This is a genomic window from Bradyrhizobium sp. 1200_D9_N1_1 (assembly GCF_052075915.1).
Taxonomy (GTDB): domain Bacteria; phylum Pseudomonadota; class Alphaproteobacteria; order Rhizobiales; family Xanthobacteraceae; genus Bradyrhizobium; species Bradyrhizobium diazoefficiens.
This window is the reverse complement of record NZ_CP197226.1, coordinates 2,771,808-2,885,438: the sequence shown is the minus strand read 5'-3', so window position 1 is coordinate 2,885,438 and position 113,631 is coordinate 2,771,808. Positions and strand designations below refer to the sequence as shown.

Annotated in this window: 104 protein-coding genes, 1 tRNA gene, 1 other RNA gene and 2 pseudogenes (2 of these 108 running past the window's edge); 38 read left to right on the top strand and 70 right to left on the bottom strand. The window is 64.4% G+C overall.

Annotation, left to right across the window (positions count from 1 at the left end; all coding sequences use genetic code 11):
• The 4 genes in view from AB5K84_RS13885 to lpdA are tightly spaced (at most 13 nt apart) and all read left to right on the top strand, a layout consistent with a single transcriptional unit that may run on beyond the window.
• Nucleotides 1-118, top strand: the end of a protein-coding gene (locus AB5K84_RS13885; protein ID WP_028176113.1) for a 3-methyl-2-oxobutanoate dehydrogenase (2-methylpropanoyl-transferring) subunit alpha. 1,115 nt of this gene lie to the left of the window's left edge; only the last 118 of its 1,233 coding nucleotides appear in the window; its start codon lies off the left edge, out of view; the stop codon is at nt 116-118.
• Between the two features lie 3 nt (nt 119-121).
• A complete protein-coding gene (locus AB5K84_RS13880) occupies nt 122-1,138 on the top strand; it encodes an alpha-ketoacid dehydrogenase subunit beta (protein WP_011089072.1) in 1,017 nt (338 codons plus the stop codon).
• Nucleotides 1,138-2,421, top strand: coding sequence for a dihydrolipoamide acetyltransferase family protein (locus AB5K84_RS13875; RefSeq protein ID WP_441232522.1), 1,284 nt, complete (start codon nt 1,138-1,140; stop codon nt 2,419-2,421). The genes AB5K84_RS13880 and AB5K84_RS13875 overlap by 1 nt, the downstream gene beginning before the upstream one ends.
• A 13-nt stretch (nt 2,422-2,434) precedes the next feature.
• Nucleotides 2,435-3,832, top strand: coding sequence for a dihydrolipoyl dehydrogenase (gene lpdA / locus AB5K84_RS13870; protein ID WP_441232521.1), 1,398 nt, complete (start codon nt 2,435-2,437; stop codon nt 3,830-3,832).
• A gap of 238 nt (nt 3,833-4,070) precedes the next feature.
• Here the strand turns inward: lpdA and AB5K84_RS13865 are convergent, their stop codons facing one another.
• Nucleotides 4,071-4,838, bottom strand: a complete 768-nt coding sequence (locus AB5K84_RS13865) for a hypothetical protein (RefSeq protein ID WP_441232520.1) — start codon at nt 4,836-4,838, stop codon at nt 4,071-4,073.
• Nucleotides 4,720-6,378 carry an ABC transporter transmembrane domain-containing protein gene (locus AB5K84_RS13860; protein ID WP_441232519.1) on the bottom strand — a complete coding sequence of 553 codons (1,659 nt, stop codon included), beginning with the start codon at nt 6,376-6,378 and terminating at the stop codon, nt 4,720-4,722. The genes AB5K84_RS13865 and AB5K84_RS13860 overlap by 119 nt, the downstream gene beginning before the upstream one ends.
• Before the next feature lie 219 nt (nt 6,379-6,597).
• On the opposite strand from AB5K84_RS13860, the gene AB5K84_RS13855 reads away from it, so the two are divergent.
• The 7 genes from AB5K84_RS13855 to AB5K84_RS13825 are packed head-to-tail and all read left to right on the top strand — an operon-like array spanning nt 6,598 to nt 14,073.
• Nucleotides 6,598-6,918 (top strand): helix-turn-helix domain-containing protein, encoded by a 321-nt coding sequence (locus AB5K84_RS13855; RefSeq protein WP_028176116.1) that lies wholly within the window; start codon nt 6,598-6,600, stop codon nt 6,916-6,918.
• Nucleotides 6,918-8,933, top strand: coding sequence for a hydrogenase 4 subunit B (gene hyfB / locus AB5K84_RS13850; RefSeq protein ID WP_027548290.1), 2,016 nt, complete (start codon nt 6,918-6,920; stop codon nt 8,931-8,933). Before AB5K84_RS13855 ends, hyfB begins: the two co-directional genes overlap by 1 nt.
• Entirely contained in the window at nt 8,924-9,880 is a 957-nt protein-coding gene (locus AB5K84_RS13845; RefSeq protein ID WP_028176117.1) for a respiratory chain complex I subunit 1 family protein, read from the top strand. Before hyfB ends, AB5K84_RS13845 begins: the two co-directional genes overlap by 10 nt.
• Before the next feature lie 5 nt (nt 9,881-9,885).
• Nucleotides 9,886-10,548, top strand: a complete 663-nt coding sequence (locus AB5K84_RS13840; RefSeq protein WP_027548289.1) for a hydrogenase-4 component E — start codon at nt 9,886-9,888, stop codon at nt 10,546-10,548.
• Nucleotides 10,545-11,996: a hydrogenase 4 subunit F gene (locus tag AB5K84_RS13835; RefSeq protein ID WP_011089082.1), complete on the top strand. Its 1,452-nt coding sequence runs from the start codon at nt 10,545-10,547 to the stop codon at nt 11,994-11,996. The genes AB5K84_RS13840 and AB5K84_RS13835 overlap by 4 nt, the downstream gene beginning before the upstream one ends.
• An 18-nt stretch (nt 11,997-12,014) precedes the next feature.
• Complete coding sequence (locus AB5K84_RS13830) at nt 12,015-13,526, top strand: hydrogenase large subunit (protein WP_182869334.1); 1,512 nt, start codon at nt 12,015-12,017, stop codon at nt 13,524-13,526.
• Nucleotides 13,527-13,539: 13 nt separating this feature from the next.
• A complete protein-coding gene (locus AB5K84_RS13825; protein ID WP_060908519.1) occupies nt 13,540-14,073 on the top strand; it encodes an NADH-quinone oxidoreductase subunit B family protein in 534 nt (177 codons plus the stop codon).
• 85 nt (nt 14,074-14,158) lie between these two features.
• On the opposite strand, the pseudogene AB5K84_RS13820 reads toward AB5K84_RS13825, so the two are convergent.
• Together AB5K84_RS13820 and AB5K84_RS13815 are read right to left on the bottom strand one after the other, a co-directional pair.
• Nucleotides 14,159-14,362, bottom strand: a pseudogene (locus AB5K84_RS13820) (IS630 family transposase); the annotation flags it as partial.
• A 438-nt stretch (nt 14,363-14,800) separates the two neighbouring features.
• Nucleotides 14,801-15,121 carry a helix-turn-helix domain-containing protein gene (locus AB5K84_RS13815; RefSeq protein WP_011089086.1) on the bottom strand — a complete coding sequence of 107 codons (321 nt, stop codon included), beginning with the start codon at nt 15,119-15,121 and terminating at the stop codon, nt 14,801-14,803.
• A 269-nt stretch (nt 15,122-15,390) separates the two neighbouring features.
• Between AB5K84_RS13815 and AB5K84_RS13810 the strand changes: the two genes are divergently transcribed.
• Nucleotides 15,391-16,125: a spermidine synthase gene (locus AB5K84_RS13810; RefSeq protein WP_309142083.1), complete on the top strand. Its 735-nt coding sequence runs from the start codon at nt 15,391-15,393 to the stop codon at nt 16,123-16,125.
• 411 nt (nt 16,126-16,536) lie between these two features.
• Here AB5K84_RS13810 and AB5K84_RS13805 read toward each other — a convergent pair.
• From AB5K84_RS13805 to AB5K84_RS13785, 5 genes are all read right to left on the bottom strand, one after another.
• Nucleotides 16,537-16,612: transfer RNA gene (locus AB5K84_RS13805), tRNA-Lys, on the bottom strand.
• A gap of 167 nt (nt 16,613-16,779) precedes the next feature.
• Complete coding sequence (locus tag AB5K84_RS13800) at nt 16,780-17,376, bottom strand: Spy/CpxP family protein refolding chaperone (RefSeq protein ID WP_060908522.1); 597 nt, start codon at nt 17,374-17,376, stop codon at nt 16,780-16,782.
• A gap of 197 nt (nt 17,377-17,573) precedes the next feature.
• Nucleotides 17,574-18,578 carry a TRAP transporter substrate-binding protein gene (locus tag AB5K84_RS13795; RefSeq protein WP_028176123.1) on the bottom strand — a complete coding sequence of 335 codons (1,005 nt, stop codon included), beginning with the start codon at nt 18,576-18,578 and terminating at the stop codon, nt 17,574-17,576.
• Between the two features lie 228 nt (nt 18,579-18,806).
• Nucleotides 18,807-20,369 carry a 2-isopropylmalate synthase gene (locus AB5K84_RS13790; protein WP_110117008.1) on the bottom strand — a complete coding sequence of 521 codons (1,563 nt, stop codon included), beginning with the start codon at nt 20,367-20,369 and terminating at the stop codon, nt 18,807-18,809.
• A gap of 451 nt (nt 20,370-20,820) precedes the next feature.
• Complete coding sequence (locus tag AB5K84_RS13785; RefSeq protein WP_028176124.1) at nt 20,821-21,084, bottom strand: hypothetical protein; 264 nt, start codon at nt 21,082-21,084, stop codon at nt 20,821-20,823.
• Between the two features lie 278 nt (nt 21,085-21,362).
• Between AB5K84_RS13785 and AB5K84_RS13780 the strand changes: the two genes are divergently transcribed.
• On the top strand, nt 21,363-22,595 hold the full coding sequence (locus AB5K84_RS13780) for an SMP-30/gluconolactonase/LRE family protein (protein WP_271551248.1): 1,233 nt from the start codon (nt 21,363-21,365) through the stop codon (nt 22,593-22,595).
• Between the two features lie 131 nt (nt 22,596-22,726).
• The gene (locus AB5K84_RS13775; protein WP_441232518.1) at nt 22,727-23,848 is read left to right on the top strand and encodes a D-alanine--D-alanine ligase family protein; all 1,122 of its coding nucleotides are present in this window, start codon (nt 22,727-22,729) and stop codon (nt 23,846-23,848) included.
• An 84-nt stretch (nt 23,849-23,932) separates the two neighbouring features.
• On the opposite strand, the gene AB5K84_RS13770 is transcribed toward AB5K84_RS13775, so the two are convergent.
• Nucleotides 23,933-25,099 (bottom strand): hypothetical protein, encoded by a 1,167-nt coding sequence (locus AB5K84_RS13770; protein WP_441232517.1) that lies wholly within the window; start codon nt 25,097-25,099, stop codon nt 23,933-23,935.
• A gap of 224 nt (nt 25,100-25,323) precedes the next feature.
• On the opposite strand from AB5K84_RS13770, the gene AB5K84_RS13765 reads away from it, so the two are divergent.
• The 7 genes from AB5K84_RS13765 (at nt 25,324) to AB5K84_RS13735 (ending at nt 32,966) form a co-directional block, all read left to right on the top strand.
• Complete coding sequence (locus tag AB5K84_RS13765; protein ID WP_441232516.1) at nt 25,324-26,427, top strand: NAD(P)/FAD-dependent oxidoreductase; 1,104 nt, start codon at nt 25,324-25,326, stop codon at nt 26,425-26,427.
• A gap of 254 nt (nt 26,428-26,681) precedes the next feature.
• Nucleotides 26,682-26,804, top strand: a complete 123-nt coding sequence (locus AB5K84_RS13760; protein ID WP_256380425.1) for a hypothetical protein — start codon at nt 26,682-26,684, stop codon at nt 26,802-26,804.
• Between the two features lie 98 nt (nt 26,805-26,902).
• The gene (locus tag AB5K84_RS13755; protein WP_110117013.1) at nt 26,903-27,778 is read left to right on the top strand and encodes a branched-chain amino acid ABC transporter permease; all 876 of its coding nucleotides are present in this window, start codon (nt 26,903-26,905) and stop codon (nt 27,776-27,778) included.
• A gap of 1 nt (nt 27,779) precedes the next feature.
• Nucleotides 27,780-28,706 (top strand): branched-chain amino acid ABC transporter permease, encoded by a 927-nt coding sequence (locus AB5K84_RS13750; RefSeq protein WP_441232515.1) that lies wholly within the window; start codon nt 27,780-27,782, stop codon nt 28,704-28,706.
• A complete protein-coding gene (locus AB5K84_RS13745; protein ID WP_304567499.1) occupies nt 28,706-30,187 on the top strand; it encodes an ATP-binding cassette domain-containing protein in 1,482 nt (493 codons plus the stop codon). The genes AB5K84_RS13750 and AB5K84_RS13745 overlap by 1 nt, the downstream gene beginning before the upstream one ends.
• Nucleotides 30,188-30,227: 40 nt before the next feature.
• Complete coding sequence (locus tag AB5K84_RS13740; protein ID WP_271551265.1) at nt 30,228-31,466, top strand: ABC transporter substrate-binding protein; 1,239 nt, start codon at nt 30,228-30,230, stop codon at nt 31,464-31,466.
• 189 nt (nt 31,467-31,655) lie between these two features.
• A complete protein-coding gene (locus tag AB5K84_RS13735) occupies nt 31,656-32,966 on the top strand; it encodes an ABC transporter substrate-binding protein (RefSeq protein WP_441232514.1) in 1,311 nt (436 codons plus the stop codon).
• Between the two features lie 209 nt (nt 32,967-33,175).
• Here AB5K84_RS13735 and AB5K84_RS13730 read toward each other — a convergent pair whose 3' ends face one another.
• The 9 genes from AB5K84_RS13730 to AB5K84_RS13690 form a co-directional block, all read right to left on the bottom strand.
• On the bottom strand, nt 33,176-34,345 hold the full coding sequence (locus AB5K84_RS13730) for a Gfo/Idh/MocA family protein (protein WP_028176131.1): 1,170 nt from the start codon (nt 34,343-34,345) through the stop codon (nt 33,176-33,178).
• 43 nt (nt 34,346-34,388) lie between these two features.
• Nucleotides 34,389-34,685 carry a septal ring lytic transglycosylase RlpA family protein gene (locus AB5K84_RS13725; protein WP_161533776.1) on the bottom strand — a complete coding sequence of 99 codons (297 nt, stop codon included), beginning with the start codon at nt 34,683-34,685 and terminating at the stop codon, nt 34,389-34,391.
• Between the two features lie 104 nt (nt 34,686-34,789).
• On the bottom strand, nt 34,790-35,635 hold the full coding sequence (locus AB5K84_RS13720) for a CmcJ/NvfI family oxidoreductase (RefSeq protein ID WP_441232513.1): 846 nt from the start codon (nt 35,633-35,635) through the stop codon (nt 34,790-34,792).
• A 360-nt stretch (nt 35,636-35,995) separates the two neighbouring features.
• Entirely contained in the window at nt 35,996-36,934 is a 939-nt protein-coding gene (locus tag AB5K84_RS13715) for an ABC transporter substrate-binding protein (protein WP_441232512.1), read from the bottom strand.
• Nucleotides 36,931-38,031, bottom strand: coding sequence for an LLM class flavin-dependent oxidoreductase (locus tag AB5K84_RS13710; RefSeq protein WP_441232511.1), 1,101 nt, complete (start codon nt 38,029-38,031; stop codon nt 36,931-36,933). The genes AB5K84_RS13715 and AB5K84_RS13710 overlap by 4 nt, the downstream gene beginning before the upstream one ends.
• Nucleotides 38,032-38,061: 30 nt before the next feature.
• Nucleotides 38,062-39,234, bottom strand: coding sequence for an acyl-CoA dehydrogenase family protein (locus AB5K84_RS13705; RefSeq protein WP_441232510.1), 1,173 nt, complete (start codon nt 39,232-39,234; stop codon nt 38,062-38,064).
• Nucleotides 39,228-40,028: an ABC transporter ATP-binding protein gene (locus AB5K84_RS13700; RefSeq protein WP_441232509.1), complete on the bottom strand. Its 801-nt coding sequence runs from the start codon at nt 40,026-40,028 to the stop codon at nt 39,228-39,230. Before AB5K84_RS13700 ends, AB5K84_RS13705 begins: the two co-directional genes overlap by 7 nt.
• Complete coding sequence (locus tag AB5K84_RS13695) at nt 40,022-41,044, bottom strand: ABC transporter permease (protein WP_441232508.1); 1,023 nt, start codon at nt 41,042-41,044, stop codon at nt 40,022-40,024. The genes AB5K84_RS13700 and AB5K84_RS13695 overlap by 7 nt, the downstream gene beginning before the upstream one ends.
• The gene (locus AB5K84_RS13690) at nt 41,022-42,122 is read right to left on the bottom strand and encodes an ABC transporter substrate-binding protein (protein WP_441232507.1); all 1,101 of its coding nucleotides are present in this window, start codon (nt 42,120-42,122) and stop codon (nt 41,022-41,024) included. The genes AB5K84_RS13695 and AB5K84_RS13690 overlap by 23 nt, the downstream gene beginning before the upstream one ends.
• A gap of 473 nt (nt 42,123-42,595) precedes the next feature.
• Between AB5K84_RS13690 and AB5K84_RS13685 the strand changes: the two genes are divergently transcribed.
• A complete protein-coding gene (locus AB5K84_RS13685) occupies nt 42,596-43,582 on the top strand; it encodes an ABC transporter substrate-binding protein (protein ID WP_441232506.1) in 987 nt (328 codons plus the stop codon).
• A gap of 119 nt (nt 43,583-43,701) precedes the next feature.
• Here AB5K84_RS13685 and AB5K84_RS13680 read toward each other — a convergent pair whose 3' ends face one another.
• The gene (locus AB5K84_RS13680) at nt 43,702-44,130 is read right to left on the bottom strand and encodes a hypothetical protein (RefSeq protein WP_038966491.1); all 429 of its coding nucleotides are present in this window, start codon (nt 44,128-44,130) and stop codon (nt 43,702-43,704) included.
• 334 nt (nt 44,131-44,464) lie between these two features.
• Between AB5K84_RS13680 and glgC the strand changes: the two genes are divergently transcribed.
• Genes glgC through AB5K84_RS13665 form a run of 3 tightly spaced genes read left to right on the top strand, consistent with a single transcriptional unit; the run spans nt 44,465 to nt 47,487 of the window.
• The gene (gene glgC / locus AB5K84_RS13675; RefSeq protein WP_161533769.1) at nt 44,465-45,727 is read left to right on the top strand and encodes a glucose-1-phosphate adenylyltransferase; all 1,263 of its coding nucleotides are present in this window, start codon (nt 44,465-44,467) and stop codon (nt 45,725-45,727) included.
• Nucleotides 45,724-47,181: a glycogen synthase GlgA gene (gene glgA, locus AB5K84_RS13670; protein WP_441232505.1), complete on the top strand. Its 1,458-nt coding sequence runs from the start codon at nt 45,724-45,726 to the stop codon at nt 47,179-47,181. Before glgC ends, glgA begins: the two co-directional genes overlap by 4 nt.
• Before the next feature lie 45 nt (nt 47,182-47,226).
• A complete protein-coding gene (locus AB5K84_RS13665) occupies nt 47,227-47,487 on the top strand; it encodes a SemiSWEET transporter (RefSeq protein WP_011089200.1) in 261 nt (86 codons plus the stop codon).
• 25 nt (nt 47,488-47,512) lie between these two features.
• On the opposite strand, the gene AB5K84_RS13660 is transcribed toward AB5K84_RS13665, so the two are convergent.
• Nucleotides 47,513-47,986: a Crp/Fnr family transcriptional regulator gene (locus AB5K84_RS13660; protein ID WP_441232504.1), complete on the bottom strand. Its 474-nt coding sequence runs from the start codon at nt 47,984-47,986 to the stop codon at nt 47,513-47,515.
• Nucleotides 47,987-48,243: 257 nt separating this feature from the next.
• A complete protein-coding gene (locus AB5K84_RS13655; protein WP_441232503.1) occupies nt 48,244-49,047 on the bottom strand; it encodes a DODA-type extradiol aromatic ring-opening family dioxygenase in 804 nt (267 codons plus the stop codon).
• A 158-nt stretch (nt 49,048-49,205) separates the two neighbouring features.
• Between AB5K84_RS13655 and AB5K84_RS13650 the strand changes: the two genes are divergently transcribed.
• The gene (locus AB5K84_RS13650) at nt 49,206-49,385 is read left to right on the top strand and encodes a hypothetical protein (RefSeq protein ID WP_028176145.1); all 180 of its coding nucleotides are present in this window, start codon (nt 49,206-49,208) and stop codon (nt 49,383-49,385) included.
• A 7-nt stretch (nt 49,386-49,392) separates the two neighbouring features.
• Here AB5K84_RS13650 and AB5K84_RS13645 read toward each other — a convergent pair whose 3' ends face one another.
• A complete protein-coding gene (locus tag AB5K84_RS13645; protein ID WP_441232502.1) occupies nt 49,393-50,874 on the bottom strand; it encodes a carboxylesterase/lipase family protein in 1,482 nt (493 codons plus the stop codon).
• A gap of 151 nt (nt 50,875-51,025) precedes the next feature.
• On the bottom strand, nt 51,026-51,274 hold the full coding sequence (locus tag AB5K84_RS13640) for a hypothetical protein (RefSeq protein WP_441232501.1): 249 nt from the start codon (nt 51,272-51,274) through the stop codon (nt 51,026-51,028).
• 190 nt (nt 51,275-51,464) lie between these two features.
• Here AB5K84_RS13640 and AB5K84_RS13635 point away from each other — a divergent pair, with 190 nt between their 5' ends.
• The 3 genes from AB5K84_RS13635 to AB5K84_RS13625 all read left to right on the top strand — a co-directional run bounded on the left by AB5K84_RS13635 (nt 51,465) and on the right by AB5K84_RS13625 (nt 54,965).
• The gene (locus tag AB5K84_RS13635; protein ID WP_441232500.1) at nt 51,465-54,128 is read left to right on the top strand and encodes a flavin-containing monooxygenase; all 2,664 of its coding nucleotides are present in this window, start codon (nt 51,465-51,467) and stop codon (nt 54,126-54,128) included.
• Between the two features lie 130 nt (nt 54,129-54,258).
• Nucleotides 54,259-54,531, top strand: coding sequence for a hypothetical protein (locus AB5K84_RS13630; RefSeq protein WP_182869366.1), 273 nt, complete (start codon nt 54,259-54,261; stop codon nt 54,529-54,531).
• A gap of 128 nt (nt 54,532-54,659) precedes the next feature.
• Complete coding sequence (locus tag AB5K84_RS13625; protein WP_028176148.1) at nt 54,660-54,965, top strand: hypothetical protein; 306 nt, start codon at nt 54,660-54,662, stop codon at nt 54,963-54,965.
• A 263-nt stretch (nt 54,966-55,228) separates the two neighbouring features.
• Here the strand turns inward: AB5K84_RS13625 and AB5K84_RS13620 are convergent, their stop codons facing one another.
• From AB5K84_RS13620 to AB5K84_RS13600, 5 genes are all read right to left on the bottom strand, one after another.
• Nucleotides 55,229-55,393, bottom strand: a complete 165-nt coding sequence (locus tag AB5K84_RS13620) for a hypothetical protein (protein ID WP_166466032.1) — start codon at nt 55,391-55,393, stop codon at nt 55,229-55,231.
• Between the two features lie 101 nt (nt 55,394-55,494).
• Complete coding sequence (locus AB5K84_RS13615; protein ID WP_441232499.1) at nt 55,495-56,013, bottom strand: septal ring lytic transglycosylase RlpA family protein; 519 nt, start codon at nt 56,011-56,013, stop codon at nt 55,495-55,497.
• Between the two features lie 332 nt (nt 56,014-56,345).
• On the bottom strand, nt 56,346-57,998 hold the full coding sequence (locus AB5K84_RS13610; RefSeq protein WP_441232498.1) for an NAD-dependent malic enzyme: 1,653 nt from the start codon (nt 57,996-57,998) through the stop codon (nt 56,346-56,348).
• 324 nt (nt 57,999-58,322) lie between these two features.
• Nucleotides 58,323-59,321 (bottom strand): tripartite tricarboxylate transporter substrate-binding protein, encoded by a 999-nt coding sequence (locus tag AB5K84_RS13605; RefSeq protein ID WP_271551281.1) that lies wholly within the window; start codon nt 59,319-59,321, stop codon nt 58,323-58,325.
• A 102-nt stretch (nt 59,322-59,423) separates the two neighbouring features.
• Nucleotides 59,424-61,763, bottom strand: a complete 2,340-nt coding sequence (locus AB5K84_RS13600; protein ID WP_060908539.1) for a mechanosensitive ion channel domain-containing protein — start codon at nt 61,761-61,763, stop codon at nt 59,424-59,426.
• 698 nt (nt 61,764-62,461) lie between these two features.
• Here AB5K84_RS13600 and AB5K84_RS13595 point away from each other — a divergent pair.
• A complete protein-coding gene (locus tag AB5K84_RS13595) occupies nt 62,462-63,346 on the top strand; it encodes an MBL fold metallo-hydrolase (protein WP_028176150.1) in 885 nt (294 codons plus the stop codon).
• A 361-nt stretch (nt 63,347-63,707) separates the two neighbouring features.
• On the opposite strand, the gene AB5K84_RS13590 is transcribed toward AB5K84_RS13595, so the two are convergent.
• The 9 genes from AB5K84_RS13590 to AB5K84_RS13550 form a co-directional block, all read right to left on the bottom strand.
• Nucleotides 63,708-64,745 (bottom strand): patatin-like phospholipase family protein, encoded by a 1,038-nt coding sequence (locus AB5K84_RS13590; protein ID WP_441232497.1) that lies wholly within the window; start codon nt 64,743-64,745, stop codon nt 63,708-63,710.
• Nucleotides 64,742-65,671 (bottom strand): polyphosphate kinase 2 family protein, encoded by a 930-nt coding sequence (locus AB5K84_RS13585; protein WP_011089214.1) that lies wholly within the window; start codon nt 65,669-65,671, stop codon nt 64,742-64,744. The genes AB5K84_RS13590 and AB5K84_RS13585 overlap by 4 nt, the downstream gene beginning before the upstream one ends.
• Nucleotides 65,631-66,650: a branched-chain amino acid ABC transporter permease gene (locus AB5K84_RS13580; RefSeq protein WP_110117029.1), complete on the bottom strand. Its 1,020-nt coding sequence runs from the start codon at nt 66,648-66,650 to the stop codon at nt 65,631-65,633. The genes AB5K84_RS13585 and AB5K84_RS13580 overlap by 41 nt, the downstream gene beginning before the upstream one ends.
• Nucleotides 66,647-67,528, bottom strand: a complete 882-nt coding sequence (locus AB5K84_RS13575) for a branched-chain amino acid ABC transporter permease (protein ID WP_011089216.1) — start codon at nt 67,526-67,528, stop codon at nt 66,647-66,649. The genes AB5K84_RS13580 and AB5K84_RS13575 overlap by 4 nt, the downstream gene beginning before the upstream one ends.
• A 15-nt stretch (nt 67,529-67,543) precedes the next feature.
• Nucleotides 67,544-68,248, bottom strand: coding sequence for an ABC transporter ATP-binding protein (locus AB5K84_RS13570; protein ID WP_028176154.1), 705 nt, complete (start codon nt 68,246-68,248; stop codon nt 67,544-67,546).
• A gap of 3 nt (nt 68,249-68,251) precedes the next feature.
• Nucleotides 68,252-69,019: an ABC transporter ATP-binding protein gene (locus tag AB5K84_RS13565; protein ID WP_063921642.1), complete on the bottom strand. Its 768-nt coding sequence runs from the start codon at nt 69,017-69,019 to the stop codon at nt 68,252-68,254.
• A 29-nt stretch (nt 69,020-69,048) separates the two neighbouring features.
• Nucleotides 69,049-70,359, bottom strand: coding sequence for an ABC transporter substrate-binding protein (locus tag AB5K84_RS13560; protein ID WP_161533756.1), 1,311 nt, complete (start codon nt 70,357-70,359; stop codon nt 69,049-69,051).
• A 95-nt stretch (nt 70,360-70,454) separates the two neighbouring features.
• A complete protein-coding gene (locus AB5K84_RS13555) occupies nt 70,455-71,159 on the bottom strand; it encodes a hypothetical protein (RefSeq protein ID WP_011089220.1) in 705 nt (234 codons plus the stop codon).
• 29 nt (nt 71,160-71,188) lie between these two features.
• Nucleotides 71,189-72,214, bottom strand: a complete 1,026-nt coding sequence (locus AB5K84_RS13550; protein WP_028176158.1) for an ABC transporter substrate-binding protein — start codon at nt 72,212-72,214, stop codon at nt 71,189-71,191.
• Nucleotides 72,215-72,353: 139 nt separating this feature from the next.
• Between AB5K84_RS13550 and AB5K84_RS13545 the strand changes: the two genes are divergently transcribed.
• Nucleotides 72,354-72,803 carry a cupin domain-containing protein gene (locus AB5K84_RS13545; RefSeq protein ID WP_441232496.1) on the top strand — a complete coding sequence of 150 codons (450 nt, stop codon included), beginning with the start codon at nt 72,354-72,356 and terminating at the stop codon, nt 72,801-72,803.
• 52 nt (nt 72,804-72,855) lie between these two features.
• Here the strand turns inward: AB5K84_RS13545 and AB5K84_RS13540 are convergent, their stop codons facing one another.
• The 6 genes from AB5K84_RS13540 to AB5K84_RS13515 form a co-directional block, all read right to left on the bottom strand.
• Nucleotides 72,856-73,629, bottom strand: coding sequence for an anti-sigma factor family protein (locus tag AB5K84_RS13540; protein WP_304567474.1), 774 nt, complete (start codon nt 73,627-73,629; stop codon nt 72,856-72,858).
• A complete protein-coding gene (locus tag AB5K84_RS13535) occupies nt 73,626-74,144 on the bottom strand; it encodes a sigma-70 family RNA polymerase sigma factor (protein WP_441232495.1) in 519 nt (172 codons plus the stop codon). The genes AB5K84_RS13540 and AB5K84_RS13535 overlap by 4 nt, the downstream gene beginning before the upstream one ends.
• A 40-nt stretch (nt 74,145-74,184) precedes the next feature.
• Nucleotides 74,185-75,654, bottom strand: coding sequence for a YncE family protein (locus tag AB5K84_RS13530; protein WP_441232494.1), 1,470 nt, complete (start codon nt 75,652-75,654; stop codon nt 74,185-74,187).
• A 9-nt stretch (nt 75,655-75,663) separates the two neighbouring features.
• The gene (locus tag AB5K84_RS13525; RefSeq protein WP_441232493.1) at nt 75,664-76,125 is read right to left on the bottom strand and encodes a DUF305 domain-containing protein; all 462 of its coding nucleotides are present in this window, start codon (nt 76,123-76,125) and stop codon (nt 75,664-75,666) included.
• A gap of 176 nt (nt 76,126-76,301) precedes the next feature.
• Nucleotides 76,302-77,090: an ABC transporter permease gene (locus AB5K84_RS13520; protein WP_011089227.1), complete on the bottom strand. Its 789-nt coding sequence runs from the start codon at nt 77,088-77,090 to the stop codon at nt 76,302-76,304.
• Nucleotides 77,090-77,908 carry an ABC transporter ATP-binding protein gene (locus tag AB5K84_RS13515; protein ID WP_011089228.1) on the bottom strand — a complete coding sequence of 273 codons (819 nt, stop codon included), beginning with the start codon at nt 77,906-77,908 and terminating at the stop codon, nt 77,090-77,092. Before AB5K84_RS13515 ends, AB5K84_RS13520 begins: the two co-directional genes overlap by 1 nt.
• A gap of 144 nt (nt 77,909-78,052) precedes the next feature.
• On the opposite strand from AB5K84_RS13515, the gene AB5K84_RS13510 reads away from it, so the two are divergent.
• Entirely contained in the window at nt 78,053-78,835 is a 783-nt protein-coding gene (locus AB5K84_RS13510; protein ID WP_441232492.1) for an ATP-binding cassette domain-containing protein, read from the top strand.
• Nucleotides 78,832-80,391 carry a glycine betaine ABC transporter substrate-binding protein gene (locus AB5K84_RS13505; protein ID WP_028176163.1) on the top strand — a complete coding sequence of 520 codons (1,560 nt, stop codon included), beginning with the start codon at nt 78,832-78,834 and terminating at the stop codon, nt 80,389-80,391. Before AB5K84_RS13510 ends, AB5K84_RS13505 begins: the two co-directional genes overlap by 4 nt.
• A 191-nt stretch (nt 80,392-80,582) precedes the next feature.
• On the opposite strand, the gene AB5K84_RS13500 is transcribed toward AB5K84_RS13505, so the two are convergent.
• Nucleotides 80,583-82,295 (bottom strand): sulfatase-like hydrolase/transferase, encoded by a 1,713-nt coding sequence (locus AB5K84_RS13500; RefSeq protein ID WP_441232491.1) that lies wholly within the window; start codon nt 82,293-82,295, stop codon nt 80,583-80,585.
• Between the two features lie 180 nt (nt 82,296-82,475).
• Nucleotides 82,476-83,198 carry a TetR/AcrR family transcriptional regulator gene (locus AB5K84_RS13495; RefSeq protein WP_441232490.1) on the bottom strand — a complete coding sequence of 241 codons (723 nt, stop codon included), beginning with the start codon at nt 83,196-83,198 and terminating at the stop codon, nt 82,476-82,478.
• Between the two features lie 37 nt (nt 83,199-83,235).
• Between AB5K84_RS13495 and AB5K84_RS13490 the strand changes: the two are divergent.
• Nucleotides 83,236-83,855 (top strand): annotated as a pseudogene (locus AB5K84_RS13490) (hypothetical protein).
• A gap of 9 nt (nt 83,856-83,864) precedes the next feature.
• Here the strand turns inward: AB5K84_RS13490 and AB5K84_RS13485 are convergent.
• The 11 genes from AB5K84_RS13485 to miaA form a co-directional block, all read right to left on the bottom strand.
• Nucleotides 83,865-84,716 carry an SDR family oxidoreductase gene (locus tag AB5K84_RS13485; RefSeq protein WP_441232791.1) on the bottom strand — a complete coding sequence of 284 codons (852 nt, stop codon included), beginning with the start codon at nt 84,714-84,716 and terminating at the stop codon, nt 83,865-83,867.
• Nucleotides 84,717-84,983: 267 nt separating this feature from the next.
• Nucleotides 84,984-86,084 carry a DUF2336 domain-containing protein gene (locus AB5K84_RS13480; protein ID WP_441232489.1) on the bottom strand — a complete coding sequence of 367 codons (1,101 nt, stop codon included), beginning with the start codon at nt 86,082-86,084 and terminating at the stop codon, nt 84,984-84,986.
• A 51-nt stretch (nt 86,085-86,135) separates the two neighbouring features.
• A complete protein-coding gene (locus AB5K84_RS13475; RefSeq protein WP_441232488.1) occupies nt 86,136-89,519 on the bottom strand; it encodes a bifunctional diguanylate cyclase/phosphodiesterase in 3,384 nt (1,127 codons plus the stop codon).
• A 356-nt stretch (nt 89,520-89,875) separates the two neighbouring features.
• Entirely contained in the window at nt 89,876-90,895 is a 1,020-nt protein-coding gene (gene ilvC / locus AB5K84_RS13470) for a ketol-acid reductoisomerase (protein WP_011089237.1), read from the bottom strand.
• A 133-nt stretch (nt 90,896-91,028) separates the two neighbouring features.
• On the bottom strand, nt 91,029-91,631 hold the full coding sequence (locus tag AB5K84_RS13465) for a LysE family translocator (RefSeq protein ID WP_028176170.1): 603 nt from the start codon (nt 91,629-91,631) through the stop codon (nt 91,029-91,031).
• A gap of 7 nt (nt 91,632-91,638) precedes the next feature.
• The gene (locus AB5K84_RS13460) at nt 91,639-92,514 is read right to left on the bottom strand and encodes an EamA family transporter (protein ID WP_028176171.1); all 876 of its coding nucleotides are present in this window, start codon (nt 92,512-92,514) and stop codon (nt 91,639-91,641) included.
• Nucleotides 92,515-92,583: 69 nt separating this feature from the next.
• A complete protein-coding gene (locus AB5K84_RS13455) occupies nt 92,584-93,273 on the bottom strand; it encodes a class I SAM-dependent methyltransferase (protein ID WP_011089240.1) in 690 nt (229 codons plus the stop codon).
• Between the two features lie 3 nt (nt 93,274-93,276).
• Nucleotides 93,277-93,819, bottom strand: a complete 543-nt coding sequence (ilvN, locus tag AB5K84_RS13450) for an acetolactate synthase small subunit (protein WP_011089241.1) — start codon at nt 93,817-93,819, stop codon at nt 93,277-93,279.
• Nucleotides 93,820-93,842: 23 nt separating this feature from the next.
• Complete coding sequence (locus AB5K84_RS13445; protein ID WP_182872360.1) at nt 93,843-94,814, bottom strand: threonine dehydratase; 972 nt, start codon at nt 94,812-94,814, stop codon at nt 93,843-93,845.
• A 206-nt stretch (nt 94,815-95,020) separates the two neighbouring features.
• A complete protein-coding gene (locus AB5K84_RS13440; RefSeq protein WP_182872361.1) occupies nt 95,021-96,796 on the bottom strand; it encodes an acetolactate synthase 3 large subunit in 1,776 nt (591 codons plus the stop codon).
• 433 nt (nt 96,797-97,229) lie between these two features.
• On the bottom strand, nt 97,230-98,186 hold the full coding sequence (miaA, locus tag AB5K84_RS13435; RefSeq protein ID WP_441232487.1) for a tRNA (adenosine(37)-N6)-dimethylallyltransferase MiaA: 957 nt from the start codon (nt 98,184-98,186) through the stop codon (nt 97,230-97,232).
• A gap of 11 nt (nt 98,187-98,197) precedes the next feature.
• Here miaA and serB point away from each other — a divergent pair, with 11 nt between their 5' ends.
• On the top strand, nt 98,198-99,103 hold the full coding sequence (gene serB / locus AB5K84_RS13430) for a phosphoserine phosphatase SerB (protein WP_011089245.1): 906 nt from the start codon (nt 98,198-98,200) through the stop codon (nt 99,101-99,103).
• A 50-nt stretch (nt 99,104-99,153) separates the two neighbouring features.
• On the opposite strand, the gene AB5K84_RS13425 is transcribed toward serB, so the two are convergent.
• The 13 genes from AB5K84_RS13425 to AB5K84_RS13365 form a co-directional block, all read right to left on the bottom strand.
• Nucleotides 99,154-100,311, bottom strand: a complete 1,158-nt coding sequence (locus tag AB5K84_RS13425; RefSeq protein ID WP_110116441.1) for an IS481 family transposase — start codon at nt 100,309-100,311, stop codon at nt 99,154-99,156.
• A 204-nt stretch (nt 100,312-100,515) separates the two neighbouring features.
• Complete coding sequence (locus AB5K84_RS13420; protein WP_011089246.1) at nt 100,516-102,039, bottom strand: Do family serine endopeptidase; 1,524 nt, start codon at nt 102,037-102,039, stop codon at nt 100,516-100,518.
• 143 nt (nt 102,040-102,182) lie between these two features.
• Nucleotides 102,183-102,389, bottom strand: a complete 207-nt coding sequence (locus AB5K84_RS13415) for a DUF2065 domain-containing protein (protein ID WP_011089247.1) — start codon at nt 102,387-102,389, stop codon at nt 102,183-102,185.
• Between the two features lie 74 nt (nt 102,390-102,463).
• Complete coding sequence (gene hflC, locus AB5K84_RS13410; RefSeq protein ID WP_011089248.1) at nt 102,464-103,360, bottom strand: protease modulator HflC; 897 nt, start codon at nt 103,358-103,360, stop codon at nt 102,464-102,466.
• A complete protein-coding gene (gene hflK / locus AB5K84_RS13405) occupies nt 103,357-104,499 on the bottom strand; it encodes an FtsH protease activity modulator HflK (RefSeq protein WP_011089249.1) in 1,143 nt (380 codons plus the stop codon). Before hflK ends, hflC begins: the two co-directional genes overlap by 4 nt.
• 153 nt (nt 104,500-104,652) lie before the next feature.
• Nucleotides 104,653-105,162 carry a dihydrofolate reductase gene (locus AB5K84_RS13400; RefSeq protein ID WP_304567463.1) on the bottom strand — a complete coding sequence of 170 codons (510 nt, stop codon included), beginning with the start codon at nt 105,160-105,162 and terminating at the stop codon, nt 104,653-104,655.
• The gene (locus tag AB5K84_RS13395; RefSeq protein ID WP_011089251.1) at nt 105,162-105,647 is read right to left on the bottom strand and encodes a GNAT family N-acetyltransferase; all 486 of its coding nucleotides are present in this window, start codon (nt 105,645-105,647) and stop codon (nt 105,162-105,164) included. The genes AB5K84_RS13400 and AB5K84_RS13395 overlap by 1 nt, the downstream gene beginning before the upstream one ends.
• A 5-nt stretch (nt 105,648-105,652) precedes the next feature.
• Nucleotides 105,653-106,447 carry a thymidylate synthase gene (locus AB5K84_RS13390; protein ID WP_011089252.1) on the bottom strand — a complete coding sequence of 265 codons (795 nt, stop codon included), beginning with the start codon at nt 106,445-106,447 and terminating at the stop codon, nt 105,653-105,655.
• 170 nt (nt 106,448-106,617) lie between these two features.
• On the bottom strand, nt 106,618-107,598 hold the full coding sequence (locus tag AB5K84_RS13385; protein WP_441232486.1) for a tripartite tricarboxylate transporter substrate binding protein BugD: 981 nt from the start codon (nt 107,596-107,598) through the stop codon (nt 106,618-106,620).
• Nucleotides 107,599-107,745: 147 nt separating this feature from the next.
• Nucleotides 107,746-109,260: a tripartite tricarboxylate transporter permease gene (locus tag AB5K84_RS13380; RefSeq protein WP_027544749.1), complete on the bottom strand. Its 1,515-nt coding sequence runs from the start codon at nt 109,258-109,260 to the stop codon at nt 107,746-107,748.
• 7 nt (nt 109,261-109,267) lie between these two features.
• Complete coding sequence (locus AB5K84_RS13375) at nt 109,268-110,029, bottom strand: tripartite tricarboxylate transporter TctB family protein (RefSeq protein WP_028176176.1); 762 nt, start codon at nt 110,027-110,029, stop codon at nt 109,268-109,270.
• A gap of 94 nt (nt 110,030-110,123) precedes the next feature.
• Complete coding sequence (locus AB5K84_RS13370) at nt 110,124-110,654, bottom strand: chromate transporter (protein ID WP_011089256.1); 531 nt, start codon at nt 110,652-110,654, stop codon at nt 110,124-110,126.
• Complete coding sequence (locus tag AB5K84_RS13365) at nt 110,651-111,256, bottom strand: chromate transporter (RefSeq protein WP_161533740.1); 606 nt, start codon at nt 111,254-111,256, stop codon at nt 110,651-110,653. The genes AB5K84_RS13370 and AB5K84_RS13365 overlap by 4 nt, the downstream gene beginning before the upstream one ends.
• Nucleotides 111,257-111,339: 83 nt before the next feature.
• On the opposite strand from AB5K84_RS13365, the gene ssrA reads away from it, so the two are divergent.
• The 3 genes from ssrA to fumC all read left to right on the top strand — a co-directional run.
• Nucleotides 111,340-111,707: a transfer-messenger RNA gene (ssrA, locus tag AB5K84_RS13360) on the top strand.
• A gap of 114 nt (nt 111,708-111,821) precedes the next feature.
• Nucleotides 111,822-112,340 carry an SspB family protein gene (locus AB5K84_RS13355; RefSeq protein WP_060908562.1) on the top strand — a complete coding sequence of 173 codons (519 nt, stop codon included), beginning with the start codon at nt 111,822-111,824 and terminating at the stop codon, nt 112,338-112,340.
• A 90-nt stretch (nt 112,341-112,430) separates the two neighbouring features.
• On the top strand, nt 112,431-113,631 hold the 5' portion of the coding sequence (gene fumC, locus AB5K84_RS13350; protein WP_182869901.1) for a class II fumarate hydratase. The gene runs 233 nt beyond the window's last position; only the first 1,201 of its 1,434 coding nucleotides appear in the window; the start codon lies at nt 112,431-112,433; the stop codon falls past the right edge of the window.

Genomic DNA, 113,631 nt, shown 5'->3' with positions numbered 1-113,631 from the left:
CGAGGCCTTCGGCACCCTGCATTCCGGCGGTAAGCCCTCGGCGCGCGATATCTTCGAGGATGTCTATGCCGAACTACCGCCGCATCTGCGTCGGCAGCGCCAGCAGATCGGAGTCTGAGCCATGCCGCGCATGACGATGATCGAGGCAATCCGCTCGGGGCTCGACGTCTCGATGGCTCGCAACGACGACGTCGTGGTCTATGGCGAGGACGTCGGCTTTTTCGGCGGCGTGTTCCGCTGCACGCAGGGCCTGCAGCAGAAGTACGGCGTCTCGCGCTGTTTCGATGCGCCGATCAGCGAATGCGGCATCGTCGGCACCGCGATCGGCATGGCCGCTTATGGACTGCGCCCCTGCGTCGAGCTTCAGTTCGCCGATTACATGTATCCGGCCTACGACCAGATCGTCTCGGAGGCAGCTCGCCTGCGCTATCGTTCGGCTGGCGACTTCACCTGCCCCCTCGTCATCCGCATGCCGACCGGCGGAGGCATTTTCGGTGGACAGACCCACAGCCAGAGCCCCGAGGCACTCTTCACCCATGTCGCGGGACTGAAGACCGTAGTGCCGTCCAATCCCCATGATGCGAAGGGCCTCCTGATCGCGGCCATCGAGGATCCGGATCCCGTCATCTTTCTGGAGCCAAAGCGGCTTTACAACGGCCCGTTCGACGGTCATCACGATCGCCCGGTCACCGCATGGGCCAAACATGAGCTCTCCGAAGTGCCGGAGGGACACTACACCACGCCGCTCGGCAAGGCGGTGACGCGGCGCGCCGGAGAGGCCGTCACCGTCCTGACGTACGGCACCATGGTTCACGTCGCGCTGGCGGCAGTCGAGGAGACGGGCGTCGATGCCGAGGTGATCGACCTGCGCACCCTGCTTCCGCTCGATCTCGAGACGATCATCGCTTCCGTCGCCAGGACCGGCCGCTGCATCGTGCTGCACGAAGCAACCCTGACCTCCGGCTTCGGCGCGGAGCTCACGGCGCTGGTGCAGGAGCACTGCTTCTATCATCTCGAAGCGCCGGTGATGCGCGTCACCGGCTGGGACACGCCCTACCCGCATGCCCAGGAATGGGACTATTTCCCAGGTCCTATCAGGCTCGGGCAAGCACTGCGCGACATCATGGAGACACGCTGATGGGTGAGCGCAGCGTCAAGCTTCCGGATATCGGGGAAGGCATCGCCGAAGCAGAACTCGTCGAGTGGCACGTCAAGGAGGGCGATCTTGTTCGCGAGGACGACCTGCTCGCCACCGTGATGACTGACAAGGCCTCGGTCGAGATTCCCTCGCCGCTCGCAGGCGAGGTCAGCTGGATCGGCGCCCGGATTGGCGATGCGGTGGCGATCGGCTCGACGCTCGTGAAGCTCAAGGTCGCAGGCGATGATGCCTCGGAGCCGGCAGACGAGGCACCGACGGAAGACGTCGCCACACCATCGGCCGTGACGAATGCCAAAACCCCGGATGCTGTGCCAACGCCCCCTGCCCGCATCCGCCCCGCGGCCATCGAGGCCCGGCCGGCGACCACGTCTGCGGTCCGCCGCACGCCGGGCGAGAAGCCGCTGGCCTCGCCCGCCATACGCCTCAAGGCGCGGGAAGCCGGCCTGGACCTGCGCCAGGTCCACGGCACAGGCCCCGCCGGACGCATCACCCACGAGGACATCGACGCCTTCCTGTCGCGCGGACCGGCACCGACCCATGGTCGCGGCATGGCTCCGAAGACCGCCGTCACCGACGTCAAGGTGGTGGGCTTGCGCCGCCGCATTGCCGAGAAGATGGCGCTGTCGAAGTCTCGCATCCCGCACATCACCATCATCGAGGAGGTCAACGTCTCGCCGCTGGAGGATCTGCGCGCGACGCTGAACAGGAAGCCTGCGCCGGAGCACCCGAAGCTCACGCTGCTGCCGTTCCTGATGCGGGCGATGGTCAAGGCGCTTACCGAGCAGCCCGCGCTCAACGCACTCTATGACGACGAGGCCGGCATCGTCCACGAGCATGCCGGCATCCATATCGGCATCGCAACCCAGACTCCGTCAGGCCTCGTCGTGCCCGTGGTGAAGCATGCGGAGGCGCGCGACCTCCGGGACTGCAGCATCGAGCTGAACCGTCTCGCGCAGCGCGCCCGCGAGGGCACCGCGACGCGCGAGGAGCTGACCGGCTCGACAATCACCATCACCTCGCTCGGCGCGCTCGGCGGCCTTGCGACCACGCCGGTGATCAATCATCCCGAGGTCGCCATCGTCGGCGTCAACAAGATCGCGATACGTCCAGTCTGGGACGGCACGCAGTTCGTGCCATGCAAGATGATGAACCTCTCCTGCAGCTTCGATCACCGCGTCATCGACGGATGGGACGCCGCCGTCTTCGTGCAGAGGCTCAAGGAGCTGCTGGAGAACCCGGCGACGATCTTCGTCGACCCCTAAGGCAGAGCAAGCAATGACCGAAATCACCTGTCAGCTCCTCGTAGTCGGTGCCGGGCCCGGCGGCTATGTGTGCGCGATCCGCGCCGGCCAGCTCGGCCTCGACACCGTTCTCGTCGAACGCGGCAAGCTCGGCGGAAGCTGCCTGAACGTCGGCTGCATTCCTTCGAAGGCGATGATTCATGTTGCCGAGGAATTCGAGAAGCTGGCGGAGGCAGCTGATGGCAAGACCCCCTTTGGCCTGACGGCGGCGCAACCTGCTCTCGACTTCAAGCAGGCGATCGCCTGGAAGGACGGTATCGTTCATCGGCTGAACAACGGCGTCGCTGCGCTGCTCCGCAAGGCCAAGGTCAAGATCGTCCAGGGCCATGGACGCTTCCGCGACGGCAAGACGATCGTCGTCGAGACCGAGACCGGCCCGAAGACGATCAAGGCCGAGACGGTGGTGATCGCGACCGGCTCGGCTCCTGTCGAGCTGCCGACCCTGCCGTTCGGCGGCAGGGTCATCTCCTCGACCGGTGCACTCTCGCTCGCGGAGGTGCCAAAATCCCTCGTTGTCGTCGGCGGCGGCTATATCGGGCTCGAGCTCGGGACCGCCTTCGCCAAGCTGGGGAGCAAGGTTGCCGTGGTGGAAGCCCAGAACAACATCCTGCCGCTCTACGACGTCGAGTTGACGGCTCCGATCGCCAGACGCTTGACCGCGCTCGGCGTCGAGGTGCTGACCGGTGCCCGGGCGCTCGGCCTGACCGCTCAGGGCGACGGATTGCGCGTCGAGACGCCCGATGGCCAGGAGCGCAGCCTGACGGCTGACAAGATTCTCGTCACGGTCGGGCGCACGCCGGTCACCGAGGTATTGGGGCTGGAGCAACTCGTCCTCGACATGGATGGTTGCTTCATCCGTATCGGCCAGCATTGCGAGACCTCGATGCGCGGCATCTACGCGATCGGCGATGTCACGGGAGAGCCGATGCTGGCCCATCGCGCCATGGCGCAGGGCGAGATGGTGGCGGAAATCGCAGCCGGCATGCCACGCGCGTGGGACAAGCGCTGCATCCCGGCGATCTGCTTCACCGATCCTGAGATCGTCTCCGCGGGCTTGTCACCGGACGAGGCTCGCCGGGCCGGCATCAACATCAAGGTTGGACAATTTCCCTTTGCAGCCAATGGCCGCGCGATGACGCGCCATGGCGAGCCCGGCTTTGTGCGCGTCGTCGCCAGGGTCGACAATCAACGCGTTCTCGGTATCCAGGCGGTTGGACAGGGCGTCTCGGAGCTTTCTGCCGCATTCGGCCTGGCGATCGAGATGGGCGCGGTCCTGCAGGACATCGCCGGCACGATCCACGCGCATCCCACGCTGGGCGAAGCAATTCAGGAAGCGGCCTTCAAGGCACTCGGCCACGCGATCCACGTCTAGGCCGTCGCGAGACGAACAGCACGTAGGCGCCTCTAGCGAAGAACGTCCGTGGGATCGCCGTCAAAGTGATGTTGACCGAGCTTGCTCAGAGCGCTTCGGTCTTGCCGCATAAGGATTCGTTCCCGTCGAGCCAATGAGGGGAGACAGAGTCGGTGGAAAACGGCTGGCCGACCTTCCGGCCGACCACAACGCCGCGCCCACGGCGCAACGTCATATGCGCGAGGCCCGGTCCAGCATCTCACCGCGGCACTAAGGAGATATCAACCGACGGGCGCAGTTCGGCGCAGACCGCAAGCACCTCGTGGATATCGCTGGCAAGGAACTTGTCGAACGGAGTGTTGTCGCCTACCGAGGCCCCCCCGATTATGGGGAAGGCCTGTTGCTTCAGAATATAATCAAAACGCGACGCCCACTTGCGGGCGCCGAGCCGCGCCGTGGTCGAGCAATTGTCGACCATGTATGACACGCCCTTATGGCTCATATAGGGATTGAGCGAATCGACCGCCTCGATGATTGATTCATTGGCGATCTCCGAATACGGGTGGCCGTGATCCTTTAGCACATCGACCTGCGCCATCATACAGGCTAGATAGACGCCGGCGGTTTCCGGATTGACTGGCGCATAGTTGCGCTCCTTATCGACGCGCACCTTATCGCCGACGGTCCACATTTCGGTGGTGTCGATGTTACGCATCGGATAGATGCCGTGGCGCCGGGTTGCCTGTATGACGCTGCGCACCTCGTTGCCCGAGGCAACGTCGTCGTAGATCTCCTCGAGAATCTCACGGCACGGATGGTACGAGGCGTTGTAGGCGGCGCGGAACGCCGCCTTCTCCTTGTCCTCAAGCTGCTCGTACACCGCCTTCAGACGGGAGCGCGAGATCGTCTTACTGATAGGCCCGGTGATCGACTCCGCGGTGTTGAGGAAGGCGCTGTCCTTCGACATTCCCTCCCCGACAAACCGCTCGTAGAGACTCTCCGCGATGCCATGTACAGCGCCTAGCAAAGCGCGTGGACTGGCCCTCGCGGCCCGTCAGATTGTCGACCGCCGCCATCGCCTTCAGCGTGCCGATCCCCGTGACGCTTTCGACGAGGAAGGACTGGTTCTCCGCGCCGCGTTTGAATTTCTCGTCGAGACGGGCGCGCAGCGGCGGCGTCACGATCACCGAGATCGCGACATAGAGGGGGATCGACAGCGTGACGACCAGGGTCAATAGCGGACTATAGGCGTACATGACGCCGAAGAAGACGATGGTGAAGAAGAGATCGATCACCACGGTGACGGCATTCGAGGTCAGGAACTCGCGAATGCGGTCGAGCTCGCGCACGCGGGCAACGCTGTCGCCGACACGGCGTGCCTCGAAATACGACAGCGGCAGGTTGAGAAGATGCCGGAACAGCTGCGCCGAAAGCTCGCTGTCGACGCGATTGGTGGTGTGAGCAAACAGCCAGTTGCGCAGCGCCGACAATCCGGTCTCGAAGATCAGCACTGCAGAGAGCCCCACCGCCAGCACGTCGAGCGTCGTCAGCGACTGGTGGACGAGCACCTTGTCGATGACGAGCTGGAAGAAGATAGGTGAAATCAGTCCCATCAGTTGCAGGAAGAAGGACCCGATCAGCACGTCGCGCAGCGGCCCCCGGTATTTCACGAGCGCAGGAATGAACCAGCTGATGTCGAAGGGGCGCGTCGCCCCCGCCATCAGCTCGCGCGTCGTCATGAGCAGCAGCCGTCCGGCATACCGGCCGCCAAAATCGTCCGCCGACCACACCTCGGGGCGCCCGCCATTGCCGCGCTGGATCAGGAAGCGCGATCCAGCCGGCTGCTGGTCGATCTTGAGCAGAACGACGGCTTCGCCGCCCTCCAATTCGGCGAGCGCAGGCAATGGGACCTTGTGAAGCGCCTCAGTGGCCGCAGGCTTCACCTTGGCGACGATCTTCAGCCGCTTGGCGATCCGGGCGAGGTCCTCAAGCTGGTATCGCTCGCCCGGCGAGCCATGGTCGTGAGCGATCTGACCAGCGTCGGCCGGGACGCCAAGGAATTTGGCTACCAGAATGAAGGAAAGCAGCGACGCCGGAAGATCAGGATCATTGCCGCTCGTTATGTCTGCAGTCTCGTCAGGCGCTTTCGCAATCGCAATGGTCATGACCCAGACTTCACACCCAGCCAGAACAGCCTGAATCCCAACCGGGAACCATGCAGGATTTGCCTGGTCCCGCGACTCGCGCAACAGATTGAGACAACAACTTAACCACGGATAACACGATCGCTTACATCTAACGTTGTTCAATGGGCAAGCCAAGCCCTCGTTCGTCGCCCCCGACGAAGGTCGAGGTGGCCATACGATCGGTCCGGCAGCGTGGTGGAGGCGCGGCAACGCGAATGTCGAGGTCAGGAACAATCGCGACGATACGCGGCGACCTGCATCGATCGTCCGGGCCATTGCGGGCCCGAGCCGTTCGACGACAGTATCGCTGCGGGTCGCAAACACCTTGTGATGCAGGCGGTCGTCAGGCCCGCTCCCGACGGCGCCCTGGGTGGCGCGCAAACCGGCACCGCCCGCGACGACAACCTCAAACGTATGGTCGATGAGCTCGCACGCGGGTGCCGAACTCATATTGGCTCCCGACGCATCAGGATTGGATGCCGACAGCCCGCGATGACATTTCGTTTAGATTAGATGTTTTAACTATCATATATTGACATTATAACATGACTAGTTACGATAGAAGGATGACGTCGTTCGAATCGGGTGGTGGGGCGATCGATGATCACAGCGGCTCAATTGCGGGCGGCCAGGGTGCTCCTCGGCATCGATCAGCGACGGCTCGCAGAACTGTCCGGGCTTTCAGTGCCAACGATCCAGCGCATGGAGGCGAGTGAGGCCATGGTTCGGGGCAATGTCGATTCGCTGGTGAAGCTGATTACAGCTCTCGACACCGCCGGCATTGAGTTGATCGACGAAGGGGCTGTCAGTAGCGCCGAGGGGCGCGGGGTGCGGCTGAAAGTCAATTCCGGATCGGCAAAAATCTATTTGAACAATCAGATAGAGAACAAAGCATCAAGCGGAATGAAGGCGCGCAGGTAATGTCGGCTGTCGTTTTGCAAATGCTGTGTGTTGCCGGAATGCTTGGATCGGCAGTTCTGGCGATTGTTCTGAGCCGCTCAACGATCGCCACGACCATCATCTACGGCGCGACATTAGCCGCGTCTGCGATTGCGTTGATAGGATCCATTCACTGGTTGCTGGGCGATACCGCGAACGCCGCCGATCTGATTCTGCCAATCGGATTGCCGTGGCTTGGCGCCCATTTCCGCCTCGACGGACTGGCTTCGTTCTTTCTCGTCGTCGTCAATCTCGGAGGGGCATCGGCAAGCCTCTATGGTCTCGGCTACGGTCATCATGAGGAGGCGCCGCAGCGCGTGTTGCCCTTCTTCCCCGCCTTCCTGGCAGGAATGAATCTTGTGGTGCTGGCGGGTGATGCGTTTTCTTATCTGCTTTGTTGGGAATTCATGTCGCTCGCGTCCTGGGCGCTCGTCATGGCGCACCATCGTGAACCGGGCAACGCGAAAGCCGGTTACGTCTACCTCGTCATGGCGAGCTTCGGCACGCTCGCCCTGCTGCTAGCCTTCGGCCTCTTGGCGGGGCCGGCGGGAGACTACGAATTTGCCGCCATTCGCACGGCTCAACATACGCCCTACGTGGCCACGTTGGTATTGATCCTCATGTTGCTCGGCGCCGGTTCAAAGGCGGGCCTGGTGCCGCTGCACGTCTGGTTGCCGCTCGCGCATCCCGCGGCGCCGAGCCACGTCTCGGCGCTGATGAGCGGCGTCATGACCAAGGTCGCGATCTACGGCTTCATTCGCGTGGTATTCGATCTCCTGGGACAGCCGAGCTGGTGGGCGAGTGTGATCGTGCTTTCTCTTGGCGGCCTCACTGCCGTAATGGGGATCTTGTATGCGATGATGGAAAAGGACCTCAAGCGCCTGCTCGCCTACAGTACGATCGAAAATGTCGGCGTCATATTCGCAAGCCTCGGCCTTGCATTGGCCTTCCAGGCCAACGGCCTGAAACTACAGGCCGCGCTCGCGTTTGCGGCGGCTCTGTTTCACGTTCTCAATCACTCCTTCTTCAAGAGTCTGCTTTTCTTCGGCGCCGGTGCCGTGCTGACCGCGACCGGCGAACGGGACATGGACAAGCTGGGTGGCCTCATTCATCGCATGCCGTACACAAGCTTCGCCGTTCTCGTCGGCTGTGTCTCGATCTCAGCGCTTCCGCCCTTCAACGGTTTCGTCTCGGAATGGCTCATGTTCCAGGCTGTATTGCAGAGCCCGGAGTTGCCGCAATGGGCGCTGAAGATCACCGTGCCTGCGGTCGGAGCTCTATTGGCCTTGGCGGCTGCGTTGGCAGCGGCGTGTTTCGTGAAGGCCTACGGCGTGACCTTTCTCGGGCGTCCGCGCGGCGTGGCGGCGGAAACCGCAGAGGAAGTCGACCGCTACTCGCTTTCGGCAATGTTCATCCTCGCCGCACTTTGCTTGCTGGCCGGAATTCTGCCGGGACTGGTGATCGACGCGCTTTCGCCGATCACGCTGCAGATCCTCGGCGGCCGCATGCCGATCCAGGCCAACGAACCCTGGCTTTCGATCGCGCCGATTGCGGAGAGTCGCAGTTCATACAACGGGCTGCTTGTTATGGTGTTCATCGCGATATCCGCTTCAGCGGCCGTCGTCTTTATCCATCGCTTTGCCTCTCGTGCCTTAAGGCGGGGGCCGGCCTGGGGCTGTGGCTTTTCCGATCCGACACCCGCGGCCCAATATTCGAGCGGAAGCTTCGCTCAGCCTATCCGCCGCGTCTTCGGTACGCTCGTGTTCCACGCCCGCGATCATGTCGAGATGCCGCCCCCCGGGGATATCAGGCCAGCGCGCCTGCGAATCGAATTGCACGATCTGATCTGGGAGCGAATGTATGAGCCGATAGCAGGCGCCGTTGGCTTCTCTGCCGATAAACTCAATCGCCTACAGTTCCTGACCATCCGGCGCTATCTCAGCCTGGTCTTTGCGACCCTCGTCACACTCCTTCTGGTTCTCGCGATATGGTCGTGATGTCGGACATTCTTGTGCAAGGCATGCAGATGCTTCTGGTGCTGCTGCTGGCGCCGCTGCTGACCGGCTTTGTGCGCAAGATGAAGGCCCGCCTGGTGCGTCGCCAGGGAGCGTCGGTCTTTCAACCGTATCTTGATCTCCTGCGATTGCTCCGCAAGGAAGTGGTGCTGGCGGACAACGCCTCCTGGCTGTTCCGCGTGACACCCTATGTAACCTTCGCCGCGATCTGGGTTGCCGCCGCCCTGGTGCCGACGTTCGCTACCGGCCTCCTCTTCAACTGGACGGCGGACTTGATTGCCATCGTGGCGCTGCTGGGAAGTGCACGCTTCTTTCTTGCGCTCGCCGGGATGGACGTCGGCACCAGTTTTGGCGGCATCGGCTCCAGCCGCGAAGTCATGATAGCGGCGCTTGCGGAGCCGGCGATGCTGCTATTTGTATTTTGCACGGCGCTGATTGCCGGCTCGACCCAACTTTCGACGGTCGCAAATTTCATGGCCTCGTCCTATGTCGGCTTACGGGTATCGCTGGGAATGGCGATGATCGCGCTCATCATGGTGGCGCTCGCGGAGAACGCGCGAATACCGGTGGACAATCCCGCAACGCACCTGGAGCTCACCATGGTGCACGAAGCGATGGTTCTCGAATATTCCGGTCGCCATCTCGCAATGATCGAATTCGGCGCCTTCCTCAAACTGTTGCTCTATGTCTCGCTGATCGCGTGCGTGTTCCTTCCCTGGAAGATAGCAGTCTTCGGTACCGGGCCGTTTTCCTATGCCATCGGCGCCGTCGCCTACCTCGTCAAGCTCGCGGTTGCCGGCTTTTTCCTCGCGCTGTTCGAGACCGCCACGGCGAAAATGCGGGTCTTTCGTGTTCCGCAATTTCTCGGTGCGGCCCTCATGCTGGGCCTGCTCGGCACCCTCCTCCTGTTCGTGTCAAAGAGCTTCTGATGCAGATGCACAGCCTCTCCTTCGACGTCTCGCACACGCTGGCCGGCGGGCTCGTCCTGATCAGCTTCATGATGCTGTACCAGGACAGGCTCTATTCGCTGCTCAACGTTTTTGCGCTTCATGCCCTGGTGCTCGCGCTGTCCGTCGCTTGGCAGGCCTTTGTCCAGGACGCGCCTCATCTTTACATCACGGCTGCAATCGCGCTCGTCTTCAAGGCGATCGTCATTCCGGTGGCGCTGCATCGCATCGTCAAGCAGCTTGGGATACATCGTGACATCGAGTCCGCCGTGGGGATCGGCCCGACCATGCTGGCCGGGATGGCACTGGTTGCCCTCTCAATGGTGCTGATGCTGCGCGTGACCGCGGAGGCCGATCCATTGGCGCGCGAGGATCTCGCTTTTGCCTTGTCGGTCGTGCTGCTCGGACTTCTGGTCATGGTAACCCGTCGCAACGCCGTCAGCCAGGTCGTCGGATTCATGTCGCTCGAGAATGGGCTGGTGCTGGCGGCAACCGGCGCCAAGGGCATGCCGCTGGTGGTTGAGATCAGCGTCGCCTTCTCGATCCTGATCGCATTCATCGTCATCGGCATCTTCCTGTTCCGGATCCGCGAACGTTTCGATTCCGTCGACGTCTCCGCGCTCGATGACTACCGGGGCGAACGGCGATGAACATAGCTTCCTTCGATTCGGTCGCAGCCATCCTGGTAATTCCGATCGGCTCGGCAGCGCTGCTCGCCGTTCTGCCTGGTTACCGGCTGACGGCCCGGTTGAACGTCGTGGCGAGCCTGGCGACATTTCTTTCGGCCCTCTCGTTGTTCGTCATCGAACGTCCGCCGCCGGGGCCGTACGTGCTCGTCGACGATCTCAACATCGTCTTCATCGTGCTCAACACCTTCGTGGGATTCACGACAAGCATCTTCAGCGCCAGCTACATCGCGCATGAACTGGAGACTGGGCGGTTGACACCGGTTTATCTGCGTTTCTACCACGCCATGTATCAGACCATGATGTTCGGCATGAACCTCGCTTTCGTGTCGAACAATATCGGGCTGATGTGGGTCGCGGTGGAAATTGCGACGCTCACCACGGTACTGATGGTCGGCATATATCGTACCCACGCCGCTCTGGAAGCGGCATGGAAATATTTCATTCTGGGGAGTGTCGGCATCGCATTCGCCCTGTTTGGTACCATCCTGGTCTATATGGCGGCGCGTCCGGTCATGGGCGAGGGGCAGGACGGCATGGTCTGGACACTTCTGATCCAACATGCCGCGAATTTCGATCCTGCGCTTCTCAACGTCGCTTTCATATTCCTGCTGCTCGGCTACGGCACCAAGGTCGGTCTGGCGCCGCTGCACGCATGGCTGCCCGACGCCCACGCCGAAGGTCCGACGCCCATATCGGCGGTACTGTCGGGGCTGCTGCTGAATGTCGCGCTCTACGCGCTATTGCGCTTCAAGATATTGCTCGCCGCCAATCCGGCGGCAATCGCTCCCGGCCCCCTGATGGTGACGATGGGCCTGATTTCGCTCCTCTTCGCCGCTTTCATGCTCTACCGCCGACGCGACATCAAACGGCTGTTCGCCTATTCCTCGATCGAGCACATGGGCATCATCGTGTTCGCGTTCGGCATGGGCGGCCCGCTCGCCAATTTCGCAGGGCTATTGCACATGGTGATGCACAGCCTGACCAAGTCCGCGATCTTCTACGCCGTCGGGCATATATCGCAGATCAAGGGCACCCAGCGAATCTCCCGGATCCGGGGCTTGACCGCGACCCATCCGGCGCTCGGCTGGGGTCTGGTAACGGGCGTCGTCGCGATCGCCGGCTTGCCGCCGCTCGGCATCTTCATGAGCGAATTCCTGGTCGTAAGCTCGACCTTCGCACGCCAGCCGCTGCTCGCGATCGTGCTGGTGTTCGGGCTGTTGTTGGCGTTCGGCGCTTTGACGTTGCGCCTGACGAGCGTCGCATTTGGCGAACCTCGAGGCAGCACCAAGTCAGCCGAGGCTTCCTACGTGCCGATGTTTGCCCATCTCTCGCTGGTTCTGATTGCGGGACTCTATCTTCCGGCGCCGCTCGTCACATGGTTCCAACACGTGGCACGCCTTCTTGGATAGTTTGGAGATCAACAGGATATGCCATCGCTGATCGATCTCATGCTGGAGGGCCGCCCGGTCCAACAACACAGCCCGTGGCCGCGAGCTGCAGTCGATGCTTCCGTTTGGACATTTGCGGCAAGCGAGCTGGCACATGGACGCTGGAGCCTGCTTGGCCTTTGGGGAGAACCCTCAACGGTGCACATGGCGATTATGGATGGACATACGGCAGAAGTCGCCACCGTCAGCCTGGATTGCCCCGACCGCACTTATCCTTCGGTCGGCAAACACCACCCGCCGGCGCTTCGACTGGAGCGCGCCATCAACGATCTGTTTGGTTTGTCAGCGGAAGGCTTGCCCGACACTCGCCCGTGGTTCGATCACGACTGTTGGGCCGTTCGCTTCCCCTTGGGAAACCGCATCAACGCGTTGTCGAAGGCATCCCCCTATCATTTCCTGCCGGTGGAGGCCGACGGTCTGCATCAGGTCGCGGTCGGTCCGGTGCACGCGGGAATTATCGAACCGGGGCATTTTCGGTTTACGGCCAGCGGTGAGACTGTGGCCCGGCTGGAGCAACGGCTGGGATATACCCACAAGGGTATCGAGGGGCTCATGACTGGAGCCAATCTTGAACGGGCTGTCCAGCTCGCCGGACGCGTGTCAGGCGACAGCACAGTCGCCTACGCGTTTGCGTTTTCGCGAGCGGCCGAAGCAGCCTTACAGCTTGTCGTGCCCGATCGCGCGGTTTGGCTGCGTGCCTTGCTCGCAGAGCTCGAACGGCTCGCCAACCATCTCGGCGACATCGGCGCAATCTGCAACGACGCCTCCTTTACGCTGATGCACGCCCTTTGCGGCGTGTTGCGAGAGAGCATCCTGCGCGCGTCCGATACCGCATTCGGCCATCGATTGATGCGTGATATCATCGTACCCGGTGGCGTGACCCGCGACCTCACTGAGGAAGGGAGAGAAATCATCCGGACGACGCTGCATACCATCCGGTTGCGCTTTCCTGCTTTGGTCGAGCTCTACGACAATACGGCATCGCTACAGGATCGTACTGTCGATACGGGCGTACTCAAGGCCGCTCTGGCTAGGCAGTATGCCGTTGGAGGCTACGTAGGCCGCGCGTCCGGCCGCTCATTCGACGCACGCAGGACACTTGGGTATGCGCCGTATGACGCACTGCGCTTCGATGTACCGGTCCTGAACGAGGGTGATGTCAACGCTCGCGTCTGGATCCGCGTGCGCGAAGTTGAACAGAGTCTTTTGCTGATCGACCAGATATTGGACCGGCTTCCCGATGGCCCGCTGGGAACGCATGCGGGGCATCGGCGGGAGGCGCGGGAAGGCATGGCGATCGTCGAGGGATTTCGCGGCGACGTTCTGGTTTGGCTCCGCTTGCGGGATGGCAAGGTCGAACGATGCCATCTGCGCGACCCGTCGTGGTTTCAGTGGCCGCTTCTAGAGGCCGCGATCGAGGGCAACATCATCGCCGACTTCCCGCTCTGCAACAAATCCTTCAATTGCTCCTATTCGGGCCACGATCTCTGAGGAACGGCACCAGATGCGCAAGCTGCTTTTTGAGAGCCTGTTTCGCCGGCCGTTCACCGAGCAAGCACCGTCACCGGACGATGCCGCGGTGACCGAGCTCGCAACTGCCGTCGGTCGCGCGGCACGACGGCGCCTCGGCCGAAGCCTCTCGATACGCGAGGTCGATGCAGGATCTTGCAACGGATGCGAACTTGAAATCCACGCGTTGAACAATGCCTATTACGACGTCGAGCGCTTCGGTCTCCGGTTCGTTGCGTCGCCGCGTCACGCCGATGTGTTGATGGTGACCGGACCGGTGACGAAGAACATGCGCGACGCGTTGGAGCGCACCTATCATGCGACCCCCGATCCGAAATGGGTCGTCGCCGTCGGAGATTGCGCCCGGGATGGCGGCTGCTTTGCCGGCAGCTATGCGGTGGTAGGAGGGGTCTCGCAGGTGGTTCCCGTCGATCTTCATATTCCCGGCTGTCCTCCGCCGCCCACCACGATCTTGCGAGGACTTCTCGCCCTACTCGATCAGGCGGCCAAGAACACCAATTCCATTTGAGGCTGTGGCGGCGCCTTCGGCTATTCCAAGCCGGCGTGATCGCAGGGCGCGTTCAGACCGGGATAGTCCTTGCGATGACGCCGATCCTTTTCGCACAGTATCGGGATGACGTTTCCACCGCGTCTAGTCGCGATCCAACGCCGTCGGCCTCATCGCTGGCTCGGCCATCGGCGGCCAGCAAAATCCGTGCGTGCTTGAGCTTGCGGGACGCATGCTTGCCGCCGCCGAGCAGCGCCCTGAGTTCGGTACGCTCGATTCGCCTGAGTTCGACCCGATAGCGTACATTCATGGCGTGCCTCCTCGTTCGAGGCACACACGAACAACTGAATCGGATGGCCGGCGTGAGTCCTGCGGCAAAAACCTTCACGCCCAAGCAGGGGCAGGATCTGGCCTTTATCCCTCTATAGCCGGCTGCATCGCGGGCCCCCGGCCGAAACCGACATGCAGGAATATTTCCGCGTCAGCACGCCGTCGGTTCACCAGATGGTGCTGACGCTGCAGCGCGCTTGCCTCGTCAGAAGGCCGCCAAGGACCTCTCGCAGCATCGAGATCCTCGTTGATCCAAAGTTGCTGCCAGAGCTACTCTGCCCCCAAGACCAACCGGTCATAATCAATGTGCAGTGCTACTAGGCGCCTCAAGGCGTGAGAAACCGCTTGCAAGTACGCTTGTCTTCAGCGTTTTCATCATCCTCGATCGAGAAACCCGTCATTCGAATGGCTCGAGGGGTCATCGCACCCGTTCCAAACTCCGCGGCGTAGAGGGCTTGGACTGCTTCATGTTCTTCATTTTCGGCTTCGCGACGTGCTCCCTGAGACGGACGCCTCGACCACCGGCCGAACTCGTAACCCCCGGATTGATCAATTCGATCCCGGCATTCTCCAGGGCAGAAACCAATTTCATCAGAGAATCGACATTCCCACGGATAACTCCGTCACTTGCTTCCATGCGCTGAATGGTGGGGACTGAGAGACCGGCGAGTTCGGCCGTCTGCCGCTGGTCTATATTCAGGAGCGCGCGGGCGGCCCTGAGTTGATTGGCCGTGATCATGAAATGGCGGCCTTCGGCAAATTTCTCATCGAATATATTTACACCATCCAAATTACCGCTTCAAGCATCAATCTAGATACAAAATATATCACCGCCAGTTCTCGCGGGCTTGAACCGGATTGCGGCCAGAAACCTGTGTCGAATTTCTATCGAAGAATACGGGAAATACTATCAACGGCACCCGAAGTGATTGGTTCTTAGCAAATTACATGATAAGAGATGTTTAAAGCATGCGTTCTAATGCCCATATCTTAAGGTCTTTGTCTGCCGTGAAACTGCTGGGGCGTTATCAAGGAACGAACGGACAGATCGACATCGTCGAGTGTTCATGGGATGGAACACGCGTGTACTTCGAGGAGGGCGTAAGGCAAAGTCAGGCCACGCCCGACGGAGAAAGTGTCTTCACCTATGTGAAGCTCATGGACGAACTTCTGTCTCGGTCCGAACAGATCCTCGTCCTGGGTTGTGGCGGCGGAAATCTCGCGACACGGCTGTGGCGTCTCGGCAAGAGATTGACCATCGTCGACATCAACCCGATCAGTTTCGTGCTCGCGCACAGGTATTTCGATCTACCGGACGATCTGCCCTGCGTCGTTTCCGACTTTCGAAAATTCGTATTCGATGACCGCGCATATTACGACGGCATTGCGATCGACGTCGGTGGACCGGGATTCCGATACGCGGAGGAGTTTGACGCGGAGACCTGCGACGCCATCCGCGCCCGTCTGGCACCGGGCGGCCGGATCGTGATGAACGTAACGGTCGCACACGACATCGATCCTACACCCGACCGGATCGCAGCCAGACTCGCCGGTGAAGAATTGCGGACATGGATCGTCGATGAGCAATTCGTCGAGGATCGCAATGCCGTCATCGCCTGCGTCCCCGAGAAGACCTTGGGTTCACCGGCAGCGCTCGATCGCGTGATGCGCCATAGCCATGAACGCTGGGCGATCCGCCGCGGGAGATTGCGAAATCGCGATCTCACAAATGGATCGCGCTAATGTCGCAGCTTCCGGCAGATCGACGTGGATAACCGGCACTGGGCTCGTCTCCTCCTTGGGGAACGGTTGGACGCGAACTGGGACTCTCTCCACAGCGGCCGCGTAAGCATCGATCTGGAAAACTAAGCGCGGTGGATGGTCCACCCTTTCGCGCCACTGCTTGCCGGCAACAGATCGATCGTCCACGGCGTGTCCGGATCGTCACGGACCTTTGGTTTCGCGCGGAAGCCACGATACCCCTACGATCCGTCCTGCCATCGACGGTTCTCGCGTGCCAGATTCCGGGCCGAGAACATTCAGAGCATCGGCAACTCGCGCATGGCGTGCGACGTGCGACCAAAAAAACGTCGCACGAGACCCATTTTCTCGGCATTGCCGCTTGTAACGTATTGATGAGGAAGGATTTTTAAATGGTGGGCGCACCAGGGCTCGAACCTGGGACCCGCTGATTAAGAGTCAGCTGCTCTACCAACTGAGCTATGCGCCCGAAAGGCGGTGAATGCCTTGCGAGGCCGGTCGTTTAGCAAAGCGATCCGGGTCTGGCAAGCGATGTGGCGCATGTTTTCCAAGGTTCTTCCACAGGCCCAAAAAAGCGAAAAGCCGCTGGATTCCAGCGGCTTCGCCAAGGTTAATCCCTGGAAAGTCCAGGTTGGCTCAGAGCCGGCCCTCGCGATCCCGGTCCGGGCCGCCGTCACGGTCGAAACGGTCGCCATGGACGTGGTCCATGCCGCGCTCCATCATGCGGTCCATGCCGCGTTCCATGAAGTGGCGGGGCGGGCCGTCCTCGCCGCCGCCGAACGGGCCGCGGTGACGGGTCAGCACGGCGAGGCGCCGCTTCTGGCCCTCGTCCAGGGTCTTGTAGAGGGGATCGGCGGCATCGGCGATCTTCTTCAGGGCCGCGGAGGAAGCCGCCATGTCCTCGGCGCGCTGGCGCAGGCCGGCGACCGGATCCTCCGGCTTGTCGGCGGCGCCGGGGACGGCACTCATGCGCGCATTGGCGCGGTCGATGCGCAGCTTGGCGAATTCGCGCACGGCGGCCTCGACCGGCGGCCACAGCTTCTCCTGGTCGGCGTTGAGCTTCAGCCCGGCATGGACGGCGGCGATCCGCGCGTCGACGAAGGCGGCGCGGTCTTCCGGGTTCATCCGGACGTGGCGGAAATGCTCCATCCACGGGCGATGAAATTGGGCATAGACCGCGCCCGAGCCGGCGATACTGAGCACGGCGATGGCTGCGATGGTGAATTTCCTCATGCGAACCTCCTCTGGAAGGATGCGCTGAGGATGGGCCCGGGGCATCTGACACGCAAATTACAACTTGGACAGGGAGGGCGTCCTTACGAAGATGTAACGCCTGATTTTTACCTCCAGCCGCAACCGGAAATCATTCGCAACAAAAAATGGGCTTCCGCGCCTGGCACGGAAGCCCCTTCATTCATGCATCCTTTGGATCAGTTCGTCGTGCTCTTCGATTCCTTCAGGAATTCGTCGATCAGCGGCTGGCCGACGCGGCTCGCGGCGTCCTTGTAGACCGGCTCCATCGCCTTGCGCATCGCCTCGTCCTGCTCCGGCGTGAGCTTGATGATCTCGCTCTTGCCGCCCTTCTTGATCTCGGCGAGCGCGTCGTCGTTCTCCTTCTGCGACTGCGCGTTGTTGAAGTCGGTGGCTTCCTTCATCGCCTTCGACAGCTGGTCGCGAATGTCGGCCGGCAGGTCGTCCCAGAACTTCTTGTTCACGATCACGACGTAGCCGATGTAGCCGTGGTTGGTCTCGGTGATGTACTTCTGCACCTCGTGCATCTTCTGGGTATAGATGTTCGACCAGGTGTTCTCCTGGCCATCGACCACGCCGGTCTGCAGCGCCTGGTAGACTTCCGAGAACGCCATCACCTGCGGCAGCGAACCGAGCGCCTTGAACTGGGCCTGCAGCACGCGCGAGGACTGGATGCGGAATTTGACGCCCTGGTAATCGGCCGGCGCGATCAGCTTCTTGTTGGCGCTCATCTGCTTGAAGCCGTTGTCCCAATAGGCAAGGCCGGTGATGCCCTTGGAGTCCAGGAGCTTGAGCAGCCGCGCGCCGAGCGGGCCTTCCGTCACCTTCCGCAGCGTCTTCAGGTCGGGCAGGATGTAGGGCAGATCGAACACCTCGAACTCGCGAATGCCGAGCGGGCCGAACTTGGAGTTGGACGGCGCCAGCATCTGCACGCTGCCGAGCTGAAGCGCCTCGAGCTCTTCCTTGTCCTTGTAGAGCGTCGAGTTCGGGTAGACCTCGACCTTGACCTTGCCGCCGGTGTACTTCTCGGCGAGCTCCTTGAACTTCTCCGACGCCTTGCCCTTCGGCGTATCGGTGGCGACGACGTGGCTGAACTTGATGATGATCGGCGATTGGGCCGATGCCGGCATGGCCAAGCCAAGTGCCAGTGCCGCGACGGACGCCGCGATCGCGAAGGTGCGCATGATCTCTCCCTGTTGTTATTCTCTTGGGCTGCCCAACGCGGGGCGCCTTATCCAATAGCCGCGAGCATCAATAGCGGCTGGGAGACCGAGCCGCTATTGGCCCTTAGCAGGGCAGCTATTCGCCACCACAACCGGCGTCATTCCGGGATGGTCCGAAGGACCAGACCCGGAATCTCGAGATTCCGGGTTCGCCTCTTCGAGGCGCCCCGGAATGACAAGCTTCGCTTGTCAGCTCGCCGCGGCGGTCGTCACCGTGTCGCGCTGGCGCTTCATGACGATCTTGTTGAGCGCGCCGAGATAGGCCTTGGCCGAGGCCACCAGCGTATCGGGATCGGCCGCGCGCGCCGTCATCGAGCGGCCGTCATGCGACAAACGCACCGAGACTTCCGCCTGGGCGTCGGTGCCTTCGGTGACGGCATGGACCTGGTACAGCTCGAGCTTGGCCTCGTGCGGAACGAGGCGCTTGATGCAGTTGAACACCGCGTCCACCGGACCATTGCCCTCGGCCTCCTCGATCTTGATCTGGCCGTCGACGTCGAGCTTCATGGTCGCGCGCTGCGGGCCATGGGTGCCGGCGATCACGGTCAGCGAGGTCAGCTTGATGCGGTCGTGGGAGGCCGCCATCTCCTCGTCGACCAGCGCCTCGATGTCCTCGTCGTAGATGTCCTTCTTGCGGTCGGCGAGCGCCTTCATCCGCGTGAACGCATCTTCCAGCTGGTTCGGACCGAGCTTGTAGCCCATCTCCTCCAGTTTGTGCACGAAGGCATGGCGGCCGGAGTGCTTGCCGAGCACCAGCGAGGACTGCTTCAGGCCGACCATTTCCGGCCGCATGATCTCGTAGGTGGAGGCGTCCTTCAGCACGCCGTCCTGGTGGATGCCGCTCTCATGCGCGAAGGCGTTCCGGCCGACGATGGCCTTGTTGTACTGCACCGGAAACGAGGTCGCCGCCGACACCACCTTCGAGGCGCGGGTGAGCTGCGTGGTGTCGATCTTGTTCCAGTAGGGGAATTTGTCGTTGCGCACGTTGATCGCCATCACGATCTCTTCGAGCGCGGCGTTGCCGGCGCGCTCGCCGATGCCGTTGATGGTGCACTCGACCTGGCGCGCACCGCCGACGACCCCGGCCAGCGAATTGGCAACGGCCATGCCGAGATCGTTATGGCAATGGACCGAGAACACTGCCTTGTCCGAGTTCGGCACGCGCTCGATCAGCGTCTTCATGAAGTGGGTGTATTCCTCCGGCACCGTGTAGCCGACGGTGTCGGGGATGTTCACCGTGGTCGCGCCGGCCTTGATGACGGCCTCGACGATGCGGCACAGGTAATCCATCTCGCTGCGGGTGCCGTCCTCGGCCGACCATTCGACATCGTCGATCTGGTTGCGGGCGCGGGCGACCATGGCGACCGAGGTCTCCATCACCTGCTCCGGGGTCTTGTTCAGCTTCACCCGCATGTGCAGCGGCGAGGTCGCGATCACGGTGTGGACGCGGCCGCGCTTTGCGAATTTCACAGCCTCCGCGCAGCGGTCGATGTCGGCGGGATGGGCGCGGGACAGGCCGGCGATGACGGCGTTCTTGGAGCGGCGGGCGATCTCGCTGACCGCCTGGAAGTCGCCCTCGGAGGTGATCGGGAAGCCGGCCTCGATGACGTCGACGCCCATATCATCCAAGAGCTCGGCGACCTCGAGCTTCTCCTCGAAGGTCATGGTGGCGCCGGGGCACTGCTCGCCGTCGCGCAGCGTGGTGTCGAAAATGATGACGCGGTCCTTGTCGGACTTGTTCACGGGGGCCATTACTAGATTTCCTTTTGAGCTTTTGCGCCGTTCAGTGCTGGGCGCTTGAGGTGTCCGGTGATCTCGACCAACCCCTGAGCGCCCAGGCGCGTGGCGCCCAGCCGGCCCTCAGGGGCAAGTAAGAAGAAGGCCGCCAAGAAGGAGGGTGGGCAGCAGCGCGGCCGGGATCGTGGCGGCGGCCAGAGCCACCTCCCCCGAAATCCCATCGATTTGGCCGCGAATCAGCATTGCCAGACCCTTTTGAGCCCTCAAATCCTCGGTCAAAACCGTTGACGGTTGGTTGCCGGGAGGCCCGATGCGCCTGTTTCTAGACGAGAAATGGCCGCAACTGCAACGCCAAAAGATGGTCAGGAAGACTGACCTGATCGGCATCGCGTCGCGTGACGCGCACTTCTGGCTGACGGCGAGTAGATTGCGCCTCGCTCCATCCGAACGACGGAGCAACGTCAAGCTATCCCGCGCGGCGGGCACGGGCCCTGCTCTCCCAGCGATCCAGCATCTGGCCGAGTTCGCCGGTGGCCACCTTCGCAACCGCGTTGGAATTCGCAACTTCGTTGGTGTTGGCGGGCGTCGTGGCGCGCAGCCAGCCCGGCTCGCTGTATTCCCGCCAGCGCCGCGCCTCCGCCCGACGCTTGCGGGAGGCGAGATCGCGGGTGAAATAGCCGGCGGCGAATGCGACGGCGAGCGCAATGACCAGTGCAACAACGGCTAACACAGAGAACTCCGGTATTTGCCCCGCACACCGTTCTGCCAGCATCGCGCGCGAGGTCAAGGCTTGACAGGTCTCAAAACCGGTCCCGGTTAACAGCTCGCGGGCGAGGCGAATTGTCGACTTTCACCTCGCACAGCCCCGCAATGCGGCGATGTTGCGGCGATCTCGCGGCATCGCGCGGAGGCTGCGAACCTGCCTCTCGCAACCTGACGCGGACCAGACTAACCTTCGCCGCGCTCGGCCGGATCAACCGGCCAGCCGAACATGACCGGGAGGACGCGATGACACGCCAGGAGGCTCGTGACCACGAGCCGCGTGACCAGGATGCTGCGCTTTCACGACGAACACTTGTCCGGGGACTGGCGCTCGGCGCCGCGGCCACAATGGCCGGCCCCGCGCTGGCCCAGACCGGGCCTGCCGCACCGCCGACGACGATCACGACCCCGCCCCGCGATTTCGGCCCCAACGGCGCGCCGACAACCTATTTCTGGGACCCCGACATCATCGCGGTCGATCCGTCGTTCGACGATCTCGCGCAGCCCAACACAGCGATCAAGCGCCTCTACACCGGCGTGCTATGGGCCGAAGGTCCGGCCTGGAGCGCGCAGGGCCGCTATCTGTTGTGGAGCGACATTCCCAACAACCGGCAGATGCGCTGGAGCGAGGACGACGGCCGCATCAGCGTGTTCCGCTCCCCGTCCAACAACTCCAACGGCAATTCATTCGACTTCCAGGGCCGCCAGCTCTCCTGCGAGCACCTGACACGACGCGTGACACGCTATGAGCACGACGGCACCGCCACCGTGCTCTGCGACAACTACAACGGCAAGAAGCTGAACTCGCCGAACGATGTCGTTGCGCATCCCGACGGCAGCTACTGGTTCACCGATCCGCCCTATGGCGGCCAGTTGTACGAAGGCGAGCCCGACGTCGCCGGCGGCCCGAGCAATTCGGGCGGCAAGCTCAATCCGCGGATCGGACAGCCGGCCGGCTTCACACCGGGCAAGCGCGAGCTGCCGACCAACTGCTACCGCATCGATCCCTCAGGCCGCGTCGACCTCGTCGTCACCGAGGAGCAGGTGCCGGATCCGAACGGCCTGTGCTTCTCACCCGATTTCAAGAAGCTCTACGTCGTCTCGACCGGCAAGGGACCGGGCGACAGCGGCCCCGGCGGCAAGGGCGAGATTTTCGTGTTCGACGTCGGGGCGGACAACAAGCTCTCCAACCAGAAGCGCTTCTCCGACTGCACGATCGACGGCGTGAAGTGCGGCCCGGACGGCGTGCGCTGCGACGTCAACGGCAATGTCTGGGCCTCCAGCAATGCCGGGCGCGCCGTCGGCTATAGCGGCGTGACGGTGTGGTCGCCGGAGGGCAAGCTGCTCGGCCGCATCCGCCTGCCGGAGGTGTGCGGCAACATCTGCTTCGGCGGCCCCAAGCGCAACCGCCTGTTCATGGCCGCGAGCCAGTCGCTCTACGCCGTGTTTACGGCGACGCAAGGCGCGGGGCCGGGCTGAACGGCACAAGCCTTTAATTGCGACACGGCGCCGGCGTGCCTCGCCGGCGCCGAATTGTTTCCATCGCTCCGTCGATGCTTGAATCGGGCAACAAAGGGTGACTTCCGGATCGAGCGCGTGATAATTGAGCCATGGCAGACAAAATTCGCGTCGTTGTTCTCTATGGCGGCAGGTCCGGTGAGCATGAGGTCTCGCTGAAATCGGCCGCTTCGGTATTCAGGCATCTCGACCGCACCCGCTTCGAGGTGATCCCGGTCTCCATCGACAAGACGGGCCGGTGGCAATGGAACGATCTTCGTTCGCTCGATCAGGCGCCCGCGGCGGCGTTGCCGATCCTGCCCGATGCGCCGGAGATGCGGCTCGCGAGGGGACCCGACGGACGCGGCGTCCTTGTGCCGATCACGCAAGGCGCGGCCGTCCCGATCGAGATCGACGTCGTCTTTCCCGTCATCCACGGGCCGCTTTGCGAGGACGGCACCGTGCAGGGCCTGCTGGAATTGGCCGACGTCGCCTATGTGGGATCGGGCGTTCTCGCCTCCGCCGTCAGCATGGACAAGGATGTCGCCAAGCGGCTCGCTGAATTCGCCGGCATTCCGGTCGCGCCCTATCGCGTGCTCACCCGCAAGGCCTTCGTCCAGGACCGCATCTCATCGCTTGCGAAGGCGGTCGAGGGCCTGAACCTCCCGGTCTTCGTCAAGCCGTGCAACATGGGCTCCAGCGTCGGCATCCACAAGGTCAAGACGCAGGATGCGCTCGAAGCGGCGCTCGATGATGCGTTTCGCTATGACGTCAAGGTGCTGGTCGAACAGGGCATCGACGCGCGCGAGATCGAGGTCGCGGTGCTCGAGGACGAGACGCTGTTCGCCAGTCTCGCCAGCGAGCTGAACCCCAACGCCCATCACGAGTTCTATTCGTACGAGGCAAAATATCTCGATCCCGATGGCGCTCGGGTCGACCTTCCGGCCAGGCTCGACGCGGCACAGATGGAGCGCGTCCGGTCACTCGCAACCCGGGTGTTCGCGGCGCTCGAATGCAGCGGCTTCGCGCGCGTCGACTTCTTCCTCGACCGGAAAACCGGCGAGTTCTGCTTCAACGAGATCAACACCCTGCCCGGCTTCACGTCGATCAGCATGTATCCAAAGATGATGGAAGCGTCGGGCGTGCCGTATGGCGAGCTGCTGAGCCGCCTCGTCGATCTGGCGCTGGACCGGCACCGGCAGCGTCAATCGCTGGAACGGGGTTACGCGAGCTAGGCGCCGGCGCGATCCGCCGGCGCCCGATCCGACCGCCCCCAGGCTGACCTCAGCTGAGGTCAGCACCGGAGGCGGCACGGCCCGCTAATCATCGCCACGCTTCGGCGGCGCCGGCACAGCGGTCCGATTGGCGGGTACGATCTGCGGCTGGAACGCGAACACCTCGCGGCTGCGGTCGTCCACGAACACCTTCAGCCAATGCACGTCGTTGTTGCCGTTCGCCTGATTGTCGCCGAAGGTCTCGACGCGGATGAAGTTTTCGAGCCGCCGGCCCTTGGCATCGAGGAATGGCCGGTCGATACGGAAGTAATGGGAGTCGCCATGAACGTAGGCGACGGGCTTGCCGAAGGCGACCACCTCATCGCGCAGCGCAACCAGGAAAGCCTGGAAACCATCCGGATTGGCGTCCGTTTGCGCAAGCGTCTTCGGGTCACGCAACGGCGCGCGGGTTCCGTCCGACTGATCCCAGCCCGGGTCCGCCTGCGAGATGAACATGATGGCCGCGGCGCGATATGTTCTCGCCATCTCGAAGGTCTGCTGCATCCAGAGGATGTTGGCGTTGTTGCGCGCGGCCCATTCGGCGTCGTCCGGCAACGTATCGCAACGATTGTTGCACGATCCCTGAATGTTGAGCGTGGCGTAGACGACGCCCTTCATGATCCAGCGGCGGTTTTCGACGCACCCGGTCAGCTGGTTGTTGTGATCGAGGCACAGCTTGTCATGCTGCACCTGCTGCTTGATCGGCCGCTGGCCAAGGGAATAGTCAGTGCTGAAAAAAACCTTCCGCTCGTGGTCGAGCCTGTCGCGCGAGTTGAACGAGCCGTTCGCCGGCCGGTCGCAGTCGGTCCAGTCATTGTCGCCGGGGGTCACCATCGCAGCGGATTTCAAGGCATTGAAATATCCGAGCCCCTGCTGATACAGAGCGTCACTGCACGTCGTGGGAGTCACGGATCCCGGCGTGCCGCTGCCGGCTTTCAGGTCGCCATCATGCACCGTGAAGGCCAGCTTCTGGTCGTTCATGTCGGCGATCAGATTCGGCACGCCGACCTGCGCCTGGAGGTCGGAATATGGCAAATCGCCCCACAGCCCGATGGCATAGGCCCGGCTCTCGCCTCCCCTGCCCCGGTCGTCATCGTCAGCATGCGCGCTGACGATCGAACAAATCGCAAAGCAGGCTGCAAGCACGAGAAAACTCATCTTGCGCAGCCTGCCGTAGACGTCTTCCAACTTCCCTTCGCGAAGTCTCGTCATCGTCGCTCCCTAGAACAGCTTTGGACAGAACAAGGCTCGCCGCAGGCAGCAACGTTGAATTGTCCTGCGCCAGACCCGATCTACGAAAATGAGAAGAAGCCCCCACCTGCGGCTTCAAATTGCCGCAGTGAACGTATCCACCGGGTATGACGCCCGCGTGAAACATTTTGAAACACGGCACAGCTGATGAAGTCGCGAGCCGCGGGATCGACAAGGGAGAGAACATGCGCGTTGTGGTCTGCGGCGGCGGCGTGATCGGGGCCTGCGCGGCATATTTCCTGCGCCGCCGCGGCATCGACGTGACCGTCGTGGAACGGACCGAGGTCGCGGCCGCCGCGTCGGGCAAGGCCGGCGGCTTCCTGGCACGGGACTGGTGCACCGGCACGCCGCTCGATGCGCTGGCCCGGCGCAGCTTTGCGCTTCACGCGCAACTGCCGGAGGAGATCTCGGGCGATTGGGGCTACCGGACGATGACCGCCTATAGCGGTTTCGTTGCGTCCGACGGCGACGCGCGCCGGGATGCACCGTCCGCGCTTGGCTGGCTCAGCGACGGCGTCGTCATTGCACAGCGCATCGGCACGGCGGAGACGACTGCGATCGTTCATCCCCGCAAGTTCACGTCGGCCGTGATGAACGCAGCGCTGGCGCAAGGCGCGGAGCATCGCCCCGGCCGCGTCACCGGCATCACGCGCGGCACCGACGGAGCGACAGCCACGGGCGTCGAGATCGATGGCGACCTCATCGAGGCGGATGCCGTCGTGATCGCGATGGGGCCGTGGTCGCTGCTCGCGGCGCAATGGATGAGCCTGCCCGCCGTCTACGGCCAGCGCAGCCCCAGCATCGTCTACGACACCGCCGCCGACGTGCCAGCCGAGGCGTTATTCCTGGAGTGCGAGGAAGACGGCAGCGCAGTGTCGATCGAGGTCTTCCCGCGCGCGGACGGCAGCACGCACGTCACGGCCCTTTCCGACATCGCGCCGCTGCCGCTCGATCCCGCCGCCGTGGCGCCCGATCGCGATGCGATCGCGCGGCTGCAAACCATGTCCGAGCGGCTATCGCCGCTGTTCCGTCCCGAAAGGATCATCGCGCAGCAGGCCTGTTTCCGTCCGGTGACGCAGGACGGCTTGCCCTTGATCGGCAAGGTGCCGCGGAGCGATGGCCTCTATGTTGCGACCGGGCACAATGTCTGGGGCATCCTCAATGCGCCGGCGACGGGGGAAGCGCTGGCAGAACTGATCGCTGAAGGCGCAACGCGGGAGATTGACGTGTCGCCATTCGACCCCGCCCGGCTGACACCGCTCGATCCATCCCTGCTGCAAGCACGCTGAAGCGCTCGCCGACATCGCGGCTCCTCAACCGCCGATTGCTCTCAGCCTTTGATACTCACGCATGCCCGCCGACGGAATCTGCATGCCTGCAGCAGGATCAGTGTCTCACGCCTCTTTTGCCTGCAATTTACGCAGCGCTAGACTTTAGTCCTCTCTCATAATCCTGAACGCAGTTTCACTTGCCGGGGAAGTCTCGGCCGGTATAGTCGCGACACAATGGCTCACAAGAGGCCTGTTCAAAGGGAGAGAACAACATGAAGAAACGACTCTCTGTTGCATTGCAATTGGCGCGCGACACGGCCACGGCCGGCGCGCCGAAGGACGTTGCAAAGGCCGACGTCTGGCTTCCCAGCCTCATCAAACCCATCACAGGCTGATCGGGACTGCTCTCCGGGCGTGAGCTCGGAAGCGTTCACATGCGCTCCATACAGCACCTTCCCTAAAGGAGGCAGCTCGTCTGCCCGGCCAATCATCAATGCGAGCTTTCCAGATCCTGATCGATGGCTTTGCCATCAGCGCTCTCTACGCTCTCGGTGCCACCGGCTTCACGCTGATCTTCGGCGTCTCCGGCGTGCTCAACCTCTCCCACGGTGCCATCATGGTAGCGGCAGCCGTCGCCGCCTGGGCCGCCGCCAGCATCCTGAACGTCGGCACCTATGCCGGCGCGCTGATCGGGGTCGCGGTCGCCCTCCTTACGGCCTTCGCCACCTATTTCGCCGTGGTGAAGCCGATCCAGGATTCCCGGCGCATTCCGAATGAGGAGAAGGAAATCTTCGTCCTCACCGGCACGCTGCTATGGGGCATCATGATCCAGGAGCTGATCGCCTATTTCTTCACCAACAACGCCAAGACCGTGCTGCCGATCGTCGAAGGCGTCGTCGAGATCCTCGGCGTGCGCACGCCGAAGAACGAGATCTTCACCGCGATCGTCTGCTGCCTCGTCATCGCGCTGCTGTGGCTGCTCGTGAACCGCACCCGCACCGGCAAGGCGGTGCTGGCGGCCTCGATGAACCCGCGCGGCGTCACGCTGCTCGGGCTGGAGCTCACCAACATCTACATCGTCGTGTGGGCGATCTACGGCATCCTCGCCGGCATCGCCGGCGTGCTGCTCGGCATGTTCCTCGGCGTCAGCTCCTACAGCGTCGGCCCTCTGACGGCGAGCGCGTTCTCGATCGTCGTGCTCGGCGGGCTCGGCAGTGTCTCGGGCTCGCTGATCGCGGCCTTCGTGGTCGGCTATCTCGAAACGCTGACGGCCTATCTGGTCTCGCCGGCCTATCGCACCATTCCGGCGCTGCTGCTGCTCGTGTTCGTGATGTACATCCGGCCCCAGGGCCTTCTGGGGAGGCGCTGAGATGTCCACCTTCTTCACTTCGCGCCTGTTCTTCGTCTCGCTGGCGCTGGTCGTGATCGCGGCGACGCTGCCGCTTTATGTCTCCGGCTACGTGCTGGGCCTGCTGACCGTCGCCTTCTATTTCGGCGTGTTCGCGATGGCCTGGGACCTGCTGTTCGGCTTCGCCGGCGAGGTCAATTTCGGTCCGACCTTCCTGATCGGCGTCGGCGCCTACACCGCCGGCATCCTCAACGCCCAGTTCGGCTGGTCGGTCTATCTCTGCATCGTGCTCGGCGCGCTTGCCTCGGTCATCGCCGGCCTGGTGCTGGCGCTGCCGGCACTGCGGGTGCGCGGGCCCTATTTCGGCCTGACCACGCTGGTCGCAGTCTTGATGCTGCAAAATTTCATCGTGGTGTTCGCCGACCTCACCGGCGGCGAGATCGGGCTCACCATCCCCGACGTCATCAGCATCAATGCCGACACGAATTACTGGATCGCGCTCGGCTTCATGACCATCTCGGCCGCGATCCTCTATGGCCTGTCGCAATCGCCGATCGGCCTCGTGCTGCAGGCGAGCGGCCAGGATCCGGTGCAGGCCGGCGCGCTCGGCTTCAACATCGTCAAGCACAAGCTCGCCGCCTTCATCGTCAGCGCCTTCTTCTCCGGGCTGTCGGGTGCGCTCCTGGTGTTCTATTTCGGCACCGCCTCGGTCGGCACCGTCGTCGACGTCGCGGTCGGCGTGAACGTGATCGTCTCGGCCGTGCTCGGCGGCCGGCGCACCGTGCTCGGCGCGGCGCTGGGCGCGATCTTCCTGATCGTCGCCGGGGAATTCCTGAGGCCCACCGGCGAGCTTGCGACCTTCATCGTCTCGGCGGTCGCGCTTCTCGTCGTGCTGTTCTTCCCCGGCGGCTTCCTCGGAGCGGCCCTCTCGCGCGAGGCTCGCTCGTGATGGATATGAGGCTTTCAAACCGGGCCGTGCTCGAAGTCCGCGGCCTGACCAAGCGCTTCGGCGGCCTGACCGCGGTGAAGAATCTCGGCTTCGAGGTCAACAGCGGCGAGATCTTTGGCCTGATCGGGCCGAACGGCTCCGGCAAGTCGACCGCGATGAAGAGCGTGATGGGCATCGAGCGCCCGACATCAGGCGAAGTGGTCTTCGAGGGCGAGGACGTCGCGGGCCTCCCCGCGCACAAGATCGCGCGCAAGGGCTTTGGCATGGTGTTCCAGCACTCGCGGCCGCTGAACCGGCAGACCGTGCTGGAGAACATCATGGTGGCGCTGCTGCCGGACAGCCTGTTCATGCTGTTTCCGGACAAGGCGCTGGTCGAGCGCGCCAAGTGGATCGCCGACCGCGTGGGCTTAGGCAACGTCATGAACCGCCGCCCGCCGACGCTGCCGTTCGCTGATCTGCGCCGGCTCGAGCTCGCCAAGGCTATCGCCCGCGATCCAAAAGTCGTGCTGGTGGACGAGCCCTTTGCCGGGCTGACGCGGGCCGAGGTCGATATCTTCTCCGACCTGATCCGCAGCTTCCGCGATGACGGCCGCGCGGTGATGCTGGTTGACCACAACGTCAAGAGCGTCGCAGCGCTGGTCGACCGCGTGCTCGCGATGTATCTCGGCGAGGAGATCGTCACCGGCAAGGCCGACGACGTCATGAAGAACGAGACGGTGCGGCGGGTCTATCTCGGCGGCGCCATCGAGACCCATGCGCGGCCCGAGACCAGCTTCAAGGACAAGGTGCCGCTGCTCCAGGTCGAGAATGTCAGCGTGTTCTACGGCAAGGCGCAGGCGCTGGACAACGTCTCGATCCACGTCCACGAAGGCGAGTTCGTCTCGGTCGTCGGCCTCAACGGCGCCGGCAAGACCACGCTGTTCAACACCATCTCCGGCTTCCTGCCCTATAGCGGCGAGATCGTGCGCGGCGGCGACAGACTGCGCGGCACCAGCCCGGCCAGGATCGCGCGCAGCGGTCTCGTGCAGTGCCCGGAATCGCGCGAGCTGTTCGGCGAGATGAGCGTGCGCGAAAATCTCGATCTCGGCGGCCAGCATCTGTCCGACGACAAGCGCGCCGCGCAGCTCGCCTGGCTGTTCGAGCTGTTCCCGATCCTGAAGGAGCGCCAGGGCCAGATGGCACAGACGCTATCCGGCGGCGAGCAGCAGATGCTCGCGATCGGCCGCGCCCTGATGATGCAGCCGCAGATCCTGATCCTGGACGAGCCGACGCTGGGCCTTGCCCCCGTCATCCTCGAGCAATTGTCCAAGGCGCTGACGAAGCTGCGGCAGACCACGTCGATCACGGTGCTGCTCGGCGAGCAGAACGTCACTTTCGCGCTACCGCACGCCGACCGCGTCTATGTGCTCGAACACGCCAGGATCGTCTGGGAGGGCGATCCCGGCCGCTTCGCGAGCGAGGCCGGCGCTGATTTTCTTTAAGTCCGTCAACATCAACAAAAAACATAGAAGGGAAACGACCATGCGACCATCGACCATCCTGAGCGGCAGCTTCCTCGCCTCCGCGCTGGCGCTGTGCCTCGCCGCCCCCGCCTACGCGCAGTCGAACGATCCGATCAAGATCGGCGTCATCGCCGAAGTGCAGTCGATCGCGGGCGCGGCGACGCCGGGCGGCGCGCAGATCGCCGCCGACGAGATCAACGCCAAGGGCGGCATCCTCGGCCGCAAGATCGAGATCGTGACCTATGACAACAAGAGCTCCTCGGCGGACTCCGTGCGAGCGTTCCAGCGTGCGGTGAGCGAGGACAAGGTCTCCGCCGTGATCGCGAGCTATATCAGCGAGGTCGTGCTGGCGCTCGAGCCCTGGGCGGCGCGCCTGAAGATGCCGCTGATCACCCCCGGCGCCGCCTCCAACGAGATCACCAAGGCAATCCACAACGACTATGAGAAGAACAAGTACACCTTCCACGGCTATCTGACCTCGGCCGCGCAGGCCCAGCTCGTCTGCGACGCCGCCAAGGACCTGCTCGTCGACAAGCTCAAGTTCAAGACGGTCGCGATCATGAGCGAGGACGCCGCCTGGACCAAGCCGCTCGACGTCGGCTACGAGGCGTGCCTGCCCAAGGCCGGGCTGAAGGTCGTCGAGCACGTGCGCTTCTCGCCGGATACCACCGACTTCACGCCGATCTTCAACAACATCGAAGGCAAGAAGCCCGATGTGATCGTGACCGGCATCTCGCATGTCGGCGTGCAGCCGACGGTGCAGTGGAAGAACCAGCAGGTGCCGATCCCGATGTTCGGCATCAGCGCGCAGGCGCTGAGCCCGACCTTCTGGAAGGACACCAATGGCGCCGCCGACGGCATCCCGTCGCTGGCGGTGGCCACTCCGGATGTCGCCGTGACCTCCAAGACGAAGCCGTTCGCGGCCGCCTTCAAGGCCAAGTTCGGCTCGCCGCCGGCCTATACCGGCTACACCGCCTATGACGAGGTCTACTTCATCACCGAGGCGATCAAGCGCGCGGGCTCGACCGATCCCGACAAGATGGTCGCCGAGATCGAGAAGACCGATTACGAGGGCACGATCGGCCGCATCCAGTTCTACGGCAAGGACGACGAGTTCACCCACGGCATCAAGTCCGGTCCCGGCGCCGTGACCGGTCTCGTCTTCCAGTGGCAGGACTCCAAGCAGGTCGTGGTCTGGCCCGAGAAGATCGCGGAAGGTAAGCTGAAGTTTCCGAACTTCGTGAAGCTGTCGCAGTAACCGGCTCGCACCGGCATCAGGCCCATCGCTCCGCGGGGAGCGGTGGGCTTTTTGCTGTCTTTCGCAGATGCGTTGTGCGGCGGCGCACCGCGTATCGACCTTGGGCGATGTTGACTTTCCGCCGTCCCCCTCCCCATACTTCGCAAAAAGATAACAACCAATCATAAGACGGTCTTGAGGGAGGATAGGATGCCGACTTCACGCAGGCAGTTGCTGAAGAGCTCGGCGGCTGCCGCCGCCGCACTCAGCCTCGATTGGACAAGGGCCCAGGCGCAAGCCGAGACATTGCGCATCGGCCTGATCTACGACCTCACCGGCCCGTTCGCCGCCGGCGGCTCGGTCGCCTCGTCAATCGGCGCGCAGATCGCGATCGATCTCGTCAACGAGAAAGGCGGCATCGGCGGCAAGACCAAGATTGCTCCGGTCGCTGCGGATTCCCAGAGCAAACCCGACGTTGCGATCAACGAGGCCGAACGCCTGATCAGCCAGGAGAAGATCGACATCATCAACGGCGTCTATGCGAGCTCGCATGCGGTGCCACTCGCGGCGAAGGTCGAGCAGCAGAAGAAGATCCTCTGGATCACGACCGCGGTCTCGACCGCCGTGTTCAAGGACAAGAACCTGCAATACGTGTTTCGCGCGCAGATCCATTCCGACCAGTATGGCCAGGCTTTTGCCGGTTTCCTCGCCGAGCATGCGAAAGCAAAACTCGGAATGGATCCCAAGGAGGTCAAGGTCGCGCTGATCCATGAGGACGGCCCCTACGGTGTTGGCGTCGCCGCCGCCGACGAGGCCTACGCCAAGGAGGCCGGCATCCAGGTGGTGCTGCGTGAGGGCTATTCGGCCTCCGCGCCCGACCTCTCGGTGCTGGTGACCAAGATCAAGCGCGCCAAGGCCGACGTGATCTCTCATGCCGGCTACAACCCCGACATCACCCTGTTCCTGCGCCAGGCGCGCGAGAGCGGATTGCGCTTCAAGATGCTGTTCGGCGCCGGCGCCGGCTACAGCCAGCTCGACAAGCTGCGCTCCACCTTCGGTCCCGACATCGACAATTTCTGCAACATCGATCCCGTGCCGGCGCAATTGCTCGATCCGGCAAAGCTCGCACCGGGTATCGGCGATCTGACCAACGCCATGGTCACGCGCTACAAGGCCAAGACCGGCGCCACCGACGTGCCGCCGCACTGCTCGATGGGCTTCAACCAGACCTGGGTGCTGCTCAACAACGTGCTGCCGGTCGCCAAGGAAAAGTACGGCAGCTTCGAGCCCGAGGCGATCCGCAAGGCCGCGCTCGACGTCGACATCCCCGCCGGCGGCACCATCCAGGGCTATGGGGTAAAGTTCTTCCCGCCGGGCACGCCGCTCTCCGGCCAGAACGAACGCTCGACGCCGGTCGTGATGCAGAACGCCGGCGAGCACATCTCGGTGGTGTGGCCGACCAACATCCGCACACAGGACCCGGTGTTTCCGCTGCCGAAGGGCTCGACCTACGGGGCGTGAGGGGTTCTTCGCCTCTCCCCGCTTGCGGGGAGAGGCCGGAATACGCGCGATGCGCGCGGATTCCGGGTGAGGGCGAGTCTCCGCGAACTCCGCTATCACCGTCCCCGCGGCGACTCCCCCTCACCCCAACCCTCTCAGCGCGAGCGAAGCTCGTCGCGGCCCCGCAAGCGGGGCGAGGGAGCTCGGTCCCGCCGCGGTAACGATCTCCCCTACAACACCACCCGCCGTCCCTCTTCCGCGGCCCAATACCCCGCGTAGTTCACCTTGATCGTCTCATACGCCAGCGCGAGGTCCGACAGCGGCTGCCGTCCGGTCGCGGCGCATTCCATGAAGTCCTGGATTTCCTGCAAATAACCGCGCGTCCACTCCTCCTCGAGGCAGACATATTGCCAGCCGGTTTTGCGGTCGACCTTTTCGGTGATGTAGACGTTTGCGAGGTTCTCCTCGGAGGTCTGGTAGCTCATCAGATGCGTGTTCGGGGTGATGTTGGCGAACAGCGAGCCGCCGCTCGTATAGGTCTCGATCAGGTTGCGCACGCCGCCCATGATCATGTCGCCGGAGAACACGGTGGCCTTGGTGCCGTCGGAGAACGTCGCCGTCAGCGTGCCCCAATCCTCGACATCGACGGGGTTGGCCTTGATGTAGGTGCGCTCCTCCGGCTTCAGGCCAGCGGTGACGTTGCCGACATCGCCGGTGACGCTGGCGACGCGGATGATTTCACCGCGCGCCCTGGCCTCGACCTGCTTGAGATAGAGCACGGCGGAGAGCGGATGGCAGCCCATGCGGATCAGCGAGCCGCCGCCGGTCATCGCCCATTGCGCGGCGTGGGCCGCGTGCGAGCCGGAATGGCTCTCCTCGCCCTTCATGAACAGGATCTTGTCCTTGGTCGCCTTGATGATCTCGGCGGTCTTGGTCACGGCCGGCGCGTAGATCCAGTCCTCGGCGTACATGAAGAGTTTCCCGGTGCGCTCGATCGCGGCGCGCGTCCTGTCCATCTCTTCGATCACGCGCTCATACATCAGCGCCTTCGGCACGTGCTTGCCGATCGGCTGCGTGTCGCCCTCGCGGCCGAAATAGCCGGCGAACGGCTTTTCGCAGATCACGTGCTTGCCGGCCTGCATGCTGGCGACGATCATCTCCGCATGAAGGTTCGGCGGCGTGCAGATGTCGATGACATCGAGCTCGCCGTCCGCGATCAGCTCGGCGAAGCTCCGATAAACACGCGGGATATTGTGATGCTGGGCGAACGCGACGACCTTGTCGCCGCGCGCAGCCACCGCCGCGACCTCGACGTCCACGCCATAGACGCGCCGGAACGCATACATGTGCAGCTCCGACACGAAGCCGCAGCCGACGAGTCCCACCCTGATCCTGGCCATAGCGCCCCCCTGCTTTGGGCGGCACTATAGCGCGCCCGGAGGCCTATTCCACCGAGACGCGCACCACGCCCGCGCTCATCATGCCGAGCGCGCGGGCGGCGGGCACCGAGAGATCGACGATACGGCCGCGGATGAACGGGCCGCGATCATTGACGCGACACTGGATCGAGCGGCCGCCGTAGGACACCTTGAGCACGCTGCCAAACGGGCGCGTGCGGTGGGCGCAGGTCAGGTCGGCGCCTTTGCCTTTTCCGTACCCGTAATATGAGGCAAGTCCGCTTTCGGCATGCGCCAGAGAAAATGTGGCAAGACAAAACAATAAAGTGGTCAGCGCTCGCACGGCACCGCTCCCCGGTTGGCCCTGCCCCGCGCTGCAAACGTCGCCTTGTTCCCCTAGGTTCCGGGAACACTGCCGGGTCACCCCGGCAGTGCCATCACACATTGTTACTGTTTGTGGAACACCAGCGTGCGCAGCTCGATGCTCTCACGTGGCGGCGCATCGGCGGGCGTGGTCGGATCGACAAAGGCGGTATGCGGCCCGAAGCGGGTGCGGCCGTCCGTTGCGGAATCGTAGCACTTGAGCAGAAGCGCCTCGTCCGGCGTCATCTCCGGGAAATAGAACCAACGGTGGTTCGGATTGTATTTCACCGAATAGGTCTCGCCGCGGCGATTGGGATAGATCAGGTCGGAGGCGATGAGATCCTCTGGCGCCACCGTGGTGCCGTCGGCCATCGCCAGCGGTGAATCGCGCAAGGGGCCGCGGATCGGCCGCCAGAGATTGATCACCTGCACACGCCCCTTCAGAAGCTCGTCGGCCTCGTCAGGCAGATGCTCGCGCACGCGGTTGGCGCCGGAGACGGCGGTCTGGTCGACATGGACACGCGTCGCCGGCTGACGCGGGCCACCATCGCGAATATCCGGGGCGCCCTCGACGCGCCTCCGCACGGTATGGTCGAAGATGACGACGCGATCGGCCTTCAGCGTGGCACGCAGGAACGCCTCGACCGCGGGATAGTAGACCGCGCGTATTTCCTCGTCGTTGTAAAAATCCTTCACCTGGGTCGGATGGCGCACCAGCGCAAAGCCTTCGCGGTCGAGCGAGATATTGTTCGCGATCAGCCGCGCGTCGAAGATCGGCACCTGATGCGGCTCCGGCAGCGACGTGCTCTTCGGCTCGCCCGGCGGCGGATCGAACGCGTAGGTGCGCGGCTTGCCTGAAATCGGCGCGAGGTAGTTGAGTTCGGCGGTGACGAAAGGAAGCGATTCGATTCTTGTTTGTTGCAGGCCCATGGCCGGTCTCCCGATGTGGTCGTGGGATTGATTTTTGACGGGGTAGAGCGCGCCGCAAGGGAGGTGACGCAAATAGCAATGCAGCTGTTGTTAAGCGGAGGGAACGCAGAACGAATCTGTCGAGAACGGCGGTCGCTCTGGCTACGTTCTTCTCGCTTCACGGATGCTTGAGGGCCTCGTCAACCCTCGTACCCCGCCGCCGTCATTCCGGGGCGCCCGCAGGGCGAGCCCGGAATCCATCGGGCCGCAATCTTTGTAGATCGATGGATTCCGGGCTCGCGACTTCGTCGCGCCCCGGAATGACGCCGGTCCAGCACTTCACGCCAGAGCGCGTCCGGGACACGCGAGTGTGCCTAGCAGCTACAGCCCCGCCTTCGCGATCGCATCCGCAAAGGAGCGGTCGACGATCTCCGCCGCATCGAGCTTCTGCTTGATCAGGCCCCAGCGGAGGTACAAATCGATCGTGCCCTGCTCGTCCGCGACCACACCGTCGTCGATTGGCGCGATGCGGATTTTTGCACGCGACAGCCAGTTTAGCGGCACGGCGGTCGGGATGTTCATCAGCCTGCCCCAGGTCGCGGCATAGCTATCAACGTTGTTCAGCGACCACGCCCGCGCGGCGGTGAGGCGGCGGATGAAGTCGGTCAGTTCGGCACGCTTGTTCCTGATAGCGTCGGGCCGCGCCACCTGAAAACTCAGGCCCGGCGTCAGGCCCTCCGAGGTGATGATGCGGCGCGATTTGAACAGTACCTCTTCCTGGCTCACATAAGGCTCCCAGGTCGACCACGCATCCACGGAGCCGTGCGTGTAGGCGATCTTGGCATCCGAGGGCGCGAGGAACGCGATTTGCACGTCGCTCTCACTCCAGCCGCTTTTCTCCAGCGCGGCCAGGATCAGCTGATGGCCGATCGAGCCGCGGCCGGTTGCGATCTTCTTGCCGCGGAGGTCGGCAAAACTCCTGATCGGCGAATTCTCGGGCACCAGGATGGCGAGCCCCTCGCGCGTCTGCCGGATCGCGGCGATCGCCTTCACCGGCGCGCCGGAGGCGGCAGCGAAGGTGAAGGGCGCGTCACCAACGAGGCCGGTCTCGATCGCGCCGGCGCTGAGCGCCTCCAGCAGCGGTGCGGCGGCCGGAAACTCCTTCCACTCGATCTTGTATGGGACATCCTTGAGCTGGCCTGCCGCTTCCATCACAGCCTGCGCATTGCCCTTCTGGTCGCCGACGCGGAGCGTGGCTTGCGCTGCCGCCAGTTCCAACGAACCGAGCAGCAGCGCGCCGGCCAACATGAGGCGGATCATTCAGCCGCCTCGCCGCGGGCGACCTGACGCTTGGCAACCAGCTCGCGCGTCAGCGGGATCAGCTCGCGGCCATATTCGATGGCGTCGATCAGCGGATCGAAGCCGCGGATCAGGAAATGGCTGATGCCGAGGTCGTAATAGTCGCCGAAGACTTCGGCGACCTGCTCGGGCGTGCCGACCAGCGCCGTGGTGTTGCTGTTGGCGCCGGTGAGCTTTGCGATCTCGGTCCAGAGCCGCTTGTCGATGCGGCTGCCCTGGTCGGCGAGCGCGAGCAGGCGCCGCGCACCGGCGGTGGCGTGGCCGTCGGCGGGCTTGCGATAGCCGGTCTTGTCCTGAAGCGCAGTGGCGCGCGCCAGGATTTCTTCCGCCTTCTCCCAGGCCTGCTTTTCGGTGGGCGCAATGATCGGGCGCACCGAGAGGCTGAAGCGCGGCGTCTGCCGGCCCTGCCGGACCGCGGCATTGTGAACGCGGGACGTGACGTCGCGCACCTGCGCATAGGATTCGCCCCACAGCGCGAAGGTGTCGGCGTGCTTGCCGGCGACGTCGATCGCCGCGTCCGAGGCGCCGCCGAAATAGACACGGATGCCCTCGGGACGATACGGCTTCACCTGCGAGAAGGCATTCTCGATCTGGTAGTACTTGCCCTTGTAGGTGAACGGCTTGTCGCTGGTCCATTCCAGCTTGAGAACATCGAGGAACTCGGAGGTGCGGGCGTAGCGCTCGTCCTTGTCGTCGAGCGTGTTGCCGTCCTGCCGGAGCTCGGTGGCGTTGCCGCCGGTGATGACGTGAAGCGCGACGCGGCCGCGGGAAAACTGGTCGAGCGCTGCGAACTGCCGCGCCAGCAGTGTCGGCGCGGTGAAGCCGGGCCGCTGCGCGATCAGCACGTTGAGGCGGCTGGTCGTGTTGAGCACGTGCTGGGCGACCTGGAGCGCGTCCGGCGTCGTCGAATGAAACGCCAGCAGCGCACGATCGAAGCCGGCATTCTCATGCGCCTTGGCCACCGTCTCGATGTGGGTGGGGTTGAGGACCGGCCCCTCTCGGACGACAGTTTCGGACGAATTGTTGTTGCTGATGAAGCCGATGAACTCGATCGACATGATCGTCTCCCTGATTGTCTTGCGGAAAAGCTAGAGGTCCAGTGCGGCGCGGCCGAGGCCGGTGCGCGTGGAATCGTCCTGCGGCGTGTGCACGCGGCCGCACAGCACGTCGCGATAGTGCCGCTCCAGTGGATTGGTGCGAGAGAGGCCGTGATTGCCGGTAAGCGACAGCGCGTCCTCGACGGCGGCCACGGCATTGTTGGTGACGGCGAGCTTGATCACATTGGACTCGGCCGCCGAGAGCTCGACACCGTCGTCGAAGTCGCCGGCAAAAGAGGCGATCAGCCGCGCATTGACCGCGAGCCGGGCCTCGACGGCGCCGAGGATCTCCTGCGCACGCGGCAGAGTCGCGAGCGGCGCGCCAAGGCTGGCGGGGACGCGTTGCTTCAGGAACGAGATCAGCCAGTCGCGCGCGGCGCGGGCGACACCGTCATAGATCGCGGCAACGAAGATGGTGTGCACGGTCGCCTGCGTGACGTCAGGTCCGCGCCAATCGGCGGGCTTGCGGACATCGACCTCGGAATCGAGCGGGATCACGACGTCGTCGAAGATGACGTCATGGCTGCCGCTCGCGCGCAGGCCGTGATGGTCCCATGTCTCGACGATGCGCGTGCCCGGCAGGCCCGCCGGCACCAGGAACTGTCCGACCCGCGGCTCCGCCTCGTCGGTCCGGGCCCAGACCAGATACCATTTCAGGATCGGCGATCCCGTCGAATAGATCTTGTGGCCGGTCAGGCGCCAGCCGGTCTCGGTGCGCCGCGCGATCGTCGCCGGCAGGCCGCCGCGCGCAGGCGAGCCGAGCTCGGGCTCGACGCGTAGCGCGTTGACGAGTGCAAGGCCTTCGACAGTCTCACGCGCAAGCTTGCGCGACAACCGGGCGGGCCAGGTCGGACTGCGCGCCATGACGAGATGATTGATGTAGTGCATCGACAGTACCAACGCGGTCGACGGATCGGCCTTGCCGATGATGCCGATGACGCGCGCGGCGTAGCGCGCACCGGCGCCGGCCCCACCATGGACTGCGGGAACCGTCAGCGACAGCAGGCCCGCTTCCGACAGCTCGCGAAAATTCTCGAACGGGAAGCTGCCGGTGCGGTCATGCTCGGCCGCGCGCGCGGCAAAGCCTTCGGCCAACGCCTCGGCGCGGGCGATGTAGTCGGGTTCGCTGTGCGCCGTGCGGCCCTTGGGTGCGGAAACTACCATGTGGCGTCCAACCCCAACAGACCAAGGATCTGGCGGCGCAGATCCGCAAGATATGGATCGCCGCGATGGCGTGGATAGGGCCGGTCGACGCGGATGTCGGCCTTCACCCGGGCCGGGCGGTCGCTGAACGCGATGACGCGGTTGGCGAGCACCAGCGCCTCCTCGGCGTCATGCGTCACCAGCAACGTCGTGAAGCCCTTGCGCTGCCAGAGCGCGACGATCTCGGCCTGCATGGTGATGCGGGTGAGCGAGTCGAGCTTGCCGAGTGGCTCGTCGAGGATCAGGATTTTGGGATCGTTGACCAGTGCACGCGCCAGCGCGACGCGCTGCGCCATGCCGCCGGAGAGCTGGTGCGGATAGGCGTTGCGGAATGACGCAAGGCCGACCAGATCGAGCGCGTCATCCACGCGCTGCCGCTGGCTCTTGAGGATGCCCTGGGCCTCGAGGCCCAGGGCGACGTTGTCCCAGACCGACCGCCAGGGAAACAGAGTCGGATCCTGGAACACGACGACGCGCGAAGGATGCGGCCGGGTGATGCGGGCCTCGTCCTCACGCAGCGTCCCCGCCTTGGGCTTGTCGAGGCCGGCAACGAGCCGCAGCAAGGTCGACTTGCCGCAGCCGGACGGGCCGAGCAGCGCGACGAACTCGCCCGGCTCGACCGAGATGCTGACGTCGATCAACACCGGCAGCTCGGCACCGTCGATGTCGAAGGCATGGCTGACCTGCTCGATGTCGAGCGCGGCGCCGGCGGCGGGATGCGTGGCGACTTCGGCCAGTGCGGCTGCGGCTACCATTTCACGGTCCCCTTCTGCCAGACCAGGAGGCGATCGCGGATCCAAAACAGCAGCGTGATTGCGCCGGAGCAGAGCAGCGACATCACGATCAGCGCCGCGTACATGTTGGCGTAAGCCGCCCAGCCCTGCGCCCATTGCAGATACCAGCCGAGGCCGGCCTTGACGCCGATCATCTCGGCGACGACGAGCACGGCAAAGGACGAGCCGAGCCCCATGAACAGGCCGACGAACACATGCGGCAGTGCCGCGGGGATCGCGACCTTCAGCACCAGGAAGGACGGCTTTGCGCCCAGCGTGCGCGCGACGTCGTAATAGGCGTTGCTGACGCTCGCGACGCCCGACCAGGTCAGCACGGTGACGGGAAAGCCGGTCGCCAGCGCGATCAGGAAGGTCGAGGCGCTCCAGCTCGACGGGAAGGTGAAGAAGGCAATCGGCAGCCAGGCGGTCGCCGGCAGCGGGCCGATGAAGCGCAGCACCGGATGCACCCAATAGCCAACCGCACGCGACCAGCCGATCGAGACGCCGGTCAGGAATCCTATCGTGGCGCCGATCAGATAGCCGCCGAGCTGGAGCTTGACCGAGGCGAACACGCTGTCGAGCAGCTTGGGCAGGTCGTCGGTGTAGACTTCGATGATCGACTGCGGCGGCGGAAAGAACGGCAGCGGCAACCAGGCGAATTTTGCGGTAGCGACTTCCCACAAGGTCAGGAAGGCACCGAGCGCGACGAGCCAGGGCGCGCGCTCATGCAACGCCTTGCCCGCCGAGCCGAGATAGTCGGCACCGACGGTGCCGAACAGCGCGACGGCCGCGATGACGAAGGCAGCGATGCCGAGCGAATGCGTGCGCGACCAGTCGCCGACATCTTCCCACCACAGGCAGGACAGGCCGAAGGCGATCCAGGCGACGCTGGCAAGAATACCGACACCGGATTCACGGATCCAGCTCGCAAGCAGCGGTGCGCGGGCGAGGCGTGGTGCGCCGGAGGCAAGGCCGTCAGACAGCGAATACGTCGACATAGATGCGCTCCGCGAATTTGGCAGTATCGGTGCTCTGCTTGAAGACCTGCACGCTCTTCAGGTCGTCGGCATAGGCCTTGAGCTCGCGCTTCAGCACTTCGCCGACGGGATGATGGTGGTGGGTGTGGTAGCGCACCATGCCCTCGATATCGGCAAGCGTCGCCGCTTTCGGTGCGTAGGGCTGGAACGATTTTGCGGCCACCGCCGGGTTCTGCGAGGTGAACATCGCGGCATCGAGCAGCGCCTGCGTGATGGCACGGGCGACCTGCGGCTCCTCGCGCACCAGGCTGCCGCGCAGGCCGACGATGCAGCAGCTCTTGTCGCGGTATTCGCCGTCGAGATTGGAGGCGACTTCCTTGTACTGGCTGTCCTTCAGCCAGAGATAGGCGAGCGGATCGGACGACAGGAAGGCCTGAACCTCGCCCTTCTCGACCGCGACGTTGAGGAGATTGCCGGGATAGGCGCGCCAGTCGACGTCCTTGACCGGATCGATGCCGAGCTTTGCCAACTGGATCGAGAAGAAGTTCTTGTCGGGACCGGCGAGATCGCCGACCGCGACGATCTTGCCCTTGAGGTCGGCCAGCTTGCTCACGCTGGAATCGGTGCGCGTCAGCACGCGCATGCAGCCGCCATGGGTGCCGGCGGCGATCTTGACGTCAAAGCCCTGCTCCAGCGGCTTCAGCCAGCGCAGCGCCATGCCGAGACCGGCATCGCTCTTGCCGGTCGCGATCGCTTCAAGGAGCTGGTCGGTCGAGCCGGAATAATTGACGAGCTCGACGTCGAGATTCTGCTTCTGGAAGAAGCCGTGCTCGATGGCGACGGGCAGCGGCGCGAGGCAGACCGCGCCGGCATTCCACGACAGTTTTAGCTTACGCGGGGCACCCGTCAGCGCGGGCGCGTCAGATGCCGTCCGGCACAGCGGTAACTCGGAAAAATCGATGCCGGATCCGATTGGCTGCGGCGCGAAGGCCTGTGCGCCGAGCGCACCGAGCGGTGCGGCGAAAGCCGCAGCCAATCCCGCCTGGAGCAGATGGCGACGGTGGAGACTCGATCCGCCGCGCTTGTTCTCGTTGTTCATCGGCCCTGGCTCCTGCGCTGGCACGTCTCCGCCGTTTGCGCAACGAATGCCGTTGCGCATGTTCCGTACGGAGCTGCGTTGAGAGAATGTCTTTCCGTCGGCGCTCCCGGCGCCGCGTTGATGCGATGCGCAAATCATGCGGCGCGCTCGCCGCATCGTCAATGAAATGGAATTTCGAATGTTGCGCGAAGCGAAGTCATTCTCTCCATCGTCGCGTCCAGGAACGGTGAAAGGATTTTCGCGGCCGGGTCCGTTCGCAAGCTCCATCACGACTGCGGCATCCGCATCGTTGCAGCGGTGCTTTGCAGCCGGCGCACGTCGCTTTCTCGAAAGCGATCGTTGAAACGTCCTTGCCGATCGCGCGCGCAATACGGTTGGCCATTTCATTGACTGCGCATCGCGCGCTCATAGACTTGATCGTCCCGCTGCATCGTTCGCTCACGCGCCGTGAGCAAACCAACAAGACAGATCACATGAGCATCAACTCTTCCTCTCTCGATCATTCCCTGACGCGCCGGCTTGCGGCGTCGCTGCTGGCGGCCACCATCACCTTGTCGACGGCGGCCGCATCGCTCGCGGCCGACACCGTCGTGCTGCGCGTCGGCGACCAGAAGGGCGGCAATCGCTCGCTGCTGGAGATCTCCGGCTACGCGAAGGACCTGCCCTACAAGATCGAATGGTCGGAATTCCCGGCGGCAGCTCCGATCCTCGAAGCGCTCAATGCGGGCGCGCTCGACGTCGGCTACACCGGCGATCTGTCCTTCCTGTCGGTCTATGCGGCGGGTGCGCCGATCAAGGCGATCGGCGGCACGCGCTCGGATGCGAAGACGCAGGCGATCCTCGTGCGGCAGGATTCGCCGATCAAGTCGGCCGCCGACCTCAGGGGCAAGCGCCTCGCCGGCACGCGCGGCGGCTGGGGTCAGTTCTTGATCGACGCGACGCTGGAGAAGGCGCAGATCAAGCTGGAGGACGCGACGTTCGCGCCGCTCGGCCCCGTGGATGCCAAGATCGCGCTGGTGGCGGGCTCGATCGACGCCTGGGCGGTGTGGGAGCCCTACGTCTCCTACGCGACGCTGAAGGACAAGGCCCGCGTGATCGCCGACGGCGACGGCCTGACGCCGACGATCACCTTCATCGTCGCCTCCGACAATGCCATCGCCACCAAGCGCGCGGCGGTGCAAGACCTGGTGCAGCGGTTGAACAAGGCACGGCTGTGGTCACTGGATCATGTTGCCGAATACGCCAGGAGCACGGCCGAGCTGACCAGGCTGCCGGAGGACGTGCTGCAGTCGGCCTACACCGCGCAACGCACCAGCCCGATCGTGATCGACGAGAACGTGGTGAAGGAGATCCAGGCAGCTTCGGACCGCTCGACGCGCTACGGCATCCTGCCGAAGAAGCTCGACGTCAACCAAGCCGTCGACCGCAGCTTCACCGCGGCGGCCGCCGGGTCGAACTAGGCGGAGGCGGCGGGATGCGCAGGCTTCGCCTCAAGGCCGGCCCGCTGCATCTCGCCGCGATCGTGCTCGCGCATCTCGCCTGCATGAGCCTGATCGTGTGGCTCTCGCTTTAACCGCGATCACCAATATCCGCGGTAGTACGGGCGCGCATACGGCCGGTAATAGCCGTAATAGGGCCGATAGACCCGGCGGTAGCCATAGTATCGCGGATAGGCATAGGCCGGCCCGTAGCCGTAATAGGCCGGCGCATAACCATAGCCATATCCAGGATAACCATAGCCACCGTAATACGGGCCGCCGCCGTAATAGCCGTAGCCGTAAGGCGCGCTGCTGGCGATGGCGCCGCCGATGATCGCGCCGACCGCGAGGCCGCCGAGGCCCCATCCCCAGCCGCCGCCGCGCCAATGCACCTGCGTGACGTCGTCGCCGGCCGCAGCCTTCATGGCCGCGACATTGGTCGGCATCGGGGCTGCTGCGGCCTGCCCGATTTGGCCAGCCATGACCGCACCTGCCAGCGAACAGGCAATTGCCGTTGTCCAGATCCTCATCGTCTTGCTCCCTCTCGGACGTTTCGCCTGGAAAAAGGATCGCAGGCGTATGATCGGGCATCCTTGCGCCAAGTCAAACGCTCGATTCTGCGTGCGGCGCACAAGAGAGCCCATGCATGCCTCAATTGTGGTCAGGCTCGCCGCGCCGGGATGACACCGATGCGACGGCGCCTGCGCCGCGCACGACGGCAAAGCATTAAGCTTCCCGCGCGTTCGCAACCAACAACCACCTTCCCGATTTACTATTCGTACCGTTACTATTGGTTCCAATGGTGCGCGGCCGAGAGGCATCTCGCGAGGGCTCCGACTTGCGCCAGAAGAGTGGGAGGATGACATGAGTGCCGTCGGAAATGAGCCGCTCGCCCGTCAGGCGCTGGCGTTCGTCCTGGCTGGCGGACGCGGCAGCCGGCTTCTGGAGCTGACCGACCGGCGCGCCAAGCCGGCGGTCTATTTCGGCGGCAAGTCCCGCATCATCGATTTCGCGCTGTCGAACGCGGTGAACTCCGGCATCCGCCGCATCGCGGTCGCCACCCAGTACAAGGCGCACAGCCTGATCCGGCATCTTCAGATGGGCTGGAACTTCTTCCGCCCGGAGCGCAACGAGAGCTTTGACATCCTGCCCGCGAGCCAGCGTGTCTCCGAGAACATGTGGTATGTCGGCACGGCGGACGCGATCTACCAGAACATCGACATCATCGAGTCGCACAACGCCCGATTCATTGTCGTGCTCGCCGGCGACCACATCTACAAGATGGATTACGAGGTGATGCTGCGCCAGCACGTCGATAGCGGCGCCGACGTCACGGTCGGCTGCCTCGAAATGCCGCGCGCGGAATCCTCCGGCTTCGGCATCATGCATATCGACGAGAACGGCTGGATCCAGGAGTTCCTGGAAAAGCCGGCCGATCCGCCGCCGATGCCGGGCAAGCCGGACGTCTCGCTCGCCAGCATGGGCATCTACGTGTTCGATGCGAAATTCCTGTTCGACCAGCTCAAGCGCGACGCCGAGGACCCGAGCTCGAACCACGATTTCGGCAAGGACATCATTCCCTACATCGTCAAGAACGGCCGCGCGATCGCGCACCAGTTCTCGACCTCCTGCGTCCGTTCCGGCAGCGATCCCCGCGCCTACTGGCGCGACGTCGGCACGGTCGACGCCTATTGGGCGGCCAACATCGACCTCACCGACGTGGTGCCGGAGCTCGACCTGTTCGACCGCGCATGGCCGATCTGGTCCTACTCGGAGATCACGCCGCCCGCCAAGTTCGTCCATGACGAGGAGAGCCGGCGCGGCCAGGCGGTGAGCTCGCTGGTCTCGGGCGGCTGCATCATCTCCGGCGCCTCGCTGCGCCGGTCGCTGCTGTTCACCGGCGTGCGCATCAACTCCTATGCCAATGTCGAGAACGCCGTGATCATGCCCTATGTGAATGTCGGGCGCGGCGCTCGCTTAAAGAACGTCGTGATCGACCGCGGCGTCGAGATCCCCGAGGGGCTCGTCATCGGCGAGGATCCCGAGCTCGATGCAAAGCGCTTCCGCACCACCGAGCAGGGCATCTCCCTCATCACCCAACCGATGATCGACAGGCTGAATACATGACGCCTGCTCGCGTCCTCGCGGTCGCCTCCGAAGTCTATCCCATCGTCAAGACCGGCGGCCTCGCGGATGTCGCCGGCGCGCTGCCGATTGCGCTGAAGGCGCACGGCGTCGAGATGCGCACCCTGATGCCGGGCTATCCCGACGTGATGCGGCTGCTCTCGGGCGCGGAGGAGATCCGGCGCTGGCCGGATTATTTCGGCGGGCCGGGCCGGCTGCTCGCCGGCGCGCATGACGGGCTCGACCTGTTCGTGCTCGACGTGCCGCATCTCTACGCGCGGCCGGGCAACCCTTACGTCACGGCCGACGGTGTCGACTGGCCGGACAACGGCGTGCGCTTTGCGGCGCTGTCGCGCGTGGCGGCCGACATCGGCCACGGCCTCGTTCCGGCCTTCGTGCCCGACATCGTGCACGCCCATGACTGGCAGGCCGGGCTCGCGCCCGCTTATCTGCACTACGACAATCGTCCGCGTCCCGGCACCGTGATGACGATCCACAACATGGCCTATCAGGGCAAGTTCGCTCCTGAGCTGATCGGTGCGATCGGCCTGCCGTGGAGCTCCTTCGACGTCAACGGCCTCGAATATTTCGGCGGCATCAGCTTCCTGAAGGCCGGCCTGCAATTCGCCGATCGCATCACGACGGTGTCCCCGACCTACGCGCGTGAGATCCAGAGCGACGAAGGCGGCATGGGGCTCGGCGGCCTGCTGCGCGCGCGCGCGGGCGCATTGAGCGGGATCCTCAACGGCATCGACATCGCGGTGTGGAATCCGCAGACCGATTCGCACATCGCCTATCGGTTCGGCGCGGAGGACCTTACGTTCCGCGCTGCGAACAAGGCGGTGCTTCAGCAACAATTCAATCTCGATTCCTCGGACGAAGCCCCCCTGCTCGGCGTCATCAGCCGGCTGTCCTGGCAGAAGGGGCTCGATCTCCTGCTCGAGGCCATTCCGACCATTTTGGGCGAAGGCATGCAGCTCGCGCTGCTCGGCAGCGGCGACCGCGATCTCCAGGATCGCTATCAGGCCGCCGCCCGCGCGAATCCCGGCCGGATCGGGGTCGTGATCGGCTACGACGAGATCCTGGCGCATCTGATCCAGGCCGGCTCGGACGCGCTCATCGTGCCGTCGCGGTTCGAGCCGTGCGGCCTGACCCAGCTCTGCGCGCTGCGCTATGGCGCCGTGCCGATCGTCTCGCGCGTCGGCGGCCTCGAGGATACCATCGTCGATATCGGCGAGGCGGACGCGTCCGGCCGCGAGGCCACCGGCTTCAAGTTCGGCCCGGTGACGGCGGATGCCCTCGCCGGCACGCTGCGCAAGGCCAACACGGCTTTCCACGACAAGCTGACCTGGCGGCAGCTGCAACGAAACGGCCTTGCGACCGACGTCTCCTGGCGCAGCCGCGCCGGCGACTATGCAGCGCTGTATCGGAGCCTGATCGAATCGCGCCGCGCCTAGCACGTACCGGCTGAGCCCACGCCGAATCCATGTTATAGGATCGGCATGGACCCGTTCTTGATCAAGCTGATCGGCTTTGCTGCCGCCACCTGCACCACCGTCGCCTACGCGCCGCAGTTCATCAAGGTCTTGAAGACCCGCTCGGCGCGCGACATCTCGCTCGGCATGTTCCTGGTCATGGTGCTGGGCCTGGCGCTCTGGCTGATCTACGGCCTGCTCAGCGGCGACGCGCCGCTGATCGCCTCGAACGCCGTCACCATGCTGCTCGCCGGCGGCATTCTGGTGATGAAGCTGAGATACGGCTGAGCTTCCTGATGCCTCGGATTCTTGTTCAGTCGGAAAAACGAAGCCGCTGGTATTGCAACTTCACCGCACGGTAGCATTCGCAGGTGGCCTTGTTGAGCTCGGCGACGTTGACGATCTCGATGTGGCCGCGGCTGAATCGAATGACGTTCGCCTCCTGAAGGGCATGGGCGACGAACGAGACGCTGTTCCGGCGAACCCCGATCATCTCGGCCATCAATTCCTGCGTAAGCTTGAAGCGATCGCGGCCGGATAGATCCCGAACGCGCAAGAGGCATCGCGCCAATCTCGCCTCGACGGAGTGGGATGCATTGCAGCCCACGGATTGCTGGGCCTGAACGAACAGGGCCTGGCTGTGACGCGTCAGGCCATCCCGGAACTCGACACTCCGCTGTGCGAGAGCGCGAAGGCGAGCAGCTTCGATCTGCAAAGCCAGACCCGGCACCAATACGACAGCGTGCACCAGTGCGACGGGTTCTCCCAATACGCCAAAAGTACCCAAAATGGTGTCGGAGCGCCGGCACCATCAATTTCTTCGGAAAAATGTTAGAGCAATAGACACAACCATAGCGCGAATGTGAATCGAGCGATACGGTCAGGAGCACCCGCATATGCACTGTGGCGGGCGGATGGCTACGGGAGGGCGCGTGCGAATGTCACCCCGCCGTGAGGGCTCGTTACGAACAGCTCTGGGAACGGATCATGCCAGCAGGATCGACGCGACGTCGGCGTGAACCTTGATGCTTGCAGCCGCGCGGTTCAAGGCTGACCACCGAACATGTACGACGCCATCGCGACGCTTGCGACCTCGTCCACGAAGACACGATGGCCGACGTCGTTGCCGGCAGCGCCGGCCGCGACCATCAGCGGCAGCAGATGGTCCTCGCGCGGATGCGCTAGGCGCGCGCTCGGCGCGTTCTCCCAGTCGACCAGCATCGCGTTGCGGCGCGCCGCATCCGGCGCGCTGATCGCCTCGTTCAGATAGGCCTCGAAATCGTAGGAGACCGGCTTGGATTCCGGCCGGTTGAAGCCGCGCATGTTGTGATAGGTGAGCCCGCTGCCGACGATCAGAATACCTTCGTCCCGCAGCGCGGCGATCGCCTGCCCGGCCTTGATGTGCTCGGCCGCATCGTAGCTCGATTTCAGCGACAGCAGCACGATCGGCATGTCGGCGTTCGGGTACATCAAGCCGAGCGGCACGAAGGTGCCGTGATCAAAACCCTGATTGGCATCTTCGCGGCAATCGAGGCCGGCGCGCGCGAGCAGCGCCTTCACCTCCGCGGCGAGCTCGGGCTTACCCGGTGCCGGATATTTGAGGCGGTAAGTATGCTCCGGGAAACCGTAATAGTCGTACACCATCGGCGGATGCGCCGAGGTCGACACGGTGAAGGCGTCCGCCTCCCAATGTCCGGTGATGACGAGCACGGCTTTTGGTCTCTCGGGGAGAAGCCGTGGCAGCCGCCCGAACTCCTCGGCGGTCCTGGCATATTGCACCCGCCGGTCCTCCATGAACGGCCAGGGGCCGCCGCCGTGGGACAGGAACAGGGTCGGAAATCGCGTCATGGGCGAAAGCTCGTCTCGTTGACAACATGCGCGTGCGAGCCGCCCGCGCAACCGGCGGCGAGCATAGGCAAACCCCTATGGTTAGCAAGTCGTTAACGATTTGCCTTCCAAAATCCCCGCCATGGTCGAAGGAGTCGGCCAGAAGACGAGGACGTGAGATGAGGAAGTTTGCGCTGGGGGACGTCGTCAACAGTGACAAGGGCCGCCGCGGCGTCGTCCGCGCCGCCTACAAGTCGCGGGAAGGCCAGCAGTTCTATGCCGTCGAGAAGGACGGCGCGATGGACTATCTGGAGGAAGACCGGCTGAGCCCGGCGCCGCGCGTCGAGCTCGCGGCCTAAGTCCAACTCATTTTCTGCTCTCACTTGCGAGCCGGTCGAGACGCTCCGCGAAGGGATCGTCTCCGCTCGCGGTGCGATCATTCGTGACCAGCAGCAGGCGATCGCCGCCTGCCGCCGCGTCCCAGCGTGGCAGGTCGGGACCGTTGGGATCGCCGCTCCTGGCGAAGTTGATCCAGTAGCTGCGCATGCGGCTTGCGAGCTCGCGATCGCGCCGTGAGAAGATGCCGGCACCGGGCACGCCTTCCACGCCGAAGATGAACTGCAATTCCCGCCCGTGACCGCCGTCCGGGTTGGTGCGCCGGGCCTCCGGCACGTAGGCAAAGCGGTAGCGGAAGGTCGGCGCGCCGCTTGCGGCGTGCAGACGAGCCAGCAATCTCACCGGCTCGGAGAAGACCTTGTCGGTATAAAACCTTGCCGCGAGGTCCGAAGCTTTGGCGAGGTCGGGATAGAGCTTGCGCAGGTCATCGACGGCGGTGCCAGACGATGCAAGCGCCTCGGCGATGTCAGGCTCGCTGTCGAAATCCGTCTCGTCATCGTTGGAGCCGATGATCAGGGGAATCCGCCCTTCATGCCCGGCCGCAAAACCCGCGGCGATATCTTCCCTCACGAGGCTTCCATCGATCGTTGGCGCAAAGCCGAGCGGGACTTTCGCGAGCAGCTTCTTTTCGGCGGCAAGCAGCCGTGCAGGCCCGATCGCACGCGCGTTGGTTTCCTTGGCATCCGGTCCGAGCGTCGCGACGAATTGCAGGCCCCAGGCCTCCGCCTCCTGCCGCGAGCGCAGGCGCACGCGGCCGGGCACCGATTGCAGGATGGCTTTCTGAAACAGACCACGCACCTCGTCGCACAGCATCAACAGCGCGATCGACGTCGCGCCCGCTCCGTTGCCGAACAGGGTGACGTTCCCGGGATCGCCGCCGAACGCCGCGATGTTGTCGTGGACCCAATGCAGCGCCGCGATCTGGTCCATCAATCCGTAGTTTCCGGAGCCGTCTTCCGAGAGCGCCGGATGAGTGAGCCAGCCGAGCGCGCCGAGGCGGAAATTCACGGTCACCACGATGAGGCCGGCCTGCGCGAGTTTCGCGGCGTCGAACATAGGATCGTTCGCGGTGCCGCCGACGAAGGCGCCGCCATGAATGAACATCATCACTGGCAGCGGGCCGTCGACGCCGAAGGGGCGGAACACATTGAGCGTGAGGCAATCTTCGCTCGCCTTTGGCAGCGACGGCTGGAGGCAGGGCGCGCCGTACTCGTAGGCGGTGCGCATCTCAGAGCTCTCGGCCGTTGCCTCCGGCGAGCGCCAGCGCAGCGGGCCGACCGGCGGCGCTGCATAGGCGAGTCCCTTGAAAAACGCCACCTCGCCTTCGACGCCGCCGAGCATCTGGCCTTCGCGCGTCAACGCGAATGGAAACTGTCCGACCGGTTGGGCCATGGCCGAACCGGCGAGGCAAAGGAATGCGGAAACCACGATGAGCGCAAGCAGGGACCGCATCTTGGGGATCTCAATGCGCGGAGAAGTTCCCCGGAAGGTTACGTCTACGGCTGACGGAGAAGCAAGCTCCGGTCTTACCTCTCCCCGCGACAGCGGGGCGAGGGAGCGCACCTGCGCTGCGGCCAGAGCTCAGCTCATTTACGGCCTCCGGCTAGCCGCCCTTGGCAATGATCTCCGCCAGCGCGCGCCGCGCGACGATGCCAAGCTCACCAAGCGTGGAGTGACCGGCCTGCGCCGCCTCGATCAGGCGCTCGGCGATGAATTTGCGGCTGTCGTGATCGCCACCATGCGGCAGTTGGCGGCACGTCTCCTCCAGGACGACGTCCATGTTCGCTTTCGTCCGCTCACTCAACTCTGTCATGACGCCCGGTCGGTACGCGTGGCTTGTAATCGCAAGCATACACAGAAGGATGTGGTCTGATTAGACCGGACAATCCCGGCGATTGTGCATCGCGGTGCGTGTATCGCCGCAACCTTCGCGCGGCCAAAATCACGCCGCGATCGACTACCAAAGATTGCACTTGTCCTGATGACAAGCCGAGCCTGCAGCGTTAGCCTGCCGGCAAAACAAAATACACGGGAGGAATACCATGCCTGACGCAATGGTCGCCGCACGCGAGTCCAAAGACGTCGCGGTGGTCGGCGCCGGATTTGCCGGCCTTTATCTGCTTCATCGCCTGCGCCAGGCCGGCTTCACGACGGTCGCCCTTGAAGAGGCCGGCGATGTCGGCGGCACCTGGTACTGGAACCGCTACCCCGGCGCGCGCTGCGACATCCAGACCATCGACTACAGCTACACCTTCGATCCGGAACTCGAGGCGGCCTGGGCCTGGTCGGAGAAATACGCGACCCAGCCCGAGATCCTGCGCTATCTCGGCTTCGTCGCCGACCGCTACGAGCTGCGCCGCGACATCCGCTTCGGGACCAAGGTCACCGAAGCCAAATGGAACGAGGCCGCTGAGCGCTGGCAGCTCACCACCGACAATGGCGCGCCGGTCTCCTGTCGCCATTACATCATGGCCACGGGCTGCCTCTCCGCACCAAAGCCGCCGGAGATCGACGGGGTCAAGGACTTCAAAGGCGAAGTCTATTTCACCGGCCGCTGGCCGCATGACGGCGTCAATCTTGCGGGCAAGCGCGTCGCCGTGATCGGCACAGGCTCGTCAGGCATCCAGTCGATCCCGCTGATCGCCGAACAGGCCGCGCATCTCACCGTGTTCCAGCGCACGCCGAATTTCGCGCTGCCGGCGCACAACGGCCCCGCGCCCTCCGACCGCATGAGCCTGCTGCAAGGCGACCGCGCGGCCTATCGTGAGCAGGCGCGCCAGTCGATGGCCGGCGTGCCTTATCCGCAGCAGACGGCCGTCAGCTGGCAGCTCAGCGATGCCGAGCGCCGCGCACGGTTCGAGGAGGCGTGGGGCAAGGGCGATCTCGTCTATATCCTCACCCAGCTCTGGGCCGACCAAGCGGTCGACGTCGACGGCAACAAGCTGATCTGCGACCTCATCCGCGAAAAGATCTCGGCGACCGTGAAGGATCCCGAGACGGCGGCGGCGCTGATGCCGCACGACCATCCCTTCGGTGCAAAACGCCCCTGCCTCGACACCAACTATTACGCGACCTACAACCGGCCGAACGTCACGCTGGTCAATCTGCGCCAGGAGCCGATCAAGGCGATCACCGCAACCGGCATCACGACGGCCAGGCGCAGCGTCGACGTCGACGTCATCGTGTTCGCGACCGGCTTCGACGCCATGACCGGCGCGATCCGCGCGGTGCATCCGATCACCGGGCGCGGCGGCAAGTCGCTATCGGATGTCTGGGCGCAGGGGCCACAGACCTATCTCGGGCTCACGGTCGAGGGCTTCCCGAACTTCTTCATGATCACCGGTCCGGGCAGCCCGTCGGTTCTGTCGAACATGGCGGTGTCGATCGAGCAGCATGTCGACTGGGTCGTGGACCGGCTCAGGGCTTTGCGCGATGCCGGCTTCACCACCATCGAGCCGACCGAGACGGCGCAGGCCGGCTGGGGCCAGCACATGGCCGACTGCTCGATGCTGACGCTGCACCGGCTCGCCAACACCTGGTACACGGGCGCGAACGTTCCCGGCAAGGTGCAGGGCCTGATGCCCTATACCGGCGGTGTCGGCCCCTATCGCAGCATCTGCGATGAGGTCGTCAGCCGCGGCATGCTCGGGTTCAAGCTCACCGGCCCCAAAGTCGCCGCGCAGTGCAATGACGGCGAGGTGGTGCGGCTGCAGCCGGATGTGCGGCTGGTGCTGAACCTGCTGGCAACGCTGAACCTGCCACCGATCGAGTCGATGGGCGCGCTCGGCGCCCGCGCCTTCGTCAACGAGTTCAACAAGGGCCGTCCGGCGGGGCGACCGATCGGCGATGTCGTCGACGGAACGCTGCCGGGCACCGACGGCCCGCTTCCCTATCGTGTCTACAAGCCGGCAACCCCGGGGCCACATCCGGTCGTAGTCTATTTCCACGGCGGCGGCTGGGTGCTCGGTGACGAGCAGTCGGACGATCCGTTCTGCCGCGACATGGTGCGACGGACCGGGATGATGTTCGTCAGCGTCGGCTATCGCCACGCGCCGGAGCATCGCTTCCCCACCGCGGCCGAGGACGGCTATGCGGCGACGCGCTGGATCGCCGAGCACGCCGCCGAGCTCGGCGGCAAGCCGGGCCCGGTGCTGGTCGCGGGCTGGAGCGCCGGCGGCAACATCGCCGCCGTCACCTGCCAGCTCGCGCGCGATCGCGGCGGGCCCGATATCGCCGGTCAGCTCCTGGTGTGCCCGGTCACCGACTGCGACTTCGATCGTTCCTCCTACAACGACAATGCGACCGGCTACTTCCTGACGCGCTCGCTGATGTACTGGTTCTGGGACCTCTACTGCTCGCCGGCCGACCGTACTGATCCGCGTGTCTCGCCGCTCCGCGGCAAGGTCGCGGGCCTGCCGCCGGCCTTCGTCGTCACCTGCGAGTTCGATCCGCTGCGCGACGAAGGCATCGCCTATGCCGAAGCGATGGCCGCTGCCGGCGTCCCGGTCGAGCAGCTCAAGGCGCGCGGCCATTTCCACTCGTCCTTTGCGATGGTCGACGTGGTGATCACCGGAGTGCCAGGCCGGGTGCAGATGGCCGAGGCCCTGCGGCGTTTTGCCGGGCTTCCGCCGGAGGTCAGCCTCGGCGACGAGCACAGCCACGGTCACACCAGCCCGGGACACAAAATCGCAGCGGCCGCGAGCTAGTCGCGACAAGGCAGCCGGGAACCTTTTCCCGGCCGCCGCGTTGGGAGATGTGGCATCGAGATGCAGCGATAGGTATGGGCCCCGGAGCGCAAGTCTGCGCGCTGGGGTTCTTTTTGCGTGAGGCGAGGCGATGGGGGGCGTGGTTGCGGATTCAAAGGTCGATTTCGGCGCACGTGCAGCGCTGTATAAATGGCCGTCACTTGCCAACCAGCGCCGGCCGGACCGCGAGTCCTACCAGGTAAGCGAGGGCACGCTCGACGAATGCATCTCGGCGTTCATGGACAAGCCGGCGGCGACCCGGCATCTCTATGAGATCCGCACGGCGGCGCAGCCGCCGCTGGTCACGGATATCCTCTCGCCCGAGCACGTCATCGAGCTATCGCGCCTGAGAGAATTTCTCTGATTGCGTGCAGACGCCAGGGCTGCGCGTGCCAAGGCTGCACGTGCACGACAAGCTTTTCCCACACATAGGAACCTTCTTCCGGTTTTTCCCGTTAACGGAGATCGGAAGCCAAGGCGTGAGTGTCCAAGATGCCGAGACCTGGCGTGCCATCCACGGTCGTGCCTTATGGCGCAGACCAGACCCTGTTCGTGGTGATCGATCGCCGCGACGAGGCGACCGAAATCCGCGTCGAGCGAAGCGATCTCGAGACCACGATCGGCGAGCTCGTCGCCGGCTGCTTCAACGACCCGATCAAGGTGATCTCGTTCAACACGCTCGAACACTGGATGAAGGACATCTCGACCGACGTCGCCGGCGAGATTCGGGCGCGATGCGACATCGATGGCGTGACGCTGCCCGACTATCTCAGCGATTTCGTCGAGAGCCACACCTGATCGCGCGTTATCGTTGTTGATACGCCGCAATTCGCAGGCAACAAAAAAAGCGCCGCTTCCGCGGCGCTTTTCGTGTGGCAACCTCAGTGATGCCAGAACAATGCCAGCAGCAGTATGATCGGCAGCGGCACGCCAAGCAACCAAAGCAAAGCACCTCGTCCAAAACCCATGGCTCTCTCCTCCTCTTGCATCACGGACATGACGCGGGAAATGAGAGGAAGTTCCGAGCGCTGCAGTGAGGGCGAATGCGCTCAGAGCATGGTTTATGAGGGTTGAGCGCGCCGATACTTGCCGGCGATGACCTCGATCTCGCGGCGGCGTTCGTCGGCGAAGGCCAGGAGCTTTTCGATCGTCAGCGTATCCGTGATCCGTTTGGCGAGCCGCTCGGCACGCGCGGCCTGATCTTCGAGATACTGGATCGTGTTCAAGCGCCCGCCTCCCCAAAAGCCCCGAATTGTTTGGGCACCCATGGTGCTTGAGAAGCGGCTAACAGACGGTTAAGCGGCGGCTCGCATCGATGAATCGCCCCTCACCGCACGACGTCGAGCCTGACATTGGCGATGCCCTTGTCCACCATGCCGAGCGCCTCGGCCGCAGAAGGCGAGATGTCGACCACGCGTCCGCGAACATAGGGCCCGCGATCGTTGACCCTGACGGTCACGAAGCGGCCGGAGGAAACATCGGTGACGCGCAGCTTCGTGCCGAACGGCAGGCTGGGATGCGCCGCGGTCAATTCGTTCTTGTCGAACCTCTCGCCGCTCGCGGTCTCCGTATCCGAATAGAAGCTGGCAACGCCATGTGAGGCGGTTCGCCTTTCATCACCGTTGGGGACACGCGCCCGGCTGATCGGCCGTGGGTGCAACGCCGCCACGCGATGCGGCCGCTCGACTGCGGCCTGCCGGCCGGTGCCGGCGAGATCGGCCTTCTGGCGGCCGACCGGAGATTGCGCGCAGGCGGCGAGCGAGGCCGCGCCAATGATGGCGAGCAGCAACCGGCACGAGGTCACGGGGGAAATCCGGGCACTTTCGGCACGTGCAAAGCGAGACATGATACGCCCCTCCGAACGGCCTCAAGTTCGGTGGGCAATGAGGGCAGAACCTTGTCGGAACAAAAGCGGGCCTGAGGCCAGGGCTTTTTCCCAACCGGCTGTGACGATTCCACCACACTGGCATGTCCTGAATCGGGACAAATCAGCGAGAAATCAGCTTGATACGGCGCGCTTGGCGATCGGGCGCGCCCCCGGTTGAGTACCGTCCGGATCGGCCTCACATTTGTCCGTCACCCAGATCGCGCCGGACGATGCTGCGCGTTGCCTGATCCGCCCCTCCATCCTCTCTTTCGTTCCTACAGGGAGCGAGGGGCCGCCTCCGCGCGTTCGCCTCAGTATTTCGGCTCGTACATCTGCGACTGGACCAGAGCCTTCACGTCGTTGGGCGCGGTGCCGTCGGCGAGCCCGCGCTGATAGGCAACGTCTGCCACTGCGGCGGCAATGCGGGCCGAGACTTCGCGGATGCGGGGGAGTGCCGGATAGAGGCTGCCCTGCGCGAGGTCTTCCTTACCGACGCAATCGGCGAGCGAATGGGCGGCGGCCATGAACATCTCGTCGGTGACGAGACGCGAGCGGGTGGCGATGACGCCGAGGCCGACGCCGGGGAAGATGTAGGAGTTATTGCCCTGGCGCGGCACGAAGGTGCGGCCATTGAGCTTTACCGGGTCGTAGGGGCTGCCGCAAGCGAACAGCGCGCGGCCCTCGGTGTAGCGATAGGCATCCTCCGCCGAGCATTCCGCCTTCGAGGTCGGGTTGGACAGCGCGAACACGATCGGATGCTCGTTGAGCCCGGCCATCGCCTTGAGCACGTCGGGCGTGAAGGCGCCGCCGACCGCGGCGACGCCGATGATCGCCGTCGGCTTCAGCGTCTTGATCGCGGTGAGGAAGTCGGAGATCGGCGCCTGGCCGGCATGCGCATAGCGGAGCTTGTGGCCGGACAGACCATCCCGGCCGCTGACGACGAGGCCGCGGGAATCCACCAGCCAGTTGCGGCGGAGCGCCTCGGCCTCAGTGGCGCCCTCGGCCATCATGGCGGAGACCACGAGATCGGCGATGCCGGTCGCCGCCTCGCCCGCACCGAGGAACAGGATCTTCTGATCTTTCAGCTTGCCGCCGGAGATGCGTAAGCCTGAGAACAGGCCGGCAAGCGCCACCGCCGCGGTGCCCTGGATGTCGTCGTTGAAGACGCAGGCTTCATCGCGATATTTGTGCAGCAGCTTGAACGCCGAGTGATTGGCAAAATCCTCGAACTGGATCAGCACACCCGGGAACGTCTTTCGCGCGGCGACCATGAACTCGTCGACGAAGCTGTCATAGGCCTCGCCGGTGAGCCGCCGCTCGCGCAGGCCGAGATAATAGGGATCGTTCAACAGCTCTTCATTGTTGGTGCCGACGTCGAGCACGATCGGCAGGCAATGCTCGGGATGCACGCCGGCGCAGGCCGAATAGAGCGAGAGCTTTCCGACCGGAATACCCATGCCGTTGGCGCCGAGATCGCCGAGGCCCAGGATGCGCTCGCCATCGGTGACCACGATCAGCCTGGCCGGATAGGGCCAGTTCTTCAGGATCTCCGCGATCTGGCCGCGATCGCGCGAGGAGATGAACATGCCGCGCGGCCGCTGGAAGATCAGGCCGTACTTCTGGCAGGCGAGCCCGACGGTCGGCGTGTAGATGATCGGCTGGATCTCGTCGATATTGTCTACGACGACGCGGAAGAACAGCGCCTCGTTGCGGTCATGCAGCGCATTCAGCGCGACATATTTTTCGAGATCAGTCGGCAGCATACGCAGATTGGTGAGCACACGATCGACCTGCGTCTCCATCGTCAGCACGCAGGGCGGCAAGAGGCCGCGCAGGCCGAGCGCGGCGCGCTCCGCCTCAGTGAAGGCGGTGCCCTTGTTGAGCAAGGGATCGCGCAGCAGCGTCATGCCGTGCGATTGATCGGACGATGGCGACTGGGCAGCGACCCGGGCAGGTCTATTCACGAATTCCCCCAAGGAGTTCCTTATTGAACAAAAAGCATTGTCGGCCAGCGCTCCCCGGAGATCAAGGACATAGGAAGTTCATGTGTCGATTATGATCTCGCACCGCAGCGAGAATTTTAGTGCAGCTCGCAGATCAAGCGCGAGGCAAAGGTTAACACCGCAAGGCTCTTGTCCCTCATGGTGAGGAGCGCGGCACGCGTGTCTCCGGACGATGCCTTGCATCGCCTGGCGAACCATGAAGGCCCCGATCTCGCCTGCGGCCATCCTTCGAGACGCCCGCTTTCGCAGGCTCCTCAGGATGAGGGCGTGTTACGAGGCGACACGCTACTCCGGCTTGATGTCGGCGGCCTTCACAATCGGCCACCATTTCTCGGTCTCGGCCTTCTGGAAGGCGGCGAGTGCCGCAGGCGATTGCTGGTCCCGCGGTGGAATCTCCTGCCCCAATTCGCCGAAGCGCTGCTTGACGGAAGCGTCAGCGAGCACGGCGACGATGGCCGCGTTGAGCTTTGTGATGATGTCCTTCGGCGTGTTCTTTGGTGCCCAGATGCCGTGCCAGTAGGAGATGTAGAGGCCCGGCAGGCCCGCCTCGTCGACCGTCGGAACATCAGGTGCGGATGCTAGCCTTGTCGGCGAGGTCACGGCGAACGCCTTGATCGCACCGTTCTTGTATTGCGGCAGCGAGTTCGAGGCCTGATCGAACATGATGTCGATCTGGCCTGCCACGAGATCGATCATTGCGGGCCCCGCGCCGCGATAGGGCACGAACTGGAAGTCGGTGCCGGTCCTTTCCTTGAAGAAGACGCCGGCCACATGGGCGCCGGTGCCGGCGCCGGCCGTCCCGGCAGTGGCCTTGCCGGGGTTGGCCTTCAGCCACGCGATCATGTCCTTCAGATTGTTGGCCTCGAGCGACTTCCGGCCGACGATGAGCTGCGTCCCCATCGCAATCGTCGCGACCGGCTCGAAATCGGCGATGACGTCGTAGGGCAGCTTGAAGATGGCACCATTGAGCACATGGGTGCCCCAATGGCCGATGGTGATCGTCGTGCCGTCAGGGGTTGCACGCGCGACGCGGGCGCCCGCGATGCTGCCGGAGGCGCCGGCGACGTTCTCGACCACCACCGTCGTGTGCAGCTCGGCAGCGATCCGCTCGGACAGGATGCGCGCCAGCGTGTCGGTCGGCCCGCCCGCTGCAAACGGCACCACGAGCGTAATGGGGCGCGATGGAAAGGGCTGGGCGCCTGCCGGCGCGGCCGCTGCCGCGCATCCGATCAACACGCCAATGACGATCAGGTGACCGCGCAATCCGGCCCACAGCCCCCGCATCGTTCTCTCCCACCCTTTTTGCCGCCCGCATGTTGTCAGCGCGCTGGAGCCGGAGTGAACGCTGCCGGAGGAGTGGAGGCAAGGGGGAAGTTTGTCGAGCCGTTATCCTGCGGCTCGCCGCGGCGTGAGGTTTGCGGCACTGTCAGCCGGCGGCGCGACGTGCATCAGAATGGTCTGGGTCGCCGATGCGACCTCGATGCCGTTCTGCTGGAAGCGCTGCTTCATGCGGCGGTTGAACTCGCGCTGGACCGGCCAGCGCCCGGCCTCGGTGCAGCGGATCTGGCCGACGATCGACACCATCGCGCCATCGACCTTGTCGACGCCCCAGAGCTCGAGGTCGCCGCGGATCAGCGCGCGGAATTCACTCTCGCGGCGCATCTCGTCGACGATGTCCTTGAGGATTTGGCCGGCGCGGTCGGTGTCCTCCTTGTAGGCCACGTTGACGCTGACGGACGCATTGCCCGCGCCGCGGCTGGCATTGGTGATGGTCGTGACCGCGCTGAACGGCACGATGTGCACGGCACCGTCGCCTGCGCGCAGGCGGATGGTGCGGATCGAGACGTTCTCGACGACGCCTGAGAGCCCCGACACGCTGACATTGTCGCCGACCTGCACCGTGTTCTCCAACAGCAGGAACAGGCCGGTGATGAGATCCTGCACCAGTTTTTGCGAACCGAAACCGATGGCGATGCCGACGATGCCGGCGCCTGCGAGCAGCGGGGCGACATTGACGCCGATCTCACTGAGCGCCGTGAGGCCGACGACGGCGGCGATCACGCAGAGCAGCGCGGTGCGCAGCATCGGCTGGAAGGTCCGCAGGCGCGCGGCGCGGGCGTAGTGCCCGTCGCGGGACAGCGCATTGATCTGGCGATCCAGCAGCGCGTTGCTGATCTCCCAGATAGCCGCAGCGACGAATACGGCAACGCCGATCGTCACCACGGCCGAGATCAGCCGTCCGCCGATCTGGCCGCCATAGAACCAGACGATGGCGTCCACGCCCCAGACTTCGAGCACGGCCACGAAGCCGATGAAGGCGATCACGCTGGACACGATCTTGCGCAGCAGCGGCAGATAGCGGTTGGCCCGGATTTCCAGCCCCGGAAAGCGCTGGAGGATCTCCGGCTTGATGCGGAAGCCGCGGTCGATCAGGCCCAGCGTCAGCATGATGGCAACGCGCGTGATCAGCGCCACCGCGATGGTGCCGACGAAATATTGCAGCAGCAGCGCATAGCCGTTGCGGATGTTCAGCGCCCACACCGCCCACAGCGCAAGATCGAGCGCGATCGCAAGATAATGCCAGCCACCGGCGATGCGGTTGCGCAGGCGCGCCGCAATCCCCGGCCGCTCGGCGGGCGCGCGAATGGCTTCGGCGACCTGGCGGCGGCATTGCAGGATGATGACGACGACGAAGAGATGCACGACCAGCATCACCATGCGCAGCAGCGCGGCGTAGCCGGCGCGATGCAGACCGAGCAGCAGCGCCACATTGGCAAAGGCGATGCCGGAGACGCCGACGCCGACGATGCGGCGCGCCCAGATCTCGATATAGGCCGCGGTCTCGGCCCGAACCGGAAACAGGCCGGACGGCCCCGCCAGCGCACGGACCACGCAGATGAGCCCGCGCGAGAACGCATAGGCGTTGACGACCGCGAGGATCACGAGGCGGACGGTCGTGGGCTCGCCGATCTCCGTTCCGAGCAGCGCGGTGGCGATGCCCACGAAGACGAACACGGGAAGCAGTTCGAACACCAGGCGCGCCAGCACAAAGGGCAGCCGCAGCACGACCTGCCAGATCCGCACGAGACTGTGGCGGCGCTTGTGCAGTTCGGGCTCCGGGGTGACATCGGTCACCGATGACGGCGGATCTGCAATGGGCAGCGCCTGCGCCGGCAGATGCGCGGCCTGCGGCACGCGTCCTTCCAGGAACACGACCGGGCGGCGGATCAGACGAAAGATCACCCACTCGGCGGAGAGGGCGCAGCCGAGCACCAGCGCGAGCTTCCAGGCGATCTCGATCAGGAGGTTGTAGGCCGCGGGATCGTTCGCGGTTCGCATGATCCAGTAATAGAAGGCCGGGAAGTGCGTGAGCGTCCGCGCCACGCCGGCGATCTCGCCCGATATCTCGCCGATCTGCTCCGATACCGTGAGCAGGAGCTGCGCACCGAGGCCATCGGCCGAAAGCGGGATCGGCGATTTCTGCTCTGGCGCGGACGGCGCAGGCTGCTGCTGACCTGATACATTCGCGATCGCGCGCAGCGTGTCGATCATCTGCGCGCGTTTCTGGTCGTCCTGCAGCGTCTCCAGCGCGCGCCTGGCCTCGTCCGGCGACAGCGTGGCCGCACCATTGGTCGCCGGCGCACGCGCCTCGGCCTGGGCGCCGGAGAGAGATGAGATGGCGAGGAAGAGCGCTGCGAGAAGCGCCGAGGCAAGCTTATGCGACACGAGGATTCCTTGAAAAAATGAATGCGCAGGCGGCGACGGGGCCGTCACCGCCGAAGCACGTGCGTCATGTCGGATGGTCGTTATTCGCCCCGGCGCTGTGTCGGAAGTTGGCCAAGGAGGCGACATTCTCTTGGCATTTGCCGCGATGCAGGAAGCAGGAACCCCGTTTCCGACACGGCGAAATACCGGCTCGCGGGCGCGCGTCGATACAGCACGATGCTCACGCCAAAACCTCTCCCGTCATTCCGGGATGGCTCCGGAACGACGGTGAGGAGGAGGAGAAATGAAGCGTGATGCCAATCGCTCTGCGAAGCACAGCGCCGGGCAGGTAGGGGCCTTGCCTCACTGATGGAGCCCTCTAAACCTTGACCCGGCGTGCCGTTCGCGGTTTCTGCCGCTATGCGATAGTCCGAACGAGCTCCATCGCACTTAACGCGGCTGGATCTGCGGAGGTGGTGTCATAGACCTCCCCTTGCTCATGAGGTGGACGTTGCGCGTCGCGTATTCGCGACCAACGTCATGCTCCTCCCGTGACATAGAACTGTCAAGCAGGATCAATGGCTTTGAAATCACATTTGAGGGCGTGTTCCAGGCCGTTCCCGCGACAGATCGGCCGCATGAGGCGACGGAATAAATCCCTTCCAGCAGCGTTTGTATCGAAGAGATTGTCCGTCCTCATTATTTCCAGAAAGCCAGAGATGAAAGCATTGACTTGCATGGCCGTTCTCGCTGCCCTCGTGACCGGATCGGCATTCGCGCAAACCCCGCCGCAGACCTCCACCAGAAAGGTCGACGGCACCGACAATGTCTACATCTTCCGCTATGGCGGCCATCAGTCGATGTTCGTGGTGACGCCGAAGGGCGTGATCGCAACCGACCCGATCTCCTACTTGCGACCCGCCAAGCCCTATATCGACGCGATCAAGGCGGTCACCGACCAGCCGATCAAATACGTCGTCTACAGCCATCATCACTACGACCACATCGCCGGCGGCCAGCCATTCAAGGATCTCGGCGCCACCTTCATCGCGCATCGGCGGACCAAGGAGCGCCTGCTCGAGCTGAAGAAGCAGAATGCGCTGCTCGCCGACGTCGTGATGCCGGATCAGGTGGTGGACGACAAGAAGAGCATCACGCTCGGCGGCACCACGCTGGAGCTGAACTATGTCGGCCGCAACCATTCCGACAATTCGCTGGTGATGCGGCTGCCGAAGGAGAAGATCGTCTTCGTCGTCGATTTCGCGCCGATCGAGTCCGTCCAGTTCCGCAACATCCCCGACAATGTCTCGCCGCTGGAATATATCGCTTCGCTGAAGAAGCTGGCGTCGCTCGACTGGGAGCGGATGATCCCCGGCCACCCCAATGCCGGCGGGCGGCTCGGCACCAAGAAGGACGTCGAGGACGACATCGCCTACATGGAGGATCTCTCCGCCGAGGTGAAGAAGGCGGCGGACGCCGGCAAATGCATCGATACCGCGATGAAGGAAGTGAAGCTGCCGAAATACGAGAAGTGGGCGAATTACGAGACCGCGCTGCCCGCCAATGTCGAGCGCTTCTGCTACTGGTGGGGCCGCGGGTACTAGCAAGCCGCTTGCAGAGAAACTCGTAGGGTGGGCAAAGCAACGAGACGCGCAAGGCGCGGCTCGTCGCGTGCCCACCATGCCAGCCGCGATCGTGGAGAGACGGTGGGCACGGCGCAAGGGCGCCTTTGCCCACCCTACGAGATCAGAGATCGCAGCTACGACCTGCGGCGGACAGGTCGCTTTGCCCGCCCGGCCCGGTCTGCGGCGATGATGACATCATGCCCCTGTCTTGCCCGACGGGTCAAACGGACATCTTTAAATCCGAACAACAGCGACCGTTCGCCAAGCCATTGATTCCACTGGCACCGGCTACTGTGCATGGGGTTGTTTTCGTACTTTTTCGATGACCGGCTCGGCTGGCCTAGAGAAACATGTCTGCCAGGTCGACCGTCGAGGACTTTCCGATCTGGTCGAAGTTTCGCGCCAGCCAGCTTCGCGCCGCCTCGCGGCCCTCGTCGCGCAGGCGACACAACAGGCTCCATTCGGGGTGGAACTGCGTGGCCGTGCCGAGCTGCGACATCAACTGGTCGTTGCCAATCCAATGTATGTACATGCGGCTATGCCTGCTGCTGTCGAGCTCGCCGTCGTCGATCAGCCGCGTGGCGAAGGCGATCGCGCGCATCTCGCGCATCAAGGACGAATTGAAGCTGATCTCGTTGATGCGGTGGAGGACATCGGCTGCACTGGTCGGCAGCTCGTTGCGCCGGATCGCCGTGACCTGCACGATGACGACGTCGTGACTGCCCTTGCGGTAGATCAACGGATAGATCGCGGGATTGCCGAGATAGCCGCCATCCCAATAATGCTCGCCGTCGATCTCGACGGCCTGGAAATACGGCGGCAGGCAGGCCGAGGCGAGCACGGTTTCCGCCGTGAGCAGCGGGCTCTGGAATACCTTGATCTTGCCGGTGCGAACGTTGGTGGCGTTGAGAAACAGCTGCGGCGCCTCGGGCGAGGAATTGAGCCGGTCGAAATCGACCACGCGCTGCAGCAGCGAGCGGAGCGGATTGAAATGAAAGGGATTGAGCAGGCCCGGCGGCAGCGTGTGCGTCAGCGTGTGGATGATTGCGTGGACCGGATGATATTCCGGCGGCAGCCTCAGGGCCTGTATCCACTGGTTCAGCGGCGACATCAAATCGTACGTCATGTCCATACGCGACACTTCGTACCAGAATGCGTGCAGGCTCTCCCGGGCGGCCTCCGCGCCGCCGTGCGCCATGCCGGAGGCCATCGCCACCGCATTCATGGCGCCGGCACTGGTCGCGCTGACCGCCTCGATCGCCAACCTGCCGTCTTCGAGCACCTGGTCGAGCACGCCCCAGACGAAGGCGCCGTGCGCGCCGCCGCCCTGGAGCGCGAAGTTGACGGTCTTGCGGTCCGCGGTCCGGTTGGCTGTCACTTTGCTTGCTTCTTGCTTCCCGTCGCTTCTTTCTCCAGCGCCTTGCGCACCTCTTCGAACTCCTCCAGCGAGGCCTTGTCGGCGCGGGGAAAGCGCAGGTCCAGCTTTTCGAGCGCGGCGTTGATCACCGAGCCAATCACGACGCGCGCGAACCATTTGTGATCGGCGGGCACGACATACCACGGCGCATGCGGCGTTGCCGTGTGGCGAACGATGTCTTGATAGACCGCCTGATAGCGCGGCCACAGCGCGCGCTCCTTGATGTCGTCCATGGAGAATTTCCACTGCTTGGCGGGCTCCTCCAGCCGGTCGAGGAAGCGCTGACGCTGCTCGTCCTTGGACAGGTTGAGAAAAAACTTCAACACCACGGTGCCGTTGCGCGTGAGGTAACGCTCGAAGGCGGAGATGTCCTCGAACCGCTCCTTCCAGATGTTCTTGGTCACGAGCTTCTGCGGCAGCTTCTCCTTGGCGAGGATCTCCGGATGCACGCGCGTCACCAGGCACTCCTCGTAATGCGAGCGGTTGAAGATGCCGATATGGCCGCGCTCCGGCAGCGCGGTGACGTGGCGCCAGAGGAAGTCGTGGTCGAGCTCCTTGCTGCTTGGCGCCTTGAAGGCGTGGACATCGCAGCCCTGCGGGTTGATGCCCTCGAAAATCGCCTTGATCGCGGAATCCTTCCCCGCCGCGTCCATGGCCTGGAACACGATCAGCACCGACCAGCGGTCCTGGGCGTAGAGTTTCTCCTGGAACTCGATCAGCCGCTTCTTGTTGGCGTCGAGAATCTCCTGCGCCCTCTCCTTGTCGAGATCGCCCTTCTCGTTGGTCTTGTGCGCCTTGAGGTGAAACTTGCCCGAGCCGTCGTAGCGGAACGGCGTGATGTAACGGTCAAGTTCCTGGGCGAGCGATCTGGACGGCTTCTTGTTCATGGGCGCGGGGCACCTTGCGTTGCGGCTTCAGTCGGTCGAGCACGCTACCAAGGATACCCTTGGGAAGGAATATGATGAAAAGCACCAGCAGCACGCCGTAGACGAGATTGTCCCAGCCGACCGCCTTGGTGCCGAAGCCGATGCGCAGACTCTCCGCCAGCAGGATCGTGATGATGGCACCGAAGGTCGGACCGAGCGAGACGAACAGGCCGCCGACGATGGCGGCAAACACCATCTGGAGCGACACCGCGATGCCGCTGACCGTGTCGGGCGTAATGAACATCTGGTACTGGCAGTAGATGGCGCCGGCGAGCGCCGTCATCAGCGCGCTGAGCAGCGTGATCTTCAGCTTCTCCGCGGTGACGTCGACGCCGGCGGCGGCCGCGGCGTCCTCGTCCTCCGAGATCGCCTCCAGCGCGTAGCGGCTCATGCTGCGGTCGACCCAGTGCCAGACCACGATGCCGAACAGCCAGACCCCGAGCGCGATCAGGTACCAGGTCGTCTTGTCGTCGAATTGCAGCGCCAGCAGCTTGTTGCCCGAGGCGCGGTTCGGCGTGTAGCCGAGCGAGCCGCCGGTATAGTCACGTGTGGCGGTGATGACCTGGAGCACGATGCCCGACAGCGCCAGCGTCACCAGCACGAAATAGTGGCCGGTGATGCGGAAGCGGAAGCAGGGATAGCCGACGATCAGCGCCAGCGTACCCGCCGCAGCCATGCTGATGGGAATGCCGATCCAGGGCGACCAGCCCAGATGATTCCACAGCAGCGCGGTGACATAGGCGCCGATGCCCATGAAGCCGCCATGGCCGAGCGAGACCAGGCCGAACCGGCCCATCATCGACCAGGACGTGTAGGCGAACGACCAGATCAGGATCAGCACCAGGATGTGCAGATGATAGGGATCGCGATAGACGAAGGGCAGCGCGACCAGCGCCGCCAGTCCCACCGCCCATGCCGCGAGCCGCCCCTGCCCCGTCATCGGCGCCTCGCAAGCAGGCCCGCGGGCCGGATGAACATCATGACGATGAAGAAGGCGAACGCGAGCACATAGCCCCATTCGAGGTCGGAGAACAGCCCGCCGAGCGAGATGATCTCGGCGAACACGAAGGCGGCGATGAAGCCGCCGATGAAATTGCCGAGGCCCCCGAGCACGCAGATCAGGAAGGTGATCGGCCCGAAGGACAGGCCGACGAAGGGGTGCACGTCGTATTGCAGCACCAGCAGGCAGGCGGCGAGGCCTGCGAGCGCGCCGCCGAGCGCCGAGGTGATGAGGTAGAGCTTCTTCGTATCGACGCCCATCAGCGCCATGATCTGCCGGTCCTGCGAGATCGCGCGGATCGCGGTTCCCGTGAAGGTGCGCGTCATGAACAGGTAGACGGCGACCATGCCGACCAGCGCAGCCAGAAACGACAGGAGTCGTGCGTAGCTGAAATTCATGTCGCCGAAGGCGAGCACCGGCAGGCGGATGCCGAGATTGCGGAAGTCGATGCCGAAGGCGACGGTGGCAAAGCTCTGGAGCACGAACAGCACGCCGCCGGTCGCGAGCAGCTGGTTGATCGGCGGCGCGGTGAGCAGCGGCGCGATCACGAGGTAATGCAGCGCGGCGCCGAGCAGCGCGACCAGCAGAATGGTGAACGGCGCCGCGACGAAATAGCTGACGCCGTAATACTGCACCATGAAATACATGGCGTACATGCCGATCATCACGAGCTCGGCATAGCAGATCCAGGTCACGTCGATGACGCCGAAGATCAGATTGAGCCCAAGCGCAAGCAGCGCCAGCACGCCGCCGAGCAGGATGCCGTTGATCACGGCCTCCAGCAGGTAGATGTCGAAAATGTCCAGGAATGCCTGCATGCCCCTGCCCGCCCCTCACACCCCGAGATACGCTTCCTTGACCGTGTCGCTCGCGAGCATCTCGGCCGAGGTGCCTGAGCTGCGGATCGTGCCGGCCTCGATCAGATAGGCACGGTCGACCACCCGGAGCACCTGCTGCACGTTCTGCTCGACGATCAGCACCGTCAGCCCGCGGGCGCGGATTCGCTTCACCAGCTCGAACACCTGCTGCACCACGACCGGCGCAAGTCCTGCGGAGGGCTCGTCGAGCAGCAGAAGTTTTGGATTGGACATCAGCGCGCGCCCGATCGCGCACATCTGCTGCTCGCCGCCGGACATCGTGCCGGCCATCTGGTGGCGGCGCTCCTTCAGGCGCGGAAACAGGTCGAACACGACCTCCAGTCGCTCGGCATAGTGGCCGCGCGCCTCCTTCATGAATGCGCCCATCTTCAGATTGTCGTCGACCGTGAGCTGCGGAAACAGCCGCCGGTTCTCCGGCACATGTGCAATGCCGAGGCTGACGATCTTGTGCGGCGGCGTCGCCACGACGTTGACGCCTTCCATCCTGATCGAACCGCGCGAGGGACGGATCAGGCCGGAGATGACGCGCATCAGGGTGGTCTTGCCGGCGCCGTTCGGGCCGATGACGCCGACCGCCTCGCCGGCCCTCACGTCGAGATCGACGTCGAACAGCGCCTGGAACGTACCGTAGCCGGCGTTGACGGACCGCAGCTCCAGCATCGGCTAGCCTCCCGCGCGGCGGCGCGCTTCGGCGGCCGCGGCCTGCGTGGTCTCGGCATCGGTGCCGAGATAGACCTCGATGACCCGGGGATCGCCCGCGACCTGGCTCGGCAACCCTTCCGAGATCTTCTCGCCGTGATCGAGCACCATGACGCGATCGACCACCCGCATCAGCACGCCCATGATGTGCTCGACCCAGATGATGGTGATGCCGAGCTCGTCGCGGATGTTGCGCAGCATGTCGGCGGCCTGGTCCATCTCGGTCTCGTCAAGGCCGCCGAGGCTTTCGTCGGCGAGCAGCAGTTTTGGCGCGGTGGCGAGCGCTTTCGCCAGCTCGAGCTTCTTCAGCCCGGCAGCGCCGAGGCCGTCGACGCTGGCATGGCGGTCGGTCGGCAGGCCGACCATGGCCAGCGACCGCTCGGCCGCTTCCTCGGCCTTGATGCGGCTGTGGCGGCCCTGGCCGTAGAAGCCGGCGAGCGCGACGTTCTCGAAGATGGTCAGGCGGCGGAAGGGGCGCGGAATCTGGAAGGTACGGCCGATGCCGCGGTTGATGATCCGGTGCGGCGCGAGGCCCGCGATCTCGTGCCCGGCGAACAGGATCGACCCGGAGGTCGGCGCCAGCGTGCCGGAGAGCATGTTGAAGATCGTGCTCTTGCCCGAACCGTTCGGGCCGATCAGGCCGAGGATCTCGCCCTGGTCGACCCGAAACGATACGTTGTTCACGGCGGTGAAGCCGCCAAACCGCTTCACCAGCCCGCTGACTTCCAACACCAAAGCTCTCCGTTTCTTCGCGTGTTGCGCTACTGGTTGCTGTAGGTGGTGCCCTTCGGCAGTGGCAGCACGGCCTCGCGCTGCGCCTGGCTCTTGGGCCACACCACATGGGACTTGTCCTCGAGATACTGGATCACGACGGGGAACGAGCGCTCGTTCTGCCCTGCCATCGGCGTGCCTTCGCCGTAGAACTTGACGCCGAAGCCGAGCATGGTGCCGCCCTCGGGAATGTCGGTGTCGAGCGCCGCCTTGCGCAGCGCGTCGGGATCGACCCCGCCGTATTTTTTGATCGCGCGCGGCAGCACATCGCTCATGAACACATAGGTATTGGACGCACCGATGCCGACATGGGCGGAGCGGATGGCGACGCCGGGCCTGATCTTGTCGAACTCCTCGCCGACCATCTTGATCACGGGGGGAAGCTTCGGATCCATGGTCTTCTGGTTGGCGAGCCAGATCGAGATCGGGTCGGTGTTGAAGATGTAGGTGGCATCCGCGCCCATGCCCTCCTTCAGCTTCTCATAGACGCCGTAGCCGGCGCCATGCCCCATCAGCGCGCCGAACTTCAGCCCCTGCTCGCGGGCCTGCCGCAGCAGCAGCGTGATGTCGGGGTTGTAGCCGGTGTGGAAGATCACGTCGGGCTTGGCGCGCTTCAGCTTGGTCACCAGCGACGAGAGATCCGGCGCGGTCGCCGAATAACCTTCCTTGATCACGACGTTGAAGCCGGCCTTCTTGGCGCCCGCCTCGTTACCCCTGGAGACGTCGACGCCATAGGCGCCGTCCTCATGGATGATGGCGACGCGCAGATCCTTCGGCTCCTTGTCGAACTTCGCCTTGGCGTTCTGGGCGATGAAATCCATCGTCATCATGCCGAACTGATCGCCGCTCGCCTGCGGACGGAAGACGTATTTGTAGCCCTTCTCGTTGAACACGGCGGACGAGATGCAGGTCGTCATCCACATGAACTTCTTGAGCTGCTCGACACGGGCCGCGACCGGCACGCATTGTGCCGAGGAGAAGAAGCCGAGCACCATGTCCACCTTCTCCTGCTCGAGCAGGCGGACGGATTCGTTGATGGCGACGTCGGGCTTGCTCTGCGCATCGGCATAGACCGCCTCGATCTTGTAGCCCTCGACGCCGGTCCTGGCGAAATGGTCGAGGATGATCTTTGCACCGATATAGCCGAGCTCAGAGCCGCCGCCCGCGAGGGGGCCGGTCAGGTCGAACACCACGCCGATCTTGATCTTCTTCTCCTGGGCCTGGGCGGAGACCGCCCAGCCCGTCGCTGATATCGCGACCATCAGCCCCCGTACCAAGCGGGCAGCCATGCGCAGGCGCATCTAAACCTCCCTGGACGATTGTGCATTGCATTCTTCTTGCTTTTGCTTTTTCGCCCATCACATGGGCTGCGCGCAGCGATGTCAAGCCTCGCGCGTCAGCGCGAGGCGAACTGCTGCGCGACGAAGGCCGTGACAAATCGCGGCATGGTAGGTGTGAGATCATCCATCCCGCGCACGAGATGAATGGCCGACAACTCAGGTTCGGTCTCGCGCGCGAGATTGGCTTCGATCCGGGCACGGATCGCCTCGCCCGGCATGTCCAGGTTGATTATCTGAATCATTGCAATCGCATGGCCACTGACGACGCAGTGCCAGTCGGTTTCCGCCGCGTAGTCGGCCGCGGTCAGGCCGGTCTCCTCGGCGAGCTCGCGGACGACGCTGCCGGGAATGTCGAGCACACCGTCCCTGACGTCGTCGAGATCGGGCGTGCCGGAGGGGAAATAGATGCGGCCGGCATTGGCGGTGTGCTGCGCCATTTCGCCCATCACGAAGGCGCCGTCGGAGGCGCGCAGCGCGCCCATGCCGAAACCGTTGAACACGGCAGTGTCAGGGAAGCCCCAGTCGCGCCAGGCGAGGAAGCTCGCGAAATCGGTCTCGAAATAGGTCGCGGCGAGATGGCCGTCCGTGAACACGGCATCGCGCCCGAGCAGGACGCGGCCGTTCCAGATTTTCGGCCGCTCGCGCTGCTTCTCGGCAAAGTGCGCCGCGATCTCGGCGCGCCGTTCCTCGGCGAACGGCCAGATGATTGGCCGCACGGCGAGATCAAGCGTCGTGACGCGATGAATGACCGGGGACGTCATGAAGCCTGGTTACCACGCCTTCGCGTCAGTTATTTGGCGCTCCCCGTGGTCTTCTTGGCCTGCTCGACATACCTGTTGGTAAAGGTCTTGCTGACGTCGATCTTGGCGTTGGCGACCTCGGGCGAGCCGACGCTGAACACGGCGAGCACGGCGTCCGCGCCCTTCGGGTCCATCTTGCCGGTCTCGGAGAACATCGGGATCGTGTTCTTCAGCGCGGCGAGATAGAGGTCCTTGTTCTTGCCGACGGTCTCTTCCGGCATCTTCGCCATGATCTCCTCAGGCGAGTGCGAGTGAATCCAGGCCAGCGTGGCGAGGATCGCATTGGTGAGCGCCTGCGTCTCCTTCTCGTGGCCGTTGACCCAGGCCGCGGTCGAATACAGCGCGCCGCCCGGATATTCGCCGCCGAACGTCTCAAGCGTGTCCTTCTGGGTGCGGGTGTCGCTGAGAATGCGCAGATCCTTGTGGCTGCCCTGGAGCACCGTGACGGAGGGATCCAGCATCACGGCTGCGTCGATCTGCCCCTGCTCCATCGCGGCCACCGCGGTGGCGCCGAGGCCGACGCCGATCACGGCGGTGCCGGCGGGATCGAGGCCATTCCTCTTGAGCATGTATTTGAGGAAGAAGTCGGTCGAGGATCCGGGGGCGCTGACGCCGACCTTCTTGCCGGCGAGATCCTTGATCGACTTGATTTCGTTCGTGTGCGCGGGCGAAACCACCAGCACGAGGCCGGGATAGCGGTCATAGACGACGAAGGCCTGGAGCTCCTGCTTCTTGGCCGCCAGGTTGACGCAATGGTCGAAATAGCCGGAGACCACGTCGGCGCTGCCGCCGAGCACGGCCTTGAGCGCGTCCGAACCGCCCTTGAGGTCCACAAGTTCGACATTGAGGCCGGCCTTGTCGTATTCGCCGAGCTGCTTGGCCAGCACCGTGGGCAGATAGCATAGGCAGGAGCCGCCGCCGACCGCGATGGTCACCTTGCTTTGCGCCGCGGCAAGACCGGTGGTGAGCGTCAGCGCGAGCAGCGCGCCGGCGAGCCTGGCAATCGTGTTCTTCATTGGTTTCCTCCGTTCGGCCGGCGGCACCATAGAGCAGCGGGACCGGCTTGAGAAGCACTGCCTAAGTGCGACTCGCCATCAGCCTTTGGGCGCAATAGCATGGCCAAACAAGAACAATTCCTGATGGGGAGAATCATCCATGAAACGCCTTGCCGCCGGACTGTCGATCGCCGCCGCCTTTGCCGCCGGATGCGGCGCAAACCAGTTGCTCCGGCCGGCGCTGGCCGCCGAGAACGTCACCGCACAGATCATCCACACCGGCGAGATGGAAGGCGACGCGCTCGGGCCCGCCAACAACGTCGGCTATCGCTCCAAGATGTTCGCAAGCGCCGACGGCGCCACCATCTCGATCCAGGTCGGCAATGTGCCCAAGCACCTGCATCCCAACACCAACGAAATCCAGTACATCCTGGACGGGACCGGGACGATCTGGCTCGGCGACAAGGAGGTCACGGTGAAGCCGGGCGACCTCGTCATCATCCCCAAGGGCACGCCGCATGGCGGCACCAAGCCGATCAGCGGCCAGGTTAAGGCAATCGCGATCAAGACGCCGCCGCAGGCGCCCGACGATACCAAGCTGCTGGATTGAGCATTCGCGCTGCCGGGGCTCGCGCGACGCGCGGGCCCGTCCACTGTCCCGGCTAGATCGGGCGCGCCTGCTTCCTGATCTCGTTCGCGATCGGCTTGAGCGTGTCCGTCGGAAGCTCGCCGACGAGCGTATAGCCCATGCCGCCGTCCGCCCAGGCGAAACCCGCGACATCACCGGTCGATTGCGGCAGCATCGGCGTATCCTGTCCACCGCGGCTCATCGGGCGCGTCAGCACGACAAGGCGATCGCCGCGATCGTCGTCGTACATGAACATCGCGGCCGGACCGTGCGAGGTCGCAACGAGACGCCCTCCCATCAGCCGATAGCCGGACACGGAAAGATCCGGCACCTTGACCGGCTGCTTCAGCCGGTTGGAGACCCATTGCGTGAGCTCGGCACTGTCGGACGCTCTTATCTCGACCGGCCGCACGCGGTCGGGCGCATAGACGCCATAGGAGTAGGCGGCCTCCTGGGCCAGCGCAGACAGACCGTTCGAACCCTCTTGCAGCAGGCTGCGCATGGTCCAGCCGCCGAAACCGCCGACGCCGAGGAGCAGCAACGCAGCAATTGCTCCCCATGCCGGCAGAGGACGCCGCTTCCGGTTCTCCATGATATGCGACAAATTCAGCTCGGCCGGCAATGGCTCGTCGGCGATTGACGCAAGCGCGCCGCGCAACTGCTCGCGCTGGGTGGCGAAGGCCGCGACGCGTCTGGCGACATCCGGGTGATCGTCCAGATAGGATGCGACCTCCGCGCGACGCTCGGGCTCGAGCACCTGGTCCACATAGGCGTGGAGATCATCCTCCGTGATCGGTCGCTGGTTCATTTCGAGCTCCGCAATGCCACGACATTTCCTGGCGCAATGCCATCCATCTCCTGTTGTAACCTTTCCCGTGCACGCGACAGGCGCGACATCACGGTGCCAACCGGAACCTTGAGAACTTCGGCGGCGTCCGCGTAGGAGAGATCCTCGACCGCAACCAGCAACAACACGGCCCGCTGCTCCTGCGGCAGTCTCGCCAGCTTGTTCAGGACGTCCTGATAGATCAGCCTGTGCTCCTGCGCTGCCGCACTGACAAGCTCGCGCTCGCCGGCATCGTCGATCGGCATATGCCTGCCCCGCGCTGTTGTCTGGCGAAATTGAGTGACCGCCAGATTGTGGAGGATCGTGAACAGCCAGGCGCGCACGCTGCCGTCGCGCCGCTGGTGCCAGCGGCCGACGGCCCGCTCCAGGCAATCCTGAACTAGATCGTCGGCGGCCGCGCGATCGCGTACGAGGGCGCGCGCATAGCGGCGGAGCGCGGGGATCAGTGGCTCGACCTGAACCAGCATGTCCTTCATGAGGCGCTCCGCCTGCTCTTCGTTGCCGCCCGACGGTGCGTCATTGCGTCTCGATCTGGACCGCCTCGCCGGGCCCGGCCGCGTCTCCGGAGGCGATCACCAGATATCGCTTTCCAGCCACCGCGGACTGATCGACGATCTGCCGGATCGGGCCGGCCGCGTTGACGATGGCCGATCCGGCCGGATTGGTCATGAACGCCGCCAATGGCTGTAACGGGCCGCTCCCGTCACTGCGTTCCGCCAGCGCCAGCACATATTTCTGCCTGGGCTCAAGTCCCGTCACCGAAGCCTGCAAGATCTGGATCAGGCCCTGATCGAACAGCGAGACGCTGGTCGGCGCCTTTCCGTCCTTCGAACCGTCCCTGGATGCAAGCGCGAGATGAGCGACCTGGCCGGCAACGCCGAGGGCCTGCAGGTTCTGGCGGTCATCAGGATTGGGAGCCGCACCTGGAACGTAGGCAATGGCCTGCGGCGCCTGGCCGATCGGGACATTCGCCACCACGCTGTTGGTCGCGGTGTCGATCGCCGCGAGCGCGTCGGCGTTCTCAAGCCCGACATAGATGCGCGTGCCGTCGCCGGACGGCCAGACGCCGTGCGGCAGATTGCCGACCGGGATCGTCGCGACTTGCGAGAAGTCGTCGGTGCGGAACACCTTCACCTGGTTCAAGCCACCGATGGTGACGTAGGCAAATGTTCCCCTGGCAGTGTGCGCGAAATTGACGTGGTTGGTGATCGGACCGGAATCGATCGTCTTGATCGGGTTGAACGGCGGCCTGGCGTTGAACACCTGCGTCCTGCCCGTATCCTTCAGCGTGAACCACACCTGGTCTCCATCCGGCGTCACCGCGATGTTCGGGCAGAACGGGCTTTCCTGCTTCACCCTGGCGATGATCTTGTGCTCGGCGACCGCGACGACGTCGGTCTCGGGATTGAAGGACGAGCAGATGTAGGCGTATTTGCCGTCCGGTGAAAACATCTGCATGCCCGGTCCACTGGGGGTGGTGATGCGGCTTTTTTCCTCAAAGCTCTGCGGGTCGATCACGGAGATGTAGTTTTCGCCACGAACGGTGACCCACACCTCCTTGCCGTCCGGCGTGAAGAACGCCTCGTGCGGCGACCGCCCGATATAGGTCGTGTGCTTGACCGCATTGGTCGCGGTGTCGATGAAGGTGACCGAGTTTGAGCCGATCGACACCACCGCAAGCGTCTTGTGATCGGGCGAAAAGCCCATGCCATGCACGAGAACCTGGCCCTTGTAGAGCGGGCTGAAATTGCCGGGCTGCGGGTCGCCGAGCCGGATCACCCCAAGCAGCTTGTTGTCGACCGGGTCGGTCACCGAGACCGTGTTCGAGAACTGCTCCGCGGCATAGACGCGGTCGTGATGGCTGATCGGAATATCGGGTGAGGACAGCGCGCCCGGCGCCTGCCCTGCCCATGCGGCTGAACCGGTTGCAAGCATGGTGGCCGCCAGGAAGATGCTCTTCCAGATGCTGCTTCTCGACGTCTTCATGTGGCGCTCCTACTTCTTCATTCCGGCGGACATGTCCATCTGCATGCCCGGGTGATGATGGACGCTTGCAACGGGGCCAGACGGCGGCTGGGTCGGGGCGGGCGTCGTATCGGTTGCCGGTTCGCCGATCGCGAGCTTCATGGCCGCGATCTCCTGCATCTGGTCGACGATGATTTCCTGGGCGATGCGCCGCAACTGCTCGTTTTTGCCGTAGCGCAATTCGATGACCGCCATGTCGATCGCACCCTGATGATGCGGATTCATCATCGCGACGAAGTCGCGATCGACGTCGCCGGTCGGCTTGGCCGCCATGTCGTTCATCATCTTGGCCATGGCGGATTCGTTTTCTTCCAGGAACGCACGCTCCTCCGCGCTCAGCGCAGCCGGCGGGCTGGCCGGATGGGCTTCATGCGCGAATACGAGCGGAGGAATTGCGAAGGCGACGAGAATGCGTGCGCCGATGAGTGCCATGCCAAGGCCGGGCCTTGGCCATCGGCATCTGCCTGCGAGCGCCGCAACGAGGCGATGTAACTGTGACCGGTGCATCCTGAACTCCCATGCAGGTGGTTGCATGGGGGTATGACGCGTGGGCGCGCGTTCTATTCCGGCCGGTCAATCACATAAATGTCAGCAGGACAACGCGGCGGCTAGCCACGTCCATCCAACGCTGTCGGCCGCCACACCAGCAAGCGCCGCTCCACCAGCGTGACCCCGAAGTCGATCAGGATGACGAAGGCCGACAGCACGAACATGCCGGCGAACACGCCGGCGACGTCGAACACGCCTTCGGCCTGCTGGATCAGATAGCCGAGGCCGGCCGCCGATCCCAGATACTCGCCGACGACGGCGCCGACCACGGCGAAGCCGACCGAGGTGTGCAGCGAGGAGAACATCCAGGACAGCGCCGACGGCCAATAGACGTGCTGCATCAGCTGCCGCTCGCTCATGCCGAGCATACGGCCATTGTCGAGCACGGTGCGACTGACCTCCTTGACGCCCTGATAGACGTTGAAGAACACGATGAAGAACACCAGGGTCACGCCGAGCGCGACCTTGGACCAGATGCCGAGGCCGAGCCACAGCGCGAAGATCGGCGCCAGCACCACGCGCGGCAGGGCGTTGACCATTTTCACGTAAGGGTCGAACACCGCGGCGACCAGCGGCTGGCGCGCGAACCAGAAGCCGATCAGCACACCGCCGAGCGATCCGATCACGAAGGCAAGGATCGATTCCGCGAGCGTGATGCCGAGGTGCTTCCAGATCACGCCGGAGGCAAACCACTTCACGATCTGGCTGAACACGTCGAACGGGTTGGAGAAGAAGAACGGCGGCAGCACGATCTTGCCGAACACGGGGACGGTCGACAGCACCTGCCACAGCACAATGCAGACGACTGCGACCAGGACTTGCAGCGCAAGCAGCGTCGGGCGCGACATCAGACCGCCTCCGCCGCTTGGGTGGATTGCGCGTAGCCCTTCATCACCTCGTCCTTGAGCACGCTCCAGATCTCGCGGTGGAGCGCATGGAATTCCTTGTCCAGGCGCACCTCGAAGATGTCGCGCGGGCGCGGCAAGCCGACGCGCCAGTCGCCGATGATGCGCGAGGACGGCCCCGCCGACATGATCACGACGCGGTCGGCGAGCGCGATCGCCTCTTCGAGATCATGGGTCACGAACAGCACCGCCTTGCGGTCGGCGTTCCAGAGATCGAGCAGCAGATTGCCCATCACCTGGCGGGTCTGTGCATCGAGCGGCCCGAACGGCTCGTCCATCAGCAGGATCTTGGGATCGCGGATCAGAACCTGCGCCAGCGCCACGCGCTTGCGCTGGCCGCCCGAGAGCATGTGGGGATAGCGGCCCGCGAAGGCGCCGAGGCCCACGGACGTCAGCCATTTCTGCGCCCGCGGCAGCGCCTCGGCGCGCGGCGTACCCTTGATCTCGAGCCCGATCGCGACGTTGTCGAGCGCGGTCTTCCAGGGGAACAGCGCATCGGCCTGGAACAGATAGCCGGCATCCCGGTTCAGCCCCGCGAGCGGCCGGTCGAAGATCTTGACGCTTCCGGCCGCCGGCTTCAGCAGCCCGGCCGCGACGTTGAGCAGCGTCGATTTCCCGCAGCCGGTCGGGCCGACGATGGCGACGAACTCGCCCTGCGCGACCGAAAGATGCGCCTTCTCCACCGCCGTATAGACCCGTCCGTCCCCCAGCCGGAACGCAACCTTGGCATCTTCCAGCGCCACCGCCGTAGGCGTTGTCATGTGTTCCCTCCGAATTTGGTCCGATGCCTTAACCGCTCGCGCGGCCAAGTTCAATCAATCCGCCAAGCGTGCTACGCATGGGCTTCGTCGCCTCCTTCACCCTCCCCTGGAGGGGGAGGGTAAGGAAGAGTGAGCCCCGTCCTGATGCCTTCCAAGCCCGCCATCAGCTATTCCCATGTCACCAAGAGCTTCGGCTCCCTCAAGGCCGTGGACAACGTGTCGCTGGACATCGCCGAGGGCGAGTTTGTGGCCATCGTCGGCGGCTCGGGCTCGGGCAAGACCACGCTGCTGCGGCTTGCCAACCGGCTGATCGAGGCGGATCTCGGCACCATCACGGTTGATGGCGAGGACGTGCAAAACGTCGATCCGGTCGCACTTCGGCGCCGGATCGGCTACGTCTTCCAGAGCGGCGGGCTGTTCCCGCACTTGAGCGTCGCCGACAATATCGGGATCACGCCGAAGCTGCTGGGCGCACCGGCAGCGGATATCGCAGCGCGGGTCGACGAATTGCTGGAGCTCGTGCAGCTCGACCGTGCCGCGCATCGTGACCGGCTGCCCGAGGCGCTCTCGGGCGGCCAGCGCCAGCGCGTCGGCGTGGCGCGGGCGCTCGCGGCAAAGCCCCGCATCGTACTGATGGACGAGCCGTTCGGCGCGCTCGATCCCCTCACCCGCGACGCGCTCGGCGACGACTATCGCTCGCTGCATCGCAGGCTCGGCCTGACCACGGTCATGATCACGCATGACATGACTGAGGCGATCCTGCTCGCCGACCGCATCGCGGTGATGCGCGGCGGCAAGCTGCTCGCGCAGGGCACACCCGCGGAGCTCTCCACGAGCACCGACGCCTATGTGCTGGAGCTGCTGCGCACGCCGCGGCGCCAGGTCGAGCGGCTGAACGCGCTGCTGCCGCAGAGCGGTGCGGCATGAGCCTCTTCACCGATCCACGCTGGGGCGAGGCGCTGTCGCATCTGCCCGACTATCTCGGCAACCATGTGCGGGTGAGCCTGGCCGCGCTGGCGCTCGGCCTCGCCGTCAGCCTGCCGCTGGCGATCCTGACACGCAACCGCCCGGCGCCGCGCGGCATCCTGCTCGCGCTCGCCAGCATCGTGCAGACCGTGCCGGGACTGGCGCTGCTCGCGCTGTTCTATCCGTTGTTGCTGGCGGCGGCGTCCCTGACGCTCGCCTGGTTCGGAATCTCCTTCTCGGCGTTCGGCTTCCTGCCGGCGATGCTGGCGCTGGCGCTGTATTCGATGCTGCCGGTGCTGCGCAACGGCATCACCGGGCTGAACGGCATCGACCCGGCGCTGATCGAAGCCGCTGAGGGCGTCGGCATGACCGCGCGGCAGTCGCTCGTCCTGGTCGAGCTGCCGCTGGCGCTGCCGGTGATGATGGCGGGCATCCGCACCGCCGCGGTCTGGGTGATCGGCACTGCGACGCTCTCGACCCCGATCGGGCAGACCAGCCTCGGCAACTACATCTTTGCCGGGCTCCAGACCCAGAACTGGGTATTCGTGCTGTTCGGCTGCCTTGCCTCCGCCCTGCTGGCGCTCGCCGTCGATCAGTTGCTCGGCCTGATCGAGAGCGGCCTGCGCCGCCGCAGCCGCCTGCGCACCGGGTTCGGCGCGGTCGGGATCGCGGCACTGGTCGCCGCAACGCTGGTGCCGACGATGGGCCGCTCGTCGCAGGGCTACGTCGTCGGCGCCAAGACGTTTGCCGAGCAATACGTGCTGTCGGCCCTGCTCAGGGATCGCCTCCAGGCGGCCGGCCTGTCGGCCACGGCGCGCTCGGGCCTCGGCTCCAGCGTGATCTTCGGGGCGTTGAAGGCGGGCGACATCGACCTCTATGTCGATTATTCCGGCACGCTCTGGGCCAACCAGCTGCATCGCACCGACATCAAGCCGCGCGCCGAACTGCTCGCGGAGCTGAAGACAGCCCTCACGAAGGAGAACATCACCCTGCTCGGCGAGCTCGGCTTCGAGAATGCCTATGCGCTGGTGATCCCGAAAAAGCGTGCCGAGGCGCTTGGCATCCGCACCATCGCCGATCTCGCCGCGCACGCATCGGCGCTGTCGATTGCCGGCGACTACGAGTTCTTCTCGCGCCCCGAATGGGCGGCGCTGCAAAAGGCCTACGGCCTTCAATTCCGCGCCCAGCGCCAGATGCAGCCGGATTTCATGTATGCGGCGGTCGCCAGCGGCGAGGTCGACGTCATCGCCGGCTACACCAGCGACGGGCTGATCGCGAAGTACGACCTCGTTGTGCTCGACGATCCCAGGCACGCGATCCCGCCCTACGACGCGATCCTGCTGCTCGCACCCAAGCGCGCCGGCGACGAGCGATTGCAGGCCGCGCTCAGACCGCTGCTCGGCAAGATCGACATCGCCACCATGCGCGAGGCCAATTTGCGCGCCAGCGGCAACGACGCGAATTCGTCGCCGGATGCGGTGGCGAAATGGCTGTGGGGGAAGGTGGGCGGGCGGTAGGCCTGCGCTATTTATTCGGTGTCGTCCTGGCGAAGGCCAGGACCCATTCCCCAAGGCTTGGTTATGTGGACGGTACTAGCAGCTCGCTCGATTTGATAGATCACGCGGTATGGGTCCTGGCCTTCGCCAGGACGACATTGGAGAGACATGGACGCTCCAAGAAACGCCCCCTCGCAAAACGCGTCAGAGCGCTACAGCCCCCGGATCATCCCCGCATTGATCAGCAGCCGGTTGAGCCGCCGCGCCTCGGCGCCGCCCTTGCAGCCGTAGAAGATGCCCTTGCAGCGGAGCATGATGTCCTTTTGCACGGCGAAGGACGGGTCGAGCGGGATGCCGGCCGCTTCCTGGATCACCAGCGGCAGATAGGGCCCGTCGATCGTGTCCATCACGGCTTCGCTCTTCACTGGCTCGAAATTGACGGCGTCGATCGCGTAGTAGGTCGCGTAGAGACGCGGATTGTAGGCGTCGAGCTTCTTGCCGATGGCGCCTTCGTCGAGCCCGGGCTCGAGGATGTTCGGCGCAAACTCGGGCTGATGGTCGCCATAGCGCACGATCAGGAAGGGCTCGCCGGGAAACGTCTTCTTCAGCCCGGCGACGAAAGCCTTGTACTGCTCGGCGCTCATCGCCTGCCGGCGCAGATATTCGTCGATGGACGCCACATTGCCCGGCGCGCGCCAGTTCGGCAGCAAATCGGGACGGAAGCGCGTCTCCCAGGGGAAATGATTGGCGCCGAGATAGATGAAGGTGAACAGCGGCTTGTTCGGCGTCCGCTCACCCATCAACCGGAGCGCCTTGTCGTAGAAGAACGAGTCCGGTTCGACGTCCTTGGCGCCGAGGTCCTTGGAATCGAGGAAGCGTTCGACGCCGGTCGTCATCTGGAAGCTGCGTGCGCCCATGAAACCGCCATAGGCGGGATAGAGCGACAGGGTGTCGTAGCCGCAGCGGCGCAGCGCCAGCGGCAGGCCGCGCTCGACGCGGCCGGTTGCGATGCGCGTCACGAAATACGCGAAGCGGCCGAACGAGCGCGAGGAGAGGCCGGCGAGCACATTGTACTCGGTGAACCAGCTCGGCCCGCCATTGCTCTCGGCCAGAAACGTGCGCTGCTTGCCGTCCCATGACTTGAAGTGGCTGCCATAGCCCTGCGGCACCTTGATGCCCTGGGCGGCGCGGATGTCGAAGCTCGATTCATCATGGATCATGATGATGTTCGGCCGGCGGCCCGCAGGGTGGCAGGCGTCCACCAGCGGCATGTTGAGCCGCTCGTTGGTCGAGGCGGCCGATTCCATGAAGCCGTACTGCGCGAAGTCGGACACCGCGCTGACGCCGGAGCGGAAGAACTTCGAGAGATAGCCGTCGTCGTAATAGCCCCGCCAGGCCTCGTCCGGATGATAGAGCGAATAGCCGACCAGCGCGGCAAGACAGGCGAGCTTGCAGGCGAGCGCCGGCAGGCGGCGGATGCGGAACGGATCGAGCCACCACAGCGCGTACATCAGCGGCAACGTGACGAGACCGGCCAGGATCACCGACCAGCGCAAATTCGGGAAGATCGTGAACAGGAACGCGACGGTGTCGCGGTCGATCATCATCAGGTCGATGAAGTTGACCGTCATCTGCACGACGTCGTGCTTGAGCCGCGACAGCAGCACCAGCACGACGACCAAGGTCAGCGACAGCGCGCCCGACAGCGCCGGCCGGCGCAGCAGCGTGATCCAGAAGAAATTGAGGATGCCCCAGGCGAGCGCGAAGGAGAGGCGCGAGCCGAAATCGGTCTCGGTCTCGTACATCAGCGCGAGCGCCGCCAGATGCGGCGCGGCGACCGCGAGCAGCCGCCAGATGCCGAGCGCGGCAACGCTCGCCAGCACGGCAGTCGTGGCAGAAGGACCTGGATTGGGCGCGGACGCCATCGACGACACGCAACAGCTGGTCCGGCACGATGATCCTAGCCGTCTGGCCGGCCCGAAGGCGACTAGGGCGTCCGGCGCAGCCGGAAGCCTGCACCGTGTCATAAAACTGTAACGGAACAGTCAAGGACAGGCAACGCGCGCCGCGACCCGACCTTCGCTTATTCCTGGCGTTGGGCGACGCTAGCGCTTGGCAATCCCGGCGATGAACAGATCGATGACCCCTTCCGCCATCCGTTCGACCTCCCCCTCCTCCACGCCCCAGCGCGGAAAGTGGCCGTCGAGATTCATCCGGGCAAAACCGTAGACCAGGGCGCGACCGGCGATCTGGATGCGCTTGAGGTCGGCCGACGGCAGCAGGCCCTGCTCCGCCGCCTCGGCCAGCATCTGCTCCGTCAGAGCGATCAACTCGGCATTGTCGCGCGTCAGCTCCGCGGAGCTGCCATGGGCGAAATAGCGCCCCGTGGAGATGATCTCGAAATGTGCGGGATTGCGCATCGCCCAGCGCAGATAGGCAAGGCCGAAGGCGCGGAAGCGGCCGAGCGGATCGGCGGCCGGAGCCTCGCCCAGCGCCTTCTCGATCTCCGCACGAAAGCGCCGCTGCGCCTCCCCGGCCACCGCCGCCATCAGCGCGTCGCGGTTGGGGAAGTGCCGGAACGGCGCGCCCGGCGATACCGCGGCCCGGCGCGCGGCCTCGCGCACGGAGACCTCGGCGCCTTCGGCCGCCAGTTGCAGCGCAGCATCGATCAGCACGCGGCGAAGGTCGCCGTGGTGGTACGGCCGGACCTGGGATGTTTGGCGGCGCGCGCGCGGCTCGGAGGTCTGACGGGCGGACATCGGGCCTTCTAGCATCACCCGAACGTGAATGTAAGCAGCGATTACACCATTGACGGATATGCCGGCCATAAATGTAATCGATGATTACATAAGGGAGGAGACCACCATGTCACAACGTCAAAGCTGGCTCGAAGGCTGGAGGCTGCTGGCCGCCCTCACCCTCAGCCTGATCGTCCTCAGCCTGTGGATCGCCTCGATGCGGCAATTCGAGGTCGAGGGCTTGCGGATGGTGATCCGCTTCACGGCGCGCAGCTCGCTCATGCTGTTCTGTCTCGCCTTCGGCGCCGCGCTCTCGCCCGGCTCTGGCCCAATGCCTGGACGCGCTGGCAGCGCCGCAACCGCCGCTATCTGGGCTTGAGCTTCGCCGCCTCCCACGCGATCCACGCGGTTGCGATCGTCGCGTTCGCCAATATGGATCCGGCCGACTTTGCGGAGGCGACCTCGGCCGCCTCCTACATCTTCGGCGGCATCGGCTATGCCTTCATCATCGCGATGAGCGCGACCTCGTTCGACCGCACCGCCGCGCTGCTCGGGCCGCGCGCCTGGCGCGCGCTGCACCTCACAGGGGGCTATTACCTCTGGCTCCAGTTCATGGTGTCGTTCGGCAAGCGCGTGCCGGCGATGCCGCTCTATGCCGCCTTCCTCCTTCCGCTGCTCGCCGTGATGGCGCTGCGGCTGATCGCGATGGCCGCCCATCCGCGCGGACGGACCGTCGCGGCGCGCTGAAGCGGGGCGTCACCCCTGCGGCAACAGCCCAAGCTGCTTGGCGATGATTCGATCGACCGTCCGTTTCGGCAACAATGCACCGATCAGATGGCGCAGCGGATCCGGTGTGATCTGGTAGCGCACCCTGGGGCTTGCCGCGGTCAGCGCCTCGAACACGATCGCGGCGATGCGCTCGGCGGGCAGGCCCTTCGCGCCGAGCGCCATCATGAACGCCATGACCTTGTTGAGCGCCGGCAGATAGGGCGAGTTCTTGTAGACGGAGAGATCGATCTCCTCGGCCTTGCTCCAGATCGGCGTCTTCACCGCGCCGGGGGCGACGATGATGACGTCGATGCCGAACAGCATCAGCTCGCGGCGCAGGCTCTCAGAAAGGCCCTCGATCGCGTGCTTGGAGGTGCAGTAGGGCGCCGACAGCGGATTGCCGTTCTTGCCTGCGACCGAGCTGATCATCACGATCCGCCCCTTCGGCCCCTTCAGCGACGGGTCTGCGCCGAGCAGCGGCCCGAAAGCCTGCGTCGCGATCACTGGGCCGATGACGTTGATGTCCATCTGGCGGCGGAAATCATCGGCCGACAATTCGAGCACGGGACCGGCCACGGCGACACCGGCATTGTTGACGAGGCCGGCCAGCGTCTCGCCGCCCAGCGCCTCGCGGACGTTTCGCGCAGCAGCGAGGACCGCCGCCTCGTCGGTGACGTCGAACAGGAGCGGCGTGAAGTTGGCGCCGAACTCACCCGTGAGCCGGTCGGCGTCGGCCTGCTTGCGGACGCTGCCGAACACGCGATAGCCGTGCCCGACCATGAATTTCGCAATGGCCCAGCCGATGCCCGTGGACGCGCCGGTGACGACGACAGATCGCATGGTCATTCCCCCAAAAGTTCCCGCGATCATGCAGGAGGAAGGCACCGGTGCGCAATGCCGCCCAGCTCTCAAGCAGGCGCGGCAGATGTCGGTTCTTAGGATGAAGCGGCGCGCGAACGTCGGGAAATGAGATTGTTTGCGCCTTGAAAAGGCGGATGAAGAGCCGAATCCTTGTCTCTGAAGGCGCCGAGCTTTTGGCGATCGCGAAATTCTGAAAAAATCTGAAAAACGGCGCGAGACCAGGAATGTGGTTTGGGTTCGCGTCCGCTAGTGGACAGGACCCTGGCCGGCCCGCTCGCGGAGCCGGTAGAATTGGAGCGCGGCCTTCGCGGTATTTGGCTTCAACCGGAGGAAGCTTGCAAAGCACTGCTCCAATCGTTCTTTCGCCTCGTGGGGTGAACCGGGCTGAAACGTCAAGATCGCCTTCGTCGTGTCCCAGGACAGACCGATCGCCTTCGCAAGAATGAGAATCTGCTCGGGCTCGGAGCGGACCAGCGCGCGCTCGATCGCTCCGATCGGCAGATCGCTCATGAGCGACAGCGCGACGGCGGTCTTGTCGAAGCTCCGCTCGCCGATGAAGTCGAGCACGTGTGCCTCGTCGAGTTGCCCACCCGAATGTAGCGACCTCACCTCGGCCAACGCCCGGGCATGTTCGCTCGAGCCTGCCCGGGCCATCGTATGAAGCTCATCGGAGCTCTCCGCAATGGCACTCCGGATCAGCGCCGCCTGGCGCGGATCGGCCGCCTCCAGCTTGCGCCTCACCATCTCGGACGCATGGACGAACAATTTCAGCAAGCTCGCGCGCGGGATATCGGGGCGAGCCCAGATGCAGATGGCGAGCGCGCCATGGTCCCGGGCCCGGCCGGTGAGCCGGGACATTCCCTGGACCGAGAACCTGGCCCCACCGTTACCGGCTGTCCGCACCGCGACGTCGCTGTTGCCGCGTTCGACCAGGACATCGGTGACGGGTTCCGTCAACTGGCTGCGGCCGGCGATGGCCAGCAGGTGATCCTGGCTCTTGGTCCGCGCGTTCTCCGCCAACGTCACCTCGTCGAGCCGTGGTGAGTGCTCCAGCACCGGCGCGGCCACCTCGGGCGCATCGTCAAACGCCAGCAAGCGGATCGTCCGTAGTGGCGCGTCAGGCAATCTGGAAAGCCGGCCCCCGAAGGTCGCCCGCGCGGTGCACTCGATATTCCTGAGAAGCGTGCTCATCACCTCGTCGAACAGATCGATCTGCACGTCGCTGAACTTGCCCGAGCCCAACACGAAGAGATCGGCGACTTGGCGCAGGAGCTCGGCGCGCTTCGACAGTTCCGGGCTCGCCAGCGCGATCTCGAGTTGATCGATCAGGCCGTTCGTCAAATTCATCTCTCGTGACCCTGGGGTTGAGTTGCCTGTGTTCCGACGGAGGTCATGAGATCACGCGACGTTTTGTGCCGGCAACGGCAAATCGAAACTGATTTCAGAGTTCGGCACGGGTCGCCCGAACAGGTATCCCTCGACGAAGTCCACGCCCGCTGCTTGAAGAGCATCGAATTGCGAAGGGGTCTCGACCCCCTTGGCGACCGTGGCGACACCGAGACCGCGCGCCAATGCGACGGCGGAGGCAACGACCGCGGCGCAATCCCTTCGCGTCGTGCAGTCCTTCACGATCGCGCGGTCGATCTTGAACTTGTCAAATGGGAAGCTCTGGAGGTAGCTCGCCGCGGAATAGCCTACACCGCAATTATCGAGGACGACGCCGACACCGAGGTTTTTCAGTTGCCGGACCGTCAGCAGGTGGGCCGCAAGATTCCCGTCCAGGAGCGCAGCGTCCGGTATTTCGAGTTCGAGCCGCTCGGGCGACAATCCCGACTCGACCAGCGCGCACAGGACGACGTCGAGCACGTTGCTCCTGTGGAACTGGGCGGCGCTCATGTTGACGGCGACCCTGATGTGCGCTGGCCAGGCAGCCGCGTCCAGGCAGGCCTGTCGCAATATCCATTCACCGAGCGGCACCATCAGTCCGGCCTGCTCGGCGACACCGAGGAACAGGAAAGGCGCCAGCACACCCTTCGAAGGGTGATGCCAGCGCACGAAACATTCCAGGCCCGTCATCGCGCGCGTTCTGGCGTCGATCACCGGCAGGTAGTGCAGCTCGAACTCGTTGCGGGCCATCGCTTCCCGCAGTTCGCCTTCCATCGACTTCTGTGTGTCCGCAGCTTCCGTCATTTCGGGCTGGAAGATGCGGAAATCGTTTCGGCCGGCAGACTTCGTCGCGTAGAGCGCGACATCCGCCTTCTGCAGCAACGTCTCGGCGTCGGCGCCGTGCTCCGGCGCGAAGGCGATGCCGACGCTGGCGCCGACGCTGACGCGATGGCCGTCAAGATCGAAGGGTTGCTCGATCAGGCCGATGATCCTCAGAGCGAGAGCAATCGCGCCCTCGCTCTGATTTTTTTCGTTCTCCTGGATGATCGCGAATTCGTCACCGCCGAGCCGCGCCAGCACATCGGTATCCCGCAACGACGAACTCAGCCGCCGCGCAACCTCGACCAGCAACTGGTCGCCCGCGGCGTGACCGAGCGTATCGTTGACGGCCTTGAACCTGTCGAGATCCAGCATCAGCACGCTGAACGTCGTGCCATGACGCTGCGACCGCTTTGCAGCATCGTCGAGCTTTTCGGAGAACACGGCGCGGTTCGCAAGACCCGTGAGCAGATCGTGCTGCGCCAGATAGGCGATACGCTTCTCGTTTCTCGCCCGATCGGTAATATCCTCGTGGGTCGTGAGCCAGCCGCCATCCTGCATCATGTGGCGCGCAATCGCGACCACCCTGCCGTCGGCAAGTTCCCGGATCTCGCTCAGCTGCTTCACGTTCTGGCTGAGATAGACGTCCGGCGCGACGTCGGCAAAATACGTCCCTTTTTCGCGCCGATATTCGAGAATCTGCGCCAGCGAAGTGCCTGGCCCGATCTGATCGCCGCTCAGATGGTAAATTTCGGCATAGCGCGCGTTCGAGACCACGATCCTCTGGTCCGCATCGAACATGCAGAGCCCCTGGGACAGGTTGTTGAGGGCAGCATCGAAGCGCATATTGATCGCCTCCAGCTCCACTGCCTTCTGGGCCAGCATCTGCTCGCCGCGCTTCTGCTCGGTGACGTCTTCGTGCGTCGCAACCCAGCCGCCGTCCGGCAGCGGCTTGCGCTGGATCAGGATCTGGCGGTGGTCTTTCAACGCGTAGTCCTGCTGTCGCTGGGTCGGCATGATCTGGACATGCTGGTCGATCGAAAGCGAGCTGGTTTCACCGCGATCCGCATAGTGCTGCAATATCCGCTGCAGCGGCGTGCCTGGCTGTACCAGTTCGTCCGGCAGATCGTACATCTGCTGGTAACGGCTGTTGGAGACGACCAGGTTCTTATCGGCGTCAAACAGGCACAGGCCCTGATTCATGTTGTTGATCGCGACATCGAACCGCGTGTTGATGAGCCTCAGCTCGGCGGCATTTTCGGCCAGCAGGATCTCGTCTCGCCGTCTCTCGGTGATGTCCTGATGAGTCGCGACCCAGCCGCCATCGGCCATGGGCGTTCGCAGGATCGAGATGATCCGGCCATCGGCAAGCGTGAGGATCCGCGGCGCCCGGTGCTTTGCGCCCTCGAGGAATTCCTCCGCGTCCAGTTCGGCTCCCGTTGCCTTGTAGTGGCCGACGATGCTGCTGAGCGGCGTACCAGGTTCGACCTGCGACTCCGTGAGATCATACATCTCGCGGTAACGGCTGTTGGCGACCAATAGCCTCTCGTCGGCGTCAAACATGCTGAGCCCATGCGGCATGTTGCTCAACGCAGCATCAAACCGGGCACTCGCAGCCGCAAGCGCATTCGTTTGCCGCCGCAGCAGGAATGTGCCGATCAGAATAATGGTGACGATCGCGGCAGCCAGCGGGCCGAAGGTGTAGAGATGCCGGTACAGCGGCTGCAACACGTAACTACGCGAGTAAGTCACCACCAGAACCAGCGGCAGGCCGGACACGGCCTTGTACCCTGCGATGCGCGTGACGCCGTCGACGGGGCTGGTGAGCTCGTATGAGCCCGACTCGGAGACCGGCAGATACTGGGTGAAGAGCGGGCCGCCCGCAACCGACATGCCCAAAACGTTGCTCTGTTCCGGAACGCGCGCCAGGATCCGCCCGACGCGATGGAGCAGGACGACCGAGCCGTCCTGCCCCAGATCTATCTTGCGGTAGATCTTGAGGAGAAAAGATTGATCGAGCGGTGCAGTGACGATACCCGCAAAGCTCCCGTCCGGGTTGTTCAACCGGCGCGACGCCGCGCTGAACCACTTGTCGCCGCCGGCCGAACGATAGGGTGGCGCAACGAACAATCCGGTGCCGGCGCCATCGCGCTGCGCGATGAAGTGCGACATGTCGGAGATGTTGCTGCGCGGCGGCGCGTGCTCGTAGGAATGCGCAACGACCGCGCCGGACGCATCGGTCCAGCCGACCGCGACGAGAATCGACGAGCTCTTGACCAGTTGACGCAACGCGGCATTGGCCGCACCGGGATCGGCGTATTTTCCGGACAAGGCGCCCTTGCGGATCGCCTGCGCCTCGAGCAGCACTCGATCGATGTCTTCGAACGTCACCGCGGCATGCTCGGCAAGAATGGCCGAGAGATTGAGCGCGTCGGTTTTCGCTGATGCGACCGCTTCTCGATAACGGATGCCCAGATCAACGAGAAACAGAGCGACGACAACGAGCGAAAACAGCAAGCCCAGGATCGTGACGGACGATCCCGGCGATCCGGCCAGCCTTCGCCAAGCGTTCAGCATTGTCCATCTGCAATACGAGCAATGGCTCACCCTCGCTCGGCCGCGCTAAGATTTGGTTGATCTGCCTATCGCAATTCGATCCCGTAGTCGTACGGAAATCAGGTCAGCAACGGTGCCCTAATACTTGGGGAGCGCTGAAAAACATCCATGCTGCTGCAAAACCGAGGTCGGTTTCGGCCGGAGCTTCGCGCCGCGCGGGGGGAGCGGCGCGCACGATCAGCGAGATCACACCGGTGCGAGGCGGACATCGCCTGACCGCTTCAGACCGGGACTGCTCCATGCAGACCCCGGAAGCTGGTGAATATGGATCGAGTTCCGGGGGGCGCGACTTCGTCACGCCCCCGGAATGACGGTGCTTAGTTCTTGCTCTTGTCGACCAGCGCGCCCTTCTTGATCCAGGGCATCATGTCGCGGAGTTTCGCGCCAACTTCCTCGATCGGATGCGCGGCGAGCTTGGCGCGGGTCGCCTTGAACGAGGTCTGGTTGACCTTGTTCTCGAGCATCCAGTCGCGGGCGAACTTGCCGCCCTGGATGTCGGCGAGAACGCGCTTCATCTCGGCCTTGGTCTCGGCGGTGACGATGCGCGGACCCGTGACGTACTCGCCATACTCGGCGGTGTTGGAGATCGAGTAGTTCATGTTGGCGATGCCGCCTTCATAGATCAGGTCGACGATCAGCTTCACTTCGTGCAGGCACTCGAAATAGGCCATCTCCGGGGCGTAGCCGGCTTCGACCAGGGTCTCGTAGCCGCCCTTGATCAGCTCGACCAAGCCGCCGCAGAGCACGACCTGCTCGCCGAACAGGTCGGTCTCGCACTCTTCCTTGAAGGTGGTCTCGATGATGCCGGCGCGGCCACCGCCGACCGCAGAGGCGTAGGACAGGCCGAGGTCGTGGGCGTTGCCCGAGACATCCTTGGCGATCGCAATCAGGCAGGGCACGCCGCCGCCGCGCTGATACTCCGAGCGCACAGTGTGGCCGGGGCCCTTCGGCGCGATCATCAGCACGTCGAGGTCGGCGCGCGGGTCGAGCAGGTTGAAGTGGACGTTGAGGCCGTGGGCGAACACGAGGGCGGCGCCCTTCTTCATGTTGTCGTGCAGGTGCTCGCGATAGATATCGCCCTGGAGTTCGTCCGGGGTCAGCATCATGACGAGGTCGGCCCATTTGGCGGCTTCGGCGACATCCATCACCTTGAAGCCGGCAGCTTCCGCCTTCTTAACCGAGCTCGAGTCCTTGCGCAGCGCAATGGCGACTTCCTTGACGCCGGAATCCTTCAGGTTGAGCGCATGGGCGTGGCCCTGGCTGCCGTAGCCGACGATGGCGACCTTCTTGCCCTTGATCAGGTTCAGGTCGGCGTCGCGATCGTAATAAACACGCATAGGTCGTTTCCTCGTTCAGGGCCGAAATCGGCCGATGGTCAGTGTCCGAAGGGTGAAATTTGCGGATTTCGGGGGCTGTCTAGAGCATTTTCAGCCCTGAGGGAAACCCGTTTCTGCATGGAAATCCGCGACATCATGCATCCATGAAAACGGGGTAGAGGGAGGCCAGCAGCAGGATCGCCATCAGGATATTGAAGGCGCGGACCAGCCGCTCGGAGGTCAGGATCGGCCGCAATGCAGTGCCGAACAGCGCCCAGACCACGGTCGAGACCGTGCCGACGAGCAGGCTGATCAGGGTCTGGATCACGATGTTGATGGGAAACCGGGCAATCGCCGCATAGGCGGTGATGGTGCCGATCACGATCACCCAGCCCTTGGCGTTGATCCATTGGAACATGGCCGCGCCCCAGAAGGTCATCGGGCCGCGGCCATCTTCCTCGCCCGGCTTGGTCGGGCCGGACATGGCGATCACGGCGGCAAGATAGATCAGGTAGACCGCCCCGGCATATTTCAGAATGGTCTGGAGGATCGGATAGGCCAGGAACACGGTGCCGAGCCCGACGCCGACGGTGGCGACCATGAAGGCAAAGCCGATGACGATGCCGACGATGTGCGGGATGGTGCGGCGGAAGCCATAGGTCAGGCCCGACGCCAGCAGCATGATGTTATTCGGCCCGGGGGTGAAGTACATCACCACCATGAAGGCGAGGAAGGCATAGAAGAGCGAGTAGGCCATGTTCACCTCACGCCGTCTTCGGCAGGATTTGCGGACGCCTCGCCAGCACCATCACGGCGATTCCGCCGATCACGGTCAGCATGCCGGCGAGGCGCAGCGGGCCGAACCGTTCGCCGAATACGATGCTGGAGGCGGCGGAGCCGACGAACGGCACCAGCAGCGCGAATGGCACCACCTGGGCCGCGGGATAGTCGCGCAAGAGGCGGCCCCACAGCCAATAGGCGATGCTGGTGGAAATGCCGCCGAGCATCAGCATGCAGAGCGCCGATGTCAGGGACATGTGCATCAGCGACGTCCAGGTCGACGCCGGCCCGTTGGCGATCAGCGCTAGCACGAACAGCGGCACGGCCGAGGCGACGCACAGCCAGGCGAACAGATCGAACATCGGCACGCCGCGAGCGCCGCGCAGCAGCAGATTGCCGATGGCAAAGCTGATCGGCGAGATCATCAGCACCGCAAAGGCGGCAACGCTGAAATCGTAGCCGACGGTGCCGCAGATCATCAGCAGGCCCGCTGCGGCGATGACGATGCCGAGCGTCTGCACTTGTGTCGGCCGCTCGCCGAAGGCGATCGCGGCGAAGCCGATCGTGAACAGCGCCTGGCTCTGCACGACGACACTGGTCAGCCCCACCGGCACGCCATGGGCGATGCCATAGGCCTGGCTCAGGAACTGGCCGAGAAACAGCGTGAAGCTGATCGCGATCAGCAGCGACCATGCGACCTTCGGCTTGGGAATGAACAGGCACGGCACCGCAGCAATAATGAAGCGCATCGCCGTCATCAGTTCCGGCGAAAACTCGTCGAGCGCGATCCGGCTCGCCACGAAGGCAAGCCCCCAGATGATCGCCACCAGGAGGGCGATGAGGATGTCGGCCGGCTTCATTGTTGTTTCCGGTTCTGCCCTGTCGTGCAGCCCTGTTTCTTGTTCTGGTCTAGCCTTGCTCGCCGGCCTTTACGTGGAAGGATTGGGTTTCCGCAGCAGATAAGTGCCGTGCATCGGCGCGTGATAGTCGGCCGAGACCAGCGTGAAGCCGACATCGGACAGCATCCGCTCCATCACCCAGCCGAAGGTGGAATATTCGTCGCGCATATGCGTGACCACGCCCTCGCGCGAGAAATCGTGGTTCTTGATCTGGAATTCTGCCCACTGCTCGACGTCGCGCTCGACCGCGTCGGGCATCGAGGCATAGACGATGTCGCGCAGATAGAAGCTCGCCCCCGGCTTCAGCGCGCGGAAGATCCGCGACATCGCCACCACCTTCCAGAAATCCGGCAGATGATGCAGCGTGAACTCGCTGACGATCAGATCGTAGGATTCCGGCCGGTAGGCGAAGCTGAGCAGGCCGGCCGACTGCGTGCGCACGGGCGCCTTGCGGTCCCGGGCATAGATCTCGGCGAGCGCCAGCATCGCCGGCGAGATGTCGATGGCATCGACCTCGGCGCCCATCAGCGCAGCTTCGGTGGCGAGCACGCCGTTGCCGCAGCCGATGTCGGCGATGCGCCAGCCGCGCTGGACACCGAGCATTTTCAGGGCGGCGCGCGCCCGCAGATCGGCATCGTCGTGGCTGTCGTAGATCGACGCCACCGCGGGCTCGATGCCCATCCGGTTCCGCTCGTTGTAGTACCAGTCGCGCGCCAGCATGGTTCACATCCCTTCAGGCCCGCGGCCGATCGCGGCAACGCCCGTGCGCGACACCTCGACAAGGCCGAGCGGGCGCATCAGGTCGATATATTGATTGATCTTGTCCGTATTGCCTGTGATCTCGAACACAAAGCTCTCGGTGGTGGCGTCGATCACGCGGGCGCGGAACGCATCCGCCAGGCGCAGCGCCTCGACCCTGTGCTCGCCCTGCCCGCGCACCTTCACCATCGCCAGTTCGCGCTCGATCGAGCGCTTGGTCTGGGTCATGTCGACAACGCGGTAGACCGGGATCATGCGGTCGAGCTGGTGCTTGATCTGCTCGATCACCATCGGCGTGCCCGTGGTGACGATGGTGATGCGCGACAGATGCTTCTGCGCCTCGGTCTCCGAGACCGTGAGGCTCTCGATATTGTAGCCGCGCCCGGAGAACAGGCCGATGACGCGCGCGAGCACGCCGGGCTCGTTCTGCACGAGCACCGAAAGCGTATGCGTCTCGTTGGGATCGTGGCGATCCTCGATGAAATAGGCGGATGCGGGCTGGTTCATTGTCGTCCCCTCTTGTCTCTCCGTCACGCCATCGCTGGCGCCTCTGCCCCGATCCAACTGCGGAACAGGTCGAAATCGATATTGCCGCCGGACAGCACGAGACCGACGCGCTTGCCTGACAGTTTTGTCTTTTCCTGAAGCGCCGCGGCGAGCGCGGCGGCACCGGCGCCTTCGGCGAGATTGTGCGTATCAGTCCAGTAGGCGCGGATCGCGGCGGCGACCTCGTCGTCGGTGACCTGCACGATGCGCGAGGCGCCCTTCCGGATCAGCGCGAACGCGTCTGCGTCGGGAATGCGCGTTGCCATGCCGTCGGCCAGCGTGTTGCTGGTCTTCGTCGTCACGATCTTGCCGGCCGCGAACGACAGCGCATAGGACGGCGCTTCGGTCGACTGCACGCCGACGATCTCGGTCTTCAGGCCCAGGAGGTCGCGTGCCATGATGCAGCCGGAGATGCCGGAGCCCTGCCCGATCGGCACATAGAGAACATCGAGATCTGGCGCCGTCCGGAACAGTTCGAGCGCATAGGTGGCGACGCCGAGCACGAGATCCGGATGGAACGACGGCACCATGTGCAGGCCGGTAAATTGGGCGCGCCGTTGCGCCTCCTCGGCGGCCGCTTGAAAATCCTCGCCATGCTCGACGAGTTCGGCGCCAAAGGCCTTCATCGCCCGGTTCTTCTCGACCGAGTTGCCGCGCGGCACATAGATCACCGCAGGCACGCCGTGGCGGCTCGCCGCGAACGCCAGGCTCTGGCCGTGATTGCCGCGCGTCGCCGAGATGATGCCCGGAATGTTCGGCCGCTCGCGCTTCAGCCGTTCGAGATACACCAGCCCGCCGCGCACCTTGAAGGCCCCGATCGGCGTGTGGTTCTCGTGCTTGACGACGACGCGCGTGCCCAGCCGCTCGGCGAGCAGCGGCCAGGCATGCGCCGGCGTCGCCGGCACCGCCTGCCCCACGATCGCATGTGCGCGCTCGAGCTCCTTCAGGTCGAACATGGTAGCCCCGCAAATGATCTGCTCCCTCGCCTCGCTTGCGGGGAGAGGGTTGGGGTGAGGGGGAGTCTCTGCGCGGACGGTGAGAATTTGACTCGCGGAGACTCCCCCTCACCCGGATTGCGCTCACGCGCAATCCGGCCTCTCCCCGCAAGCGGGGAGAGGCGAAGGGAGACCGCTCGTCGCTGCTGCGTCATCGCCCTACCAGCTCACACCAGCGCCTTGCCGCCCGCGAACGCCTTGGCCGTGGCCTCGTCGTTCGCCTGCTCCGGCAACAGCATCTCGTTGTGCGCCTTGCCGGAGGGGATCATCGGGAAGCAGTTTTCGAGCGCAGCGACGCGGCAGTCGAACAGCACCGGGCGCCTGACCGAGATCATCTCCTGGATGGCGCCGTCGAGATCTGAAGGCTTGTGCACCTGGATGCCGACGCCGCCATAGGCTTCCGCGAGCTTGACGAAATCCGGCAGCGCCTCCGAGTAGGAATGCGACAGGCGGTTGCCGTGCAGCAGCTGCTGCCACTGCCTCACCATGCCCATGTACTGGTTGTTCAGGATGAAGATCTTGATCGGCAGCTCGTACTGCACCGCCGTCGACATCTCCTGGATAGTCATCTGCACCGAGGCATCGCCTGCGATGTCGATGACGAGGCTGTCCGGGTGCGCCACCTGCACGCCGACCGCGGCGGGCAGGCCGTAGCCCATGGTGCCGAGCCCACCCGACGTCATCCAGCGATGCGGCTCCTCGAAGCCGTAGAACTGCGCCGCCCACATCTGGTGCTGGCCGACCTCGGTCGTGATGTAGGTATCCCGGCCGCGCGTCGCCTCGAACAGGCTCTGGATCGCGTGCTGCGGCAGGATGATGTCGTTGCTCTTCTTGTAATAGAGCGAGTTGCGGGCGCGCCACTGCGCGATCTGCTGCCACCACGCCTTGACGTCCGGCTTCCTCGCCTCCGCCTTGAACACCTGGAGGATGTCGCCGAGGATGTTGCCGCAATCGCCGATGATCGGCACGTCGACACGGATGTTCTTGTTGATCGAGGACGGGTCGATGTCGATGTGGATCTTCTTCGAGCCCGGCGAGAACGCGTCGACACGGCCGGTGATGCGGTCGTCGAAGCGCGCGCCGACGCACAGCATGACGTCGCAATCATGCATCGTCATGTTGGCCTCATAGGTGCCGTGCATGCCGAGCATGCCGAGCCAGTTCTTGCCCGACGCCGGATACGCGCCCAGGCCCATCAGCGTGGAGGTGATCGGAAAACCGGTGACCTCGACCAGCTCGCGCAGCAGCTTGGTCGCCTCCGGGCCGGAATTGATCACGCCGCCGCCGCTGTAGATCACGGGACGCTTGGCGTTCGCGAGCAGCGAGACGGCCTTGCGTATCTGCGTCGCATCGCCCTTCACGCGCGGCGCGTAGGAGCGGTGCACGTCGGACTTGCGCGGCGGATGATAGGTGCCGGTCGCGAACTGCACGTCCTTGGGCACGTCGACCAGCACCGGGCCCGGACGGCCCGTGGTCGCAACGTAGAACGCCTCGTGCAGGACCTTTGCGAGGTCGTTGACGTCGCGCACCAGCCAGTTGTGCTTGGTGCAGGGACGCGTGATGCCGACCGTGTCGCATTCCTGGAACGCGTCGTTGCCGATCAGATGCGTCGGCACCTGGCCGGAGATGCAGACCAGCGGGATCGAGTCCATCAGCGCGTCGGTCAGCGGCGTCACCATGTTGGTGGCGCCGGGACCGGAGGTCACCAGCGCAACGCCCGGCTTGCCGGTCGAGCGCGCATAGCCCTCGGCGGCGTGGCCCGCGCCCTGCTCGTGGCGGACCAGGATGTGCTGGACCTCGCTCTGCTGGAAGATCTCGTCATAGATCGGAAGCACCGCGCCGCCGGGATAGCCGAAGATGTCGGTCACGCCGTGATCGATGAGCGCGCGAACGATCATCGCGGCGCCGGTCATCTGGTTCGGATCGTGGCTCTTGTCGCTCATTGGCTTGCTCCGGATGCGCTGTTGCCAGCGGCTTCATTCATGTCGGGTTCGGGAAATAAAAAAGGCCCCGAAGAGGGCCCATGCACACCGCCTGTCATGTGGATGGCAGCTAGCCATCCCCGGCGGTGTGCCTGGGTACGACGGCGATAAGGAGTTTGGTAATAATGTTACGCATGGCAGGCGCCCGGCTTCCCAAAGGTTGCGCGAAACATAGCGGCCAAAGCCCGGATGTCAAGGCGATGCGGCCGTCCCCGCGCGATTTTGGCAGTGTAGCGGTGTTCCCGGGGTTCGGCGAGAGGTAAATTCGGGGAACCCGGCGCAAAAGCACGTCGCCTACGCCGTCATTCCGGGATGGTCCGCAGGACCAGACCCGGAATCCCGAGATTCCGGGTTCTCGCTTTGCGAGCCCCGGAATGACAGCGCATAGGAGGCCTCAACCCTCGTCCTGCGCCGCATTCACGATCGCCGCGAGCCAGCCCCTCGCCTCCTCCGGCTTCACCCATTCGAACTCCGGCAATTGGTGCCGGAACCAGGTGAATTGCCGTTTGGCGTAATGGCGGGTGTCGGCGCGGCCGATCGTGGCCGCCTCGTCCAGGCTGAGTTCACCGCGCAAATGCCGGATCAGGGCCGGCACGCCATGGGCCTTCATCGCCGGCAGCAGCGGATCGAGCTGCCGGGCGGCGAGGCGCTCGACCTCCCTCAAGGCGCCGGCGCCGAGCATGGCGTCGAAGCGGGCATCGATGCGGGCATAGAGCTCGTCGCGCCCGGGGGCGAGAAATACCGCGTGAAAACTGTCCCTGGGCAACAGCGGCGGCTGGCCCTCCTGATGCCAGTCCAGCAGCGAGCGCCCGGTCGCCTCGATCACTTCGAGCGCGCGCGCGATCCGCGTGCGGTCACGCAGGTTCAATCGCCCGGCCGCACGCGGATCGCGGGCCGCGAGTTCCGCATGCAGCGCCTCGACGCCGTTCCGCTCCAGCCGCGCGCGCACGTCTTCGCGCACCTCGGCAGGGATCGGCGGCACCACAGAGAGGCCCGCGGTCAGCGCCTTGAAATAAAGTCCGGTGCCGCCGATGAAGATCGGCAGGCGGCCTTCGGCTCGCGCCCCTTCGAGCGCCTTGGCTGCATCGCTCACCCAGGCACCGGCCGAGAAATTCACGGCGGCATCGACATGGCCGTAGAGGTAATGCGGCACGAGCGCCTCGTCTGCCCGTGTGGGGCGCGCCGTGATGATGCGCAGGTCGCGGTAGACCTGCATGGAATCGGCATTGATGACGACGCCACCGGCGGCGAGCGCCAGCTCGAGCGCCAGCGCCGACTTGCCGCTGGCGGTCGGGCCTGCGATAAGCACGGCCTTGCCAATAGGCCTTCTGCCGACTTGCCCCTCGCTCACGAAAACCTCAAATGTCCCTGGTCGCCACGCTGATCTGCAATCCCGATAGTCCCGCGCTCGACTCTACCATCGTCGACGGCGCCCGCGCCGTGCTGCCTCAAGCGACGCCTGCGCACTGGCTGTTCGACGGGGTTGCGGTCGACATTCCCTTCGGCGCCGACAGTAACCTCGAAGGCGACCGTCACGCCATCGAACAGCGGTTGCGCGAGCTTCGCGGCGACCTGCCGATCGACATCGTCGTGCAGCCAGCCGGCGTCCGGCGCAAGAAGCTTTTTCTGGCCGACATGGATTCCACCATGATCGGCCAGGAATGCATCGACGAGCTCGCCGATCTCGTCGGGATGAAGGCCCATGTCGCCGCCATCACCGAACGCGCGATGCGCGGCGAAATCGAGTTCGAGCCGGCGCTGCGCGAGCGCGTAGCGCTTTTGAAGGACCTTCCCGCCAGTGTCGTCGACGAGGTGCTGGAAAAGCGCATCACGCTGACCCCGGGCGGCCGCACACTGGTCGCGACCATGCGGGCGCACGGCGCCTATACCTGCCTCGTCTCCGGCGGCTTCACCCTGTTCACGAGCGCGGTCGCCGCCAGGATCGGTTTCCAGGAGAACCGCGCCAACGAGCTGATCGTGCGCGACGGCAAGTTCACCGGCGAGGTCAAGGAGCCGATCCTGGGCCGCGCGGCCAAGCTCGCGACGCTGGTGGATTTGATGGAGTCGTTCGATCTCGACGACGTCGACTCGGTCGTGGTCGGCGACGGCGCCAACGATCTGGCGATGATCCAGGCGGCGGGACTGGGCGTGGCCTATCATGCCAAGCCGGCGGTGGCCGCTGCGGCTGCTGCAAAGATCGACCACGGCGATCTCACCGCGCTGCTCTATGCGCAGGGGTATCGGCGCGAGGAGTTTGTCGAGGGGTAGCCTCCTCCCCGCTGTCATCGCCCGCGCAGTGTTCAGCCCGGGCACATAGCTTACACCTGTTCGGGGAGATGGTTGACACTTTTGGGGTTACGTAGATCGATCGTTTCGATCTGGTGAGCGGCAAAGAATATTCCAAACTTTCCCTCAGCACTGAGCTGACGAATGGCGAGTTTCTCACCACGGAAGGCTTGCGGGACTTTCCAGAGCCGTCCCTTGAAGCTGACATAGGCCTTCGTGGTGGAGACGGAACGGACGATCTCGCCCTCGTCGTACTCCACCGTTGGAAGGCGATCCGGCATGAGGCGCTGGCTTGGTCGATAACGGCTTGCGGGCACATCGAAGCCCAATGCCTCGTGCGGCCGATCTAGATTGTAGACGGCTCGCCATTGGTCGAATGCCCGCTGGACATCGGCAAGGTCCCGGTAGCGCTTGAAGGCGAGAACCTCGGCCTTCAGGCTGCGATGGAACCGTTCGTTCTTGCCTCGGCTCTGGGGATGATAGGGCCGGCTGTGGATCGTGCGGACGCCGAGCTTGAGAAGCCACACCGTCAGCGTGGTCCAGGGGTCTTCAAGGGTGAAGCCCCAGGGGCCGCCATTGTCGACGAACATCGCATCCGGCAGTCCGTAGCGATGGAACGTCGCCTCAAGATGTCCTCGTACCGTCGAGCCTCGTTCGTTGTCACAGGCTGCCAGGCATAAGGAAAAGCGCGAGTGATCGTCTAGCGTCGTCAGTGGATGACAAGACACGCCGTTCTCCAGCGCACTGTGCCCCTTGAAGTCCATTTGCCAAAGCTGGTTGGGCGCATCCTTCTCAAAGCGAGTATAGGGCTGTCCAGGCGTGCCCGCGGGCTCCTTCACACGATCGTAACGGCGTAAAATTTCGTGCACGGTCGATATCGCGGGAGTGGCTTGCCGATTGCGCTTCAGGCGATGCGCGAGCTTGCGCGCACCCCAGGCCGGGTGCGCATCTCGCAGCTCGACAATCTGCTGCTCGGTCGCAGCAGCTGTACGCTCCGGACTGTGATGAGGTCGTCGCGACCGGTCTGCCAACGTCGCATCGCCCGCTTCGTACCGCTGGATCCACTTGTAGCCGGTCTGGGCGCTGATGCCGAACTGCCGGCACAGCTTCCGCCGGTTCACTCCCTCCTGCTTGGCAAGCATCACAAACTCTCGCCGTTGATCCATGACAGACACCTCGCGCCACGGCATCGCTCGCCCCCTTGTTTGACGAATCGAGCCGATTTTGACGTGTCAACCATGTCCCCGAACACCCGTCAGTCATGTCTCCGGGCTAAACAGCAGGCGGGCGATCCAGTATTCCAGAGACAGTGCGGCTAGAACCGAGAGGCCGCGGCGTACTGGATGCCCCGCCTTCGCGGGGGCATGACAGTTGAGTGCGGGGCGTATCGCCCCTTACTGCACGCTCAGCGCCACGAACCGCAGCTCGCCGTCGGCGTTGGAGACCAGCAGCAGCACCGACTTCTTGCCGTCCTTCTTGAGCTGGTCGACCCGCTTCTGGATGTCGGCGCCGCTGGAGACGACCTCCTGTGCCACCTCGACGATGACGTCGCCGGCGGACAGGCGCTTCTCGGCGGCGTCGGAATTGGCGTCGACATTGGTGACGACCACGCCCTTGACGCTGTCCTTGATCTTGTAGCGCGTGCGCAGGTCCTTGTTCAGCACGGCGAGATCGAGGCCGAGCGCCTTCTGCGTCACCGGCTTCTCGGGCGCGGGCTCGTCGGTCTTCACCGCGGCCTGCACTTTGTCGGGATCCTGGAGGCGGCCGAGCGTGACCTTCTTGGTCTCCTCCTGGCCTTTGCGGATGATGATGACGTCGACCTCCTTGCCGACCGCTGTGTCGGCGACGACGCGGGAGAGATCCTTCGGGTCCTTGACGTCCTTGCCGTCGAACTTGACGACGACGTCGCCGGGCTCGATGCCGGCCGGCTTGGCCGGGCCCTTGTCGTCGACGCCGGCAACCAGCGCGCCGCGCGGCGGCTTGATGTTGAGGCTCTCGGCAATCTCATCGGTGACGCTCTGGATGCGCACCCCCAGCCAGCCGCGGCGCAATTCGCCGAACTGGCGGAGCTGGTCGACGACGCCCATGACCGTCTTCGACGGCACGGCGAAGCCGATGCCGATCGAGCCGCCGGATGGCGAGATGATCAGCGTGTTGACGCCGATAACGTCGCCATCGAGATTGAACAGCGGACCGCCGGAATTGCCGCGGTTGATGGCGGCGTCGGTCTGGATGTAGCTGTCATAGGGACCCGAGGAGATGTCGCGGTTCTTGGCGGAGACGATGCCGGCCGTCACCGTGCCGCCCAAGCTGAACGGGTTGCCGATCGCGACCACCCAGTCGCCGAGACGCAGCTTGTCGGAATCGCCGAACTTCACCGCGACCAGCGGCTTCGTCGGCTTGAACTTCAACACGGCCAGGTCGGTCTTCTTGTCGACGCCGACCAGCTCGGCCTTGATCTTGGTGCCATCGTTGAGGATGACGTTGATCTCGTCGGCGTCCGCAATGACGTGGTTGTTGGTGACGACGACGCCTGATGTGTCGATGATGAAGCCGGAGCCGAGCGAGTTGGTCTTGCGGGGCGGGCCGTTGTCGCCGCCCTTGCCGCCACCGGGGCCGCCGGGACCCCTGCGGTTCTTGAAGAAGTCGTCGAAGAACTCCTCGAAGGGCGAGCCGGGCGGCAGTTGCGGCATGGTGTTGCTGCCGCCGCCCTTGGCTTCGACGGTCTGCGAGGTCGAAATGTTGACGACCGCGTCGATCACCTTCTCGGCGACGTCGGCGATGCCCTCCGGTCCGCGCGCCTGAGCTGGCGTGCCGAACGCGCCGAAAGCACTGACGGCGAGCGCGGCCAGCCCAATTCTCACGCCAAGTCGCGCACGATGGCGCAAGCGGGACGGGGCAATGATGGCAGCGGTCATTGTGATCTCCAGAAAAAGGGATTCGGCGTCAAGACTGCGCTCGAACGGGGGGACGGCGCAAGCGCGGAGCTTCACGGGCCTCAAGACCCGGATAATACGGCGAAAACCGGTCCCTTGCCTTCACTTTGGCGTTGGCGCGAGGCCTAAATCGGACGCCGCATCACCCAGATCAGGATCAGGCCGACCACGGCCGAACCGATCCCGACCGCCCGCAGGACGTTGTCCGGCGTGGCGATGGCGCTCTTCATGGCCTTGCGCATCCAGTTCGGACTCGCCGCGAACATCAAGCCTTCCAGCACGAACAGGATGCCTAAGCCGATGAGGAAGTCGGCGAACGCAATGGACCTCATCGGATTGGAACCTCCCGTGGTGCTGTTCTTGTCTGGACGAAGGGCGGCCAGACCTGCCGCCGCCCTTGTCTAGCTTACGGCTTTGCCGGCGTCGCGGTCGCCGCCTTGCCGGACGGGTTACCAAAGAACCGGAAGAAATCCGAGTCCGGCCGCAGCAGGAAGCGGGTGTCGTTCGACTTCAGCCCGTTCTCATAGGCCGTCATCGACCGGTAGAAGGCGAAGAAGTCGGCATCCTTGCCGTAGGCTTCCGCAAACAGGCGGTTGCGCTCGGCATCGCCGACGCCGCGGGTCTGCTCAGCCAGCGATCTGGCTTCCGCCTCGATCACGGTCGCCTCGCGGTCGGCCTTGGAGCGGATCTCCTGCGCCTTCTGGCCGCCCTGCGCCCGGAACTCGGCGGCTTCCCGCTCGCGTTCCGTCTTCATGCGCTGGTAGACCGCCTGGCTGTTCTGCTCCGGCAGGTCGGCGCGGCGAATCCGGACGTCAACGACCTGGATGCCGTAACCGTCGGCCTCGCGATCGAGCTGGTCGCGGATACGCAGCATCAGCTTCTCGCGGTCGTCGCGCACCACGTTGATGAAGGTGACCTCGCCGAGCACGCGGCGCAGCGCCGCGTTCAGGAGCGTGGTGAGCTGGATGTTGGCAGCCTGGATCGAGCCGACACTCTGATAGAAGCGCAGCGCGTCCTTGATGCGGTAGCGCGCGAAGGCGTCGACCACGAGCCGCTTCTGGTCGGATGCGATCGCTTCCTGCGACGGGTTCTCCAGATCGAGGATCCGCTTGTCGATGTTGATCACCGAATTCCACGGCGCCTTGAAGTGCAGACCGGGATCGGTGACGACGTCGACGGGCTTGCCGAACTGAAGCACGATGGTCTGCTCGGTCTGCTGCACCGTGAATAGCGACATGTAGCCGACGATCACGACGAGCAGGAGCCCGAGGAGGGTGACGATACCTGTGACCGGAGACCTCATCGGCTGCCTCCGCTCGATTGCTGACCGGCGGCGGGCGGCCGCTTCGTCGTCAATTCGCCCAGCGGCAGATAGGGCACCACGCCCTGGCCCGAGGGGCCGCCGTCATAGACGAGCTTGTCCGCGCCGCCAAGCACGCGCTCCATCGTCTCCAGATAGATCCGTTCACGCGTCACTTCGGGCGCCTTCTTGTATTCCTCGTAAACCTTCAGGAAGCGCGAGCTCTGGCCCTTGGCCTCGGCAACCGCCTGCTCCTTGTAGCCTTCGGCGGCCTGCATGATCTGCGCCGCACGTCCGCGCGCCTGCGGCACCACCTGGTTGGCGTAGGTCTGTGCTTCGTTCTGCAGCTGCTCGAGATTGGCGCGCGCCGCCTGCACGTCGCGGAAGGCGTCGATCACCTGCGCCGGCGGATCGACCTTCTGCATCTGCACCTGGCTGATCTGAATGCCGGCGCCGTAGCTGTCCAGAGTCTTCTGGATCAGTTCCTGCACGCCCTGTTCGGTGACGTTGCGCGCGCCGGTGAGGATCGGCTGGATCTGCGAGCGGCCGATCACCTCGCGCATCGCGCTCTCGGCGACCGCCTTCACGGTGCCTTCGGGGTTCTGGATGTTGAAGAGGAAGTCGCCGACGCCGCCGGTGTCGGGCTTGATGCGCCATAGCACGGTGAAGTCGACGTCGACGATGTTCTCGTCACCGGTGAGCATCAGGCTCTCTTCGGGCACGTCGCGAATGGAGCGGCCGCGCCGTGCCGGATCGTCGATCAGCGTCATGCCGATGGAGATGGTGTTGACGCGCAGCGCCTTGGGCAGCAGCACTGTCTCGATCGGATAGGGCAGATGATAGTTCAGGCCCGGATCCACGGTGCGGACATGCTTGCCGAAGCGCAGCACGACGCCGCGCTCCTCGGACTGCACGCGGAAGAAGCCCGACAGCAGCCAGAACGCGATGATGATCAGGATGATCAGCGTGATGCCGACGCCGGAGAAATAGCCACCCGGCATGATCTGCTGAAGGCGGTCTTGGCCGCGCCGCAGAAGGTCTTCCAGATCCGGAGGCCTCGGCCCGACCGGTTGCGGGCCTGAGCCCCATGGTCCCTTTGGACCCGAGCCCCATGGGCCACCGCCCTGATTCTTCCACGGCATTCGACGCTCTCCTCGGCAGGGTGGAATTGCCCCTGCCCGCTTTGTCCGGTCCGGCTTTATAGGGGACAGGCAGGTCCCTTACAACGCAGCCCGGGCTGTCTTTGCAGCTAAGCCCGGGGGCAGAAAAGTCAATGTTAACATTGGCGAATGCGGTTAATGGCGCGGCCGCCGACGATATGTCACATAGGAGTAATCGGCGCTGTCGTTCGGTCCGGCAGGATGACGGATGCGCGCCGTCTCCTCCCATTCTGCCTTGTCGATGCCGAAATGCGTGTCGCCATCGGGGCGCGCATGCACTTCGGTGATTTCGAGCCGATCGGCACGACCGAACCATTGCCGATAGATCTCGGCGCCGCCGATCACCGCGATCTCGGTGACCGAACGCCGCAGGGCATCGCCGCGCGCAATCGCCTCCGCATCCACGCCTGATGTCGTGACGACGGCACCGGCGGCGCGATAAGCCGGATCGCGCGTGATCACGATGTTGGTGCGGCCCGGAAGCGGCCGGGGCAGGGATTCGAAGGTCTTGCGGCCCATGATCACGGGCTTGCCGATCGTGAGCGCCTTGAAGCGCGCCATGTCGGATTTCTGCCGCCATGGAATCGCGTTACCTGCGCCGATGACGCCATTCTCCGCGACCGCCACGACGAAGACGATCTCCATCAGACAGAGCTCCCCGCAAGCCGCGTCAGCGCAGGACCGGTGACGCGGCACAGCGTCCAGTCGTCCATCATGACGGCACCGAGCGACTTGTAGAACGCGATCGACGGCGCGTTCCAGTCGAGCACCGCCCATTGCAGACGCGACCAGCCGTTCTCGACGCATTCCTTTGCGAGATAGACCAGCAGCGCCTTGCCGAGGCCTTTGCCCCGATGCGACGGCCGCACATACAGATCTTCGAGATAGATGCCGTGACGGCCGCTGAAGGTGGAGAAATTGGCGAACCAGACCGCAAAGCCGACCGCCTCGCCGTTCCACTCGGCGATCGCACAATAGAGCCGCGGTCGCTCGCCGAACAGCGCGTCCGCGATGTCAGCCTCGGTCGCCTCGACCTCGTGCGAGAGCTTTTCGTATTCGGCGAGCTCACGGATGAAGGCAAGAACCAGCCCGGCTTCGCCAGGACGCACGCGGCGGATGTTGAGCGACATCTGCGTCAGACCGCGACTTCCGCCTTGATGTGTGGGTGCGGATCGTAGCCGACGAGCTCGAAATCCTCGAAGCGGAAGGAGAAGATGTCCTTCACGTCGGGATTGATCCGCATCACCGGCAACGCACGCGGTGCGCGCGTGAGCTGGAGCTTCGCCTGCTCCAGATGGTTGGAATAGAGATGTGTGTCGCCGAACGAATGCACGAAGTCGCCGGGCTTCAGGCCCGTGACCTGCGCCACCATCATGGTGAGCAGCGCATAGGAGGCGATGTTGAAGGGCACGCCGAGGAACACGTCGGCCGAGCGCTGATAGAGCTGGCACGACAGCTTGCCGTTGGCGACATAGAACTGGAACAGGCAATGGCACGGCGGCAACGCCATCTTGTCGACCTCGGCCGGATTCCAGGCCGAGACGATCAGGCGGCGCGAGTCCGGATTGCGCTTGATCATGTCGACGACGTTGGCGATCTGGTCGATGCTGCGTCCGTCCGGCGCGGGCCAGGAACGCCACTGATGACCATAGACCGGGCCGAGATCGCCATTGGCGTCCGCCCACTCGTCCCAGATGGTGACGCCGTTGTCGCGCAGATATTTGATGTTGGTGTCGCCCTTCAGGAACCACAACAGCTCGTGCACGATCGCCTTCAGCGGCAGCCGCTTGGTGGTCAGCATCGGGAAGCCGGCCGACAGATTGAAGCGCATCTGATGGCCGAACACCGAGAGCGTGCCGGTGCCGGTCCGATCGGTCTTCTCGGCGCCGTCTGAGAGAATCCGCTCGAGCAGGTCCTGATACTGGTGCATGTGTCGTGTGCCTTTGGGGAGGCCGCGAACTTAGCGGCCACCTCCGCGCTGCGACAGCGGCGATTCGCTGCCTGCACCGATTATACCCGGAAAAAGTGAGCGTTTCCGGTGCAAACGACAAGGGGCGGAACCCGCGTCCCGCCCCTCGCCTATCGGCTTGATTGTGCTGGTTAACTGGCCGGCTTGAGCACCGGCGTCCACTTCGCGATCTCGTTCTTCACGAGGGTCGCCAGCGCCTCCGGCGTCCGGTCCTTTGGGCCCGGGATGACGCTGCCGAGCTCGAGCAGGCGCTTCTTCACGGTCTCGTCGTCGAGCGCCTTGACGGCGGCGGCGTTCAGGCTCGCCACGATCGCCGGCGAAGTTCCCTTCGGTGCGAACATCGCGTTCCAGGCCTGGGCCTGGAACGCAGGCAGGCCGGCTTCCGTCGTCGTCGGCACGTTCGGCAGCGACGGATTGCGCTCGGCCGTTGCGATCGCATAGGCCTTGATGGTGCCGGCGTTGATCTGTGGCACGGCGTTGACGATCTGGTCGCACATGTAGTCGACCTGCCCCGCCACCAGCGCGTTCATCGCGGGGCCGGTGCCGTTGAAGGGCACGCCGACCGGCTTGATGTCGAGGATGGAGTGCAAGAGCTCGCAGGACACGTGCGAGACCGAGCCGACGCCGGCATGCGCCGCGTTCACCTTCTCGGCATTGCCCTTCACGTAGGCGACGAACTCCTTCAGGTCCTTCGGCGGAAAATCCTTGCGCGCCAGGATCAGGATCGGCGTGCCCGCCAGCAGCGCGATCGGCTCGAAGTCTTTCTCCGGATGATAGGCGAGCTTCGGGTAGAGCGGCACGGATGCGGCATGCGTGCCCATATGCCCCGTGATCAGCGTATAGCCGTCATTGGCCGCGCGCGCGGCCCGCGCGGTCGCGGTGGTGCCGCCGGCGCCGACCACGTTCTCGATGACGATGCTCTGCCCCAGCGTCTGCGCCATGTGCGCGGTAACGATGCGCGAGATCACGTCGGTCGGGCCGCCGGCCGCGAACGGCACGATCATGGTGATGCCGCGCGTCGGATAGGTCTGCGCCTGAGACGGTGCGACAAACGCGCACAGCGATGCGGCCGCCGCGGCACATGCGCCCGCGAGCGCGCGAATAAAGGTCATGCCGATCCCCTTGTCGACTCCTTGGGACACAAACAAAAATGCCGGCCACAAGGGCCGGCATTTTCATTTCACGAAGACATCACACAAGTCGATTCGACTTCCGAATGCGGCGCGCGGACGCAGGGCGCCGCGACGACGCAGGCGCGATCAGTTCTCGGATTCGGTGAACACCTCGTCGCGCTTGGCGCGCAGCGCGGGCAGCACCGTGAGGATCAATAGGCTCGCCGCGATCGCCAGCAGCACCGCCGACAACGGACGCGTCAGGAACACGCTCCAGTCGCCGCGCGAGATCAGCAGTGCGCGGCGCAGGTTCTCTTCCATCAGCGGTCCGAGCACCATGCCGAGCAGCAGCGGTGCCGGCTCGAAATCGTGCTTGATCAGCCAGTAGCCGACGAGACCGAACACGCCGGCGAGGATGACGTCGACCGGTGCGTTGTTCACCGAGTAGATGCCGATCGCGCAGAAGATCACGATCGAGGGGAACATCAGCCGGTAAGGCACGCGCAGCAGGCGGACCCAGATTCCGACCAGCGGCAGGTTGATGATGATCAGCATCAGGTTGCCGATCCACATCGAGGCGATCATGCCCCAGACGAGATCCGGCTGCTTCTGCATCACCTGCGGGCCCGGCACGATGCCATGGATGGTCATCGCGCCCACCATCAGCGCCATCACCGCGTTCGGCGGGATGCCGAGGGTGAGCAGCGGGATGAAGGAGGTCTGCGCCGCCGCGTTGTTGGCGCTCTCCGGCGCCGCCACGCCCTCGATCGCACCGCGGCCGAACCGCGACGGGTTCTTGGCGATCTTCTTCTCGAGCGTATAGGCCGCAAAGGACGCGATCACGGCGCCGCCGCCCGGCAGGATGCCGAGGATCGAGCCGAGCACGGTGCCGCGCAGGATGGCAGGCGCGGAGTCGCGCAGGTCCTTCCTGGTCGGCATCAGGCCGGTGATCTTCTGCTGCACGAGGTCGCGGTTCATCTCGGCGCCGGCGTCGAGGTTGCGGATGATCTCGGCAAAGCCGAACACGCCCATCGCCACCGTCGCAAAGCCGAGGCCGTCGGCGAGCTCCGGAATGTTGAAGGCCATGCGCGAGGCGCCGGTCTCGATGTCCGAGCCGACCATCGACATGAGCAGGCCGAGCACGATCATCGCGATCGCCTTCAGCACCGAGCCCTTGGCCAGCACGACCGCGAAGATCAGGCCGAGCACCATCAGCGAGAAATACTCGGCCGGGCCGAACGCCAGCGCGAGCTTGGTCAGCGGCGCGCCGAGCACGGCGATGAGCACGGTCGCGACGCAGCCGGCGAAGAACGAGCCGATCGCGGCGATCGCCAGCGCCGGGCCGGCACGGCCCTGCTTGGCCATCTGGTGACCGTCGATGGCGGTGACGACCGATGTCGCCTCGCCGGGTATGTTGACCAGGATCGACGTGGTCGAGCCGCCATACTGCGCGCCGTAATAGATGCCGGCGAGCATGATCAGCGCGCCGACCGGCGGCAGTCCGAAGGTGATCGGCAGCAGCATCGCCACGGTCGCGATGGTGCCGATGCCCGGGAGAACGCCGACCAGCGTGCCGACGAGGGCGCCGATCAGGCACATCAGGAGGTTGATCGGAGAGAGCGCGACGGCGAAGCCGTGGGCGAGGTTGGCAAAAATATCCATCACGCCCTCACTGGATCAGGAAACGCGGAAACATCGGCATCGGTAGCCCGAGCACGTAAGGGAAGAGCAGCGCGCAGCCGAGCGTCAGGCAGGCGCCGACGATGGCAGCCTCCAGCCAGCGCGTCTCATGCGAGCCCATCGCCGCGATCATGAAGCTCGCGAAGGCGGAGACCACGAGGCCCAGCGGCCGGATCGCGAGCGCGAAGAACACGATCGAGACCATCACGAACAGCGGCCCGCGCCAGGAGTAATGGGCCATCGCCGGCCCATCGGTCAGAAGGCCGGTCAAGGCAATGCCGGCGGACAAGGCGACCAGCAGCCCGCCGAACATGCGCGGCGCGGTGCCCGCACCGAAGGAGAAGCCGCGCATGCCCTGCAAATCGCTCGAGGCCCACAGCGCGAACAGCGCGAGTGCCATCAGGATGACGCCGCCGACATAATCCTGGGCCGACCGGATGGTCATGAACAGCGTGACGATCGCCACCGCTAAGACCGGATAGGAATAGATCAGCGCCAGCAGCACGTCGGATGACGCCTTCTTGGTCTCACCGCCGACCGATCCGATCAGTGCCGCGGGAGCGCCCGCGACCAGCGCGGTGGCATGGCTGATGAGAACGGTGGCCGGGCCGCGTCCCGCGCCCCAGCCAAAGATCGTCCCGATCGACCAGATGAATTCGAATATCTGCGGCGCAACGGCCAGCAGACAAAAACCGATCGCCACCGAGGTGTTTCGGGTGGCTGTCGCTGAGTGGCCCATCGTATCGGCCATGCATGTCTCCTCCGCGACCCGTAAGTCACGCGCAGTGTTGTTCTAATCGGCTGGAAATGGATCCCTCGCCCGGATCACTGCCTAGCGATTTTCATTACACAATGCCAGCAAAACCCAACAAGCCCCCGGCGAGCAGGAGCCATAGTGGATTGATGCGCGAGACCGCTGCGAGCACCGCAACCATCGCGGTCAGAAGCACCGCAGCAATCGTGCGATCGGTCGCGTTGGCCAGGATCAGGGCACTCGCCGCCATCAATCCGATCGAGAGCGGAACCAATGCAGCCTGGATCAGGCCGGGCCAGCGCGATTGGCTCGGCCGGTTCAAGAGCCGGCTGACATAGTAGGCAACCAGCGCGGTCGGCAGGCACATGGCCAGCGTCGCTGCCAGCGCGCCGGGGATGCCGGCGACGGCATAGCCGATTAACGTCACGATAAGCACGTTCGGACCTGGCGAGAGCTGCGCGATCGCATAGGCATCAGTGAACTGCTTGTCGGTCATCCAGTGATGCACATCGACCGCGATACGGTGCATCTCGGGCACCGCGGCCGCGGCGCCGCCGACCGCGAACAGCGACATCAGCGCAAAGGTGGAGATCAGCGCCCAGATCGGGTTCTCGGCGTTCACGCTGCTACCTTCCGCCGCAGGAGGAAGGTGGCGCCGACACTCACGGGGATCGCGACCAGCAGCACCGTCTGGAGCGGCAGGCGAAGCACGCCGATGGCAAGGAACACGGCGAGCATCAGGATGAGCGCAACGGCGTCCATCCGCTTGAACAGCGGCGTCATCATGCGAAAGACGACCGCGATCAGGAGGCCGACCGCCGCGCAGGAGATGCCTGCGAGGATGCGGCGCAGCACCTCCACATCGCCGAACCGGGCGTAGATGATCGCAAGTACGGTCATGATCAGCGTCGGCGGCAGCAGCAGCCCGGCAAAGGCGGCAACGCCGCCCGCGATCCCGCGCAGCCGCGCGCCAAAGACCATCGACAGATTGACGATGTTGGGCCCGGGCAGGAAATGGCAGAGCGCGAAGGTTTCGTTGAACTCGTCCGCCGTCATCCAGCGGTGCTGCTCGACGATCGCCCGCCGGGCGAACACCAGAACTCCGCCGAAACCAGCCAGGGACATCCGGGCGAAGGCCACAAACAGCGCGGTCAGGTTGGGCGGAGGGCCGCTGGTCGCGGCACGATCCGGCTCTTGGGCGGCCGGTGCTGAATCCGGGGACATGTCAGGAGCTTAGAACGAGGGCCGCCGCAAGGCCAAGGCTATCCGGAACCTATCCAAAGGGAACCGCGCCATGCCGCGCCAAACCCCTGTCTTTCTAAACCTTTGCCCCCTATATTGGGGGTGCCGGTTCGCCGGCTATGGAAATAAACGGTCGTCGTAATAAACCATTCGGACCCGGGGGCGGTACCCGGCGCCTCCACCAAAGCCCACCAGCGGGCAGGCCCTAGAAGCGGGTTTTGGCGGGGGCGAAATAGGATCGACGAGGGCGTAAAGGGCGTGCTTTTTCCCGGTATTGTTCCGCCGTTATCGGGCTACTGCAATAGTTGCCAACGACAACTTTGCTCCGGTTGCTCAGGCTGCGTAACGCAGTTTGAAAGACCATCTTAAAGTCCTAACGGGTTAAGCTCCGTTAGGCGGGGTTCGGAGGCACCTGGCAACAGAAGCCTCCACTTACCTTCGATTTCCTCCCCCACGGGGACTCCTGCTGACCCGTCAGGCGCGGTACTATTGCGGCTTGGCGAGTCGGGCCGGCAGGGCCCAACTCCTGGAATGCAACAGGACCACCATGGCGACCGATCATATCCGATACGATGTGCTGGCCCGCGACGCGCTGCGCGGCGTGCTGCGGAAGGTGCTGACCGACGCCGCGTCCCATGGACTGCCGGGCGAGCATCATTTCTTCATCACCTTCGTGTCGAAGGCCGAGGGCGTGAAGCTGTCGTCGCGGCTCCTGGCGCAATATCCGGAAGAGATGACGATCATCCTGCAGCATCAGTTCTGGGATCTGACCGTGCTCGAGGACCGCTTCGAGGTCGGCCTGTCGTTCGGCGGCATTCCGGAGCGGCTGGTGGTGCCGTTCAGCGCCATCAAGAGCTTCCTCGATCCGTCCGTGAAGTTCGGCCTCCAGTTCGACACGTCCGATGTCGCCGAGGTCGCGCCCGAGACGTTGCCCGCGGCCCCTGCCCCTTCGGCCCTGTCGGTGCCCACGCCCGCCACGGACAAGGCGGAGACCGCGGAAGAGCCGACCCCGCCGAACCAGGGCGGCGCCGAAGTCGTGCGGCTCGATCGTTTCCGCAAGAAATGATCTAGGCTACCGCGCGAGACCGTCGCGCCCGGCCAAACTGCCTATATAGAGGAGCACATGAAGAGGCCGCGCGGCATTTCGCGCGGCGGAATGGATGTGCTCATGGCCAAATCTGCACGCACGAAGACCGCTCGCCCCGCGACCCGCACCGAGACCGACAGCTTCGGTCCCATCGAGGTCCCCTCCGATCGCTATTGGGGCGCGCAGACCGAACGTTCGCGGCAGAATTTCCGCATCGGCACGGATCGCATGCCGATCTCGCTCGTGCATGCGCTCGGCATCGTCAAGCTCGCCGCGGCGCAGTCCAACCGCGAGCTCGGCCTGCTCGACCAGCGCCGCGCCAGTGCCATCATCCGCGCCGCGCGCGAGGTGATCGACGGCAGCCTCGACGATCATTTCCCGCTCGTCGTGTGGCAGACCGGCTCGGGCACGCAGACCAACATGAACCTCAACGAGGTGATCGCCAACCGCGCCAATGAGCTGCTCGGCGGCGAGCTCGGCGCCAAGAAGCCGGTGCATCCGAACGATCACGTCAACATGAGCCAGTCGTCGAACGACTCTTTTCCCACCGCAATGCATATCGCGGCGGCGAGCCGCATCACCGCCGATCTCGTTCCTGCCCTTGGCGAACTGCTCCGTGCGCTGCGCAAGAAGGAGAAGGAGTTCGCCAAGATCGTCAAGATCGGCCGCACCCACACCCAGGACGCGACGCCGCTGACGCTCGGCCAGGAATTCTCCGGCTATGCCGCGCAGGTCGAAAGCGGGATCGCGCGACTGAAGGTCGCGGTGAAGGAGCTCTATCCGCTGGCACAGGGCGGCACCGCCGTCGGCACCGGCCTCAACGCGAAGCCGCGCTTTGCAAGACTGTTCGCAAAGCACGTTGCCGGAATCACCAAACTGCCCTTCACCAGCGCCGCCAACAAATTCGAGGCGCTGGCCTCGAACGATGCCTATGTGCTGGCGCACGGCGCCATCAATTCGGTCGCGACAGGCCTGTTCAAGATCGCCAACGACATCCGCCTGCTCGGATCGGGTCCGCGCTCAGGGCTCGGCGAACTGATCCTGCCGGAGAACGAACCGGGCTCGTCGATCATGCCGGGCAAGGTCAATCCGACGCAGTGCGAGGCGATGACCATGGTGTGCTGCCAGGTGTTCGGCAATCACACCGCGATCACGGTCGCCGGCAGCCAGGGCCATTTCGAGCTCAACGTCTACAAGCCCGTGCTAGCCTACAACATGCTGCACTCGATCCGGCTGATGGCCGATGCCGCGCGCTCCTTCACCGAACATT

Excerpts from the sequence above, each read along its gene's own strand:
- AB5K84_RS13880 (WP_011089072.1), top strand. The coding sequence starts at position 122 with ATGCCGCGCATGACGATGATCGAGGCAATCCGCTCGGGGCTCGACGTC.
- AB5K84_RS13875 (WP_441232522.1), top strand. The coding sequence starts at position 1,138 with ATGGGTGAGCGCAGCGTCAAGCTTCCGGATATCGGGGAAGGCATCGCC.
- lpdA (WP_441232521.1), top strand. The coding sequence starts at position 2,435 with ATGACCGAAATCACCTGTCAGCTCCTCGTAGTCGGTGCCGGGCCCGGC.
- AB5K84_RS13855 (WP_028176116.1), top strand. The coding sequence starts at position 6,598 with ATGATCACAGCGGCTCAATTGCGGGCGGCCAGGGTGCTCCTCGGCATC.
- hyfB (WP_027548290.1), top strand. The coding sequence starts at position 6,918 with ATGTCGGCTGTCGTTTTGCAAATGCTGTGTGTTGCCGGAATGCTTGGA.
- AB5K84_RS13845 (WP_028176117.1), top strand. The coding sequence starts at position 8,924 with ATGGTCGTGATGTCGGACATTCTTGTGCAAGGCATGCAGATGCTTCTG.
- AB5K84_RS13840 (WP_027548289.1), top strand. The coding sequence starts at position 9,886 with ATGCACAGCCTCTCCTTCGACGTCTCGCACACGCTGGCCGGCGGGCTC.
- AB5K84_RS13835 (WP_011089082.1), top strand. The coding sequence starts at position 10,545 with ATGAACATAGCTTCCTTCGATTCGGTCGCAGCCATCCTGGTAATTCCG.
- AB5K84_RS13830 (WP_182869334.1), top strand. The coding sequence starts at position 12,015 with ATGCCATCGCTGATCGATCTCATGCTGGAGGGCCGCCCGGTCCAACAA.
- AB5K84_RS13825 (WP_060908519.1), top strand. The coding sequence starts at position 13,540 with ATGCGCAAGCTGCTTTTTGAGAGCCTGTTTCGCCGGCCGTTCACCGAG.
- AB5K84_RS13815 (WP_011089086.1), bottom strand. The coding sequence starts at position 15,121 with ATGATCACGGCCAATCAACTCAGGGCCGCCCGCGCGCTCCTGAATATA.
- AB5K84_RS13800 (WP_060908522.1), bottom strand. The coding sequence starts at position 17,376 with ATGAGGAAATTCACCATCGCAGCCATCGCCGTGCTCAGTATCGCCGGC.
- AB5K84_RS13795 (WP_028176123.1), bottom strand. The coding sequence starts at position 18,578 with ATGCGCACCTTCGCGATCGCGGCGTCCGTCGCGGCACTGGCACTTGGC.
- AB5K84_RS13790 (WP_110117008.1), bottom strand. The coding sequence starts at position 20,369 with ATGGCCCCCGTGAACAAGTCCGACAAGGACCGCGTCATCATTTTCGAC.
- AB5K84_RS13780 (WP_271551248.1), top strand. The coding sequence starts at position 21,363 with ATGACACGCCAGGAGGCTCGTGACCACGAGCCGCGTGACCAGGATGCT.
- AB5K84_RS13775 (WP_441232518.1), top strand. The coding sequence starts at position 22,727 with ATGGCAGACAAAATTCGCGTCGTTGTTCTCTATGGCGGCAGGTCCGGT.
- AB5K84_RS13770 (WP_441232517.1), bottom strand. The coding sequence starts at position 25,099 with ATGACGAGACTTCGCGAAGGGAAGTTGGAAGACGTCTACGGCAGGCTG.
- AB5K84_RS13765 (WP_441232516.1), top strand. The coding sequence starts at position 25,324 with ATGCGCGTTGTGGTCTGCGGCGGCGGCGTGATCGGGGCCTGCGCGGCA.
- AB5K84_RS13760 (WP_256380425.1), top strand. The coding sequence starts at position 26,682 with ATGAAGAAACGACTCTCTGTTGCATTGCAATTGGCGCGCGACACGGCC.
- AB5K84_RS13755 (WP_110117013.1), top strand. The coding sequence starts at position 26,903 with ATGCGAGCTTTCCAGATCCTGATCGATGGCTTTGCCATCAGCGCTCTC.
- AB5K84_RS13750 (WP_441232515.1), top strand. The coding sequence starts at position 27,780 with ATGTCCACCTTCTTCACTTCGCGCCTGTTCTTCGTCTCGCTGGCGCTG.
- AB5K84_RS13745 (WP_304567499.1), top strand. The coding sequence starts at position 28,706 with ATGGATATGAGGCTTTCAAACCGGGCCGTGCTCGAAGTCCGCGGCCTG.
- AB5K84_RS13740 (WP_271551265.1), top strand. The coding sequence starts at position 30,228 with ATGCGACCATCGACCATCCTGAGCGGCAGCTTCCTCGCCTCCGCGCTG.
- AB5K84_RS13735 (WP_441232514.1), top strand. The coding sequence starts at position 31,656 with ATGCCGACTTCACGCAGGCAGTTGCTGAAGAGCTCGGCGGCTGCCGCC.
- AB5K84_RS13730 (WP_028176131.1), bottom strand. The coding sequence starts at position 34,345 with ATGGCCAGGATCAGGGTGGGACTCGTCGGCTGCGGCTTCGTGTCGGAG.
- AB5K84_RS13720 (WP_441232513.1), bottom strand. The coding sequence starts at position 35,635 with ATGGGCCTGCAACAAACAAGAATCGAATCGCTTCCTTTCGTCACCGCC.
- AB5K84_RS13715 (WP_441232512.1), bottom strand. The coding sequence starts at position 36,934 with ATGATCCGCCTCATGTTGGCCGGCGCGCTGCTGCTCGGTTCGTTGGAA.
- AB5K84_RS13710 (WP_441232511.1), bottom strand. The coding sequence starts at position 38,031 with ATGTCGATCGAGTTCATCGGCTTCATCAGCAACAACAATTCGTCCGAA.
- AB5K84_RS13705 (WP_441232510.1), bottom strand. The coding sequence starts at position 39,234 with ATGGTAGTTTCCGCACCCAAGGGCCGCACGGCGCACAGCGAACCCGAC.
- AB5K84_RS13700 (WP_441232509.1), bottom strand. The coding sequence starts at position 40,028 with ATGGTAGCCGCAGCCGCACTGGCCGAAGTCGCCACGCATCCCGCCGCC.
- AB5K84_RS13695 (WP_441232508.1), bottom strand. The coding sequence starts at position 41,044 with ATGTCGACGTATTCGCTGTCTGACGGCCTTGCCTCCGGCGCACCACGC.
- AB5K84_RS13690 (WP_441232507.1), bottom strand. The coding sequence starts at position 42,122 with ATGAACAACGAGAACAAGCGCGGCGGATCGAGTCTCCACCGTCGCCAT.
- AB5K84_RS13685 (WP_441232506.1), top strand. The coding sequence starts at position 42,596 with ATGAGCATCAACTCTTCCTCTCTCGATCATTCCCTGACGCGCCGGCTT.
- AB5K84_RS13680 (WP_038966491.1), bottom strand. The coding sequence starts at position 44,130 with ATGAGGATCTGGACAACGGCAATTGCCTGTTCGCTGGCAGGTGCGGTC.
- glgC (WP_161533769.1), top strand. The coding sequence starts at position 44,465 with ATGAGTGCCGTCGGAAATGAGCCGCTCGCCCGTCAGGCGCTGGCGTTC.
- glgA (WP_441232505.1), top strand. The coding sequence starts at position 45,724 with ATGACGCCTGCTCGCGTCCTCGCGGTCGCCTCCGAAGTCTATCCCATC.
- AB5K84_RS13665 (WP_011089200.1), top strand. The coding sequence starts at position 47,227 with ATGGACCCGTTCTTGATCAAGCTGATCGGCTTTGCTGCCGCCACCTGC.
- AB5K84_RS13655 (WP_441232503.1), bottom strand. The coding sequence starts at position 49,047 with ATGACGCGATTTCCGACCCTGTTCCTGTCCCACGGCGGCGGCCCCTGG.
- AB5K84_RS13650 (WP_028176145.1), top strand. The coding sequence starts at position 49,206 with ATGAGGAAGTTTGCGCTGGGGGACGTCGTCAACAGTGACAAGGGCCGC.
- AB5K84_RS13645 (WP_441232502.1), bottom strand. The coding sequence starts at position 50,874 with ATGCGGTCCCTGCTTGCGCTCATCGTGGTTTCCGCATTCCTTTGCCTC.
- AB5K84_RS13640 (WP_441232501.1), bottom strand. The coding sequence starts at position 51,274 with ATGCTTGCGATTACAAGCCACGCGTACCGACCGGGCGTCATGACAGAG.
- AB5K84_RS13635 (WP_441232500.1), top strand. The coding sequence starts at position 51,465 with ATGCCTGACGCAATGGTCGCCGCACGCGAGTCCAAAGACGTCGCGGTG.
- AB5K84_RS13630 (WP_182869366.1), top strand. The coding sequence starts at position 54,259 with ATGGGGGGCGTGGTTGCGGATTCAAAGGTCGATTTCGGCGCACGTGCA.
- AB5K84_RS13625 (WP_028176148.1), top strand. The coding sequence starts at position 54,660 with ATGCCGAGACCTGGCGTGCCATCCACGGTCGTGCCTTATGGCGCAGAC.
- AB5K84_RS13615 (WP_441232499.1), bottom strand. The coding sequence starts at position 56,013 with ATGTCTCGCTTTGCACGTGCCGAAAGTGCCCGGATTTCCCCCGTGACC.
- AB5K84_RS13605 (WP_271551281.1), bottom strand. The coding sequence starts at position 59,321 with ATGCGGGGGCTGTGGGCCGGATTGCGCGGTCACCTGATCGTCATTGGC.
- AB5K84_RS13595 (WP_028176150.1), top strand. The coding sequence starts at position 62,462 with ATGAAAGCATTGACTTGCATGGCCGTTCTCGCTGCCCTCGTGACCGGA.
- AB5K84_RS13585 (WP_011089214.1), bottom strand. The coding sequence starts at position 65,671 with ATGAACAAGAAGCCGTCCAGATCGCTCGCCCAGGAACTTGACCGTTAC.
- AB5K84_RS13580 (WP_110117029.1), bottom strand. The coding sequence starts at position 66,650 with ATGACGGGGCAGGGGCGGCTCGCGGCATGGGCGGTGGGACTGGCGGCG.
- AB5K84_RS13575 (WP_011089216.1), bottom strand. The coding sequence starts at position 67,528 with ATGCAGGCATTCCTGGACATTTTCGACATCTACCTGCTGGAGGCCGTG.
- AB5K84_RS13570 (WP_028176154.1), bottom strand. The coding sequence starts at position 68,248 with ATGCTGGAGCTGCGGTCCGTCAACGCCGGCTACGGTACGTTCCAGGCG.
- AB5K84_RS13560 (WP_161533756.1), bottom strand. The coding sequence starts at position 70,359 with ATGCGCCTGCGCATGGCTGCCCGCTTGGTACGGGGGCTGATGGTCGCG.
- AB5K84_RS13555 (WP_011089220.1), bottom strand. The coding sequence starts at position 71,159 with ATGACGTCCCCGGTCATTCATCGCGTCACGACGCTTGATCTCGCCGTG.
- AB5K84_RS13550 (WP_028176158.1), bottom strand. The coding sequence starts at position 72,214 with ATGAAGAACACGATTGCCAGGCTCGCCGGCGCGCTGCTCGCGCTGACG.
- AB5K84_RS13545 (WP_441232496.1), top strand. The coding sequence starts at position 72,354 with ATGAAACGCCTTGCCGCCGGACTGTCGATCGCCGCCGCCTTTGCCGCC.
- AB5K84_RS13540 (WP_304567474.1), bottom strand. The coding sequence starts at position 73,629 with ATGAACCAGCGACCGATCACGGAGGATGATCTCCACGCCTATGTGGAC.
- AB5K84_RS13535 (WP_441232495.1), bottom strand. The coding sequence starts at position 74,144 with ATGAAGGACATGCTGGTTCAGGTCGAGCCACTGATCCCCGCGCTCCGC.
- AB5K84_RS13530 (WP_441232494.1), bottom strand. The coding sequence starts at position 75,654 with ATGAAGACGTCGAGAAGCAGCATCTGGAAGAGCATCTTCCTGGCGGCC.
- AB5K84_RS13525 (WP_441232493.1), bottom strand. The coding sequence starts at position 76,125 with ATGGCACTCATCGGCGCACGCATTCTCGTCGCCTTCGCAATTCCTCCG.
- AB5K84_RS13520 (WP_011089227.1), bottom strand. The coding sequence starts at position 77,090 with ATGTCGCGCCCGACGCTGCTTGCGCTGCAAGTCCTGGTCGCAGTCGTC.
- AB5K84_RS13515 (WP_011089228.1), bottom strand. The coding sequence starts at position 77,908 with ATGACAACGCCTACGGCGGTGGCGCTGGAAGATGCCAAGGTTGCGTTC.
- AB5K84_RS13510 (WP_441232492.1), top strand. The coding sequence starts at position 78,053 with ATGCCTTCCAAGCCCGCCATCAGCTATTCCCATGTCACCAAGAGCTTC.
- AB5K84_RS13505 (WP_028176163.1), top strand. The coding sequence starts at position 78,832 with ATGAGCCTCTTCACCGATCCACGCTGGGGCGAGGCGCTGTCGCATCTG.
- AB5K84_RS13500 (WP_441232491.1), bottom strand. The coding sequence starts at position 82,295 with ATGGCGTCCGCGCCCAATCCAGGTCCTTCTGCCACGACTGCCGTGCTG.
- AB5K84_RS13495 (WP_441232490.1), bottom strand. The coding sequence starts at position 83,198 with ATGGCCGGCATATCCGTCAATGGTGTAATCGCTGCTTACATTCACGTT.
- AB5K84_RS13485 (WP_441232791.1), bottom strand. The coding sequence starts at position 84,716 with ATGCGATCTGTCGTCGTCACCGGCGCGTCCACGGGCATCGGCTGGGCC.
- AB5K84_RS13480 (WP_441232489.1), bottom strand. The coding sequence starts at position 86,084 with ATGAATTTGACGAACGGCCTGATCGATCAACTCGAGATCGCGCTGGCG.
- AB5K84_RS13475 (WP_441232488.1), bottom strand. The coding sequence starts at position 89,519 with ATGCTGAACGCTTGGCGAAGGCTGGCCGGATCGCCGGGATCGTCCGTC.
- ilvC (WP_011089237.1), bottom strand. The coding sequence starts at position 90,895 with ATGCGTGTTTATTACGATCGCGACGCCGACCTGAACCTGATCAAGGGC.
- AB5K84_RS13465 (WP_028176170.1), bottom strand. The coding sequence starts at position 91,631 with ATGGCCTACTCGCTCTTCTATGCCTTCCTCGCCTTCATGGTGGTGATG.
- AB5K84_RS13460 (WP_028176171.1), bottom strand. The coding sequence starts at position 92,514 with ATGAAGCCGGCCGACATCCTCATCGCCCTCCTGGTGGCGATCATCTGG.
- AB5K84_RS13455 (WP_011089240.1), bottom strand. The coding sequence starts at position 93,273 with ATGCTGGCGCGCGACTGGTACTACAACGAGCGGAACCGGATGGGCATC.
- ilvN (WP_011089241.1), bottom strand. The coding sequence starts at position 93,819 with ATGAACCAGCCCGCATCCGCCTATTTCATCGAGGATCGCCACGATCCC.
- AB5K84_RS13445 (WP_182872360.1), bottom strand. The coding sequence starts at position 94,814 with ATGTTCGACCTGAAGGAGCTCGAGCGCGCACATGCGATCGTGGGGCAG.
- AB5K84_RS13440 (WP_182872361.1), bottom strand. The coding sequence starts at position 96,796 with ATGAGCGACAAGAGCCACGATCCGAACCAGATGACCGGCGCCGCGATG.
- serB (WP_011089245.1), top strand. The coding sequence starts at position 98,198 with ATGTCCCTGGTCGCCACGCTGATCTGCAATCCCGATAGTCCCGCGCTC.
- AB5K84_RS13425 (WP_110116441.1), bottom strand. The coding sequence starts at position 100,311 with ATGCCGTGGCGCGAGGTGTCTGTCATGGATCAACGGCGAGAGTTTGTG.
- AB5K84_RS13420 (WP_011089246.1), bottom strand. The coding sequence starts at position 102,039 with ATGACCGCTGCCATCATTGCCCCGTCCCGCTTGCGCCATCGTGCGCGA.
- AB5K84_RS13415 (WP_011089247.1), bottom strand. The coding sequence starts at position 102,389 with ATGAGGTCCATTGCGTTCGCCGACTTCCTCATCGGCTTAGGCATCCTG.
- hflC (WP_011089248.1), bottom strand. The coding sequence starts at position 103,360 with ATGAGGTCTCCGGTCACAGGTATCGTCACCCTCCTCGGGCTCCTGCTC.
- hflK (WP_011089249.1), bottom strand. The coding sequence starts at position 104,499 with ATGCCGTGGAAGAATCAGGGCGGTGGCCCATGGGGCTCGGGTCCAAAG.
- AB5K84_RS13400 (WP_304567463.1), bottom strand. The coding sequence starts at position 105,162 with ATGGAGATCGTCTTCGTCGTGGCGGTCGCGGAGAATGGCGTCATCGGC.
- AB5K84_RS13395 (WP_011089251.1), bottom strand. The coding sequence starts at position 105,647 with ATGTCGCTCAACATCCGCCGCGTGCGTCCTGGCGAAGCCGGGCTGGTT.
- AB5K84_RS13390 (WP_011089252.1), bottom strand. The coding sequence starts at position 106,447 with ATGCACCAGTATCAGGACCTGCTCGAGCGGATTCTCTCAGACGGCGCC.
- AB5K84_RS13385 (WP_441232486.1), bottom strand. The coding sequence starts at position 107,598 with ATGACCTTTATTCGCGCGCTCGCGGGCGCATGTGCCGCGGCGGCCGCA.
- AB5K84_RS13380 (WP_027544749.1), bottom strand. The coding sequence starts at position 109,260 with ATGGATATTTTTGCCAACCTCGCCCACGGCTTCGCCGTCGCGCTCTCT.
- AB5K84_RS13375 (WP_028176176.1), bottom strand. The coding sequence starts at position 110,029 with ATGGCCGATACGATGGGCCACTCAGCGACAGCCACCCGAAACACCTCG.
- AB5K84_RS13365 (WP_161533740.1), bottom strand. The coding sequence starts at position 111,256 with ATGTCCCCGGATTCAGCACCGGCCGCCCAAGAGCCGGATCGTGCCGCG.
- AB5K84_RS13355 (WP_060908562.1), top strand. The coding sequence starts at position 111,822 with ATGGCGACCGATCATATCCGATACGATGTGCTGGCCCGCGACGCGCTG.